Here is a 97,295-nt window from a genome sequence, read left to right on the forward strand (position 1 = left end):
ATCACTCCCCCCTTGAGGGGGAGTCGGCGAGGCAAACGCGGCGTCCCTTCGACCAGGCCGCAGCATGCAGCCGAGCCGGAGGGGGGCCAACGCGGCGCCCCGAAAGCGAAGCCCGCAGTCGAACCGGTGGGGGGCCCAGACTCCGAAGTTCGTTAGAGGCCCCTGTTTCACTCTCGTATGATCCGCACTACACGGCGGGTCCTCCCCTGACCTCGTCTTCCATTAGGAGCCCCAATGGAATTCGTGTAAAATCCGAGCCCGAGTCGGCTCTGCACACATTCCGAGCGTGAAGCTTCCTCAATCTAAGAGCCTCAATGGACCAGCCGCTCTTTTCCTCCCTCGACTATTTCCTCATGCTGGCCTACATCCTGCTGGTGGTGGGTGTGGGGGTCTGGGTCGGCCGCGGACAGCGCTCCACCAAGGAGTACTTCCTGGCGGGCCGTTCCATGGGCTGGTTCCCCATCGGGATCTCCACCATCGCAAGCCTCTACAGCGCCATCAGCTACATGGGAGGCCCCTCCGAGTACCGCAGCTACGATCTGCGCCTCACGGTAGGCATTTTTTCCATGATCCCCACGGCCGTGGTGGTCATGCTGGTCTTCATGCCCTTCTTTCATCGACTGCAGGTCTACACCGCCTACGAGTACCTGGAAAAGCGGTTCAACGTGACCGTTCGCGCCCTGGCCAGCGCCGTGTTCGTCATATGGAGGATCCTGTGGATGGGGACCGCCGTCTACGTGCCCTCACTGGTGCTGCACACCATCACCGGGTTTCCCCTGATTCCCATGATTCTGCTGGTGGGCGTGGTGGCCACCCTCTACACGGTGGTCGGAGGAATGCGGGCCGTGATCTGGACCGACGTGGCCCAGTTCTTCGTGCTCTCGGCGGGTTCGGTGCTGGCCCTCTGGGTGGTGGGCGCTCACGTCGGGGGGCTTGAGGGCATCTGGTCGGTGGCGGAGCAGGGAGGCAGAACCCGAATTTTCGATTGGACGCCGGACCTCACCACCCGGGTCACCTCCTGGGGAGCCCTGATCGGCAGCCTGGTCGCCAATCTGGGAATGTACGGGGCCGACCAGGTCAGCGTGCAGCGCTATCTTGCGGCCAAGTCGCTGAAAGGCATGCAGAAATCATTCATTCTCAACACGGTGGGCGGTTGGGCCATGGGATTCCTCATGATCGGGATCGGTCTGGGACTCTATTCCTTCTATGCCCTGCATCCCGGGAACCTGCCGGCCACCATCGGCGGAGACAAGGTCTTCCCCTATTTCATTGCTACCGAGATGCCGCTGGGCTTGCGGGGCATGATGATCGCCGCCATCCTGGCGGCTGCCATGTCTTCGATCGACTCCGGTCTCAACTCCTCGGTCACGGCGCTGATCACCGATTTCTTCAAGCGCTTTGGCTGGCTGACTCGGGGAGGCTCGGCTTCCCAGGCTGAAGTGGCTCGGCGAGAGTTGAAAATCTCCCGAGCCCTGACCATGGCGTTGGGCGTCGTCGTCACCGTGCTGGCCTGCTTCGTGGGAGCCCTGGGCACCATTATCGAAATCGCCAACAAGCTGGTGAACAGTTTTGCCGGACCCATGCTGGGGATATTCATTCTGGGCATGATGACCCGCAAGACCGAATGGCGCGGAGCCTTCTGGGGCCTGCTGGCGGGCACGGTGGTCACGGCCTACTGCATCCTGGACAACAGCGTTTCCTTTCTCTGGTTCGGCCCCATCGGGGCGTTGGTCACGGTGCTGGCCGGGCAGGCCGTCAGCGCGGTGCTGGGCGGGCAGAAGACGGACCGGTCCGACCTGGTCTTCCAGTTTCGGCGCGGCTGGTGGCAGAGGGCAACCTCCGAGTCGGCGGAAGAATAAGAAGAGGCGTCAGAGCAGGGAGCAGTTTCTTTTCCAGCCGCAACACTCCTTATGAACAACTCCTCCCAACCCAATCCATCCATGGACCCCGGCATCCCCTCCTGGAGCCGCGGAGACCTTCCTCCATCCCCCCGTTTCGGATGGCGCCAGATCACATCCCTCATCGGTCCGGGGGTCGTCATGGTAGGAGTGTCGATCGGAGCCGGAGAGTGGCTCTTCGGTCCGGCCGTGACGGCGCAGTATGGCGGGACGCTCCTCTGGCTGGGTGGTTTGAGCATTCTCATGCAGTTGTTCTACAACCTGGAGGTGATGCGATACACCCTCTACTGCGGAGAGCCGGTGCACGTGGGGTTCTGCCGATCCTGGCCCGGCCGCCGTTTCTGGATTCCCTTCTATGCGGTCCTGGAGTTTTCCAGTATCTGGCCCTTCATGGCCTCCAATGCGGCGGTGCCCCTGGCGGCCGCCATGCTGGGCCATTTGCCGGGCGCAGGGATGACCAGTTGGCTGGGCTTCGACATGTCGGAAGCGGGTCTGGTCAAGCTGCTGGGCTATCTCATCTTCATCCTGGCCTTTGTGCCCTTGATCTTTGGGGGAACGGTCTACCGCTTGATCGAACGTCTCATGACCGCCAAGATGGTCATCGTGCTGGCTTTCCTCACTTTCACCTCGCTGTTCATGGTTTCGGGGCGCAACGTTGGGGAGGTCTTCAGCGGATTCTTCCGGGTCGGCTCGGCGCCATTACGGGCTGCGACAGTCATCGCCGACGGGCACTTCACCCTGAGCGCCCGGGAAGCCGGGACCGCCTATACCATCCGTGGAACCATGGAAAACGGCAGGCCGGTGGCCCTGTCATTTGCCGTGGATCGGGAAGGGAACCTGCAGACCTTCGGAATTGGAGATCCGGTTCCCCCCGCACTCGAAAATCGGCGCAGGCGCATGCTGGAACAGGCTGGAAGGCTGGCTCGAAGAGGAGGGTTCTACCTCGAGGTCATAGAAGGGACAGCCGTCTTGTCGGCCGAAGGCAGTATCGCCGCCGACCGATCCTGGGTCCCCACGGCATTTTTTGTGAAGCGGAACGGACTGGTGGAACGCTTCGAGAGCCTGGAGGAGCGTCCTCCGGCCTTTGCCCGCCGCCTGGGAGAACTGGTGGACCGCCAGGGCCTGGAACTGGTGAGCCTGATCGGGTACGCCCGCGAACATGGACGACTGCCTTACCTGGAGTGGGCCATGCTGGCCGGGCTGGCGGCCATTGCCGGCGCCGGCGGCCTGTCCAACAGCCTCTTCTCCAACTATACCCGGGACAAGGGCTGGGGCATGGGGGCCCGGGTGGGGGCCATCCCCAGCGCCGTGGGAGGAATGACCATCAGCCTCTCCCACGTGGGCGAGGTTTTTGCCATCAGCCGGGAATCCCTGCAGCGGTGGAGGGGCTGGCTTCACCAGATTCGCCGGGACCAGGCCATCTGGGTGATTGGCAGCTTCCTGGGCATGGCCCTCCCCTGCATGCTGTCGCTGGAGTTCATCCGCAACGCTCCCATTTCGGAAAACCGGGTGGGCGCCATGGTGGCCGACGGTCTGGCTTCCCGCTACCCGGATTTCGGCTATATCCTGTGGCCGCTGACCCTGCTGATCAGCTTCCTGGTTCTGGCTCCCAACCAGATCCACTCGGGGGACAACATCGCCAGGCGCTGGACCGACATCATCTGGACGGTGAGCCGCCGGGCCAGGACCCTGGGAGGAAACCAGGTCAAGTTCATCTACTATGGAATCCTGCTGGCCTATGGGATCTGGGGCCTGTTTGCCCTCTCCCTGTTCAATCCACTCCAGATCGCCAAGGTGGGGACGGTGTTGATGAACGTGGCCCTGGGAGCCAGCTCGCTGCACGTCCTCTACGTCAACCACTCACTGCTGCCCCCCGAACTGCGTCCGGGCTGGATCAGCAGGATCGGTCTCGTCTGCTGCGGCCTCTTCTTCCTGGGAATCACCGTCATCGTGATCTTCAAGGTGTGATCGCACCGGCCTCAAAACAAAGAGTAGTCACTGGTCGAGTTCAAGATCTGTTGCGGGCCTTGGAGGGCAATCTCCAGGGGTTGTGCGCCCAATATGAGTAGAGGGGTGGGCTTCAGTATGTGGAGGCAAGGCAGCAGGAATGGCGTAGAAGCCGCCAGGGCGGGAATTGACAAACCGCGCCAATCGTAGCGCCTGCCTGCACTTGGCTATTTCACCAGCGCCAAGCCTTCGTTGAGGGCGGCTTGTCTGAGCCTGTCGTCCAGCGTGGCCAAGGCAAGCCCGGTACGTTTAGCCAGTTCCAGATAGATAGCGTCGTAAATGGACAGTCGGTGAGTCCTGGCCAGGGCGAATACGACATCCAGGCCTGGCTCCGAATCGGTACGCAGAGGCAGTGCTCTCAGACTGGTCAGACGTTCGTCGACCTCATCGGCCCGGATACGGGCACGGCGCTCTCCCACCAGGAGCGAATTACGCACCTCGAGCATCCAGTGTTGCGGCACCAGAGCTTGTTCATTCTTGAGTCGCGTCAGAACAATTTCCGCTCGCGGATCCGACTCGTCATCGAACAGCCAGGCGACAGCGACTGATGCATCAAGGACAAACCCGCTCAAAACCGGTGTCCTTCATGGCGAGCGGCGAGGATCTCCTGAGTGGACATTTTGGTTTTCCTCCACCCGCGACGACGTTCCAGGAATCGTTCCACCGCTTCCCGTCTTCGGGCGCATTCCTGATCCTGAGCCGGGACCAGATGTGCTACTGTCCTTCCATGACGCGTGATGGCGATACTCTCCCCGGTCTCAACCGTCCGGAGAAATTTGGCCAAATTTGCTTTGGCTTCGGTAGCTTGAATTGTACGCATTTTTTTCAGTCCAACTGGTTATTTCAACCGGTCATATTGTTCCAAATCATATCACGCTTCCCGGTCAGATCAGATATTTTTGGAGAGCGAATCCAGAATCCCCGGGTCGTCATTGGCGACGCGGTTCACCCGGGTGCTGACGGCCCGCGGCTCGAAGGGGCCCCCGCACGGTTCCCGCACCAGGTCGAGTAGTTGCGGCAGCGGCGCGGCGGGATCGAGCCACTGGTCGAAACGGCTGGGAGGAATAATGGCCGGCTGCCGCTGGTGGATGCCGGCCAGGTCCGGCGTGGCGGCGGTGGTGATGATGGTGAAGGACTCGACCGGTTCTTCCGCCTTGTCCCAGAGCTCCCAAAGCGCGGCGAAGGACAGGGGCGATCCCTCTGCCATGGCAACGAACCAGGGCTGCTTGGCGGGACCGGCCCGCTTCCATTCGAACCAGCCGTTGGCCGGCACCAGGCAGCGACGAAAGCGGAAAGCGGCGCTGAAGGAGGGTTTGAAGTGAACGGTCTCGGCCCGGGCGTTGATGAGGCGTGCGCCCATCCGGATGTCCTTGGCCCAGGAGGGCACCAACCCCCAGCGCAACCGGGCTACGGTGCGGCGACCCCTTTCGTCGAGGCGACAGACGGCGAAGTCCTGGGTGGGAGCGCCGTTGTAACGGGGGCGGTGGTTGAGCAGGGGGGCTTGTCCGGACAGTGAGTAGAGGTGGTGAAGCTCCTGCCAGGTCATTTGCTGGGTGAATCGGCCGCACATGGTGTTCTTCCGTTGGCAATGTTACATTTTTGGCGGGAGGGGTCAACTTCGCCATAAAGTCGATTGCATGCGGGCCTTGCGATCCGTAAAATAGCGCTGTCCAATCTATTGGTTTTCCTCGAAGAGTTCGAGTTGAGAGTTGTTGAGAAAGTGAGGGACCCTATTGCAAGCTTTTGACTATGTTGCGCCCAAGAGTTTATCGGAAGCGGTGAGCTTGTTGGAGCAGAAGGGTGAGCGGGCCCGCGTTTTGAGCGGAGGGACCGACCTGATCGTTCAGGTGCGGGAGAACAGGCGGGATGTGGATCTCATTGTGGACGGCAAGAAGATTGCCGAGCTCATGGAGTTGTCTTTCGATTCCCAATCGGGACTGACCCTGGGTGCTTGTGTTCCCTGTGTCCGCTTTTACGAAGACCCCCGAATTTCGCAGCTTTATCCCGGTCTGAACGACGCCGCCCTGCTGATTGGAGGCACACAGATTCAGAACCGGGCTTCCTTCGGCGGCAATCTTTGCAATTCGTCGCCAGCGGCCGACTCCATTCCTGCCCTGATTGCCCATTCGGCCGTCTGCCTGATTGCCGGATCCGGAGGCACCCACACCGTTCCGGTTGAAGATTTCTGCACCGGTCCGGGAAGGAACGTGCTGGGGCCCAAGGAGTTGCTCGTTTCCTTTCATGTGCCTCCACCCCCCAAGCACTTCGGCGCCCACTACCTGCGCTTCATTCCGCGAAACGAAATGGACATCGCCGTGGTCGGCTGCGGGGCTTCGCTGGAGATGGAATCCGATCTTCGCACCGTCAAGAAAGCGCGAGTCTCCCTGGGAGCGGTGGCTCCCACGCCGCTGCTGGTCGCGGGGGCGGCTGCCGCACTGGAGGGCAGGGAACTGGACGACGGTGCTATCGAGAAGGCTGCGGCTGCCGCGCGGGCGGCGGCCCGACCCATTACAGACATGAGGGGTACCGAGGAGTATCGGGTGCACCTGGCGGGAGTTTTAACCCGGCGCGCACTCCAGAAATCGTTAGAACGGGCCAAGGAGGATTGAGAATGGCGGCGAAAGTTCATGTGGCAGCAACCATTAATGAAGAACCAGTCGAGTTCCTGTGCGAGCCCAGGCAGAGCCTGTTGGAGGTCTTGCGGGACGAGTTGAAATTGACCGGCAGCAAGGAAGGATGCAACAACGGAAACTGCGGAGCTTGCAGCGTCATCCTGGATGGGTTGCTGGTGGACGCCTGTATCGTGCTGGGCGCCGAGATCGACGGATGCACGGTGGAAACCATCGAGGGACTGATGGGATCGGAAGGTCTGCATCCGCTACAGCAGACGTTTCTGGAGAACGCCGCACTGCAGTGCGGCATTTGCACACCGGGTTTCATTATGGCCGGCAAGTCCCTGCTGGAAAAGAATCCCCAGGCGAGCGAAGGAGACATCCGTCACTGGTGTGCCGGAAACCTCTGCCGCTGCACCGGCTATGACAAGATTGTACGTGCCATCCTGGATGCCGAACCCCAACTGGAGGTGAAGAAATGAACCCCACCGAGGTAATGGAACCAGCAAAAACGGAAGTAAAAAAGAAGTACAAAGTCATAGGCACCAGGCCCATTCGCCATGACGGAGTGGACAAGGTCACGGGAAGGGCAGTCTATGGCGCCGACGTTCAGTTGCCGGGCATGCTCCATGGAAAGGTGCTCCGCAGCCCTCACGCTCATGCCCGGATCAAGTCCATCAACACCGAAAAGGCCGAGGCCCTCTACGGCGTGAAGGCGGTCATGACGGCAGCCGATTTTCCCGACTCCGGGAGTCGCACCGCCAACCTGGGGGAATTGGGTGAGGTCCCCTTGAAGCCGATGTGCGACAACGTGATGGCCTCGGACAAGGCGGTCTACCACGGACACGCCGTGGCGGCGGTGGCGGCGACCAGCCCGCACATTGCCGAGGAAGCTCTCAAGCTGATTGAAGTCGACTACGAGGTGCTGCCGCCGGTCATGGACGTGCTCAAGGCCATGGATGAGGATTCTCCCCTGCTGCACGAGGATCTCTACACCGACGAGCTGGGAGAGAAGAGCTCCAAGCCCAGCAACGTGGCCTCTCATTCCCGGCATGTCAAAGGCGATGTCAGCCAGGGGTTCGCAGCCGCCGACCACGTATTGGAACGGGAATATCGCTGCGCCACTGTCCACCAGGGCTATATCGAACCCCACGCGGCCACGGCCATGTGGAATCCCGACGGCTATCTGACCATGTGGGTGACCACCCAGGGCGCGTTTACGGTTCGCACCAGCGTGCACCAGATCCTGGATATTCCGGTCTCCAAGCTCAAGGTCATTCCCACCGAGATCGGGGGCGGTTTCGGCGGGAAGATCCCGGTATACGGGGAGCCGGTGGCCGCGGTGCTCTCTCGGAAAGCCAGGCGCCCTGTCAAGGTGGTGATGGATCGGACCGAAGTCTTTCAGGCAACCGGACCTACCTCGGGTTCCTATATCAAGCTGAAGATGGGGGTCACCAACGAGGGGCGCATCACGGCGGCCGAGACCATGCTGGCCTACGAGGCCGGCGGCTACCCCGGCTCCATCGTGGCCCTGGGGGGGATCTGCATGTTTGCCCCCTACAACATCGATCACACCACCATCGACATGTACGACGTGGTGGTCAACAAACCCAAGACGGCGGCCTATCGGGCGCCGGGCGCTCCCAATTCGGAATTCGCCGTCGAGTGCATGCTCGACGAGTTCTGCCAGATCCTGGATATGGATCCCATGGAGATTCGGCTGAAGAACGGAGCCAAGGAAGGCGATATCCAGTCCCACGGGATTCCTCATCCTCGGATCGGATGTCTGGAGACCACCGAGGCGGCCAGGGACTGCGAGCACTACCAGACCCCGCTGGAAGGGCCCAATCGGGGCCGCGGGGTAGCTTCAGGTTATTGGGTCAATGCGGGCCTGACCTCGAGCGTCACGGCGCGGCTCAATGGCGACGGCACCGTCACCCTGCAGGAGGGTTCCACCGACATCGGAGGCACCCGGACCTCCATCGCCATGCAGTTGGCCGAGGTCCTGGGGATTCCAGTGGAGGATGTCGTTCCTTCGGTGGTCGATACCGATTCGGTGGGCTATACCGAGGTTACGGGAGGAAGCCGGGTCACCTTCGCCACGGGATGGGCGGCTTACAACGCCGGTCAGGCCATCAAGAGCCAGCTCATCGAGCAGGCGGCCGAGATCTGGAAGGTCGACAAGGACCAGGTGGCTTTGGCCGACGGAGTGATCACAACCACCAACGGCGATTCCAAGTCCATGACCATCAAGGAACTGGCGGCCGACCTCAGCCAGAAGGGCATCGACGTCGGGAGCCGCGAGACGGTCACTCCCCAGAATCACGGGGGAGCCTATGCCACCCATGTGGTGGACGTGGAGGTCGATCCCGATACCGGAAAGGTCACCATCCTGCGGTACACGGCCGTTCAGGACGCCGGGAGAGCCATTCACCCCAGCTACGTGGAAGGCCAGATGCAGGGCGGAGTGGTTCAGGGCATCGGCTGGGCTCTCAACGAGGAGTACTTCTACAATAAGGACGGGCTCTTGATGAACGCCAGCTTCCTGGATTACCGCATGCCCACCAGCCTGGATCTGCCCATGATCGAGACCATCATCGTGGAAGTGCCCAACCCGGGACATCCCTACGGTGTGCGCGGGGTGGGCGAGGTGCCCATCGTCCCGCCCCAGGCAGCCATCTCCAATGCCATCGCGCGGGCTGTCGGGGTGCGCCTGGGCGATCTTCCCATGTCTCCCCAAACGGTGGTGAAGGCGCTGTCGGCCAAGAGCTGAGGGGATGTGATCTTCAGACGAAGCAATCGGGCTCGAGGCCGGGGAAGCGGCTTCGAGCCTTTTTTGTGACTGGAGCCGGCCGGCAACAACTGAGAGGCGACATCATGGCTATTGTCCACATCCCGGCTTTGCTGCACTCCCTGACCGGCGACGTCAGGAAACTGGAAGTCGAGGGGCGGACGGTGGGAGACTTGATCGACCAGCTGGAGCTGCTTTATCCGGGGATTCGGGACCGCCTGGTGGAGAACGGTCATCTCCGGTCGGGCCTGGCAATCTTCGTGGACGGGATGGTCCGGCGGGAAGCTCTGGAGTACGAAGTCCCTCCCGAGAGCGAAGTGCTGTTCGTCCCGGCGGTTGCCGGCGGGTGAGCCATGAGCCAGGCGAGCGAAGGAACGTCGGGAAGTGAGGCGCTGCCCGCGAGGGAGGAACTGGCCGAACTGCTGGAAAAGGCGCGGCGGCTTTCGGCCCAAACCAGGAGTCTGATCGACCAGGCCCTGGCTCGAGGGATCAGCCACCGTTTGAAGGCGGACAGCACCTTTGTGACCGAGGTGGACCTGGCCGTGGAAGAGCATGTGCGGTCGGCCTTGAGCGATTGGTTTCCCTCCCATGGCATTTTGGGCGAGGAATTCGACGCCTGCAACCCGAATGCGGACTACCAGTGGATTATCGACCCCATAGACGGAACCCGCAGCCTGCGCCATCGAGTCCCGCTGTTCGGAACCGTTCTGGCTCTGCATTTTCGCGGCCATCCGGTCGTGGGCCTGATCGACCTGCCGGGTCTCGAACGCTGTTACAGCGGCGCACTGGGCTTGGGAGCCTGGTGCAACGGCCGCAGGCTGCAGGTTGCCGACCTCGCCCGAGACGACGCTCTCGAGCAGGAGATTCTGTCGGTTGGAGAGAGAGCCCAGTTCCACAAGGCAGGCAAGGCGGACGTGCTGGAACAACTCTATCGGTCCCATCCCAGTGTTCGGACCTACTGCGACTGCTTCGGTCACTGCCTGGCCCTGGAAGGCTCGGTGGGCGCCATGATCGATCCCGATTTGCGCCTCTGGGACGTGGCGGCCACGCCGGTGTTGGCCCTCGAAGCCGGTTGCCGGTTCCATTGGTTGCGTCGGGATGAGGAGCGCCGCAAGGGCGGCTGCTACGATGTGGTGTTCGGCAAGCCCAGGGTAGTGGATTGGGTGATGCGGCTGTGGAACGGGCAGCCGTATTAGTGGAGAGTGGAGAGTGAAGAGCTGCGAGACCACGAGACGCTTTGGGCCTCGATCAAGTGGCTCTCCACTCACCACTCACCACTCTTCACTTTTCACCCAATTGCGCTGCCGTCCCATGCGACGAGGCGGCTCATAAGGGGCGAAACTGGGGTGTTCCAGGCAAGCCCAGGGAGACCATGATGTTGGAGCTCAAGCAAGACCAGCGTCTCTATCTGCCGGACCTGTCCCACCTGGAACTGGAGGGCCTGCAGTTCTTTATCGATGGCGAGGAGCCCAACTGGTTGGCTACCGGCCGGAGGGGAGCCAGGCTGCTGGAATGGTTGCGAGAGCCCCTGACGGTTGGCGCCTTGAGCCGGCGCTATGCGGAATGGCTCCAGATGGATGCCGCCAGGTCCTGGCTGCACGTGCATTCCTTTGTCCGCGACTGTCTTCGAACGGGCATGGTGTCCTTCACGCCCTTCGAGCGCGCTCCCTATGCCGGTCGCTCGGCCCATCTGAGCGTGGACAAGCTCTCCGAGGTCTGGATCCACACCAACAACTCCTGCAATCTCTCCTGCACCCACTGCCTGGTCAGCTCGTCTCCGGCAGAGGACCCGGGGCTCCCTACCTCTCAACTGCTCCATATCATCGACCAGGCCTGCGAGTGCGGGGTGGAGCGCTTCTACTTCACCGGAGGAGAGCCCTTTGCGCGTCCTGATATCTTTGAGCTGATCGGGGCGGTCACGGAGAACAAGCAGGCCGAGCTCATTGTCCTGACCAACGGGATGCTGTTCCAGGGAAAGCGGCTGGATCGGGTCGCCCGGTTCAGCCGGAAACGGCTGCGGCTTCAGATCTCGCTGGACGGCGCTGTGGCTGAAACCAACGATCGCTACCGTGGTCGCGGCACTTTCGACAGGATTTCCGAAGGGACCCGGGCGGTGGCCGGTCTGGGGTTCCCGGTTTCCCTGACCACCGTGGTCACCCGTGACAACCTGGAGGAGCTGCCCCTGATCACGCGCATCGTCAAGGATTGGGGAGCGCAGTCCCAACACCTGATGTGGATGCACCGGCGGGGGCGGGTCCTGGAGACCGAGCAAGATGCATTCCCCTCCTTCGAGGATCTCATAGGAGTTGCCAGGGCCACCGCTCAAGAGGCCGCAAGGCTGGGCGTCAGGCTGGACAACCTGGAATCCTTGAAGCTTCGGGTCAACGGACGGCCGGGGATCAAGCACGATCTGGGAAACCAGTTCTGGGATTCCCTGTGCGTTTATTCCGACGGTACCGTCTATCCTTCGGCGGCTTGCGCCAACCACAAGCCCCTGGCCGCCGGCGTGGTCATCAACGGTAATTTGCGGCAGATCTGGCAGGACTCTCCGGTGGCCCGACGTTTTCGTCAGGCCTCGGTTGCGAACAAGTCCTGGCTCCGGGAAGACCCTTTCCGATTCATCCTGGGCGGTGGAGATATCGAGCACAGTTATTTCTTCAGCGCCGACGGGGCCGGGTCCGGGGATCTGCATGCCCCCGACCCCTACTATGAGGTCTACCGTACCTTGGCCCAGGACATCATGGTCGAGTTGGCTCGGGAGAAACAGCGCAGCCTGAACGGAAGTTCGGGCATTGATGCACCGGCGGTCTATCATTCGATGGGCGAAGGCGCCGTGGCCTGCGGCACCGACAGGAATCAAATCGATGTGGGCAGCCGGACCGCAGTAGCCACCCTTCACTCCAACTGCGTGCTGGCCTTCGATATCGAACGGTCCCGCCAGGTGGTGCGGCAGTTCTACGCCAAGGCCGCCGAGAAGCCACAGGCGGAACTCTGCTGTTCCAAGGAGCTGGATCCGGCCGAGGTGAGCCATATCCCCAAGGAAGTGATGGACCGCTCTTACGGTTGTGGTTCTCCAATTGCCCTGGCTCAACTGGTTTCCGGAGAAACCACCCTGGACCTGGGATCGGGAGGCGGCATCGATTGCTTCATCGCCGCCCGGAAGGTAGGCCCCTCGGGAAGGGTCATCGGCGTGGACATGACCGACGAGATGCTGGCCGTGGCCAATCGAAACCGGACCGCCGTAGCCGAAAAGCTGGGCTACGACGTGGTTGAGTTTCGGCGGGGCTTTCTGGAACAGATCCCGGTGGAGAGCAAGACCGTTGACCTGATTACATCCAACTGCGTCATCAATCTCTCACCCGACAAGAAAGCGGTCTTTCGCGAAGTGTGGCGGGTGCTGAAGGATCACGGTCGCATCGTGGTGAGCGACATCGTCAGCCGGGAATCCGTTCCCGACCACCTGCGGGTCAATCCCAGGTTGTGGGGCGAGTGCCTGTCAGGAGCACTGACTCAAGAGGAATTCATGACCTACCTGGAACAGGCGGGGTTCCACGGGCTTCAGATCCTGAAGAGGGACTACTGGAAGACAGTCGAGGGGTGCACTTTCTACTCCGTGACACTGCGAGGTTTCAAGTTCGAAGGGTCCGCCGAGAGTCGCTTCACCGGGCAGCGGGCCATCTATCTCGGACCGCAAAAGGCGGTCATGGACGAGGAAGGGCACCTCTTCCCGCGCAACGAACCGGTTGAGGTTTCCACCGATACGGCTGCCAAGCTCAGCCGACCCCCCTACCGGGGGGCGTTCCTCATTCTGGGGCAGGGTCAGGGACTGCCCCTGCTCGAGGAAGACAGCTGTACCCCCGACAGTTCCTGCTGTTAGACCGGGGACTCCAATTCCCACACCTCGGTGCTTACCGATCCGTCATCCTTCACGGTAACCACGCGGTACTGTGGGGGGAATAGCTTCAAGTGCGGGGGCCCCTCGTCATAGCTCAACCGATAGGTGATGGACCCTGTGCCGAAGACGGGAACGTGTCCGATGCGCGTTTCCCAGGGGTAGTGGGTGTGTCCGTGGAACACGGCCGTGACCGAAGAGTCGCGAATCAGGTTCTGCAAGCGCGGTAGATCTTCCGGGGTCATCCTGTCGAACATCTCCACCCCCACGTGGACCGGAGGGTGGTGGGTGAGGATGATGGTGGGAACCGATTGCTGCAGTTGCGTTTCCAGCCAGGCGAAGGCGCTCGCCTCCAGAGTGTAGACGTCGGTCTTCCATGCTCCCCAGTCCAGACTTAGAAAACGGATGCCCCCAACCTCCCAGCTGTAGTTGAACAGGCCGTGACGGGGTCCCCGGGGGAAGATCCTGGCCCTGCAGGCGTCGCGGTCGTCGGCGTTGCCCGGAATGTAGTACCAGGGCAGGTCCAGGCCGTGAGCGCGAGAAACGAGCGGACCCGGCGCCGGAGCGTCACCCTCCAGTCCATAGATGGCGCGGGCGCCTTCGTAGGAGTCGGGGCGTGAGGAGGTGCAGATCATGTCGCCCGTGTGGGCGATGAAGGCGGCTCCATGGCGATCGTGGCGGGCAATGTGGGCCAGGGCCGCGCTCAGGGCGCGTCCCGATGCATAGAGATACAACAGGGTGTCGACCGTTTCGCCCACGTGGGAGTCTGTGATGTGGATGAATTTCAGTGGCAACGCTTCTCCTCGGACTGAAAAGCGAAATTTGGACGCTGCCGAACAACCGATCGGCAGCTATTTGCTCGGGTTCAACCGCTTGCCGGCGTGGCACGCATTGTTGCAGAAATCGGCGACTCCTTCCAGAGTCTTTTGCACCGGTTCCTCCGCCTGATGTTCCAGGGTGGCTGCGGGGCCGTTCCGGAATCCACGAAGGTTAAATAGGTGACGAAAGACTCGGGGAATTCAACGGTGGATCGAAACACCGGTTTCGAAGAAGTGACAATAGTCCGGCTCGAGATTTTCTTCAGTCACCGGATTGCCTTCGGGTATGATGGCCGGTTCCGGGTCGAAGCCAAGGGCAAGGCCATTTCTTCAGGCCCGATGGCAGTGAGCCGCTGTCCGCCGGACCGGTTCCGGCCGCTCGGAGGGTTCTGTCCATGAAAATCGCCGTACCGAGGGAACGCGATCAGGAGGAGCGCCGGGTAGCCTTGATCCCCGACCACGTGGAGCAGCTGGTCCAAAAGGGGATACAGGTTACGGTGGAGGCCTCAGCGGGAGCGGGCGCCGGCTGCCCGGACGAGGCCTATCGATCCGCCGGGGCCGAGGTCTCTTCCCAGCGGGAGAGCATGCTTGCGGCTGCCGACCTGGTTGTCGGTGTTCGCATCCTTCCGGCGGAGGATGTGGCCCGCCTTGGAGAGGGGTGTCTTTCCATCAGTTTCCTGGATCCCTTCCAGGCATCCGAGTTGATTGAACTTCTGAGTAGTCGAGGAATCAGCGCTGTCAGCATGGAGCTGATTCCGAGATCCACCCGGGCCCAGAAAATGGATGCCTTGAGTTCCCAGGCCAGCCTGGCGGGGTATGTGGCGGTGATCCTGGCGGCCGAAGCCCTGGACAAGATTTTCCCCATGATGACAACTCCGGCCGGCACCATATTGCCGGCGCGGGTTTTCGTGCTCGGCGCGGGAGTGGCGGGTCTTCAGGCCATCGCCACGGCCAAGCGGCTGGGGGCGCGGGTCGAGGCTTACGACACGCGGCCCGTGGTGGAAGAGCAGGTCAAGTCGCTGGGAGCCCGCTTTGTAAAGATCGAACTGGGCAGCACGGGAGAGACCAGGCAAGGCTACGCCCGGGCTCTCTCCAAGGAGCAGTTGGGCCTGCAGCAGGAGGCGCTGGCGGCTGTCTGCGCCCAGTCGGATGTGGTGATTACCACCGCCCAGGTTTTTGGCCGCCAGGCCCCTCGATTGATCACCGGGCAGACCCTGAGCCGCATGAGACCGGGCAGCGTGGTGGTGGATCTGGCCGTGGAGCGGGGGGGCAACGTGGAGGGTTCGGAGGTGGATCGAATCGTCGAGACCGGGGGCGTGAGGATCATCGGCCTGGCCAACCTTCCCGGCCGTGTCGCTGCCCACGCCAGCCAGATGTATTCCAGCAACCTTTTCCACCTCATCGAAGAATGCCTGCACGAAGGTGAGCCCCGTCTAAATCTGGATTTGAATCACGAGGTGCTTGGCGCCTGCCTGGTTACCCACCGAGGTCGCATCTTGTATGAGGGTATCAACCCGTCCGTCAATCGCTGAGGAGAGTCCATGTCCGCGGACCTGATCTTTTTGATGTTCATCCTGATGCTTGCCGTCTTTCTGGGTCTCGAGTTGATTTCCAAGGTGCCGGCGACGCTGCACACTCCGCTGATGTCGGGGTCCAACGCCATTTCCGGGATTACGCTGGTCGGAGCCCTGCTGGCCGCCGGGGCCGCCGACAGCACGCCCCTCAGCATCGGTCTGGGCACGGCCGCGGTCACGCTGGCCACCATCAACGTGGTCGGGGGGTACCTGGTGACTCAGCGGATGCTGTCCATGTTCAAGAGGAAGCGCGGGGACCGGAAGTGAGCGTTACCATCCAACTGGCTTACCTGCTGGCGGCCTTCCTGTTTGCCCTGGGTCTGAAGTTGATGAGTTCCCCCGACACGGCCCGCTGGGGGAATCTGGCCTCTGCCTGTGCCATGCTCCTGACGGTGGTCGTCACCCTCCTCCATACGGAGGTGGTGGAATACCAGTGGATCCTGCTGGGAGTTCTCATCGGTTCGGCCATAGGATCCCTTGCGGCAACCCGCCTGCAGCTCACCGAGATGCCGGAACTGGTGGCGCTGTTCAACGGCTTTGGCGGGGGAGCCAGCCTGCTGGTGGGCTGGGAAGCCTACCATCGCCAGCCGCTTCAGGACCCGTTGGGTGCGGTGACCATCCTGCTGGCGGTCGTGATCGGCGGGGTCACCTTCAGTGGCAGTCTGGTGGCCTGGGGCAAGCTGAAGGAGATCGGTTGGCGATCCTTTCGCCTCAACAGGCCGTTGCTTTTCCCCGGTCAGCAGCCGATCAATTTCCTGTTGCTGGCGCTTCTCTGCCTGGGCGGCGTGCTCTACGGTCTCGATTCCCCGGAGAGCCAGACGCTGTTCCTGTTCCTGATGGGCTTGGCCTTTCTGCTTGGCATCATGGTGGTGGTCCCCATCGGCGGGGCCGACATGCCGGTGGTCATCTCGCTTCTCAACAGCTATTCCGGGCTGGCAGCATGCGCGGCAGGATTTGTGATCTTCAACAACATCCTGATCGTGGCCGGTGCGCTGGTGGGAGCCAGCGGTCTCATACTGACCAACATCATGTGCAAGGCCATGAACCGGTCTCTCACCAACGTGCTGTTCAGCGGGTTCGGAGCCGTTGCCGGGAAAGGCGGCAAACAGGTCCATGGCGAGCCCCGACCCATCTCGGTCGAGGACGCCTACTTCATCCTGGAAGCGGCCCGGTCGGTGGTTTTCGTGCCGGGCTACGGCCTGGCGGTCGCCCAGGCCCAACACGGGGTGATGGAGCTCGGGGAGATCCTGGAAGACAATGGCTGCGAAGTCCGCTATGCCGTACATCCGGTCGCCGGCCGGATGCCGGGACATATGAACGTCCTGCTGGCAGAGGCCAACGTGTCCTACGACCTTCTGGTCGAGATTGACGACGTCAATCCCACCATGGAGACGGTGGATGTGTGTGTGGTGATTGGCGCCAACGACGTGGTCAACCCCGCCGCCAGGGACGACGCCGAGAGTCCCATTTACGGAATGCCGATCATCGAGGTTGACCGGGCCAGGGTGGTGATTGTGTTGAAGCGTTCGATGGCAGCCGGTTTTGCGGGAATTGAAAACCCCCTCTTCTACAAGGACAACACCCGCATGCTCTTCGGAGATGCCAAGAGCAGCCTGAACGCGGTGCTGGGGGAGTTCAAAAGGAGTTAACCCGCATTTCTCACCAAGTCGCTGGAGGCATTACAAGAAGTAGATTATCTTCAGCACCTTGATTGGCTCCATGTCAAGGGCTTGCGCATCACAGACGGCCCTGGGCATGCCCTGGCTTGTCCTTTCCCTTTCAGCGCACACATGCTCCCTCGACCGTAGAAACCGCTACGCTCTTCGGTCGCGAGCACGCGCTGAAGGGGAAATTCCTGCGCCATGATCATGCCCCCTGGTGAGAAATGCGGGTTAATCCACATATTCCTGTTGAAAAATCCTGCCGTCCTCCAATCGCATGGCCGTCAGCGGCCCTCCGCGGACACAGTTGCTGTCGAGGCCTGCGGTTCCGGGCGCCTGGTGCAACCCCAGGGCGGCCCAATGCCCGAAAAGGACGGTGGCGGAGCGGTTGCGCCGGCCGGGAAACGAAAACCAGGGGATGAGGGAGTCGGGCATCTCCGACAGTGGGCCCACGAAGGTGTGGTCCATGCTCCCGTCCGGGTTGAGCGTCCTCAGTTGGGTCATGGCACGGAGCGCCGCCGCCAGTCGCAATAATTCGGATTCTTCCTCCTTGATTGCCGACAGGTTCCTCGCCGTCAGGCACTGCAACAGCTCCGCGGCTCCCGGCCCCCTCAGGCGCCGTCGAACTTCCTCTCCCAGTTGGAGTGCCCGATCCACCGTCCATTCCGGCAACAGTCCGGCGTGAACCAGGACATACCCTCCTTCGCGGTGAACCAGAGGCCGGCCTCTGAGCCAGGCGAGCAATTCCTCGCGGTCCCCGGCAGCCAGTATCGAGCTCAGTTGAGGGTTCTTCAGGGAAGATCGAACTCCCAGGCCACAGGCCAGCAGCTTGAGGTCGTGGTTTCCGAGAACGCAGACGGCTCGATCGCCTAGATTCCGCGCCCAGCGGAGGACCTCCAGGGATCTCGGTCCGCGGTTGACCAGGTCGCCCACCAGCCAAAGTCGATCCCGGCCGGGGTCGAACCGGATGGCTTCCATGAGGCGCTGCAGGGTCCGGAAGCATCCGTGAATGTCGCCGATCGCGTAAATAGCCATGGCATGGAAGCAAAACTAGAGCGGCGGTGCCCCTTCGGTGGGGCAGGGCTGCCGGCCTCCCGGCTACCGGATGATGAGAGGCCTCAGCTTTGGAGAGGGTATCAGGCCCGCTTCAGCCCGGATCGCAGCAACCATAAAAGTCCGGCGCCAAACTTGACCAGATCGGTCACAGTGTAGGCAAGGTGGTAACGCCAGAAGGCATCCATCTGTGGCGGTGGCGGAGATCGGGGGATGAAGTCGACCTGGCGTCCGATTTCGACAAGGGACGGCGTCACCCAAAGTGTCAGAATGGCTGCCAACAACCAGATTGCGCCCAGCAGACCCAACTCGAAGCGGTCAGCCGCCAGGCGCCAGCTCAAGATCAGGATCACCCCTCCAAGCATCAACTGGGACCAGCCCCAGACGGTGAAATAGAAGCGATTGAGCTCGGAGGCCAGGAAACGCAGGGCGACGCGCGCCTCGTCGGCGGGCAGGGGTTCCAGCCTTTGGTGGAATTCGGGATGGGGGCTGCTCAGAACCGCATCCACCCGACGGAAGTTTTCGGTGGCGACCAACCAGAGGAATGCCGTGCCCATCAGCCATGCGCCCATCAGGGACCATCGAAGGGAATTGGCAAGATGGGGGTGGAACATTGCCTGGAATGGCTTCGAGCGGGAGGGGTGCTTCCAACGGGTCTCTGATTGCCTCTCCCTATTCCGTCTTGAGGTTGAGAGCCGCCGAATTCATGCAGTAGCGCAAGCCGGTCGGCCTGGGGCCATCATTGAAAACGTGTCCCAGGTGGGCGTCACAGCGATTGCACAGGACTTCCGTCCGGACCATGCCGTAAGCCCTGTCCGTTTCGGTGCGGATGTTCTCGGGAGCAATGGGCTCCCAGAAGCTCGGCCAACCGGTTCCCGAGTCGTACTTTGTGTCGGAGGTGAACAGGTCGATTCCGCAGCACACGCACTGGTAGATGCCGGTCTCCTTGGCGAAATTGTACTTCCCGCTGAAGGCGAGCTCGGTTCCTCCCTTGCGGGTCACGTTGTATTGCAGGGGCGTGAGTTGATTGCGCCAATCCTCCTCGGACTTGACTACCTTTTTCACCATGACCAGCTCTCCCTTCTCTACCGAAAAAATGCTGACGGTTGCGAGTGGACCGGCGCTGTGAGACGGAGAGGCCTTGGACAGTGGCTCGGTCCTGTTCGAACCGGCCTCGCTCGTGCAGCTGATCGATCCGGCACCAAGGGGCAAAGCCATCATGAAGACGATGGTGTTGAAGCCCCGCATGATTGGCCTTTCGCTGGGGTTCGGCTGGACGCGCTTGCCCCTTTCAGTCCACTCCAACCAGTCTATTTTGCCTGCTCCGGAAGCACAAGGGACAATTGGAACGAGTGTTAGAACCGGTGAAGACAAAAATATTGAGGGAGGCGAATCCAGATTATAAACTGAGTGGACCGTTCGGCCTGAGCGGCCGGAGAAGGAGTGATTCCTTGAAGAGATTGATGCTGGTCATTGGGGGCGTCATGGTCCTGGCGTCCGGATCGTTTTCGGGGCTGGCCGGATCGCAGGACGCAGCCGAGTCCACCTCGTCCGCGGCGGAAGAGTTCGTGCGCCAGGCGGAGGAACGCCTGCTGGGGCTCTGGACCGAGGCCGCCCGCGCCAGTTGGGTCCGGTCGACCTATATCACCGGAGACACCCAGGCTCTGGCTGCAGTGGCCAGCAAGCGGGCCATCGAGGCCACCGCCAGGCTGGCCAAGGAATCGTCGGGCTTCGAAACGGCCGGTTTGCCGAGGGAACTGGCAAGGAAACTGGAGCTGCTTCGACTGTCGCTGACGCTGGCCGCTCCTCCCGACCCCAAGGCCAGCGAGGAGCTCACTCGGCTGGTGACATCAATGGAATCCACCTATGGAAAAGGGAAGGTTTGCGGGGAGGCCGGCGACGAGTGTCGGAACCTGCAGGATCTATCCCGCATCATGGCTTCCAGCCGGGATCCGAAAGCGCTGAAAGCAGCCTGGACTGGCTGGAGAGGTATTTCTCCTCCAATGCGAAGGGATTTTCAGCGGTACGTGGAACTGGCCAATCAGGGAGCCCGCAGCCTGGGATTCTCGGATACGGGCGCCATGTGGCGGGCCAAGTACGACATGCCTCCGGAGGCCTTCCTTCGAGAGCTGGATCGCCTGTGGGAGCAGGTGCGACCATTCTATCTCTCGCTGCATGCCTACGTGAGACAGCGGCTGAGAACCCACTACGGGCCGGAGGTGGTTCCCGCCGACGGTCCCATTCCGGCTCACTTGCTGGGCAACATGTGGGCGCAAACCTGGTCCAACGTCTTCCCGCTGGTCGCGCCGCGGGAAACCGATCCGGGCTTCGATCTCACCGAGATTCTTCGGTCTCGAAAGACGACCCCAAGGCAGATGGTCTCCTACGGAGAGGGATTTTTCAGTTCGCTCGGATTCGCCCCCCTGCCGCAGAGCTTCTGGGATCGATCCCTGTTTGAAAAACCCCGCGACCGGGAGGTCATCTGCCATGCCAGCGCCTGGAACGTGGATGCGCGCGAGGATTTGCGCATCAAGATGTGCATCGACATCACCGCCGAGGATTTCAATGTCATCCACCACGAGTTGGGTCACAACTACTATCAGAGAGCCTACAGCCAGCAGCCGGTCCTCTTCAGGGAAAGTGCCAACGACGGGTTCCACGAGGCCGTGGGTGACACCATTGCACTCTCCATCACTCCGCCCTACCTGGTAAGGCTCGGGTTGCTGGATCAGGTGCCCCCGTCGTCAAAGGACCTGGGGTTGCTGCTGCGCCAGGCGCTGGACAAGATTGCCTTCCTTCCCTTCGGCCTGCTGGTGGATCAGTGGCGCTGGAAGGTATTCTCCGGTGAGATTCCGCCCGACCGCTACAATCAGGCCTGGTGGGAGCTGAGAGGCAAGTACCAGGGCATCGCTCCCCCAGTGGCTCGTAGCGAAGACGACTTCGACCCGGGCGCCAAGTACCACGTGCCGGCCAACGTACCCTATACCCGTTACTTTCTGGCCCAAATCCTGCAGTTTCAATTCCATCGGGCCCTGGCTCGGGAAGCCGCCTGCGAGGACAGCCTCCATCGATGCTCCATTTACGGGAGTGAGGCTGCCGGCAAGCGCCTGCGTGCCATGCTCGCCATGGGGGCCAGCCGGCCCTGGCCGGAGGCGCTGGAGGTGTTGACGGGAGAACGGGATATGGATGCCACCGCAATTCTGGAATACTTTGCCCCGCTGCAGAAGTGGCTGGATGAACAGAACAAGGGCCAGCCGGTAGGTTGGTAGGGCCCGCTCAAGGGCAATTCGGTACCGAAGAGGGGCGGATCGAAGGACGACCGGCAAAGTCTATGGTATAACTCTGAAAAACATTACAAGGAGGGACGCGTTATGTCTGCCATTGAAGAACGAGGATACGCCAGCACGGACGCCCTGGTGTCGACCGAGTGGGTGTCGGAGCATCTGAACGATCCCAATCTCAGGTTTGCCGAATCCAACGAGGACCCGCTGCTCTATGCCTCCGGGCACATTCCGGGAGCGGTGGAAGTCGATTGGACCCGAGACCTGAACCACCCTCTGCGGCGGGACTATCTCGACAAGTCGGGGTTTGAAGACCTGATGAGGCGGATCGGGGCCACCCGGGAGACGACGGTGGTGCTGTACGGCGACAAGAGCAACTGGTGGGCCTGCTATGCCTTCTGGGTGTTTCAGTTGTTCGGGCATACCAATGCCAAGATCATGGACGGGGGCCGCCTGAAATGGCAAAGCGAGGGGAGGCCGCTGGTGACCGAGGCCGCCATCTATCCCACCACCAGTTATCAGGCTCCGGAGAGGGATGACAGCAACGTCCGTGTCTTTCGAGACCAGGTGCTGGAGCATGTCCAGGCCGGAAGACCCCTGGTGGATGTGAGAAGCCCGGCGGAGTATACCGGCGAACGGCTGCACATGGAGGCCTATCCCAACGAGGGCGCCTTGCGTGGCGGGCACATTCCGGGAGCCGCCAACATCCCCTGGGCCCGCGCCGCCAACGAGGACGGCACCTTCAAGACCGCCGACGAGTTGCGCGCTATCTACACGGGTGAAAACAATCTGCAAGCCGGGGACGATATCGTCGCCTACTGCCGGATCGGGGAGCGCAGCAGCCACACCTGGTTCGTCCTGACCTACCTGCTCGGCTTCCAGCAAGTCAGAAACTATGACGGGAGCTGGACGGAGTGGGGCAACCTGGTCAACGTGCCCATCGAAAGACCATAAGCCGCAGTTCCCGGCCAGGTTAACGCGGTCGCAGGCCGCAGGTAAACCCGGATCATCATGAACGCATACCCGGAAAAACTGGCGATGTTGCTGGAGTATCTGGACCTGTCGGGCGACCGCGACGAGCGCATCCAGATGCTCATCGACATCGCCTCCCGGTTCAAGTCGGTTCCGGAATTCATTGCCACACGTCCCTTTTCCAAGACTCACCTGACGCCGGCCTGCGAGTCGGAGGCCTACGTCTGGTGCGAAGAGCTCCCCAGCCAGTCGCTGAAGTTCCATTTCGCCGTGGAGAACCCCCAGGGGATCTCTGCCAAGTGCATGGCCGTCATCCTGGACGAGACCCTGTCCGGAGAGTCGGCCTCCAGCCTGGCCCGGGTGCCCGGTGAGGTGGTCTATCGAATCTTCGGCAAGGACCTCTCCATGGGGAAGAGCATGGGTTTGATGGGGATGGTCTCCATGGTGCAGGCCTGCGCCAAGCGCTACCTGGCGTCCGGGCACGCCGACCGACTGCTCGGAGAGAGTAGCGCCGCAGGCGCCGTCTCCGCGGGACCCTGAGGCAGCAGTTCAGCCGAGCCGAACCAGGGTGACGGCGATATCCCCCCGAAAACAGGCTTCCACGTCCGTTCCCGGGTCATACCGTCTCCGGTGGTAGTTTCCGTTGTACAGAAAACCGGTGCCTTCCATTCGAAACGTGATCGGAAGGGGGGACATATCCAAGGGACAGTAGACGGTTTGTGGGTCGGGGCAGCCGGGTTCCAGGTGAGGCAGATTGATATTCCAGAAGGTCCCAGCGGCCCAGGGGGCCTGTAACAGCTTTCTTAGAAGGGGCCGCACCCATCGGGCCGAGCGGTTCCAGTCGATGGGAAGGTCTTTCTTGCAGTACTGAGAAACGGCGATGCCCGGCACGCCCTCCAGCACGCCTTCCCGAACGGCCGCTACCGTGCCGGAATAAAAGACATCCGCACCCAGGTTCCCTCCCTGATTGATTCCCGATAACACGCAATCGGCATTGGACGCCAGTTGGCGCAGGCCGATACGTACACAGTCGGCGGGCGTTCCCGAGAGGCTGTAGCGCGAGAGGCCGCGAGCCTCCACCCGGATGGGCTCATGGGTGGTGACTTGGTGGCTGCAGCCCGACAGCGGTTCCTGGGGCGCCCCCACCACGCATCTCCCCAGACCCTCGACCGCCTTGATCAGTGCCTGGAGCCCGGGGGCATCGAAGCCGTCATCGTTGGTGAGGAGAAATTTCATGAACAGGAAGTCAAGACAACAGCCGGCGCATTTCCCGGGTGCCTCCGGGCAGAGTTCTATCCTTCCTGGACCAATATAGCAAGGGGCAGGGCGGGAATTCCTGCAGGAACCGCAGGAGGGGACTGCCGCGTGGCCGGATTTTCACCTGCCGGCGACTGGTAGACGACCAGCCGCCTTCCGCGCCTAAATGGCTTGACTCATTTTGGGCCAAGATGCTAAACAGACCCGTTCAGCCTGGGCGAGTAGCTCAGATGGGAGAGCGCGGCGTTCGCAACGCCGAGGTCGAGGGTTCGATCCCCTTCTCGTCCACCATTTCCCCTTCCCGCCAATTCTTAGAAAATCCCATAAGTAACTGATATAAAGGGAGTTATATTCCCTTTTTGTGCTTGCGTGTTCCTGCACAATCCCTTATAATCCTATATAGGTCGTGGGATAAAACGTGGGAGAAGCGCGGAGGGAACATGGGCAAGCTCACTGTTGTAAAGGTCAAATCTATCACAGAACCGGGGCGATACGGTGATGGCGGGACGCTGTTTCTGGTCGTTGCGCCCGGTGGATCGAAGTCCTGGGTGCAACGAATCGCCATCGACGGCAAGCGCCGGGACATTGGCCTGGGCGGCTGGCCGCTGGTGAGTCTGGCCGAAGCCAGAATCAAGGCATTTGAGAATCGGAAGCTCGCCAGGGTGGACGGCGGCGATCCGCTGGCCGGGAAACGCAAGGCCAAGATGCCAACTTTCCAGGAGGCCGCCGAACGCACATTTAGGGGGCTCAAGCCCAAGTGGCGAAACGCCAAGCACGCGGCGGACTGGTGGAGTTCTGTTGAGAGATACGCCTTTCCGATGGTCGGCAGTACTCCGGTTGATCGAGTCCGCCGGGAGGACGTGCTGCGAATCCTGACGCCTATCTGGTCGAGCCGTCCGGAGCGGGCGCGGCGGCTGCGCCAGCGGATCCGGGCGATTTTTTCCTGGGCGCAAGCACACAACTACATTCCGGGAGAGAACGTGGCCGGCGAGGCAATCTCTGGAGCGCTGCCGACAATGGCGATCGGCAAAACTCACTTCCGGGCGCTGCCCTATCAGGAGGTCGCCGCGGCGCTTGCAAAGGTGGAGGGGACCAACGCGAGCATGGCCGCCAAGTACTGTCTCCGGTTTCTGGTATTGACGGCCGCCCGTAGTGGTGAGGCCCGGGAAGCGACCTGGAGCGAGATTGACCTGGACGCGAGAGAATGGCGCATTCCTGGCGAGCGAATGAAGGGCGGAGCCGAGCATCGGGTACCGCTGTCTGATGCCGCGGTCTCGGTACTGGAGCAGGCCCGGGTGCTGGATGATGGTTCCAGTCTGATTTTCCCTTCGGCGCTGAGGCCTGGGCGCTGTCTATCCAATATGACTTTAACCAAGCTGCTGCGGTCAACCGGCTTGGCCGAGCGGGCAACTGTGCACGGGTTTAGATCGAGCTTCCGTGACTGGTGCGGCGAGCGGGCGAATGTACCGCGCGAAATTGCTGAGGCCGCGTTGGCCCATACGGTCGGCGGTGTCGAGGGCGCCTATTTCCGAAGTGACTTGTTCGCCAAGCGGCGGCAGTTGATGGATCAGTGGGCCGCCTATCTGACCCGAGCTGTCGGGAAGGTGGTGCGGATCCATGGATAAGGTGGAAGCACTGATACGCAAGATACAGACACACCCTGCCTTCCACGGCGGTCCGGCTGATGAAGAATATTGGCTCGACTTTCTTGAGGCGACACTGGCGGAGTTTGGAACTTACGAGTTCCTGGTTGAGATGCAAGGAGAAGGATTAAGGCGGCGACCGGAGATGTTGGCTTTGTACATCCTTGCATCCCAAGAAGACCGGCTTGCTTGGGACGTGCTGGAAGCCCTTGTTAGACGACTTCGGCGGGGCGGCAAGCCCTTGCCAAATAGATTGGCTGAATGGTGGATAGATGCCGCAGCGGGGGTTCTCAAGAAACCGAAAGGAGGCGGGCGGGTTGCTCACCGAAACCGAATGAGGGACCTTGCGATTGCCGCAGCTGTCAACGGTATCCGCGACGTAACTGGGATACCCTACGAGTTCGATCAACGAATCTCCGCGCATCCTCGGACGGCCTGTCATGTTGTGGCGGAAAGGCTCAACATGAGCTATGGGGCCATCCGTTCAATCTGGAGAAACATGAGGCCACATATCGAACGGGCTCGAGACCAAGGCCTCATTCTCCCACCCGGCAAGAAACAACGGCGACGTTAACACCCTAAAACTACTACCCCATATTTTCGGTATGTACCCGTGCGGGAAAGTTGGGCATTGTTTGGGAAAGCGGTGGATTTTCTGATCTCGAGAACTGGAGGAAATATGATTGACCGACTTTTGACCCGAACGGAGGTAGAGCGGCGCTGTGGACTTGCCCGATCGACGGTCTACCGATTGATGAGGCAAAACTTGTTTCCTCTACCTTTGAAACTTGGTGGAAAGGCCGTCCGCTGGCCTCAATCTGAAATTGAATCCTGGATCGCAAGCCGGCCCCGCGCAACTGGCGAGGGCTCCCGCGTGTCTGCCTGAGCGCACAAAAAAAGCCCCAGGATGGCAGCCCGGGGCTGGCACGACGGTATGACCTATGGACGGTGAGAGTAACACGTCTGCGGCCGACAAGCAACGGCCGGGGCGGGATGGACGTTTACCCGTCCAGGACGATAAAGGCAAGTGGCGATACTTCAACCTGGATCCGAGCGATTACGGCTACTATGCGCCGAACCTGGATGATGCAACGCTGGTTCAATGGATCATCGAGGAAAAAGACCGGACCATCCGCTACCTGTTTGATACGGCCGAGGCCCGCGCCGACAATCCCACCTTTGAAGAGCTCCACCTTCCCGTTACCGCGGAACCGATCGAGCGCCAACCGTGCATCCTGGAGCGGTCCGATGGGGCCGCCATTCTGTATGCCGGCCGTTTTTCAACGTTGCACGGTGAGCCGGGCTGCGGCAAGTCCTGGGTGGCCCTGATTGCCGCCGGCAAGGCCATCGAGCGCGGCGGCCGGTGTCTCTGGATGGATTGCGAAGATAGGCCCGGAACTGTGGCGACGCGGGCCGGCCCCTTGGGCCTGCTGGAGTCTGTCACCAATACGGACCGCTTCCGCTTTTACAATGCCCCGGAACTAATCGAGTCCAATGCCATCAAGGGCGAGGCCCTGGGGTGGTTGCTGACGGCCCCGGCCCCGCGCTTTTCCCTGGTGGTGATCGACAGCGCCGAAACCTGGGGCGGTGGCGGCCATGCTTCGGATGATGTAAATCCTTGGTTGGACAAGGCTGTTGATCCCTGGCGCAAGGCCGATGTTGCGGTCCTGCTGGTGGATCACATCCCAAAGCGCGAAAAGGACCGGCCCGCGGGGCCGATCGGAAGCCAAACCAAGCGCGCCAGGGTGGACGGTGCGGCCCTGCGGGTGGAAGGCGGCCGGCCCTACCTGGACCGCAACCGACAGTTGCGATTTACCGGCGGACCGTGGACCAAAACCAAGGGCGGGCACGTCACCTTGCTGAACGAAAAAGACCGCATTGGCGACCTGGAGGCCGGGATGGGGCGGCCCATTGCGACCTTGGCCGGATCCTGGGACGCAAGCGGCGGTTTTGCCTGGGAGTTGGCCGCGCCCAAGGTCGAGGCCGACACTGGAACCGAAGCCGAAGCGGGCGATATGGAAACGGTCTATGAGGCCATCAAGGCGGCCGGGCTGGAGGGGATCCGCGGAATTACCGCTGTGCAGGAGGCGGCCGGGATTCGGCGGTTCAAGGTGATTGAGGCCGTCCGGGGACTCGTGGAAGCTGGCCGGATCGAAAAGGAAAAGCAGGGGCGCGGATGGGTCTACCGGGTGGACGGCGGGGGCCTGACGCAAGAGGAAAAGGCCGAAGTTCAGGCCGCAATAGACTATGGGGATTAGCGGTTCCGAGCGGTTCCGGGAACCGTTGTTTAGCGGTTCCGCCGGTTCTACGGTTCCCTAAAGGAACCGGAACCGGGAACCGATAAGCGGAAACAGGGCAAAATCATCAAGACGCGGGAACCGATAGCGAGGGGGTAACAATGCCGACACCGAAGGGAAGCCGCTGGAGCCAATCACTGAGGCGGAACATGATGGCAGAACGCAACGGACGGACGGCCGACTGTGACGCGCTGGCGCTGCCCCTGGTCCGGTTGTGTCGGTCGCAAGGCTTCACCTTCGAGGAAACCGCGGCCGAGCTCGATAGGGCCGGACTCCCCACTTGCCGCACTCTGAGCCAGGGCAAGGCTTATCGGTGGTGCGCGGGGTCGGTGCGCAATCTCTGCCGCCGGCACGGGCTGGCGACGGCGAGGCGGAGCAAGCTGGACTGGATAAGGGCGTGATGGCACCGGCGGCGGATTGCTTGGGGGTCGCACCTCGCCACGGGGGCTTTCTGTGTAACTCGAAATGAATCAGCTTCGACGATTTCAAAGGCGGTTTCTGGCACGGGCGACAGCTCGCGGGGTCGATACGGCCGTGCTGTGTCTACCCCGTGGTAACGGGAAATCCTGGCTGGCGGGACACTTGGCGGCGCGGGTTCTGTCTCCGGCCGATCGTCTATTCCGTCCTGGGACTGAGTCGGTCTTGTGCGCGGCCTCGATCGAGCAGGCCAGGATAGTCTTTCGGTTTGTGCGCGCAATCCTGGAACCAAGGGGCGGCTATCGGTTTTTGGACAGCAACACGCGAATAGGGATCACACACACGGCCAGCAATACTAAGCTGCGGGTGATCGGATCGAACGGCAAGACGGCCATGGGCCTTGTCGGTTGCCCCTGGGTGATTGCCGACGAACCTGGGGCCTGGGAAGTGAGGGGCGGGACGTTGGTTCATGACGCCATCGAAACCGCCAAGGGAAAGCCGGGCTCACCACTCCGCGCCGTCTACATAGGGACGCTGGCGCCATCAACGGGCGGCTGGTGGCACGATCTGGTTAAGGACGGATCGGGGCCGGGCGTGTACGTGCAGGTGCTGCAGGGGGATCGCAAGACCTGGGACCGCTGGCCAACCATCCGCAAGGCAAACCCACTGACGGCGATATCGGCAGACTTCCGGGCCAAGCTACTACAGGAGCGGGACGCAGCAAGGCGGGACACTCGGCTAAAGGCTCGGTTTCTGTCCTACCGGTTGAACATCCCGACAGCCGACGAAAGCGAGGTCTTGCTGACGGTGGAGGATTGGGAGCGAGTGACGGCCAGGGCGGTCCCGGATCGGGAAGGCCTGCCGATGTTCGCCTATGACTTGGGCGGCGGCCGCGCATGGTCCGCGGCGGTGGCGCTGTGGCGCAACGGCCGAACCGAAGCCCTGGCGGTTGCCCCTGGAATTCCCTCGCTGGAAGATCAGGAGAAACGGGACCGCGTACCGGCTGGCCTCTACCGCAAGCTGGAGGAATCCGGCCGGCTGCTGGTTGCCGATGGGTTCCGGGTTCCGGCGCCGGCATTCCTTCACGGTTCGGCCGTGGCGGCCTGGGGCGGCCCCGATTGCATCCTGTGTGATCGCTTCCGCCTTCCCGAGCTGGCGGACGCGGTGAACGGTGCGCGGCTGGTTCCAAGAGTTACGCGGTGGAGCGAGGCGAGCGAGGATATCAGGGGCCTGCGGAAGCTGGCGGCCGATGGGCCGCTGTCGGTGGAAACCGGATCGCGGGATCTGTTGACGGCCTCTCTGTCGGTGGCCATGGTTAAAAACGACGATCAAGGCTCGGTCCGGTTGGTCAAGCGGGGATCGAATAACACGGCGCGGGATGATGTGGCGGCGGCCTGGCTGCTGGCTGCCGGCGCGTTGTCGCGGTGGATCCGCCGGCCCCGACGTCCTCGCTGGCGCTATCGAGGGGCGGTGTGATGGATCGGGCGGGCTCGAGGTTCTATGCCAGCATCCGGGGCCGGCGCTGGGATCGGGTCCGCCGGCGCGAACTCAAGCGCACCGGCTACCGCTGCGAGCGGTGCGGCAAGGCTGGCCGTCTCGAGGTCCACCACAAGCGGCCGCTGCACCGGGGCGGGGATGCCTACGCGGCCGATAACCTGGCCGTCCTTTGTCGGCGCTGTCATATTGAGGCGCACCGGCGACCCCTGAGTGATGAGGCGCAACGGTGGGCCGACCTGCTGAGGGGGGTTTTTCTTGCAGGGAAGATTTAACAATTGTATATTATTTGTAGATTTCGAGAGGGCAAGATGAAAAAAAAGCCAATTCGATACCACGTCCAAATCAACGGAGACGGGAAGGGCGGCCCGGCAATGATGGCAGACGGCACTCCCGAGGGCGAAATTCTGGAGGTCGCGCCGGTAACGACCGTTCGGGTAAATCGTGAAACCCGAAACTTGATTGACCGGTGCGGGCGGTTGCTGTCGGAATTGCCGGAGCCGCAACGGTCAAACCTGCGCTTTGTACTGTGCGCGACCGGCGGCGCCGTCCCGGCCCCTGGGGCGAAAATTCCCGCTGGTGAGGTCATTCATTACGCACTCGCGGCCCTCGAGGCAAACCTGGACCCCCAGGCGCGGGCGCAGCGCGAGGCCGCAGAAATGGCATATCAAAACTACCTGGAGCACTTGAGGAATGCGCACAAGGTCCGGGACGGGGTTGCGCGTGACGCGGACGGAAACCCCATTCCGGATCGAATTTCGGATGGGGAGTAACGGAAGTCAGTTTTTCATGGAGGGTCGATCATGACCAATTCGCAACGGCTGGCCGTCCGACTGTCGGAGATCCGGCAACGGCTGAATGAGATTGCAGGGCTGGAGGGTGACGCCTTCACCGACGAAATCCGGCAGGAAGCCGACCGGCTGCAAACCGAGTTCCGGGCCAAGGAAACGCAGTATCGGGCGGCCTTGGTAGCCGAGGGCGAGTCCGAAAGCCGGGCCCTGGAAACCGAGCCGGACGCCGAGCGCCGGGAGCGCCTGGAGCTGCGCAGCCGGGCCAACCTGTCGGCCTACCTACGGGCGGCGCTGTCGGGCCGGAGAGTGGACGGAGCCGAACGGGAGTTGCAGGAGGCCGCCGGCATCGGGGACGGCATCCCAATCGAGCTATGGGACACGGTGGCCCCGGAGGAACGGGCCGAGCATCGGCAGGGTGACGCGGCAACGGCTGCCCCTGGGACGGTCGGGGTCAACCTGGACCGGATCAGGCCGGCCGTGTTCGCGCAGTCTATCCTCCCGGGACTTGGGGTGGAAATGCCCCGAGTCGAGTCCGGCACCTACGCAAGCGCCACGATTACCACGTCCCTGACGGCCGCCAGCAAGGCCAAGGGCGCGGCACAGGAAGCCACCGCGGCGGCCTTCACGGTGACGTCGGTTACTCCCAAGCGGATCAGCGCCAGGTTGGGGATTCGGATTGAGGACGTGGCGGCCATAGGTCAAGGAAATTTCGAACCAATTTTGCGCGAAAATTTATCCCTGGTCCTGTCGGACGAATTGGACAAGCAAGGGCTGAACGGGGCCGGCAGCAATTCCGGGGCGGATCTGGTGGGCTTGTTTCACCGATTGACGGATCCAAGCGCCCCGGACACCTTGGCCACGTTCGACCTTTTCGCTGCGGCCCTGGCCGGCGGGGTTGATGGCCTTTGGGCGCTGAGTCAAAGGGACGTGGCGCTGCTGGTGGGGCCGGACACCTATCAGTTGGCCGGAAAGACCTTTCAATCGGCCGCCAATTACAAGGGCGAGCTTTCGGCCGCGTCCTACCTGATGGCCCAATCCGGAGGCTTCAAGACCAACAAGCGGATGCCGGACGCAGCCAACAAACTCCAGCAAGGCATCCTCTTTCGGATGGGACGGTCCATGATGGGCGGGACCGGAGCCATGCGGACGGCGGTTTGTCCCCACTGGAACGAAATTTCAATCAACGACATTTACAGCGGGAGCGCCAAGGGTGAGCGGTTCTTTACAATGCACGTCCTGCTCGGGGACGTGATCCTGGTTCAGCCGGACGCTTACTCTCAAATCGCTTTCAAGGTCGCGGCCTAAAGGGGCCGCGCTGGCGCTGCGGCCGCGCCTGCTGGCGTTTCTAAGGCTCCAGGGTGGTCTATACCTCCGAGACCATCCTGGGGCCGTTTTTGCAGGATTTGCCATGGGATCTGTCCTGATAAGCGGTCCGGCCGGGGCTGGCAAGAGCCAGGAAGCCAAGCGCCGGCGCGATGCGGCCAGCCGTCCGACGGTGGTTGCAGACTTTCAATCCCTGGTTGTGGCCATGCTCCAGCAAGAGCGCGGTCCGGATGGGAAGTATCCAGAGCGGCCGGAATGGATCCTGCCCCTTGCCGAGTACACGAGGCGGGCCGTTATCACGGCGGCGCGCAAGCGCGGGATTGACGTGGTAGCAACCAATTCTGACGGGGATCCCGGCCGGCGGCGGTTCCTGCTGGAGATCCTGGGGCCGCGGCGGGAAGATTTTGGCCCGGCCCTGGAGGGTACGGAGGAAGTCATTGTGGATCCGGGCGAAGAAGTGATAGCGCGGCGGCTGGCCGGGAAGTCGGGGCGGCTGTCGAGGGCCTGCAAGCAAGCGTCCGATCGGTGGTATAGACGCCTTCCGGGGCGGCGGTAGGTGAGCATGGAACACGAAAGCCGAACGGTTGAAATCCGGTTTGAGTCTGATGCCGAGCGCATGAGTCCCGGCCGCCTGGTGGGCGTCTTGCTGCCCTACGGCGAGCGGGCGAGCGACCGGCCGGAAGTGTTTGAGGCCGGGGCCTTGCATTGGCCGGCCGATGGCGTCTTGCTGAGGGCCATGCACAAGCGGCAAGATCCCATTGCGCGGTTCATTCCCGAGGCCACGGAAACCGAGGTCCGGGTATCGATCGAGCTGCCGGACACCACGGCCGGCAGGGACGCGGCCACAAACGTCCGGGCGGGTGTCCTGCGGGGCCTGTCTGTTGAGTTCCGGGCCGAAAAGGAGACGCGCCGGGACGGGCTGCGGGTAATCCAGCGGGCGCGCCTGGTGGGCGCTGGTCTGGTGGATTCGGGGGCCTACTCGGGCGCAACGGTGGAGGCCAGGGGCAAGGCCAAGAGGCGGCGGTTATGGCTGTAACGATTACGGCCGAGGAACTGCGGCAACGAGTGTCCGGGGTGGCCGAAACACACGCGGCGCAGCTTCGGAAAGTGGCAAAGGCGATAGTTGAGGCCGAGGCGCCGAACGCGCCGTCATGCGTTCAGAATGAAGCCGTGGTGAGGCTTGCTGGCTACCTGGCCCAATCCGATTTCGGCGGGATTGTGGAGGAGGAGCTGGGAGCGAAGCGGGTCGAGTATGCCGTCAACCATGCGGCCATGTTTCACCGATCCGGGGCCAAGGGATTATTGAGCCGGTGGAAGCGCCGGCGAGCTGGGGCGATATGATCGAGCTGGGGATTTCACAATTCAGGCCGGAGCGGCGGCAATCGGGCGGGAGCTTCACCGATGCCGTTGTGCGGTTGCTGGAAGCTCAAGCGGCCGGGACGGCGGCAAGCACCGGATCAACGGCCGCGGTCGAGGCGGCTGCCGGCGCACTCTCCCGGGCCCTGGCGGCGGCTGAGGTCTCGGGGCCTGAGTGGGCGACCGGGGCGGTGTCTGCCGAGTTCCTGGGGCAAGTCGGGCGCGACCTGGTGAGGTCGGGTCAATCCCTGCACGTCCTGGACGTGGACAACGCGGGGCGGGTATCCCTTCTGCCGGCGGCAAGCTGGCATTTCGAGGGATCGGCCCATCCGTCAAGCTGGAGCGTTCGGGCCACGGTCTACGGACCATCAACGTCCGTCACTCGCCACTTGCCCTTTTCGGGGGTCGTGTTTGTCAAGTGGGGGTCCACTCCCGGCCAGCGGTACACAGGGACCGGGCCGCTATCCTGGGCCAATATCACGGCACGACTGCAATCGGAGTCCGAGCGGTCCCTGGCCGACGAGGCCGGCGGGCCGATTGCCAATCTGCTGGCCATCCCTCAGGACGGCGGGGACGGGACCGACGAGGATCCCTTGAAGGAACTGAAGGCCGATCTCCGGACGGCCAGGGGCAAGGCGCTGTTGCTGGAAACCACGGCGGCCGGTTGGGGCGATGGCAGGCTGTCGGCCCCTCAAAGGGACTGGAAGGCCGAGCGGTTGGGGCCGGCGCCGGCGGCCGGGCTGGTACAAGTCCGGGCCGATGCCTTTAAGGCCGTCCTGGCCGCTGCTGGGTGTTCGGTCGCCATGTTTGATGATTCCGACGGCACAAGCAAGCGAGAAGCCCTGCGGCAGTTCTTTCTAGGGACCGTGCAACCGCTGGCCCGGATGTTGCAGGCCGAGCTCGCGGCCAAGCTGGAAGCGCCGATCCGGCTGGGCTTCGATCTTTACAACGTGGACCTGGCCGGCCGGGCACAGTCGTTTCAGAAGTTAGTCGCGGGCGGGATGGACCTTGCCAAGGCGGCAGGATTGGCTGGGTTGATGGACATGGAGGCCGGTTAACCGATACCGGTTCGTTCCCTTAGGGACAGAGCTAGGCACACCTTCGGGGCCAAGCTATAATTTCGGCAATGAAACGAATGTGTTGTGTCAACCTGTTGGGCGGACTGGCCCTGTCTATATTGACCCTTACTCTCTGGTGGCATTGGGATTGGGTCGTGTCGTCCTCAGGGGAGTCCGGCTCAACGATCCTTCGAAACCTTGGGCTCGTATACGGTGGTCTCATTGCGATTTGGGTAGCCCTCTGGCGTGGTGTGGTGGCTGATCGACAGGCGGAGGCTTCCAGAGTCCAAGGCGAATCCTCCATGCAGCTAGCGAAGGCTGCCGAAGTCCAAGCTGATACTTCGCAGCGCGGGCTACTGAACGAGCGTTACCAAAGGAGCGCAGAAATGCTTGGCAGCAAGGTGATGGCTGTCCGCTTGGGAGGCATATTTGCGCTGCATCGTTTGGGCAAACACGACCCAGAGCAATACCATGTCCAAACAATGCGGCTATTGAGTTCGTTCGTGTGCTACCCAACTGAGGAAGCTAGATCAACGGACCGCGAGGATGTTCGGGTCGCATTGGCGGTTATCGGTACCCGGAACAAAGCCGATATTGCACTTGAGAGGAAAGAGGCATATCGTGTGTTCCTGATTTCTGCAGACCTGTCCAACATGATCCTGCGAGGGCCAAACCTGACCGGTGCGAAGCTGATAGGTGCAAACCTAACCAATACATTTTTGGGCACGGCCAACCTAACCGGTGTCCACCTATTCGACGCGAATCTGACCAGGACGGATCTCTCCCGAACGAGAGGCCTAACCCAATTTCAGCTCGATGAAGCGTGCGCTGATCCAGCCGGTCCACCCAAGTTAGGTAGCCTTTGTGATGCCAGAACTGGTGAGCCTTTAGTTTGGAATGACAATCCTTGCAGTTAGCCCTTGGCGGAGCAAGTGCTCCGTTCGGCTCTGGCATTCGTGGGATCAAACGTGGTAAAAATTTGATTAGGTTTTTCTTAAATGACTTTATATCAGTTTGTTAGACTGATCATTCGATCCCCTTCTCGTCCACCAAACTCCATCCCAAGAAAGTCCGAGCGGTTCTGGTATTACCCTATAATCAACGTTTTAAAATCTTCAGCCGACCATTCCCATCCAACATTCCCATCTGATAGCCCGGGGTAACTGACGGCCGGTCAGTTACGGGAAAAAGTCGCCCCCACCGTACGGCGCAGCGATATTAGCATTCGTCGGGCTCAGTCTGCCAAATCATCCGGAAAATTGTTGGACGGAGGCTTCTCGTGTCTCGGAGTGCTCCACTCGTCCGGAAGTAGCTGACCGCACGGTGCTTACGGTCACCGTAAGTGCTTTTGCCGGCACCTACTCCTCCTGTAATTGCGTTTCAACCCACCGTAGGCCAATTCCCCGGGCGCGTTTCATTCCGGCTGCCATCGCGTCCACCGACAATGGGCGTTTTTTCCGTCAGCACTGGCGCGAGAACTGGTCGGAAGGGCAGAACAGCCAGGTTGGATTTACCAATCAGTTCCGGTATGCCTTACTATCTGTAGGATCAGAACTTCAGAGAAATAGGAACATGCAACTCTCAATGATTACAAGGCGCGGCCAGACGACCATCCCCAAGCGCATCCGTGAGGCGGCCAACCTGCACGTTGGTGATGTGATTTCTTTCGAGATCGAGGACGATCATCTAGTGGTACGCAAGGTGACGCCGGGGCAGGACAACTATCTGAAGTCTCTCTCCAAGGTTCTTGACGAATGGTCCTCGCCCGAAGACGAGCATGCGTGGCGTGATCTTTGAGCCCCTCGATGTAGCCGTCGTCCCTTTTCCCTTCACCGACCGCCGACGCACGAAACGCCGGCCGGCCCTGATAGTCTCATCGGCAATCTTCAATCGGACTCATGAACAATCCATCCTGGCAATGATAACCACAGCCGGGCGCGATTGGCCGAGCGACGTAGCAATTCAGGGCTGGCGGCAGGCCTGCCTCAATGTTCCTTGCAAGGTCCGCTTCAAGCTCTTCACCCTGGATGATGCTCTGATTGTCCGTAAGCTCGGGGCGTTGTCGAAACAAGATGGGGAAGCGATGAAGAGAGCCCTCGGGCACGTCGTGGCAGGCAGTGTGTAGTTCACTGCCACGTGACCGATGCCGATGTTAATTGCAGTTATTCCAGTAATTCAACAACGTCCCCTACTTTCTGCCTCTTTTTTCAGTGACTGCGGAAAACAAACCGCTTCCCGATTCGTTCTGATTTCGGTAACCGGTTTTTATAGCCGGAACCGGATTTCGGAGCCTTTTCTTCGCTCTTGATTCACGTCCAGTTTCGTCTCTGGCAAGGCTCCACTGCACCTCCTATTCGCCCTTCTTGAGAAGGACCAGCCGCCCTTCCTCTCTCATCATGTTCAAGCTGCTGGAGATGGTGTTTTCTTGACCTCCACGGCTCTTGCGGGAAATCCGCAGGAGAGGGGCCCTCTCGACCAAGGAGCCGGGGTCTGGCCAAATCGAACGTCATTTGTCTCAGTTTGGGATATTTTGTCTAAAAACACGTAATGGACACTTTATTAGATCTAATAGTCACTTTAAGAGCACATTCGTTTGTTAGCGTCAGGCGTGATTTCCTCGAAATCAACTCTCTGCAGGATCTGTTTCGGGAGCCCTTTCAGGGCAACATTCGTATTAGCAGTGATTTGAGAAACCTTGGGAGCGGAGGAAAGCAGGCAGGTGCATCGACCTTAAGTCGGAGTGCAGTGCAGAAGGACCTTCTCTCTGGGGGCCGCGTCTACCTTCCTGCCGTCCGGCCCGGGCGCATTCCCTTCCTGTCGGCCTTGAGCCTTTCCCCGGTTCGGCGGCGGTTGGGGGGTGGCAAAGGCGTGATGCAGGGCAACAGAAGGACGTCAAGGGAGGGGGGCGACCCTGAATTTCGGAGGTTTACGTCGGGAGGTAAGCCTGTGGGAAGCCATTTTCGAAATGGTGGCGGCCATCGCAGCTCGTGCCCTTTCGATACCGTCGCTTCTGCTGATCAAGTAAAACGACAAGGCTGTTCTTAGGATCAAGAACCCTTTGGCGGCTCTCCGCAGGGCCGCCGCAGAGTTGTCAGGAGGCTCGAAAGCGGGAATGTAATTCCTGGAGCGCCCCCTCCAGGATAGGTGTGGCTGGTCGTCTTACCCAATTCTACGGCCAGTCACACCGCCCGGGCCGCGCCAGGTCCGATGGCCACGGTCGATGAACTCAACAGGGTCATATCCCCGGGGGATCCAGATCTCTTAAAGGAGGTAGTGGATTCAGGCGTCGACCCCAACACGGTCGACGATTCCGACCCGGCACGCTAGAGGGCCGAGCACCGGTGCGCCCGCGACTATGACGCCGTGGGTTTGTGGGGAACCATGGGGTGTTACCGGGATGCCCGGGTTCAGGGGTGGAAGTGTCAGGAACGCTGGTGCGCCATGCATCCTGTGCCGTTGTGTCCTCACCGTCAGCGTCACTAAACCAACCCGAAAAGGGCGTCGGTCCGGCTTCGCCATGAGGCCGGCCCTTCATTCTTCAGGAGGCCACCTTGCCCATTGATTCTATCATCGCCATCGGCAGACTGGCTGAAACCGCCGTCGCTGTGATCTTCCCCGTAGCGGTGTTTTTTCTGGTATGGGGCATCTACCGCAAACTTGCCGACGCGGTGGTGCTGCTGCAATTCATCCGGGACCATATCCACGTGGACGAGAACATCCGATGGTCATGACGGTTCACTCCCACGAGTTTAATGAACTCTCACGCCGCATCGACAGGATCGCCGGAGCAGGTCTTCCGCCTCCATGCAGAATACATCCGTGAGTTGAAACCTGTACTGACCTCCGAGGCCAGAGCCCCCCCCAGGAAGAGCCAACAAGGCCTGGACCGAGGAGGAGAAGGCGGAGGTTAAGGCGACCTTCCAGAAGGGGGTTCCCGTCCGCGGGATTGCCGTCCGGCAGCAGCGCGCGCCGAACTTCATCAAGTCAGCCCCGATAAGGCTCGGGCTAGTGGGTCAGTGGTGAGGAAAAATGGAGTGGTTCGTCGGTGCGGTGATTATCTCAGTGCTGGTGATCATCGGCTTCATGGTCTACGACGAGCGGGGGAGGGGCGACTGAGCTTGCCCGCCAACAGAAAAATCCGAGAGGAGGTTCACACCAAAAAAATGGAACGATGTAAGAGTTAATCCACTTGATCGGTGAGCCATCCTCACTTGTTGGAAAGTTTCGAGGGAACCCCCAGGGGACGTTGTTGAATTAGTGGAATTGCTTGTGCCCGGCCGTCTTTGACATCGCAAACTCCGATCCACAGCCGGCTGGCTCGCCGCACCTGAAATCACTGGCATTTTACCCCGACCAGGTTCTCACTCCGGAGCCCGCGGCGGGGCGCAGATCCGGTCCATGAAGAACTGCAGGAACCGGTCGGCGTCGATCAGCACTGGAACCTGGGCATTGGGTTCAACAGGCTCGAGCCCGGTAAGAACGTAGTGGTCTCCGGAGTCTTCTATGGATTCCCTGAGCAGATAGCGATTGGCCACCGTTTCGCCGTAGGTCAATCGCCCCCGGGTCTCCACGGCGATATGCATGGGACGACTCTCCGTGGCCAGGGACGAATCCACTGCCAAACCCACTGCCAGCGGATCGTGGAGCGCGCCTCCTTCAAAGCCGATGCTCTCGGAAAAAGCGAGGTAGAAATCGGCCAATTGAGCCACATAGCGTGCGATGGGTGATCGATGGTCGGCGAGAGCAGCCGTATGGGATCGTTGCAACAGGGTTTGATGAGTGGCGCCCAGACCCACCATGGTGATGGGAATGCCCGACTCGAAGACGATCTTGGCGGCCTCCGGATCGTTGTAGATGTTGGCCTCGGCGGCAGGGGTGGCGTTTCCTCCTTCGATAGAGCCGCCCATCAGGATGATCTCGGGTATCTGTTCTGCGATGTCCGGTCGCTTGAGCAGGACCCGAGCGATATTGGTCAGTGGTCCCAGGGGCAGCAGGGTGATTTGCCCGGGGTGGGCGCGGACGAGATCGACGATCAGATCCACGGCGTGACCCGACTCGGCGGTCTTGGCCGGGGAAGGCAATTCCGTCTCTCCGAGACCGTTCCTGCCATGCACGATGGGGGCCGTGATCAGCTTTTTCCGGAGTGGGCATTTCTCTCCCCTGGCCACCGGGATCTCGGTCCGGCCGGCCAGTTCGACCAGCTTGAGCGCATTCTCCACACCCTGGTCCACCAGCACGTTTCCGGAGACCACGGTAATCGCCTCGATTCGCAATTCCGGGGACTGGGCCGCCAAAAGGATGGCCATGGCATCGTCAATGCCGGGGTCCGAATCGAGAATGATCCTGCGAGGCCGGGATGTCGTCGGGTTGGTGCCTGTTTGTGCCGGTAAGTTTGAACCGATGGTAAGCTCCAGGGAGAGTCTCTTTCACCTTGCCGGGGTAACAGGAACCTCTTGGCGCGTTCCCCATCCCAATCAAAGCGTCTATTCCAACTCCAGTTCCAGCTGGCCGGGTTCGGTGACCGGGGCCTTGCAGGTGTAGTTCTCGCAGACGTAGGCGGCGGGCCGGCCCCTGACCAGCGTCTTGCCCTCCAGCAGGGGCAGCTCGCGAGCGCCGCCGGCGTCGTTCGGGTCCAGAAGGGCCACCACCTTGTTGGGCAGGAACTTCCGATGAACGACATCGAGCAGCCGTTGGGTCTCGTCGGACTCCGGATCGCCCACCACGGCGATTTCCTTGACCGGGCCCAGGTAGAAGTCGGCGGCCCCCAGCAGGTATCCGAAGCCGTTGGGATAGCGGGTCAGCGGAAGGTGCATGTTCTCGAGGTTGGTCTCGGCAATGCTCCGATACTCGAGGTTTCCAGTCAGGATGGCCAGCTTGAGAAGATTGAACACCGCCACCGAGCTTCCGGCCGGGGTGGCGTTGTCGTAGGCGTCCCTGACCGGAGTCACCAGTTGCTCGTGTTCCTCGCCGGTGAGGAAGAAGATGGCCTGCTCCCGGTCCCAGAACTGCTCCAGCATGGCGTCGTTGTAGATGACTGCCTGGTCCAGCCACTCTCTCTCGCCGGTGGCCTGGTATAGCGCCAGCAAATGCTCCACCAGGTTGGCGTAGTCATCGAGGTAGCCGGGCAGCTTGGACACCCCGTCCTTGCGGGTGCGGAGTATCCTGTTTCCTCGGGAAAGGTGCTCGAGCAGATAGCGGGCATTGCGCTTGGCGACCTCCAGGTAATCGGCCCGCTGCAGGACCACCGACGCCTCCACGAAGCTGACGCCCATCATGCCGTTCCAGCCGGTGAGAATCTTCTCGTCACGGTGCGGCTTGACCCGCTTCTCACGCTCCCGGAACAGGCGTTCCCGGGCTTCGGAAAGGATCCTGGCAAGCTCGCCCGGAGACAGTGACAGCTCGCCGGCCACCTGTTCCAGGGGCCGGGGCACGTTCAGGATGTTGGACCCTTCGAAGTTCCCCCCGTCAGTGACGTCGTAATATCGGCAGAAGGCCTTGCTTTCCTCCTCGCCGAGGATCTCCCCGACCTCGGTTGGAGTCCAGACAAAGAACTTGCCCTCGTGGCCCTCACTGTCGGCGTCCTGGGTCGAGTAGAAGCCGCCCTGGGGATTCAGCATCTCTCGGACCACGTAATCCAGGATCTCCTCCACCACTCTGGCATAGAGGGGTTGCGGGTCGAGCTGATAGGCTTCGAGATAGAGCCGGCTCAGGAGGGCGTTGTCGTAGAGCATCTTCTCGAAATGGGGCACCAGCCAGCGCTCATCCACCGAGTAGCGGTGAAATCCTCCTCCCAGTTGGTCGTACATGCCCCCCCGGGCCATCTTCTCCAGGGTCAGGGATACGAATTCGCGTCCCTCCGGGCGGCCGGTCCGGGAGAAGTGGCGAAGAAGAAAGGTCAGGCTCATGGATCCGGGAAACTTGGGAGCTCCGGTGAAACCGCCATGGGTCAGGTCAAAACGTGGGGCCAACTGGTCGAAAGCCCGGTCGAGGCTGGCGCGGGTCACTTTGGCGGCGCCCGCTGGCAGCGTGTTCATGGCCTCCAGGCGCTGCAGAATGTCGGGCCCCCGGGCCTCAATCTCCTCCCGCTTCTCGCGATAGGCCTCGGCCAGAGCCAGGCAGAGGCGCCCGAAGCCGGGCCGACCGAAGCGGTCGTCGGGAGGGAAATAGGTCCCCCCGAAAAAGGGGATCTCGTCGGGAGTCAGAAACACCGTCATGGGCCAGCCGCCGCTTCCAGTGGTCATCTGGACATAGTTCATGTAGAGGGTGTCCAGGTCGGGCCGTTCCTCCCGATCGACCTTGATGTTCACGAAGTGGGCGTTCATGACCTCGGCGATGGCTTCGTTTTCGAAGGACTCCCGCTCCATGACATGGCACCAGTGGCAAGCCGAATATCCGATGCTGAGCAGAATCGGCTTGTCTTCCCGCCTGGCCTTTTCAAGGGCTTCCTCTCCCCAGGGGAACCAGTCCACCGGGTTGTGGGCATGCTGCCGCAGATAGGGGCTGGTCTCGTGGATCAATCGATTGGTAAATTCGGGCTCGGCAGCCGAATTCCGGGTGGTTTTCATGGATATTTCCTCTGAAGGCCGGCTCTCCGGGAAGGCGAAGAGAAGTAACAGAATCAGCAGGATGAGAGTTCCGTTCTTCATCCGGGCAAGGGTCCGAAGGAATGCCGCCCGCTGGGATTCAGGCAGGACAGGGATTCCCGTCGGCAGGTAACCATAACCCGGCGGAGAACCCCGGTCAAGGCTGGTTGCGGCAGCGGCAATTTCGCGATGCAATCGAAGCGGCTTTACACTAGAATGAGGCCGACAAAAAGAGTTGGAAACGATTGTTTCTGGAAGCTGTTTCCTGAGGTGGGGCCGACATGAAACCTGACAAGCTGGTCATTGCTGGACGGGAATTTTCATCCCGTCTGCTGGTGGGGACGGGGAAGTACGCATCTTTTGCGCAGATGGTGGAAGCCCATGAGAAGTCGGGCGCCGAGATTGTGACGGTGGCGGTTCGCCGGGTGAATCTTTCCGATCGAAACCGGGAGTCGCTGCTGGACTGGATCGATACCAAGCGTTATTTCATCCTGCCCAATACGGCCGGTTGCTACAGCCGGGACGAAGCCGTGCGGGCTGCTCGGCTCGGCCGCGAAGCCGGCCTTTCCAACTGGGTGAAGCTGGAGGTCATCGGAGACGAAAAGACTCTCTTTCCCGACAACGCGGGCCTGCTTGAGGCGACCGAGATCCTGGTGAAGGAAGGATTCGTGGTGCTTCCCTACACCAACGACGATCTCGTGACCGCCCGGCGTCTGATCGATGCCGGAGCGGCAGCGGTGATGCCGCTGGGGGCGCCCATCGGCTCGGGAATGGGAATTCAGAACGTGGCCACCATGAAAATCCTGCGGGAGATGATTACCGAGGTTCCGTTGATCGTGGATGCCGGCGTGGGCACGGCCTCGGACACCGCTCTGGCCATGGAGTTGGGCGCCGATGCCGTCCTGATGAACACCGGTATCGCCTCGGCGGATGACCCGGTGGAGATGGCCGAAGCCATGAATCTGGCTACCCGGGCGGGCCGGCTGGCCTACCTGGCAGGCAGAATTCCCAGGAAGCTGTACGCCACCGCCAGCAGCCCGCTGGAGGGAGTGGTGCGGTAGCAATGGCGAGTCGCCACCGGGGTGCCGGCGCGGGCGCTACCAGGTGCTGTAGGCCGTACCCTCGGAGGAGATGGCCTCCGAATTGCTGCGAACATCGTAGATTCCCAGCTCGAGCTGGTCGGGGAACATGGAGGCCTCTTCCATCACGATCTGCCAGTCGGTCTCGTTGGTGATCGGATCCTTGGGGAGAGCGCGCAGGTAACCGGCAGTCACCAGGTCATCCAGTGTTTGGGGGGCCTTCCTCTTGTCGGCGGTGTAGTGGTCGATGAGGGTGCGCAGCGTGTGCAGATTGCTCTTCAGAACGGCTTCACGGGCGCGAAGGATGGCCGAGTCGGCAATGGGAAGGGCAATGCTCACCAGGATGGCCACGATGGTGAGCACAATCATCAACTCGATCAGAGTGAAGCCGTCTCTCCCCAGCCTCCCTCCCGGCTGACCCGCGGCCCCTTCACCGTCACTCCATCGATTCATTCCCGTCCTACCATTCCGAGTACCTGGAACCGTCCAGGGCCGTTCCGTTGCTCCTGCTGTAGACGTCGTAGACATTCTGGCCGCCGTGGCTGGTGGCATCCCAACTGTCCTGCGAGGAGCGCAACCCCCATTCCTTCTCGCCCGTCATGGGATCGGTGGGGACACGCCGCAGGAAACGAAGCCGCTTGTCGACCGCGTTGAGCTGGTCCACCCCTTCCACCAGCGTGTCCAGGTCGGGCGGCCAGCCATCGGTGCCGAACTTGATCTCGATCTGACCTCCCAGGGCGGCGTCGTGGTAGCGGTCGATGGCCGTTCTCATGTCTCTCAGAGCTCGCCGGAGCTCAACCTCCTTTTGTCGCTGAATCACCACCTTGGTCAAGGGCAGAGCGCCCAGGGCCAGGATGCTGACGATGGTGACGGTGGCGATCAGCTCCACCAGCGTCAAACCCCTGTCGGAGCACCTGCGACTTCTGAAGGTGGCCTTGATTGAGCGGAAGGACATGACCGTCCTCACTGAATGGTTACCTCGGTGCCGGCAAGGCTGGTGGGAATGACCGCCTGCCCGCTGTCGCGCAGGACGGAATCGGGCCCGAAGGAAATGGCGCCGTCTCCGGTCCCCACGGCCTCGAACCTGAGATTCATCAACACGCCGGATCCGGTGACACCCGGGCTGTCGGGGGGCCGGGCCATCGAAATCACCGCTCGCCCCAGTGAGTTCTCCAGGCGTTCGGCCAGAGCCACCGAAATTCCGTCGCTGCTGAGGAATCCGCCGCCTTGAACATCCACCAACTGTACCCGTTCCGGATTGAATCTGAAATTGAGGGAAAGCCCGTGGACCTGTTGTGCATTGGCGACCGAGACGCCAACCCTGAACCGACTGCCTCGCGAAACCGGTCCCGAGGGCCCGACCAGCCTGACGAAAGCCAGGCGGGGCGCCGGCCGATCGGTTGATTGAGGCGGCGCTTGCAGGGTCTCCCCGGGCCTGTCGGCCACGGTCGAGCCGCTGCCTGCCCTGGGCGGCGAGGTTTGACCGTTTCCTGCGTGGGGTGTCGGAATCTCTCCGATGAGTTGCTTGGGAGATCCCAGAAACTTGGGGGTATTGCTGGATCCCAGCAAGGCCAGGGAAGTGTCCTGCTCCAGGATGTCGGGCAGCCGAACAATTCGGGGAGTAATCACGACAATGATTTCGTTATCCGAAGTGTTGTTGTCCTCGGTGGAGAAGAGGTATCGCAGCAGCGGAATCTTGCTCAGCCCGGGGATTCCGTCCACCGTAACCGAGTCGGAACGCTGGATGATTCCGCCCACCACGCTGGATTCACCTTCCCGAAGCCGGATGTCGTGGTTGATCTCGCGATTGGCCAGGATGGGATAGCGGTTCCCGTCCAGGGTTTCAAAGCCGCTGATGGTCTTCAAGGCAACGTCAATTTCCAAGGAGATGTCGCGGTTCAGCAATACCTGGGGAGTGATAGTCAGCGTGACCCCGACATCCACGGTGGTAAAGGTGGTGAAGGCGCCTCCCCCGAAACCCGTTCCCCCGCCGATTCCAGTGGAAAAACTTCCTGACGCGATGGGTTGCTGGGTGCCGACCTTGAAGGTGGCCTCCTCGCCGTCTGAAGCCCGCAAAGTGGGGTTCTGCAACACGCGGCCCTTGACCCGGGTGTAGAGCTGGCCGAGCTGGATGGAAGGGATGGTCGCGGAAAAACTGTCTCTGCCGAGCTCCCCCAGCTCACCGAGGCGGATGGCGTTGGACCCCTGTTCGTCCTGGGGGCCGTTGGGAGTGACGTTGATCGCACTGGGGAGGCCTGGTCTCAAGCCCAGAAACTGCCTCATGCTGCCCACCACTTCCAGGATGTACACCTCGATCATGACTTCGGGCTTGGACTTGTCGATGGTCCGGATGATCCGCTCGGCGGCTGCAATCTTGTCGGGGGTATCCCGCACCACGATGGCGTTCTGGGAATCGATCTGGGCGACCTTGTTCATCAGGAGCAGGGAGCGCAGGGCGGTGGCGATCTGGCCCAGGTCCGTTTTGTCCCCCACGTTGGACAGGTGGAAGGTCCTGACGATCTCTTCCTGGTATCGCTGGCGGGTCTGCTGGGTGTCCTCGGCGACCAGAATGGTGTTTTCCTTGAGGACCGACCAGTAGGTCTTGCTCTGCAAGGCGAGTAGATCCAGGGCTTCGGTGAGGGTCACGTCGATGAAGTCGAGCTCGACTTCCGGAGGGCTGGGGTTGAAGTCGGGGGCGAAAATGACGTTGATGCCGCCGACCTTCCCCAGGGTCACATAGGCTTTGCGAACCTCTCCCGAGAGTTTGAACACCGGCAGGAATTGCCGGGAAGGGTATAGTGCTTCTTTCAGGCCATCCGACTCCCCCTGTTCCTCCTGTCTCTCCCGGTCTCGGATCAGTGCGGCCACCGTCTCGGCTTCCTGATGGGCCGCCACTATGGAGGGATCGATCTGCACGGCCCGGCGGAACTCCTGCAGGGCTTCCTCCAATCGACCCTCTTCCCTGAAGCGCCTGCCGCGGTCGAAATGGGCCATGGCCGCCTGGAAGCGGGCCCGCTCGAAATAGAGGCGGTACTTGGCGTTGTCGGGGTCGGCGCTCAGGGCCTCTTCGTAGCTCTGCAGAGCAGCGTCATAGTTCTTGAGCTGTTCGTACTCCAGGCCACGCTTGAAGGCGCTGGAGCCGCCGCAGGAAAGCAGGGCAAGGGCAAACACCAGCGGAGCCAGGATGCCGGCAGTGGAGAATTTGCGGCGCAAAACCATGGTGAGTTGCCCGTTTTTGAGATCGGACCGGGCCAATTTCAGCCAATCGGCCGGCACATTGGGCGAATTTCTCGCCATTGATAGATCTGACAGGCTGGTCGACAGAACCTACCGGTAGATCCAAAATCAGTTTAACACAAATGGAAACCTATGAAAAAGAAAGGCTTTTTGCCACATTGGTCAACCCCTGCCGCATCCAATTCTCCGGGTTGGGAACGCCGGAGGTTGCCACGGATGCAGTCGGGAAGAGGTCGCGTTTTTCGCTTCGCGATGGAGTTTGCGCAGCACCGGTTCAATGACCGTCCAGACGTTTTCGGCCACGATCTGCTGCCCCCGGCCGTTGGGATGGATTCCGTCCGGAAAATTGAGCTCGGGTCGCCCGCCCACCCCTTCCAGGAGAAAGGGGATCAACAGAGCCCCATGCTTTGCCGCCACCTCCGGAAAGAGATCTCTGAATTCCCGGACGTATCTCGTTCCATAGTTGGGTGGGATCTGAATGCCGGCTACCACTACCGTCACCTCGGGATAGCGGGCGGAGGTCTTTGAGATGATCGCCCCGAGATTCTTGCGGATCTGCGCCAACGGGAGGCCGCGCAGTCCGTCGTTGCCTCCCAGGGCCAGGATCAGGACATCGATCCTTCGTTGCAGAAACCAGTCCAGCCGCCGCAGCGCGGCGGCTGTAGTGTCTCCTCCCAGGCCCGCATTGATCACCCTGAACTTCCAATCCAGGGCGTCGATTTTCTCCTGCAGCCGGGCAGGGAAGGCTTGGGACCGATCCAGTCCTGAGCCCTCGGTGAGGCTGTCGCCCAGGCACAGGATGGTCATGGCGGATGGATGAAGAAGTGGGGGTGGATCCGGGGCCTGTAGGGCAGGCTGCCGCGGGGAGGAGGGCTGTTCGGGAGAGCAGGCTGAAAACAGGGCGCCGGTCAGAAATGCGCAGAAGATGTTCGAAAGGCGTTTCACCTGTTTGCCTCTAGTCTGGAACACCCCTGTTTGCCCCTTGTGAGCCGCCTCGTCGTAGGGGACGGCGGCACAAGCAGCTGAAAAGTGAATAGTGGAGAGTGAAGAGTGAAGAGCTATTTGATCGACACCCAAAGCGTCTTGTCGGTCTCGGCGCAGTCCTTCAAACAAGCGCAGTCAGGTCATCAGGCGCTTGCCTGTTTCCGAGCCCCTCGGCTGACCACTCTCCACTCTCCACTCTCCACTCTCCACCTACCTCCAGGTGGGCGTTACTATTATGAACGAGGCGGAACTGTGCAACAATAAGGCCCAGCGGATAGCCGTTCGGTTCCGCTTCTCGCGTTGAACCGGACGGTCCGATTTCACCCTGGAATACTCACGCTCGAAGGATTCCCGTCCATTTCCGGAGGTCGCTTCTTGAATTCCACCGCAGTCCCTGACCCTCCGGTGTTGCAAGTGGACCGACTCACCAAGTGCTATCGGAGCGGCGAGCGCCTGCTCACCGTGGTCGACGACATCACCCTTTCGCTGGGCCCCGGAGAAACCTGCTCGGTGCTGGGACCTTCCGGCAGCGGCAAGACCACCTTGCTTGGTCTGTGCGCGGGCCTGGACCGTCCCACCTCGGGATCGGTTGTGCTCAACGGTCAGAATCTGGGCGACCTCGACCAGGACCGACTGGCGGAGCTGAGAAACCGGTCGGTGGGGTTCGTGTTTCAGACCTTTCAGCTGGTCCCGACCCTGACGGCGCTGGAAAACGTCATGGTGCCGTTGGAATTGCGGGGAGAACCCGGCAGAACCTGGGCCTGGGAGCTGCTGAGCCGGGTGGGACTGGAGGATCGCGCCCACCATTACCCGGTGCAACTGTCGGGTGGGGAGCAACAGAGAGTCGGTCTGGCCCGGGCTTTCGTCAATCGCCCCAGGATACTGTTCGCCGACGAACCGACCGGAAACCTGGACGCCGATACCGGCGAGAAGGTGATCGACTTGCTTCTGGAGATGAACCGGGGCTTCGGCACCGCTCTTCTGGTGGTGACCCACGACCTGGAGCTCTCCGGGAAGACCCGACGGATTCTGACCCTCAAGGGTGGGAAGATCACTTCCGATCGGGACTCCGACTCCATCCGGCCACCGGAACAAATCCCGCAACAGACCCTGTCAGGTGATCTCCGGGATTCGTCCCGTACCGAATCGGAGCCGTCCTGAGGCGCCTCCCATGAGATCTATTTTCACCTCCTGGCCCTGGAAAATGGCTTGGCGGGACAGCAGGTCCAGCCGCGGACAGTTGTTGCTGTTCGCCGCCTCCATCGTTTTGGGCGTGGCCGCCCTGGTGGCCATCAGCGGCTTCCGCGCCAACCTGAAAACGGCTCTGGACCTCCAGGCCAAGTCCTTGCTGGGGGCCGACCTGCTGCTTAGCGGCCGGCAGCCTCTCACCGGCGAGGCTGAAGCTCTGGTGGACGGACTGGGTGGAACTCAGGCCCGCGAGGTACGATTCTCCTCGATGGTGCATTTCCCCGCAAGAGACGGTAGCCGGCTGGCCCAGGTGCGGGCCGGCGAGACGGCCTTTCCATTCTACGGCACCGTGGAGGTGGACCCGCCCCATGCGTCCGCCCGACTCGATCAGGGTCCCTTTGCCCTGGTCGAAGAGAGCCTGATGGATCAGTTCCAGGCTCGCCTGGGAGAAGTCATCCGGATCGGGAATCGGTCGTTTCGTATCGCCGGACGGCTCAGGCAAATGCCGGGCGAGTTTCTGGGGAGCAACCTGGTGGGTGGACGGGTCTACATTCCCCTCGCCTACCTGGAAGAGACCGGTCTGTTGGGGTGGGGAAGCGCGGCTTCCTACCGGGTCTATTTCAAGTTCGAAGACGGGGTTGACCTGGCGGCCTTGCTTCGGGGGATCCAGCCGCAACTGCTGGAGTATCGCCTGCGGGCCGAAACGGTGGCCGAGCGCAAGGCCCGCTTGGGACGAATCCTGGAGAATTCGGCCGATTTCCTGAACCTGGTCGGGTTCATCGCTCTGCTGCTGGGGGGACTGGGTGTGGCCAGTTCTGTCCACGTCTACGTCAAACGCAAGGTGCCTACGGCCGCCCTGTTGCGCTGCCTGGGAGCCAAGGCGCCTCAGACGCTATCCGTCTACCTCTGTCAGGCCCTGGGAATGAGTCTGGCCGGCATCCTTGGCGGCATCCTGCTGGGAGTAGGTCTGCAATATTTTCTGCCGGGCATCCTGCGGGACTTCTTGCCGGTGGACATTCCCTTCAACCTGTCCTGGAGCGCATTGGCCGGGGCCGGGCTCATCGGACTGATCCTGGCCTGGTTGTTCTCGATTCAGCCGCTGTTGTTCCTTCGCAGAGTCTCCCCCCTGGCGGCCGTGCGGATGGACTACGAGGCCGGCCGGCAGCCCTTTGACTGGGCCCAGTGGCTGGTTCGCCTGGCCATTGTGGCCGCCATCCTGGGTTTTGCGCTGGTCCACACCCGGCGCTGGATGGATGCCGTGGCCTTTGTGCTCGGTCTGTTGATCTCGTTGGCACTGCTGGCGGCGTCTGCACGGCTGGGCATGATGCTGATTCGAAAGTTCTTTCCGGGCTCCTGGCCCTACCCCTGGCGCCAGGGATTGGCCAACCTCCACCGCCCCCACAACCAGACCGTGGTCCTGGTGCTGTCCATCGGCTTCGCCACCTTCCTGATGATGCTCCTCTACCTGGTGCACCAGGGACTGCTCGGCCAGATCCTGAGAGCAGCCGGCAGCGGTCAGCCCGACATGGTGCTGTTCGATGTTCAGGGTGACCAGAAGGCGGAGCTTTCCGACCTGCTGCGTGGATTTGGGGCGCCCGTGCTTCAGGATGTGCCGGTGGTGGCCATGCGACTGCAATCGATCCGGGGGAAGAGCGTTGCCCAACAATTGAAAGACCCCGGAAACACCATCCCGGCCTGGGCCCTGAGGCGGGAGTACCGGTCCACCTACCGGGGAGGGCTGCTGGAGAACGAGGAATTGCTTCGGGGAAGGTGGCCGGTTGGGAACGGGGAGGGTGACGGTCCCCCTCTCGTCTCCCTGGACGAAGGGATTGCGCGCCGCCTGCAAGCCGGCTTGGGAGACGAGCTGGTTTTCGACGTCCAGGGAATGCTGGTCACGACCCGGGTGGGCAGCATCCGTAGAGTGAACTGGCGCAAGGTCCAACCCAATTTCTTCGTGGTCTTTCCTCCCGGAGTGCTGGAGGAAGCCCCCCAGTTTCATGTCCTGGTGACCCGGACCGAAACGGGGCCCAGGGCCGCGGCCATTCAGCGAGCAGCGGTCAAGCGTTTTCCCAACGTTTCGGTCATCGACCTGGCGCTGATTCTGGAGACCATTGACGAACTCCTGCAAAAGGTCTCGTTCGTCCTTCGGTTCATGGCCTTGTTCAGCATCGTCGCCGGCCTGACCGTCCTGGTTGCGGTGGTGGGGAACAGCAGGTATCAGCGCCTGAGGGAAGGCGCCCTCCTCAGGATACTGGGAGCATCCAGACGCCAGGTATTTCTGATCCTCGGGGTGGAGTACCTCTGCCTGGCGGGCGTGGCCGCGTTGGGAGGAGTGCTGCTGGCCTGGCTGGGAAGCTGGGTCCTGGCCCGCCTGGTCTTCCAGTCCCCCTTTGTGCCGGCTTTTCTCCCTAGTCTGGGAGTGTGCCTGCTGGTAACGGCCGTAACCGTGCTCGTCGGCTTGCTGGCCAGTCGCGGTCTCAACAGGCTGCCCCCGCTGGAAGCGCTGCGAGCCGGCGCCCATCGGCTATAATGGCCCGCAACTTTCCTACGGCGTCCCATTGACGCGGATGCGCGTTCCGGGAATCGGCTCCGCCACGCCGGTCAGCGAGTCCGCGTCCCTGCTGCGAGGAGACCAGCCATGAACACCAGCCAACAGAGTCTGAGCTACGCTCGCGGACCCGGGGACGTTCCCTTGCTCGATTCCACCATTGGAGCCGTTCTGGAGCGGACGGCAGCCAGGTATCCAAAGCGGGAGGCCCTGGTAGTGGTTGCCGAGGGAGTCCGCTTGGGATGGGGAGAGTTTCTGGAAGAGGTGGATCGGGTCGCCCGTGGACTGACGGCCATGGGAGTGGGGAAGGGACACCGGGTCGCCATCTGGGCGACCAACCGCTCCCAATGGGTCCTGACCCAATTTGCCACGGCGCGGATCGGCGCCATCATGGTCAACATCAACCCCGGTTACGGGTCGCGTGAGCTTCACTATGCCCTGGAACAGTCGGAGACTCAGACTCTCATCACGATTCATGGTTTCAGGTCGGCGAACTACCTGGAGATGATTGCCGAAATCTGTCCGGAAGCGGTCGAAGCCGGGCAAAGAGACTGGCGGTCTGACGGTCTCCCTCACCTCAGAAACCTGGTTCTGGCCGGGGAGGGGAAGCCCCTGGGGGCCATGGGGCGATGGGATGAGATGGTTTCCGATGGGCAGGCTGTCGATTCAGAGAGAGTGGAGGGGAAGACGGAAACTTCCTTGAGTTCTCACGACCCCATCAACATCCAGTACACCTCCGGAACCACGGGTTATCCCAAGGGGGCCGTGCTCACCCACCACAACATCGTCAACAACGCCTATCTGGTGGGTCAACGGATGGAGCTCACCTGCCGGGACCGTGTCTGCATTCCGGTGCCCTTCTACCACTGCTTCGGCATGGTGCTGGGAAACATGGCCTGTGCCGTTCACGGAGCAACCATGGTCATTCCCGCCGAGTCCTACGATCCCTGGACCACGCTGAAGGCGGTAGAGAAAGAGCGATGCACGGCTGTCTACGGAGTGCCGACCATGTTCATTCGAGAACTGGAGCACCCCGAATTCTCCCAGTTCGATCTGGGCTCCTTGCGGACCGGAATCATGGCCGGCTCACCCTGTCCCATCGAAGTGATGAAGCAGGTGGTCGATAAAATGCACTGTCGGGAGATGACCATTGCCTATGGACTTACCGAGAGTTCCCCGGTCATCACCCAGACCGGGGTGAGCGACCCGCTCCAAACTCGAGTCACCACGGTGGGCCGGCCCCTGCCCCATACCGAAGTCAAGATCGTGGATCCCGAGTCAGGCGAGGTGGCGCGCCGGGGAACTCCCGGAGAGCTGTGCACTCGCGGCTACCTGGTGATGAGCGGCTACTACAGGAATCCGAGAGCGACACGGGATGCCATCGACTCCGAGGGCTGGCTGCACACCGGGGATCTGGCGACCCTGGACGAAGAGGACTACTGCAGGATCACCGGAAGGGTGAAGGACATGATCATCCGTGGCGGTGAGAACGTCTATCCCCGTGAGATCGAGGAGTTTCTCTATACCCATCCCGCGGTGAGCGACGTCCAGGTGGTGGGCGTGCCCGATGCCAGGATGGGCGAAGAAGTCCTGGCCTGGATCCAACTGAAGGAGCCGGGGATGACCACAGACCGCGACATCAAGGACTTCTGTCGCGGCAAGATCGCCAAATTCAAGATTCCGCGGTATATCAAGTTCGTGGACAGCTATCCCATGACCATCACGGGAAAAATCCAGAAATACAAGATCCGGGAAATCGCGATCCGGGAACTGGGGTTGGAAGCGATCTCCAAGACGCCGACTGCTTGATCCTCTAAGGATGTTCCCGGAATGTACCCGTCAGGCGATGGCTGATGCGATGGGGGGCGTCGGATCGGCGCAGGCGATCGGTATTTGTTTTTGAACATCGATGCACAGGATGCACAGGATTAACAGCACGAAAGCGTGCTGCACAAGGTGTTAACCGGCGAGACGATCCGAAACGGATTTGCGGATGCCTGGGATCAGGGCACTGCAAACTCCCAAAACCAAATCCTGTAAATCCTGTGCATCGATGTTAATAGTCCGTTCAAGTGATGCCCGGAATTGCAGTATCTGGGACTCCCCGAGACAATCCTGTTTGTCCTGTTCATCCATATAAATTATTCCTGTAAATCGCGGCGTTGGTGCGGTCGCATAAGCCGAACTGGAAGGCGAGGGCTGCTGCGGTGGGGGTGGCGCCGCAGTTGCGCTATTCACGGAATTCGTTACCGTACAGCCGTTTATACAAATGGTAGTTGCGGTGGAAGATCTTGACGTAGTTCCTGGTCTCGGTGAAGGGAATATTTTCCACGAACTCGGCGGCTTCCCGGTAGTTGCCCTCGCTGAGCCAGAGGGAAACGGGGTCGGGTCCGGCATTGTAGCTGGCCACCGCCCGGTCGATGTTGCCCTGGAACTGTGCCAGTCGGTCGGCCAGGTACTGGCTTCCCAGGCGAATGTTCAACCGCGGAAGGAAGAGTTGGTCGATTGAGAAGCGGTCCAACTGGAGTTGGCGCGCCACCCGCCTGGCGGTCGGAGGAATGAGCTGCATCAGTCCCCGGGCCTGCGCCGCCGACACAGCCCGGTGGTCGAAGGCCGATTCCTGGCGGACCAGCGCCAGCAGCACATAGGGATCGAGCCCGTGTCTTCGAGCTTCCCGAGCAAAGAAGGGGGCGTGCTTGATGGGCAAGAGCATCCTCCAGATCTCTCTTGGCAGGGTGGCGAAGGACCGAAAGACAAAGCCCGGGAAGAGTTGCTGCAAGTGGGAAGTGGAGGCGCGGTAGTGACCGCCGCGGTCGAGGAGCATGGCCGCCTGAAGCTGAGTGCCTCGTGTGTTTGGGCTGGTTCGCAAGAGCTCCCCGGCAGCAGCCTCGAACATCTGGATCAAGCCAAGTGTCTTGACTCTGGCGGAGAGCCGTCCGGGCAGGTCTGGAACCTGGGCGGCCTGGGAGGAGAATCGGGTGGTGGTGCGGCGCTTGAAGCGGTCCAGAATGGTGGAAAGCGTCGGATCCAGCGCCGCCCGGTTGGCCTGGGTGGGGCGGTTTCCATCCAGACGCTCCCTGGACTGATGAGCATAGTAGTGGTTGCTGAAGAGTTCGGTGATTGTCTGGTATATGGATCGGGCTTGGGCGGGATCGTCGGAATCTTCCCGGATGCGGGCGGTCCAGTAGAGAGCGGCCGGCCGGTGAGGCGAGCGCGGAAACCGCTGGAGGTGTTCGGTGAACAGGGCAAGGGCGCTACCATAGTCGCGTTTTCTGTAGTGGTGCCAGGCCACACGCCAATGGGCGCGGGTAACCCGGCGTCCGCTCGAGAATCGGTCGGCCATCTTGCGGTAGAACCGGTTGGCCTCGTCCAGCTCACGTTTGACCAACCGGGAGTTTGCCAGGCTGAACCAGGCTCTCTCCAGCCAGGAGGACCTGGGGTAGCGTTGCTGTATCTGTTGGACCGTTCTCAGAAAGGAAGCGTCGTCCTCGAGTCTGCGGTAGTTCTCGGCCCGGTAGAACAGGGCCTGCGGCTGCAGCGCCAATTCCGGCGGCAGGGACTGCAGCGTTCGCAGAGATTCCCGTTGCATTCTGGAGTGAAATTCTGAAATTGCCCGCCACAACTGAAGCCTGGCCCTTTCGGCGGGTGAGCCGGCCGCATCCAGGGCGGCGTTCAATGCCTCCACGGCCTGGCGATAGCGTTTCCCCTTGTAGAGCTCCTCAGCCCGTCCTTGCTTCCAGCCCGGAGGGACCTCGAAGGACTCCCGGGGATGGTCGAGCCGCAGGCGATTGATGGCCGCCAGAGCCTGCGAGCTCACCGGACTCAAGGGAAACCGGTAGTACAGGCGGAGAAAGCCGTCGATGGATCGGCGGGTCTCTCCCATGGACTCGTGAGCGGCCGCGGCGTAGAAGAGAGCTTCGGCAGACCTGGACAGATGAGGCCAATCCCGATGGGAATCCAGAATGAGTTGAGCTCTTCCCGCCATGAGAGCGTCTTCCCAGAGGGAAGCGACGGCCTTCCGGGCAAGATGCCCCCGGGGAAACCGCCTCAGGTAGGTAAGCCACCCCTCGATGGCACCTGCGGGACGATTGAGCTCGTGCAGGATTTCGGCGTGGTGGTAGAGGATGAAATCCGGGATCGGGACCTGGTCTGCACCGACCAGCGCCAGTTCCAGCGAGTCCAGCGCCGATTCCAGACGACCCTCCCGTAGGTCCCTGTAGCCCAGCAGGTAGTACCCGAGGGCAGCCAGCGGACTCCGCGGGTTCTGTTGACTGAACTCCAGCAGTTCCAGCCTGGCGGAAGACGAATTTCCCTCCACGAAATTACGGCAAAGCCGCTCGAATCGGACCTCGTCCAAGCCCTGGGCCAGAGCGCTGAAGCCCCAACCGGTGGGGTACAGGACCAGGCATAGCAGGATCACGCAAACCTGCCGGGGCACGAAGGAACATTTTTCACCACGTGTTGCACTCTTGAGAAATTCGCAGAGAGAGAAAGTCGTGATTGACACCATATCGGAGAGGCACTGCGTTGCGGAAGGATGCTCCCGAGCCGCCGTTCCGCGGCTACCATGAATCTTTTCTAAAAGACTAATTATAATAGACTTACTGAGGATCAGCCCGCTTCCATCCCCTCATTATATCCCGCTGTTCGAACCGGAATCCACTGGACCGTCCAGGACGTTGACGAACAAGACCTGCGATCGTTCGGCCCCAGAGACTCTTTGTTCGGGACCGACCACCCGCGGGCGGTCGGCGCCCGCCTGCCGGCGCGACAGGGCATGAACCCTGCCAACGGCGTCCTGCCGGACGCCCCACGCGCAAGCGCAGCCCGGAAGGGCAGCGCGGTCGCTGGACCTGAAGCGCCGGACATGAAATCGGAGGCAGCTACCATGGCGGCCACGGCCGCCACCGCGAGAGGTTCGCCGTGGCGTTCCTGTGCAGCCTTCGGATCCGATGCTGCAGCGCGTCAGTATTGTCGCTTGACTGGCCCCTTCCTGGTGACATTTATGTGACAGCGATATGAGAGAGTGAAAAACACGTGAAATCTACACTAATTTGGAGGGACACCACACTCTATATTCATAACTTATTGTTACTATGCTCTGTCGGTGGTTGCCGTGCAATGTCACATCTTGGAGACGTCAATGGGGAGGCAGACATGACGGGCAGGGAAGCGTCCTGGATGGTTCTTTTGGGGTGTATTGTAGTTCTGGCTGGCCTCTTTACCGAGGTGCGTCCCGCCGCGGCACAGGCGCAGGGAGATTGTCCGGTCCCTCCCGGCGTGACTCTTCCTGCGGATCCGAGTGTTACGGCCCAACAGGTGGAGGAGGGCAGCGCCAGCCTGATGGACTTTGCGCTGGCCGCGAGAGAAAAATTCAAGAGCCAGACCCAGCAAACAGAGAATCTGGAACAAGTACTATACTTTGGATGCATCGTCCGTCAGGAGGGGAGTGCTTACCGTTCCGGTTCCACCTATCTTGTGCAACTGCTGCTCGATGGCAGGGTATTCGTCCATGCGAAGAACATGGCATTGTCGGGGACGCTGCTCAACCCCTTGATCTATGCAGAGATCCTTACTGTGCTGGGAGTCGAACCGACTGTGCTGGCCGGCTTGGCTTCCCCCGATCCTGCTACCGCCGCCCAGGCTCGCACCGCCCTCCTGGACACATTGTCGCAAGAACCGGCTGCCCCATTCGATGCGACCACCCCTGTTCCAGGCCTGCGGCCGGGGATTCCAGGCGCCTCCGGCTATGCCACCGTCTATGTCTCGGTCAATTTCGGAGGCCCGACCGTGCTGCTCGCCGGATTCGATCTCAATGAATCTCACCTGGCTGAAGAAACTATCGATTATGGCAACCCGTCCGTTACTGCCGGAGAGGTGGTGGACCGACAAACCCTGAAGGACTTTGTTACGGAAGCAGGGGAGTACTTTCTCCAATTACGGGAGGCCGGCGATTTCGCCGCAGCGTGGAAAGCCAAGATCGCCTTGCGGGATCCGAACGGACCCTGGAGACACGGTCCCGTGTATCTCTACGTCCTGGATCTGACCAGCAACATCATCTTATTTCACGGCGCGTTTCCGGACAGATACGAGCTGCGACCCCTGGTAGCGACTGTCCGGGACGTCATTACCGGAGAGCTTATTCTGCCTCAGGTCATCGAAGCAGCAAAAAGTAACCCGGAAGGCGGCTTCGTGGAGTATTACTTCGACGATCCCACCGACGACACCGACAGCGCCGATATCCCCAAGGTGGGCTACGCCCGCGAGTTCAAAACTGAAATCAACGTAGGCTCACGCGTAGTCCCGTTCAACTTCATCGTTGGATCCGGTTTTTATACCAGAACAGGTCCGGCGGACACCATGACCCGGTTCGTCCCGGTGGTGCTGGACTCGAGGGGAAAGAGCAAGTCCCACTTCACCTCGGAGCTGGCCTTGACCAACCGGGGGCCCGATGCGGCCATGCTCAACTTCACCTACACGGCTGACAAGGGCGGGGGCAGCGGCGCCGCCACCGACATGCTGGGTCCCCACCAGCAGATGATCGCCTCCAACGCCATCGACTATCTCAGGAGCCTCGACGTTCCCATTCCCGAAACCGGCAAGCGGGTCGGGACCTTGCGAGTGGATGTCTCGGGTTCCTCCGATACAAGCGTGCGGGTCCGGACCACCACCCGCACGACCGTCCCCGAAGGGCGGGCCGGGCTGGCCTATCTGGGGGTTTCGGAAAACGAGGGATTCCACCACGAAGCGGTCTACCTGTGCGGACTGCGCGACAACCCGCAGGACCGCTCCAACGTGGCCGTCCAGAACATGGGGTCGGAGGGCTCGATCACCTTGAGGATCACAGCCTTTTCCGGTAATCCGAGCGACCCCAGGGGCCAAGTGGTGTGGGAAGACACGCTGGGGCCGGGAGAATTCCACCAGGCAAACGAAGTGTTGAAGAACGCCGGCAAGACCGATCCCATGTCCGGGGGCTACGTCCGGGTGGAGCGGGTGGAGGGAATGGCTCCCTTCTATGCCTATGGAGTCATCAACGACAACGTCAACTCGGACGGGTCTTTCGTCTTTCCGGTCACGGCAGGTTCACTGGCGGGAGTCCGTGAGCAGACGCTGCCGGTCGTCATCGAAAACCCCAGCTTCAGCACCGAACTGATCTTGACCAACTTCTCGGATGAGGCCAAGTTGGTCGACGTCCACTTTGTGGCCGATGCCATCGGGACGCCCGACAAGACTGCCTCGGTCACGGGCGACCTGATCCCTCCTGGAGGGCAGGCGATTATTCCCGACGCTGTGCAAATGCTGCGCGAGTCCGGTGCGGAGGGTATCGGCCCGCGCGGCCGGACCATCGCGGGGGCGGCATTCTTCACGGCACCCGTGGCAGACCTGAGCGGGGTGGTGATCGCGGCCCGGGTGGTGGCCCAGGCGGACCCGGAGGACCCGACCAAAGGGCAGTACGGCGTCTTCTACACGGCGGTGCCCCGGGGCCGGGGTTTCACCCAAAGCGCCTGGGTGGACGGGTTGCAGCAGAACGAGGAGAACCGCAGCAACCTGGCCCTGATCAACACCGGAGAAGTCGATGACCAGGACATCGTCTTCGAGATCGACATCTACGACGGGGAGACCGCCGCGCTAAGCAAGACCGTTACCATGGACGAGGAAGGTAAACTCGTCGTTCCGGCCAAGGGTTTCAAGCAAATCGACCAAGTGCTGAAGCACGCCCCGGGAACCAGGCAGGGCTATATCGAGATCCGTAAGGTATCCGGAACCAGCCCCAATCCCTTCCTGGCTTACGGGGTGGTGAACGACGGCGGGACCCCGGGTGAGAGAACCGGTGACGGTGCCTATATCCCGGCCCGAGAATAGGGTTCAATCGAGGCCGAATGGAGTCCTTGCACATCCCCTCTCACCAGACCGCTGTCACACCTTACCCTTCCCGGTGCCGCACCCGCGGCCGAGAGAGCGTTGCTCGCTCCACTTTCTTCTCGCTCGTGCGTCGCCCGGCGCGCCGGGCGACGCGGAGAAGCGCCTCGCTTTGCTTTACTGTATCGGACGGAGAAAAGCGGTTGTGAATTTCCAGGGATGCTACCTGCGCAGCTACGGTTGCGCCGGATTCACGCGATCGGCCAGTAGCGTCTGAATGGCGTCAAAGGGTCGCCGGTCTCTCCAGCGATCCAGCCGCAAGCCGGCTTGGCCGCGGACGCATTTGTCGGCATAAGGGGCCAAGATCTGTTCTACGGAAGGGTCCTGGGCGGTGTCGGATCGGTCGGTCTCCGGAAGGAATGGGTTGACCACTACCAGGTCAGCCGTCTCCATGAGTCGTTCGGAGTCGCCTTTCCACCAATCCCGGGGAAGTAGAGGATTTACCACGAACAGCAGCAAATCGGGCGTCAAGTGCCCCAGGACCGTGTTTCCCTCGGTCAACAGCAGGGTGCTTTCCCGGAAGCGATCCCTGTGCAGCAGGTCCACAAGTGCCGGATACCCGTCCGGCCGTGCCACACCCCAGATAGTCTGCCTGGCGCCGGCCTCCACCAGTTTCCCCGTGTCCGTATCCGGTTGAGCCAGAACACTGGGGTCTTCGCACAGTAGAAAGCTCCCCTCCAGGCGATGGCAGGGGCAGCCGCTGTTTCCGACCGGGCAGAACTGTTCGTCCCGATAGATGGTGGTGAACTTGGCGGTTGAAAAAGCGCCCGGGAACGCCTGCAGAATAGCCAGCAGCAGCGATGTTTTTCCAGAGCCGTTGCAGGGTGCTGCGACTGAGACCTGAAGCATGATTCAGGATTCTAGCGCCAACCGCGCCGGCTTCCGAAGCAAAATTGTGTGGTGGGGGCGCTGTGAGGGTTCCAAGTCCGGTGTGCGGCCATTGGGGAATTTCAGGGATCGGCCGGGTTGATGCCTGCCAGCCGGTTCCAGGCAATCACGGCTGCACCGACGGCGCCGGCGTGGTCGCCCAGTCGAGAGGGCACGATTCTGACGGGCTCCAGGTGTGGCGCCCGGAGAATGTGCCGGGTGGCCGTCGCACGAATCGGCTCCAGGAACTCATCCTTCAACCGATCTGCGATGCCTCCGCCAATCACCACGCAATCCGGGTCCAGCAGGTTGACCAGGCTTGCCACCAGGAGCCCCAGGCAGTGCTGGGCCCGTTGCAGGATTTCCCGCATGAGGGGGTCTCCCTCCCTTAGCGCCTCTTGAATCACCCGGCTGGTCATTCGCTCCCGACCCATTCTGGCCATGATGTCCGGAACCAGACTGGTCCGCCCCGAATCGACGGCTTGACGCATGTCCCGCTCCATGGCCGTGCGGCTGGCCAATCCTTCGGCGCAGCCCTCGCGCCCGCACCCGCAGAGAGGCCCTTCTGCAAGGATTTTGATGTGACCTACCTCTCCGGCCCCGCCGTGGCTTCCGTGGTAGAGCCGGTTGTTCAGTATGATGCCGCCGCCAATACCGGTTCCGACGAAAATTGCCACCAGGTTTACGGCGCCTTGTCCGGAACCGAGGGCATGCTCGCCGACCGCGCCCCCGTTGACGTCGTTGTCGAGGGTCACCGGCAGCCTCAGGAGTCGGCTGAGTGATTCCGCCAGCGGATGGTTCTGCCAATTCAGGTTTGGAGCATAGAGCACCACCCCCCTCTCGGGGTCCACGGTTCCCGGAGCTCCAATCCCGATTCCCTGAACCCGTTTCGAATTCTTTCCCAGGTCTTTCAGGAGCTTGCGGACGGTTGCTGCAATTCTCCGGTTGACGCCCTCGGGACCCAGTTCGGGACAAGTGGACCTCTTCCTGGAGGCGAGCACGCGGCCCCGGCCATCCAGCGCCACCGCCGTCATGCTGGTCCCCCCAAGGTCCACACCGACCATGAGTCCATCTTTCTTCCCCATAGGAGCTCTTCTCCCGGGCGTCAACCGGCCGCTGGAGCTGGCGAGAGGTTCAGCCCCGGCACAGCGCAACGGTTCTGAAACAGAGTCGCAGCTTACCCCGATTTTTTCCAGTAAATTAACATGGATGAACAGGATATACAGGATTGCCTTGGGGAGTCCCGCGTCCTGCAATTCCGGGCATCTTTGGAATGAATCATTAACATCGATGCACAGGATGCACAGGATTTTTTCAGGAAATGGCCAGCCGGCAGTCCGGGGCATCCGTAACTCCCCGTCGAATCGTCTCGCCGGTCAACCCCCTGTGCAGCAACCCTTCGTCCTGTTAGTCCTGTGCATCCTGTGCATCGATGTTCAAAAAAATAGTAAATTTCAGCGCCACGGCCAAGGAAGGTCTGGAAACATCGGTGTGGCGCCCGCTTTACAACCAGGCTGAGCTCCGCATCGGTCATTGGCGGTCAGGCGGGCGGTTGCAGGCCTTGTTGAAGCCTGGTCGTGGCTGTGGTAAATTTTCGCCGTGTTCGACCGTGATCGTCCGCCGAAGCGCAGGGGCCGCAGAAAGCTGGTCGGATTTCTGCGGATGCTCTTCCTGGCCGGCGTGCTCATCAGCGCTGCCTTGCTGAGCTGCTTGACAGCCATGCGTCTGGCCATTCGAGGCAGTGAAGTCACGGTTCCGGGCGTGGTGGGTCGCTCCCTGGAGGAGGCAGGTCGACGGATTTCGAGTGCGCAACTGGTCCTCAAAGTGAGAGGACACCGATTCGATGACCATGTGCCCCCGGACGGAATCATTACTCAGAGCCCGGTGGAGGGGAGCCGCCTCAAGAACCTGGGCACCGTCAAGGTGCTGGTCAGCCTGGGGCCGCGGCGCATCCAGGTTCCCGACTTGCGCGGCAAGACGCTGAGGGCCGGACGCTATCAGCTTCTCCAGAGGGGACTCACGCCGGGCTTCACCTCGACCATCAGCTCCGACAGCACGGAAAAGGACCTGGTGCTGTCCCAGTTTCCCCTGCCCGGGGAGCAGGAGACCCGATCGCCCACGGTCAACATGTTGGTCTCGGCCGGCCGGACCAGGGTGGCCTACCTGATGCCCGATCTGGTGGGCAAGCAGTTGGGTGAGGTCTCCCGAACCTTGGCCCTGTGGGACATCGAGTTGGGAGAAGTCCACTACCAGAGCCTTCCCGGCCTGGCCCCGGGGACCGTGTTGGAACACAGCCCGGCGGCCGGCGACATCGTTCTGGAAACAGCCTCGGTCGACTTCGAGGTGGCCCGATAGGCCGATGATTCAAATTGCACCCTCCATTCTGTCCGCGGATTTTGCCGCTCTGGGAGAGCAGGTTCAAACCGTGGAAGAGGCCGGTGCCCATCTCCTTCATCTGGACGTCATGGACGGCCACTTTGTGCCCAACATTACCTTGGGCCCACCCGTAGTGGCGTCCGTCCGAAAGATTACCCGGCTGCCCCTGGATGTCCATCTGATGATCGAGAACCCGGATGCCTATGTCGAGGCCTTTGCCGATGCGGGAGCCGACTGGATTTCGGTCCATAGCGAGGCCTGCGCTCACCTGGACCGCACCCTCAACCGGATTCGCTCCCTCGGATTGTCGACCGGAGTGGTTCTGAATCCGGCCACCTCGCTGTCGGTCCTGGACAATGTCCTGTCCCTGGTCGATTTCGTGCTGATCATGTCGGTCAATCCCGGCTTCGGGGCCCAGAAGTTCATCCCCTACTCCTTGCGGAAGATCGAGGAGCTTCGAAAGATGATTGATCGGAAGGGACTATCCGTTAAAATAGAAGTGGACGGGGGGGTAAGCCTCCACAACCTGTGCGCGTTGGTCAGGAGCGGTGCGGAGGTGTTGGTTGCCGGTTCCCAGATATTCGGCTCGCCGGACCCTGGCGCCGTGGTCCGACAAATGATCGATCGCTCGGCCGATTGTGTCGAAAGCGGTCAGGGTGGAGTGAGATAATCAGGAGACGTTCCTGGAGGAGTTCATGATAAGTCGGAGACCGTTAGCTTGGTTGGCTGTGCTCAGCTTGACCTTTTCGGGTTGCTTCTTCGGAGGGAAAAAGGGAGAGGTCATCACCCCCGACGGGGGGGCTGAGCCCGACAAGATTCTTTACGAAAAAGGCCTGCAGGATGTGGCCAAGGGTCGTTACGACGTGGGCCGCCTGGTTTTCCAAAACCTGTTGAACACCTACCCCGACAGTGAATACCAGGAACGGGCCAAGTTGGCCATTGCGGATTCCTATTTCAAGCAGGGAGGAACCTCGGGGCTGCTCCAGGCCAGGGCCGAATATGAGGACTTCAAGACCTTCTTCCCCACCAGCGAGGAACTTGACGACGCCCAGATGCGCATTGCGCTGACGCACTATCGCCAGATGGAGAAACCCAATCGGGACGCCACCCAGGCCAGGGCCGCCCAAAAGGAATTCCAGGCCTTTATCGCGGAACACCCCGGGAGCCCGCTCGTGGATGAAGCGCGCCAGTACCTGCGGGAGGTTGAAGAGGTCCTGGCGGTGGGTGACCTTGGGGTGGCCAAGCACGAGTTCGTTCGAAAAAACTACAGGGGGGCCTTCAATCGCGCGGCAACGGCCATCAAGTACGCCGATTTCAGCCGGCAGGATGAGGTTCTCTACGTCCTGGGCCGGGTGCGTGAACGTCAGCAGAACATCGTGGCGGCCGGGTATTACTACGGCTTGGTGGTCCGGTATCACCCGCTCAGCGAGTTTGAAGGCGAGTCCAGAAAAAAGCTGGAGAAGCTGGGCCTTCCCATTCCCGACGTCGACCCGGTGGCCCTGGCACGCGCCCAGGAAGACCTGAATAATGAAACCAAGCGGTCCCTGATGGGGCGGTTCGCAACGCTCTTTAGCAGGAGGCCCGATGTCTCCCAGGCGCGCAAGGCCGAACGCCCGGCTCTGCTTTTGGGACCGGAGCAAATCAACCTGGAGCCGGGTGGCCCCGCGGATCACATTACCACTCCCGCTCCCGCACCCGGTGCTCCAACCGCTGTCCCCAGTGGATCACTCGGTATCGAGATCGTCACCCGTCCCGAAAGAGAGAAGGGCGACGAGTCGGCCTCCCCGGATTCCGGTTCCGAAGAGTAGGCAGGCGACTGACTCCGGGATAGCTGGAGGCGCCCCGCCGGCGTCCTGCCAGACCCCATCTGCCGGGCAATCCATCCCCTCCCGTTACCGGTGTTTTCCCTTCACTTTTGAAGGGACGGCGCTACAATAGCCTGCCTGCGGCCCAGCGAGAATCGAGGGTTCGCAATACCCCTGCCGGTCCGAGTCATCAGCATGGAAATTTCAAAAACGTACGATCCCCAATCGGTTGAGCCGGGCTGGATGAAGTTCTGGGAACGGGAGCGCCTTTTCGTAGCCGATGCCGAATCCAGCCGACCCCCCTTCGTGATCGTCATTCCTCCACCCAATGTGACGGGTTCTCTGCACATGGGGCACATGCTGGTTTACACGCTGCATGACATCGTTGTCCGCTGGCGAAGGATGCAAGGGTACAACACGCTCTGGCTACCGGGAACCGACCACGCCGGCATAGCCACCCAGAACGTGGTGGAACGTCAACTGGAAGCCGAGGGGACCTCCCGCCAGGCATTGGGGAGGGAGGCCTTCGAACGGCGAGTGTGGGAATGGAAGGAGCAGAGCGGCAACACCATTCTGAAGCAATTGCGCCGGTTGGGGGGCTCCTGTGACTGGACACGAGAGAGATTCACGCTGGATGAAGGGCTGTCCAGGGCAGTGAGAGAAGTCTTTGTGCGGCTCCATGAGGAAGGACTCATCTACCGGGGCAAGAGACTGATCAACTGGTGCGTTCGTTGCCGTACGGCGCTTTCCGACCTGGAGGTCAATGCAGAGCCGACGCAGGGGAGATTGTATACCCTGCGTTATCCCCTGGCGGACGGAGAGCGTCTGCTCTCGGTGGCCACCACGCGGCCGGAGACCATGCTGGGAGATACCGCGGTGGCCTTCAACCCCGAGGACGAGCGGTATCAGGGGCTTGCCGGCAAGGTGGTGCGGCTGCCATTGGTCGACCGTGAGATTCCAATTGTGGCCGATTCCTTTGTGGATCCCGAATTCGGAACCGGATTGGTGAAAGTCACGCCGGCCCACGATCCCAACGACTTCGAAATAGGACTGCGCCACAGCCTGCAACAGATTTCGGTGCTGGACGAGGATGGACGGATGACCGATGCGGCGGGCGATTTTCAGGGCTTGGACTGTTTGGACTGCCGGGCCGCCGTGGTCAGGGAACTGGACCGGCAAGGCCTTTTGGAAAAGGTGGAAGACCATGCCCACAGCGTGGGGCAGTGCGATCGCTGCAAGGATGTGATAGAGCCTCTCCTGTCCACCCAGTGGTTCGTCAAGACCAGGCCCTTGGCCGAACCGGCCATCCGGGCCGTCGAGGAAGGCCGAATCCGATTTGTTCCGGCCAACTGGTCCAAGACCTATTTCGAGTGGATGCGAAACATCAAGGACTGGTGCATCTCCCGGCAACTGTGGTGGGGGCACCGCATCCCCGCCTGGCACTGCCGGAGCTGCGGAGAGGTCAATGTGGCCCGGCAGGAACCGAAGCAGTGTGTCCGTTGCTCCAGCCGGGAGTTGACGCCGGAGACCGACGTGCTGGATACCTGGTTCAGCTCGGGCCTCTGGCCGTTTTCGACCCTGGGTTGGCCCGATCAGACCCGGGACCTGCAACAGTTCTACCCGACCTCCGTCCTGATCACCGGATTCGATATCATCTTCTTCTGGGTGGCTCGCATGATCATGGCCGGGCTCAAGTTTGCCGGGGACGTCCCCTTCCGGACCGTCTACATCAACAGCCTGGTGCGGGATGCCGAAGGGAAGAAGATGAGCAAGTCGAAGGGCAACGTGGTGGATCCGCTGGACCTGATGGAACAGTACGGTACCGATGCGGTTCGCTTCACCCTGGCCATCATGGCCGCCCCGGGCACCGACATCAGCCTCTCCGAAGAAAAGATCCTCAGCCATCGGGCCTTTGCCAACAAGGTCTGGAATGCTTTCCGACTGGTCACCCTGCACCTGGACAGCATTCGAGCCCAGCTGCCTCCGGACTTCGATGTCAGAAACGAGATGGAAGAGCTTTCCCGGAGGTGGAAGGAGCTGTCCCAGGTGGACCGATGGATTCTTTCCAGGCTGTCCGGCATCACACGCCAGGTCAACGAGGGGTTGGAGGCTTATCGGTTTCACGAGTCCAGCCACGCCATCTACCACTTTTTCTGGGGAGAGCTCTGCGACTGGTATATCGAGTTTGTAAAGCCCAAGATCGTCGCCCGGGAAAAGCATCCCGAGGATCAACTGTCCTACCGGGTGCTGCTGGTCGTCTTCGATCAGTCTCTTCGGCTGATGCATCCCTTTATGCCCTTCATCACCGAGGAGATCTGGCAACGGTTGCCGCACAAGGGGCTCTCCATTGCCGTCCAGTCCTATCCCGAGGGCTTCCCGGCCTGGGTCGACTCCGAGGCTGAAGCCCGAGTCGGCATGCTGCAGGACGTCATCACCAAGATCCGAAACCTCAGAGCCGAGATCAACCTGGACCCCGGGCGAAAAATCCCGGTTCGGTTGGCCAGTTCGGAGCCGAAAGTCCGCTCGTTCCTGCTGGAGAGCCGGCCTTATGTCCTCAATCTGGCCCGTTGCGATCGGGTCGAGGTGGTGGCCGCGGTTGGCCGGGAAGACCATTCGGCTCGCTCGGTGGCTTCAGAAGTGGATATTGAGATTCCGCTGGCGGGACTGATCGATCTACAAGTGGAGAAGGGGCGGATCGAAAGGGAGATTCTCAAGTTGGAGCGGGAGATGACACCGATCCGGCAGCGGCTGCAAAACCAGGCCTTCATGAGCAACGCACCGGAGAAAGTCGTCGAACTCAATCGCAATCGTCTCATCCAGTTTCAGGAGAAGCTGGGCAAGTTGAGGGAGTATCGGAATCAACTGTAAGCAGCCGAGACGAGGGCCCCTGCGCTGAATGTCTTCAAGCGCCTTCCCGCCATGCTGCAACTGGATTCCCAGAAGCTGACACCCATAGTCTCCCAGGCGTTGGCGGAGGACCGCGGAGCCGGCGATGTCACCAGCCGGCTCACCGTCGATCCATTTCTGCAGGCTCGAGGAGATTTCCGTGCCAAGGAGGATCTGGTCCTGGCAGGATGGCCGGTGGTGGCTGAGACTTTTCGCCTCCTCTCGGACCGGTTTGCTTCTCAGGCATTTTTTGGAGAAGGCGACCGAGTGGCCATGGGAAGCCTTCTGGGAACGGTCCGCGGGCCCGCGTTGCTGCTGCTCGGTGGGGAGCGGGTGGCGCTCAACTTCCTGCAGCGGTGCAGCGGCATCGCGACCTTGACCAGGGCCATGGTTGGCGCCGTGGAGGGCAGCGGGATTTCCGTCCTGGATACGCGCAAGACTACCCCCGGGCTGCGTTTCCTGGAAAAGTATGCCGTTGCCATGGGAGGGGGGAAGAACCATCGCTTCGGTCTCTATGACGGGATTCTGATCAAGGAGAACCACATCCGGGCCGCGGGCGGAATCGAAGCGGCCGTCTCCAGGATTCGCTCCGGATCGGGCACTCCGCAAAGGATCGAGGTGGAGGTGTCCAATCTTCAGGAGTTGGAGCAGGCCCTCAGGGTTGGGGTGGAGGCCATTCTGCTGGACAACATGACTCCGGGACAGGTACGAGAGTGCGTCGACCGGGCCCGGGGGCAGGCTCTCTTGGAGGTCTCCGGTGGCATTGATCTGCACAATATCAGGGACTATGCCGTAACCGGAGTGGACTTCATCTCGGTGGGCGCCTTGACGCACTCCGCGAAGGCGGCGGATATCAGCCTGGAGCTGCAGCTAGCCAGTCCCTGCGGACGATGAGGGAACTTCCATCCAGCGGTCGGCAGCTCGGTCGACTTGTCGAGTTGCTGGCGGGTTCAGCCGGCGAGGTTTGGTCCCTGGCGGAGCTTGCCCGTTCCACGGATATGTCTCCGTCCGAGCTGTCGGCAGTGCTGGCCACGCTCCAGACGGAGGGTCTGTCTTTGGAGGTAGACTCGGATGGGCGGGTGGGGCTGCCGGCCGCTGCGGATATGCCGGTTGCCTCCCGCGTTCGACCGCATCTCTCCACCAACCGGCTGGGTCAGAGGCTTCACCACTACCTGAGGGTCGACTCCACCAACGACACCGCCCGGCGCCTTGCCGAGGCCGGGGCAGCCGAAGGGACAGTGGTGGTGGCCGAAGAGCAGGCCGGCGGGCGAGGGCGTCTGGGCAGAACCTGGTTGTCTCGCAAGGGCAGGGACATCCTCCTTTCGCTGGTATTGCGCCCCCACGTGGATCCGGCGCAGGCGCCCGGCTTGAACCTGGTGGTGGGGCTGGCGGCCGGTCAGGCTATTGGGGAGGTTGCCGGAATCTCCACCGACCTCAAGTGGCCGAACGACGTGCTCACCGGCGGCGGAAAGTGCTGCGGAGTGCTGACGGAGATGAATGCCGATCCCGGGAAGATCCATTTCGTTATCGTAGGAGTCGGCATCAACGTCAACGGGACCTCTCTTCCCAATGCCATTGCCGGTCGGGCTTCAACCTTGGAGCAAGCGGCGGGTGGTCCCATCCACAGGCCGAGGCTGGTGGCGGCCTTGTTGAACCGCCTGGAAGCCTTGTACCTGGTATTCCTGGACCGGGGACTCCGACCTCTCTTGGAGCGCTGGGTGGCATCGTCTTCGTCCGTCCGGGGCCGCCCGGTCCTGGTCTCGAACCACGGCCGCTCCCTTCGGGGGACCACTGCCGGCCTTAGCGAGCAGGGAGCCTTGCGAATCAAACGGGAGGACGGCAGCGTGGAAGAAGTCCTGGCCGGGGACGTGGTTCAATGGTAGTGCCGGCCAGAAGAATCAATCTCGGCACATTCGGTGCATTCTGTAACTACAAACCTTTAAATTAGGTCCGATAAACGACTGCAATTAAAATCTTTTTCATGATGAGATTTTTGCAAAATCCGCAACGGGTCAGGTCATCTTGCCAGCAAACCTGAGGTTCTGCCTATTTCAATATCGGGTGCGAACTGGTGAAAAAAGCTGTCTAACCACAAAAAGCACAAAAGTCACAATGTGTGTTTTTGTGCCTTTTGTGGCCATTTCCGGTGAACGTTCCGCTGGCGAATATTGCAAAAGGCTCATGATGTATGAATCGGCCCGGTGAAAATTGCGGGCCCCATTCTTGAATAGGCAGGGTGTCAGGAGACAAAGCGGATATGCTGCTGGTCATCGACGTCGGCAACACCAATACCTGGCTGGGAATCTACGAGGGCTCCACGCTGAGGAAAGACTGGCGCCTGGAAACCAAGGAGCGTCAATCCGCGGATGAATACGGAATATTGATCAGGAACCTCTTCAGTCTGGCGGGCATCGATTTTACCCACATCTCGGATATCGTGATTGCATCGGTGGTTCCTCCGCTCAACACCGTGCTGGAGCAGACAGCCTTGAAGTATTTCAAGGTTGCCCCCCTGTTTGTCGAGCCGGGCGTCAAGACCGGAATGCCCATCCTCTACGATCCACCTTCGGACGTGGGGGCCGACAGGATCGTCAATGCGGTAGCCGCCTTTCATCGTTACGGGGGACCCTGCATCGTGGTGGACTTTGGGACAGCCACCACCTTCGACGCGATTTCCAGTAAGGGAGAGTACCTGGGAGGGGTCATCAGTCCCGGCCCGGTGATCGCAGCCGAGGCGCTGTTCACCAGAACAGCCCGACTTCCCAGAGTCGAGGTCAAGCCGTCTGTCAACGTGATCGGCACCTCGACGGTCGCCAGTATCCAGTCGGGCCTCTATCACGGGTATGTCAGCCTGGTTGACGGCATCCTGCAGCGCATGATTGGGGAGTTGGGTCCTGAAACCACGGTGGTTTCCACGGGTGGTCAGGCCGCTCTTTTCGGGTCCGGCACCCGCCATATTCAACATATCGATTCCCACTTGACGCTGGATGGATTGCGCCTCATCCACGAGAAAAACTTTCCTCGGTGAGTACCGGGAGCTGCCCTGCCGGGAGACGCCCGTGTCCCCTGCGCCATGGAAAATTACTTCAACTACTTTACCGAGATCGAGGAGCACTTCCAAAAGCGGCGCGGGCAGGCCCGTCCCCTATCGCCTCTGGACTGGTCCCTGATCGAATCCCTGCGAGAGGCCGGCGTCCCCCTGGAGGTGGTGCTGCGCGGGGTGGACCGGGCTTTCGACAAGCGCTCCAAGAGGCGAAGGGTGGTGGGAAGGGTGAACAGCCTCGCCTACTGTACGCAGGCCATTCTGGCTGAACACGAGCGCCGGAATGAGAGTCGGGCCGGTCGCCACGAGCCGGCAGCCCAAGCTGCCGAAGGAGATTTGGAAGTATCGCAGTTGCTGGAACTGCTCGAAAGCGCCCGTCGCCAACTGGAGGCGCTCCCGGGACGTTCCAAAGCGGTTGAGCTGCCGGCCTTGGAAACCGTGGTGGGGACGGTTGTCGACTCGCTGAACGAGATCATGCTGGAAATCCAAGCATCCCGGTCGCTGGACTATGAGGCGCTGGAACTGAAGCTGAATACCCTGGAAGAACGCATTCTGGCGGCCATCTCCTCGGGTATAAGCGAAGAGTCTCTGCTGGAAGCGAAGCAGGAGACTCGGCGGGAGATCCAACGGAACAAGCGGGGCTTGAAGGCCGAGCACATTGCCATGCTGGAAGGCAAGTTGATGCGCAAGAAACTCCTACAGGAATTTGGCGTTCCGCGGCTGAGCCTCTTTTACCTCCCCCTCAATTAACCCGCCTTTCTCACCAGGGGGCGTGATCGTGGCGCAGGAATTTTCCCCTCAGCGCGTGCTCGAGAGCGAAGAGCGTAGCCGCCACTACGGTCGAGCGAGCATGGATGCGCTGAGGGGAAAAGGACAAGCCAGGGCGCGCCCAGCACCGTGTGTAACCGCAAGGCGTCCCAATCGGACCACCAAGTTGCTGAAAATAAATGACCTTTCATTGTGAGTCCAGCGACCTGGTGAGAAATGCGGGTTAACCGGCCATGAAGACCTTTCAGGTCACGGTCGAGCGAATGATCCCGGGTGGCAAGGGAATTGCCTTTCTTGAAAAGAAGGCGGTCTTTCTCCCGCTGGTAGTCCCCGGTGATCGTGTCCTGGTCAAGCAGGCGGCCGACCGTGGCAGCTACCTTGAAGTGCTGGACGGTGAGCTGATCGAAGCCTCCCCCGATCGGCAGACGCCTCCCTGTCCCTACTTTGGTCGGTGCGGGGGATGCGATTTCCAGCAAATGACAGTTCCCCGACAGCTCGACAGCAAGACGGAAATCTTGACCGACGCTCTGCGGCGGGTGGGTCGCATTGGCGGTTCCCACAGCGGAATCGTGCGGATTCCTTCCCCTGACTCGGCCTACCGGAATCGCTTGCAACTGAAGGTCCTGGCTCGAAACGGGAGAGTCTCCTGGGGATTTTTCGAACGGGCTTCCCACCGGGTAGTGGAAGTCGACCGGTGCCGGATCGCCCTGGACGGGCTGTGGGCGATCCTTCCCGATCTGCGGGCCTTCCTGGAGCGCTCGCCAATGACGGTGGGCTGTCTGAGCGAGGTTGAGATCTTCCAGGGAGATGGAGAGGAAGCCTTGATCGACCTGAAGGTGATGCCGGGCGCCGAAAACCTTTCCACCCTCAGGCGAGATCTGCTGGCCGCTGGGTTCGACTGGGAAAGTCGGCCCGTGAGCCTCTACGTGTCCCGATCGCAGAAGCGCACGCTTCGGGTGTCGGGGCCCGGCTTTGTCCACAAGACGGTGGGAAATTGGACATTCCGGGTGAGCCGTGGATCCTTTTTTCAAATCAACGAATGCATGCTGGAGTCCTTGAGCCGACGGGCAACGCAGGGTCTGGCAGGATCTCGCGCCCTCGATCTCTTCTGTGGAGTGGGGTTCTTCACCCTGCCGCTGTCAAAGACGTTCGAACTGGTGTGGGCAGTGGACCAAAACGCCGCGGCCATCCTGGATATGGAAGCGAACGCCCGTAGGAACGGGCGCCGCAACTGCCGCATTTTTCACAGAGACCTTGATACCTTTCTGCGAGACCGCCGTCGGGACCTGGAGGAGGTCGACCTGGTTCTGCTGGACCCGCCTCGAACCGGAATCCCCAAGACCACTGTCGGGAGGGTCGCCGACCTGAGGGCTTCCAGGGTGGTCTACGTCTCCTGCGATCCCTCCACCCTTGCCAGGGATCTGAGAATCATTCTGGGCAGGGGCTACGCGATCGAATCCCTGGAGATCGTGGACCTGTTTCCGCATAGCCATCACATGGAGACCATCGCGAGACTGAAACGAACGGGCGGTTGACAGCCAGCGGGAAAACTCCTCGAGGGACGAATGTTTGACACGCGGCGGGACCGATGGTAGGTTTCGGTCATTCATCGAAGATAGAGATCACAGGATCTCGACTCCCGAGTCGGCGTGAGGATTGTTGGGTGAAGCGGAAGAAAAAGGTTCCCATTCGGCCTTTGGCGGCATTGGTGTGTCTGCTTTCGCCGCTGGCGTTGAGTGCCGCCTGGTCAGGGAAATTGGCGGATGAGCTCTTCAGTCCGCATCAGCGGAAACACTGGGCTTTTCAGAAAGTTCAGCGTCCGGAATTGCCGGCGGTTCGCCACTCCGACTGGGTTCGAACTCCAATCGATGCCTTCGTGCTGGCCGGGCTGGAAGCCAAGGGCTTGGATCCGTCCCCGCCGGCCGACCGGGTGACTCTTCTGCGCCGTGCTTATTTCGATCTGATTGGTTTGCCTCCCATGCCCGAAGACGTCGACGCTTTTCTGGCAGACCAATCCTCCAAGGCTCTTGGGAGAGTTGTCGACCGGCTCCTGGACTCCCCTCATTACGGGGAGCGGTGGACCCGCCACTGGCTCGATCTGGCTCGTTACGCCGACAGCGAAGGGTTCAAGTCGGATCAAACCCGTCCCAATGCGTGGCGCTACCGGGAATATCTGATTCGATCATTCAACGGCGACAAGCCTTATAACCGCTTCGTGCGCGAGCAGATCGCCGGTGACGAGCTATGGTCGAACGATCCCGATGCCGGTTTGGCCACGGCGTTCAACCGCCTCTATCCCGATGAGCACAATGCCCGCAACCTGGTGCAGAGGAGACAGGAAATACTCCATGACATTACCTCCGTGGTGGGTGGGGTCTTCCTGGGACTCACCTATGAGTGTGCGCGCTGTCACGACCACAAATTCGATCCACTCCTGCAGGCGGACTACTACCGGCTGCAGGCCTTTTTTGCCAATGTCCGGGCCAGGGACGATATCGTGCTTGCCTCCCGGGAAACTGCCCATCGGCATCGCCGTCAACTTGCGGCGTGGGAGGAAGAGACCGCCTCGATTCGCCGGGAAATGGCGGCCCTTGAAGAACCCAAGCGCAAGGAGATTCTCGACGAGTTGATTGCAAGATATCCGGATGCAATCAAGGAGGCGATCTCAAGCCCCTCCGAGAATCGGACGCCCTTCCAGTGGCTGATGTATTACAAGATGCAGGCCTTTTTGGACCCAGGTTCCTATCTCTATCACGCACCGACCCGGTCTGTGGTCAACCAACTGAAGGATGAGGAGAAGAAACATTGGAAGGAACTCAAGTCGCGACTCGACAAATTTTCGGATTTGCACCCGGGTGAGTTGCCGATCGGTATCGGCATTGCGGACGCGGGCCGCGAGGCGCCCCCGACGTTTATCCTCTCCGGGGGCGCTTACGATGCAAGCGGGGAAGAGGTAGAACCCGGTTTCCCCACACTCTTCGATCCCGGCCCGGCCAAAATTGTGGCGCCGGAAGGGATGGAGTCCACGGGTCGGCGTACGGCATTAGCCAACTGGATCGCCGATCCGGACAATCCCTTGACGGCCCGCGTCATGGTGAACCGGATCTGGCACTACCACTTCGGTCGAGGTATCGTCGATACTCCCAGCAATCTGGGACTTTCGGGCGGATTGCCCAGTCATCCGCAGTTGCTGGACTGGCTGGCCACGGAGTTCATCCGAAACAACTGGAGCATCAAGCACCTGCACCGCCTCATCCTCAACTCGAATACCTATCGACAGGCTTCCCTCTATCGTGAGGCTGCAGCCAAAATCGACCCGGAGAACAAACAGTTGTGGCGTTTTCCCCGGCAGCGCCTGGAAGGAGAAATCATCCGCGATGCGGCACTGGCAGTTTCCGGGTTGTTGAATCCGGAAATGGGTGGCCCCAGTGTCTTTCCCCCGATTCCCCCGGGCATGAAGGCCAATTGGGAAACAACCCAAGACTCTGCGGAGCGCAATCGCCGCAGTCTCTATGTGTTCATTCGCCGCAACACGCGCTATCCGATGTTTGAGACCTTCGACCTGCCGGACACTCACGAAAGTTGTCCGCGCCGGGACATTACGACCAGCCCGCTGCAAGCGCTCACCATGATGAACAGTGAGGTGGTGCTCGAATGGGCTCGAGCTTTTGCGGGCCGGTTGCTTTTCGCGGCGGGTTTCGACCCTGCTGCCCAAATCGACATGGCTTATCGCCTGGCCTATTCACGGCACCCGACGAGCGAAGAGAAGGACACGGCCCTGGATTTCCTGCATCGCCATCATGGGGTCATCGCAGGGCATGCCGAAGAGGGGGAAAAGCTGGTGTTGCCCTTGATGCGTCCCTATAACGTCGATCCGGCAGACGCGGCGACACTGGTCGATTTTTGTCACATGATCATCAATTCAAACGAGTTTACCTATCGGCACTAGCAGAAGCGAACACGCCCCCCAGTGTGGGAGGAGGGCCGCTGCCGGGAGGACATCCGGAAAGAGACCGTCGGGTGCTGGAGGGAGACGGTAATCCTGTTTCTGAGACAGGACACCAGTACCCCGTTTCAGGAGCTCAAAATGGTTGAAAAGGAACCTCACATTCTGCCCTTGGCCTCCCGTCGTGATTTTCTGTGCCGGGCGGGCAGCGGTTTCGGTTCCGTTGCCTTGACTTATCTTCTTGACCAAGACGGCTTCTTTGCCCATGCGGCAGCGGTCCCAGGCAACCGCTTTTCGTCTGCCAGGCAACCACACTACCCGGGCAAGGCTCGATCGGTCATTTGGCTGTTTATGGAAGGGGGACCGAGCCACGTCGACCTGTTCGATCCCAAGCCGGAGTTGGACCGGCTGGCGGGACAACCCATGCCCGAGTCGTTTGCCCGTCCCTTTACAGCCAACAAGGGTGTGGCAAACAACACCTTGATGCCCTCCAAGCGCAGTTGGAAGCAGTACGGGGAAGGTGGACTCTGGGTTTCCGATTGGTACGCCCGGATGGCCCGGCACGTCGACGATATTGCGGTATTCCGATCCTGCCACCAAGAGGGTATCAACCACGTGGGTGCGCTCTGTCAAATGAATACGGGTTCGATCCTGGCCGGTCGGCCCTCTTTAGGTGCCTGGACCACCTATGGTCTGGGCAGCGCCAACCAGAACCTCCCGGCATTTGTCGTGCTCAGGGAGGTCAAACAGGTGGTGGGCGGCCCCAAGAATTGGAGTTCCGGGTTTCTACCGGCTTCCTATCAAGGCACTCTATTCCGCAAGGAGGGATCACCCATTTTCCACCTGAAGACTCCTGACGGGATCACGGAGGCACAGCAGCGCAGCAAGCTGGACTACCTGAGGGCTCTCAACAGGTTCCATGCAGCCGACAAGGCTGAGGACACTGAACTGGAGGCCCGTTTGAATTCCTACGAGTTGGCCTATCGGATGCAATCGGCAGCCCCCGAGGCCATCGATTTGAACCGGGAATCCGAGGCAACCAGGAGGCTCTACGGTCTGGACGATGAAAGGACGGCGACCTTTGGCCGAAACTGTCTCCTGGCCCGTCGATTGGTCGAAAGGGGGGTGCGATTCGTTCAGTGTTACTCGGGCAGCGGTCAGGGTTGGGACGCCCACGAAGACCTGGAAGGCAACCACTCAAAGATGACCAGGTCCACGGACAGGCCCATTGCAGGACTGTTGGCTGACCTGAAGGCTCGCGGCCTGCTCGAGGAGACTCTGGTGGTATGGGGAGGCGAGTTCGGACGGACTCCCTTCAACGAAAAGGGAAACGGTCGAGATCACAACCCGTGGGGATTCACCATCTGGATGGCGGGGGCCGGAATCAAGGGCGGACAGGTGATAGGAAGCACAGACGAAATTGGGCTTCGGGCGGCTGAGCGGCCTTGTCATGTCCACGACATTCACGCTACCATCCTGCATGCGCTGGGCCTGAACCATCTCAACTTGACCTATTTGCACAACGGCAGGTCGGAGCGAGCCACCATCAACGGCGGAGAAGTGATCGAAGAGGCTTTCGCCTGAGGGAAGTGCAGGTCAGGTCTTTCCGCCCCGGCAGTCTTCGCAGGGGCAAATCTCCCGCAAATAGGAGTAGGAGTAGATTCCGTCGGCATGCCCGTCATTCCAGTGGAACTGGATGGCGTAATGGCCGACGGGAGTGGCTCCCGTGGCGGCAATCGGGCCCTTTCCGAGGATCGGAAAGGGATCGGGCTCGGTCTTGACGACGGGGGGAGTGTCGCGGCAGATGGCGCAGGGGCATCGCCGGCGGAGGAAGGCGTAGGAATAGGTGCAGGCATGTCCGTCGCTCCACCTGACAGCCACGCCGCCAGGAGCCGAGAGTTTGATGGAAACAGGAACCACTCTCAGACCTCGATGGTCGGAGTCTGAACGGCGGCATGGTTGGCGATGCTGACCCGCGCGGCCACGGCAGCGGCGATGGCCTGAAAGGCTTCACGGCCGGAACTGCGACCCAGAACCGTGGGTTCGCCGCTGTCGCTGGCAAGCCGGATCTCGCTGCTCAGGGGAATCTCACCCAGGAAAGGAAAGCCCATCTCACGGCTGGCCTGGCTGGCGCCCCCGTGACCGAAAATATCGTCCCGGCGCCCGCAGTGAGCGCAGGTGTAGAAGCTCATGTTTTCGACCACCCCCAGGATGGGCGTATTGAGTTTCTTGAACATGGCGATGGCTTTGGAGGCCACTTTGAGGGCAAGGTCCTGAGGGGTGGAGACGATGACGGCGCCCGTCAGGGGGATGGTCTGACACAGACTGAGCTGGATATCCCCGGTTCCGGGCGGCAAGTCGATTACCAGGTAGTCCAGATCCCCCCATTCCACCTCTCCCAAAAACTGGTGAATCATCTTGTGCAGCATGGGGCCTCTCCAGATCACGGCCTCGTTCTTGGGAAGAAAATAGCCCATGGATATCATCTTGACCTTGTGGACTACCGGCGGGACGATCCGGTTTCCGACCACCTGAGGTGTATGCGAGGAGCCCATCAGGGTAGGGAGGCTGGGTCCGTAGACATCGGCATCCATCAGTCCCACCCGGGCTCCGCACTCCATCAGTGCGGCAGCCAGATTGGCGGCGACGGTGGATTTTCCCACGCCGCCCTTTCCGCTGGCCACCGCGATGGTGTTGCTTACCCCAGGTATCAGGGTTCGGCTCTGGGAGCCCTGCCGGCGAGTCACCTTGAAGCTCATTTCCACGGAGACCGAGCGGACTCCCTCGAGCGATCCGACCAGGCGTTCGGCTTCCGCCTTGATCTGGTCCTTGACCGGGCAGGCAGGATTGGCCAACTCGATGGTGAAGGCGACCCTGGAGCCCTTGACGGTGAGATTCTTCACGAAATTCATTCCGACGATGTCTTCCTGCAGGTCGGGGTCCCGGATGCTCTTGAGGGTTTGAAGCACCTGTTGCGGACTGACGCCGCCGTTTTTCTCGAATAAAGCCATTTCATCCCTTTCATCGCCCTGCCGGAGAGGCGGGCCCAGGCAGTCTGGAGCTGCCCCATGCGGTCAACGTCCGATAGTTTAGATGACTTGACCGAAGGGGAAAAGAGTTATCCACGAACGGGATCCACGAAGGGACACGAAGGGCCACCAAGGGGTTGGAGAAAACTCAAGTGGGATCTGCCGAAGGTCGGGAAGGCGGAGACTTAAACGGATTGATGAGTTGAGCTTTTTGCAAAGTTCGCAGCGGGGCAGGTCATCTTGCCCGCAAACCTGAGGTTTTGCCTTTTTTAATACTGGGTGCGATCTGGGGATAAATGCTGTCTAACCACAAAAAGCACAAAGGGCACAAGTTGTGTTTTTGTGCCTTTTGTGGCCATTCCCGGCAAACGTCCCTCCACTCTCCACTCTTCACACTTCTCACTTCAAACTTCTCACTTCAAACTTCTCACTTCACACTTCTCACCTCACTCTTCGGAAAATATTCCCTCCAACGCCGGTCGACGGTTCGTTCAACGTCAGGCGCAGAGGCGACCTCGGGGGGATAGGAGGGCTTCATTCTGGCATCCACCAGGATGGGAGCCTGGTAGCAGAGATGATGGCGCCGCACGGTGGTCTGAGCCGCATGGACGTCGGCGGCCGGCTCGAAGCGTGTGAAGACCGACCACAGGAAGCGGGAGGAGTCCTGGGATATGGAGGGGTCGTCGGTCAGGATCAGCAGGGGCCAGGACTGAAAGTCGGGCCAGCGGACCAGGCGTTCCGGTTGGCCGGGCTCCTCCGAGAAGCTCGATCCGCCGATCACCAGGCAACCGGGGCAGAAGGCGGCGACTTCTCCCACTCCGCCCGGAACCTCGCCCACAAACTGCCGGGGTAGTTCGCGCTTGGCTGCTCCCATCCCCAGCAGGATGGCCTTGCTTCCCCGATTGATCTGCGGTCCGCAACTGTCCAGCGTGTCCATGGAAAGGTTGGAGAGGACGAAGAAGTCCGTCTCCCACTCGATGCGCTCCAGAACGTGTTGCAGCAGGGCAGGGAAGTTCCTCAGGTCCATGGGTGTATCGGTCGCCATCAGAATTTTGGTCAGCGAGAGTTGGCCTTCTCCCAGGATTCTGAAAGCAGAGGTCATGGCTTCCCGGCCGTAGCGTTCCCGCACAACCGCCGCCGCCAGGGAATGAAATCCCGTCTCTCCGTAGCTCCAAAGGTCCCGCACTCCGGGCATGACCAGGGGGAACAGGGGACTGAGCAGTTCCTGCAGATAGTCGCCGATGAAGAAGTCTTCCTGTCTCGGCTTGCCCACCACGGTTGCCGGGTAGATGGCGTCCCGCCGGTGCATCAGCCGCTCCACCTGGAAGACGGGGTATTCGTGGGCCGGTGAGTAGTAGCCGTAGTGGTCGCCGAAGGGGCCTTCCGTGCGTCTCTGACGTGGCGGGACGCTCCCCTGCAGCACAAACTCCGCCTCCGCCGGAAAGGGGTGAGGGCTGCCTTCGGGGTGAACCATGGGGATACGGTGGCCACCCAGCAAGGAAGCCACCATCAGTTCTCCGACGTTCTCGGGGAGGGGAGCGATGGCAGCCAGGATCAGCGACGGAGGTCCCCCGAGGAAGACCGTGACCGGCAGCGCCTCGTTGGAGGCCTCGGCCAGGTCGTAGTGAAATCCTCCTCCCTTTTGGATCTGCCAATGCATGCCGGTGGATCGGGTGTCATAGACCTGCAGACGGTATATTCCCAGGTTGTGACTTCCATTGCCGGGGTGCTGGGTGTAGACCAGGGGCAGGGTAATGAAGGGACCGCCGTCTTCTTCCCACGTGGTCAGAATCGGCAAGCGGGAGAGGTCCGCGGGCTGCTGATTGCATTCCAGCGCCGATCCCCGCTGAACACTGCGAGTCCCCAGCTTGAGGGCTTCCCAGGCGAGGTTGCGGTGGCCCCAAAGGCGCCCCAACCGGGGTGGCAGCAGGGTCTGAGCCAAAGTGGCCACCTGTTGGACCAGTTGCTGGGGCCCCCTGCCAAAGGCCAGCTCGATGCGCCGCGCCGTGCCGAACAGATTGGTGACCACCGGAAACCGGCTTCCCCGGATGCGCTTGAACAGCAGGGCGGGACCGCCTTGCCCAATCACTCGCCGATGGATCTCGGCGGCCTCCAGATAGGGATCCACTTCGACCTCGATGGTCGCAAGCTGGTTCTCCCGCCGCAGGAGTTGCAGAAACTGTCGCAGATTTCCCAAGGGATGCCGAGTTGCCATGGGTTTCCACCCAAACGACCGAATGTGCCGGAATCAAGATACCACAGCCACCGGGCACGGTCACCACTCGGCGCTGTGCTAGACTCGCTGCATGCGTCGAGCCGGAGAGCACAGTTGGCAAGCCCGTGCCTTTGCCTGGGCCATAGCTCACGGAACCGATCCCTACGAGCGCTGGATGGCCGGGCGCAAGCGGGGCCTGCTCGGTGATCTCTCCGGAGAGGTCGTGGAGATCGGACCCGGAAGCGGCGTCAATCTGCCCTACCTGCCCAGAGAAGTCCGGTGGACGGGCATCGAGCCCAATCCCTGCTTCCACCCCTATATCCTGAAAGAAGCGGCTCGGCTGGACCGGCCGGTCCGCGTGAGAATCGGTGTGGCAGAGGATCTCGAATTAGAGGATGCAAGTGTGGATGCCGTGGTCGGAACCCTGGTTCTTTGCTCGGTGGATCGGGTGGAGGCGGTTCTGGAGGAGATCCTGCGCGTGCTCAAGCCCGGCGGACGCTACTGCTTTCTGGAGCACGTTGCGGCGCCGTCAGGCAGTTGGCTGCGACGGCTTCAGCGCGCGGTGCGTCCGGTGTGGAGCACCGTGCTCGACGGTTGCCGGCCCGATGCGGACACCCGGGTGCAGATTGCCCGAGCCGGTTTCTCCCAATTGAAGTGGGAGGAGTTTCAGGCGCCGTTGCCCGTGGTAAGTCCACACATCTGCGGTTTCGCCGAAAAAGGTCGGGAGGAAACTTGACACTCCAGTTCTTTCAAACGTATGATTTAATTTCTGCGTTCGATTGAGGTGAGTTTCCCTTGCCAACCGACACCCGAGATCAGATTCTGGATACGGCCGAACGACTCTTTGCCGAGTTTGGCATCGACGGGGTCTCGATCCGAACCATTACGGCGGAAGCTCGGGTGAACCTGGCTGCCATTCACTATCACTTCGGTTCCAAGGAGTCTCTGGTCAAGGAAGTCTTTGTCCGCCGTATCGATCCTCTCAACCGCGAGCGGTTGCGACTGCTGGACGATCTCCTCGCGCGCTCCCTGCCGCAAAAGCCCAAACTGGAGGAGCTGGTGCGTATCCTGGTGGGGCCACCGTTGCGCTTGTGGCTGCAGGCGGAAAAGGGCGAGACTTTCACCCGGCTCTGCGGCCGGATCTACTCCGAGTCCTCGGGGCCGCTCCAGACCATGTTCGTGGATCTTTTTCAGGAAGTGGTCCGACGTTTTTCGGCGGCATTCGAGCAGGCGGCTCCCGAGCTGCCCAGGACCGAACTCATGTGGCGCATGCACTTTGTCATCGGAGCCATGGTCCACACCTTGATGCAGGTTGGATTCGTGCGGCAATTGCGAGCCGAAGCCGGCGAAGGAAACGAGGTCGAGGCCAATATCGAGCGGCTGACCCGGTTCGCAACTGCCGGATTGCAGGCCCCGCTGGCGCAAACAGAAGTTTCGGAAATGGCAGGGCAGGGCAAGAGGGAGGTTTTGGGATGATCCGGCGCGGTCGGTGGGTTTGCGGTGTCTTGCTCGTGGTTACGTTGTCGGCCGGGACTGCCGGTTGTAATCGATCTCTGCAACGGCCTACACGAGCCTCGATCGTGAAAGTCCCCGATGCCTGGACCGGTGCGGAAGCGGTTCCTGCTGCCGGCCAGGGCGATTGGTGGAACTCTTTTGGCGATGAGGGTTTGGATGGGGTGGTCTCTAGAGTCCTGGAACGAAACCAGGACCTGCGAGCGGCAGCGGCTCGCATCGAAGCGGCCCAGGCACAGTCTCGCATCGCCGCGGCCGCCCAATTGCCCCAACTGGACGCAAGCTTCGACCTGGGAGGCCGCAAGCAGAACTTTTTGGGACTTCGCTTGCCCGGTGCGGAGGGGAGGGTGTTGAGCCGGACTTTCTCCAGCACGGGTCTGTCGCTCAATCTGGGCTGGGAGGCGGACTTGTGGGGAAAAGTAAAGGCCGGAAAGCTGGCGGCAATGGCAAACACCCAGGCGCGCCAGGCGGAACTGGCGGCGGCCCGCCTGTCGCTGTCGGCACAGGCAACCAGGGCCTGGTTCGCAGCGATTGAGGCACACCGCCAACTCGAATTGGCTCGATCTTCGGTGGAGAGCTACGAGATATCGGCCGGGCGCATTCGGGCTCGCTTTGAAGGCGGTGTCCGGCCCGCCCTGGATCTGCGCCTGGCCCTGGCCGAGTTGAAAATCGCCGAAGCGGCGCTGCAGTCGCGCCTCGAGAGTGCAGATCGCAGTGTCCGTCAGCTTCAAATCCTCATGGGCGACTATCCGGACGGCCAGCATGAGTTGGGGAGGGACCTGCCCAAGGGGCCCGACCGAGTCCCGACCGGCCTGCCTTCCGAACTGGTCCACCGTCGGGCGGATCTGGTGGCGGCCGAACGGGATTTGCTGGCAGCCGACGCCAGAATCGCCGAGGCCAAGGCGCAGCTCCGGCCCAGTTTCAGCCTGACCTCCACTTTTGGCACGTCCAGCGACCAGTTGCGGAACCTGCTGTCGGCTGAATTATTGGTGTGGTCTCTGATCGGAAACGTAGTACAGCCGGTCTTCAACCGGGGCAGACTGAAGGCCGGAGTTACCCTCAACCAGGCGCGGGCGGAAGAGGCGGCGGCCAGATACGAGAGCGCCGTTCTGGCTGCCTACAACGACGTGGAAGCGTCCCTGGCGGCGGAAGAGGTAATCCGACGACGGCGGCAGGCGTTGGAGGAGGCCGCCGAACAATCGGTAGCTGCTCGGGATCTGGCCGAGCAGCGGTACCGCTCGGGTCTGGCGGGGATCATTACCTTGCTGGCTGCCCAAAGGACGGCGATCGATTCGGAAAGCCAGTTGCTGACCCTCCGGCGCCTGCAGCTCGACAACCGGGTCAACCTGCACTTGGCTCTGGGAGGGAGCTTCTAAGGATATCTTATCAGTCGGAATTGGAATCAGCCGTAATCCCTAAGGAAAGTGGGTATGAAACTAGCACTCAAGATCGGGCTTCCCATCTTGGTATTGGCCCTGGGCGCCTATGTCGCCCTGTTGATCATAGGAGCCAAGCCCGAGCCGGAGCAGCGTCCGCCGGAAATCTCGCTGCCGCTGGTTCACGTCATGGAGGTGAAACCGGAGAGTCGCCGGTTGACCGTGCACGCTGAGGGTACCGTGGCGCCAAGAACCACCTCTCAGTTGACCGCAGAAGTTTCGGGACGAGTGGTTTGGGTGTCACCGGCACTGGTTGCCGGCGGCTTCTTCAACGACGGGGAAGTACTTCTCCGAATCGATTCGAGGGTCTATCAATTGGCGGTGGTGCGAGCCCGAGCCGCGGTGGCACAAGCCAAGCTCAAGCTGGCGACCGAGGAGCAGGAAGCCGCGTTGGCCAGGCAGGAATGGGAAAATCTGGGCAGCGGGCCTCCAACCGCGCTGGTATTGCGAGAACCCCAGATCAATGAGGCGAAAGCTTCGCTGGCAGCGGCTGAAGCTGCCCTGGAACATGCCGAGTATGATCTGGAGCGCACCGAGGTCAAGGCTCCTTACGACGGTCGGATCTGGTCGGAGACTGTCGATGTCGGTCAATTCATAGCCCCCGGAGCCGCTCTGGCGCGACTTTACGGGGTCGATTTTGCCGAGGTACGCTTGCCAATTCCCGATGACCAGCTGGCTTACCTTCACCTGCCTCTTGCCTATCGGGGGCAAACCCAGCCCGCAGGGGGCCCTACAGTCGTTTTGAGCACCGAGTTTGCGGGGAAGAGGCATCAGTGGACGGGTCGTATTCTTCGGACCGAGGGGGAGATCGATCCCCGCACCCGAATGGTACACGCCGTCGCCGAGGTCAAGGATCCTTATGGTCGAGGCAGTGACCGAGGTCGTCCTCCGCTGGCAGTAGGGATGTTTGTTGAGGCTGAAATTCGGGGGAAGTGGGTGAGTGACGTGGTTGTCTTGCCGCGGTCCGTCCTGAGGGGCGATCACGTCCTGGTAGTGGATGAGAGCGACCGTCTTTACTATCGCACGGTTGAGATCCTGCGTGCCGAGCGCGACCAGGTGTTGATCGCCTCCGGTCTCAGCGAGGGAGAGCGTGTGTGTGTGTCCGTGGTTCAGACGCCGGTCAATGGCATGAGGGTTGAAGTCGTGGACGATTCGGCCGCAGGCCGGGATCCTGTCTGATTGCGACCGCGGCGCAGGGTGTTACTGGAGGTGTAATGAAGGGGCTCATTGCCTGGTTTGCCCAAAACGGAGTGGTTGCCAACCTGCTGATGATCACGGTCGTCATGGCGGGCGCCATTACGATTCCCGATCTGAAGAAGGAGGTCTTCCCCGAATTCGCGGTCGGTGTCATCTCGGTATCGGTGAGTTATCGCGGCGCTGCACCGGAAGAAGTCGAGGAAGCCGTCTGTATCCGAGTGGAAGAAGCGCTTCAGGGATTGGAAGGTATCGACAGGATTCTGTCGACGGCCAACGAGGGCATGGGCACAGTGCGAATCGAAATCGAGTCGGGCTACGACTCGAGAGCGCTCCTGGACGAAGTCAAGGCCAGGGTGGACGCCATCGATACCTTTCCCGAGGAAACCGAGCAACCCGTGATCGAAGAGGCCAGAATTCGAAACCAGGTGATCTTCGTTTCGATTTCCGGGGATGCCGACGAGCTGACCTTGAAACGGCTGGGTGAGCAGGTTCGGGATGACTTGTTGCTGCTTCCCGAGCTCAGCCAGGTTGAATTGAGGAACGCGCGACTCTATGAAATATCGATAGAAGTTTCCGAGGAGGATCTAAGACGCCACGGGCTGACCTTCGATCAAGTGGCGGGAGCCGTCCGGCAAAGGTCGCTCGATCTTCCGGGCGGGTCGGTCAAGGCTGAATCCGGAGAGATTCTTCTGCGGACCAAGGGACAGGCCTACCGGGGCGAGGAGTTCGCCAAATTGACCCTGCTCACCCGGCCGGACGGGAGCCGCCTGCAACTGGACGATGTGGCCCGGGTGGTCGACGGGTTCGAAGACGCGGACAAGTTCTCCTGGCTCGACGGCAAGCCGAGCGTGATGGTTCAGGCCTTCAGGGTCGGCGATGAAAGCGCCCTGGAGGTGGCCCGGGCAGTCAAGGAGTATGTGGTCGAAGCACAGGATCGGATGCCGGACGGCATCGCTCTCACCACCTGGGGGGATCAGTCCTCCATCCTGGAAAGCCGGATGAACCTGCTCATCAAGAACGGCCTGACAGGGCTGTTGCTGGTCTTTGTGGTTCTGACCCTGTTCCTGCGTCTTCGGCTGGCTGTGTGGGTGACGATCGGCATCCCCATTTCCTTCCTGGGGACCATGGCCCTGATGCCCGTGTTCGATGTTTCGATCAACATGGTTTCCCTGTTTTCTTTCATCATGGTCCTGGGGATTGTGGTGGACGATGCCATCGTGGTTGGAGAGAGTGTTTTTTCAAGGCAGGAAGCGACCGGGAAGGGTCTGTCGGCGGCGATCGAGGGGACGCAGCGAGTCACAGTGCCCGTGGTCTTTGGCGTGCTGACCACGGCCATGGCCTTTACTCCGATGCTGTTTGTGCAGGGGTCGGCCGGACCGATCTGGCGGGTGATACCCTTCATCGTCATCCCGACCCTGATGTTTTCGCTCATCGAATCCAAGCTGGTCCTGCCCTATCATGTTTCCCACTATCGTCCTCCCAGGGAAGGGCGACGGAAGTCCCTCCCGGTCCGGGTCTGGGACGGCTTCTTCGGGTTCTTCGGGAACGGTCTGGACCAATTCATACACAGGGTTTACCGGCCGATGTTTCTGTTCGTGCTGGAGTGGCGCTACCTGACATTGGCCGTGGCAGTGGCGACCCTGCTGCTGACCGCGGGTCTTGTGGCCGGGGGTCTGATTGGCTTCACCTACTTCCCCGAAATCGAATCCGACTACGTGGTTGTCGATCTGACCATGCCCCAGGAGACCCCGGCCGCGGTGACCACCCTGGCCATTCGGAGGATCGAGAAGGCTGCGTTTCAACTGGATCGGGAAATCACGCAACAGACGGGCGGGTCCCTGTTCCGTCATATCCTGACCGTTGTGGGAGAACAACCCAACCGGGCTCAGTCCGAGCGCGGCAATCGATCGGGCGACTCCAACCGGTATTCCACCCCTTACCGGGCGGAGGTCATGATCGAATTGGTTCCTTCGGAATCGAGGAGCATGACCAGTCGTGAGATTGGGGCCCGATGGAGGGAACTGGCCGGACCCGTTCCGGGAGCGGTTGAGCTCACCTTCAATACGAATCTGATTCAAAGCGGCAAGGCCATCGATATACAACTCAGCAGTTATGAAATTGACAAGCTGCGTCAGTTGGCGGTTGCGACCAAGGAAAAGCTGAGCCAGTACCCGGGTGTGATCGACATCAGCGATTCCTTTCGGGGAGGCAAGCCCGAGCTGAAATTGGACATCACGCCCAAAGCGGAGTCACTCGGCCTGTCGCTGCAGGACCTGGGCCGCCAGGTCCGCCAGGGATTTTTCGGGGAGGAAGCCCAGCGCATCCAGCGGGGACGGGACGATGTACGAGTGATGGTGCGCTATCCTGCCGAAGAGAGACGATCGGTTGGAACCTTGGAGGGAATGAGAATTCGAACCCCCAACGGCAGTGAAGTTCCCTTCTCAACGGTGGCGACCGCCCAGATGGGACGAGGATTCGCAACCATTTCCCGGGTGGATCGACAGCGAACCATTACCGTCACCGCCGATGTCGACCCGGCCGTGACGACCGCCAACGAAGTCCTGGGCGACATGGACGCCAAGTTTTTCCCGGATCTGGTGAGGAGGGCTCCTGGATTCGCCTACAGCTTTGAGGGACAGCAGCGCGATCAACAGGAGACTCTGGAAGGACTGGCCCAAGGCTTCGCCCTGGTTGTGCTGGGAATCTTCGCCATGATGGCCATTCCCTTCCGATCCTACCTGCAGCCGTTGATCGTGCTGTCAGCGGTACCCTTCGGGATCGTCGGCGCCATCTGGGGGCACATCCTTCTGGGCTATTCGACCAGTATTCTCACCATTCTTGGGGTGGTGGCCCTGACCGGAATCGTGGTCAACGACAGCCTGGTCCTGGTCAGCTTCATCAACGAACATCGCAAGCAGGGCATGCCTCTGGTCCGGGCGGTTCATCAGGCCGGCATCGTGCGCTTTCGTCCTATTTTGTTGACCTCTCTGACTACTGCGGCCGGTATCACGCCGCTCATCCTGGAGAAGAGCGTGCAGGCTCAGTTTCTGATCCCGATGGCGATATCGCTGGCCTTCGGTGTCCTGTTCGCCACCTTCATAACGCTCGGACTGGTTCCTTCCCTCTACCTGATCCTGGAGGATTTCAAGTGGATTTTTCGCTGGGTCTTCGGGATCAAGTCCCCGCCGGAGGGGGGCAGGCGTGCAGACGTGGAGGACGGGGGAGCGGTACCGGTAGCTCTTGAGTAAGACCTGCTCCCAACCAGCCAGCCGGCTATTCGGTCACCAGCTTGACACCCGTTCCGAATCGACGGTAACCGTCGAATCTAATATTGCTCTTGGTTCGCATGAAGGCGCTCTTGCTGGTCTGTTCCCCATGGAAGCGGCGGCTGATCCGGATCTCGGCTTTCCTCGGCAGCCAGTGGAGAGAACCTGAGATAGTGACGGGTGCATAGTCGACCGACATGTCAAACTGGCTCACCGGAAAATTGCGGGGGATGCCCACGGCCTTCTTCTCCAGACGAACGATTTCATAGGTTTCGGGGTTGACCCAACAGCGCCCTCGGTAGGCGGTTATAATGGTTTTTTGGTTGTAGGTAATAAACCGTCTGGACCGTTTCTGCGAGACCTGGAAAGCGATACATAACGTCTTGAGCTTGTTCATCTTCTTGAACCCGACAGGCTTGAACTCGGCTTGGGTTCTAGGTTCAAACAATCCTCGCAGGGCTGAGCCGAACTCACCGATGGTAAGCCTTCCGGTCAGATTCTCCATGGTTGCTCCCGGCGCCGGTTTATCGTTGACTGACACTATTTCGTAATGCTCCTTACCGTCATAGAAGGAGAGCGCCGCAACGAAGCTGCCGGTTATCTTCCACCTCACGGTCGGAGAAACGGTCCGGATAAATAGCGTAGTGGTCTGATTGCAAATGAAGTCGGGCAACTGCTCGCTGTAGGCCAGAGCGTTGCTGCGCACGCGTGCTAGAATCACGGGCCAATCTTGTCCTGACGGATCCTCTTCCGTCGCGGGCGGACTGTGGGCGCCGGCATTCCGAATAAAGTGCAGGTGCTCCAGCCCCGACAGGGTCAGCAGGGCCACGAATCCCAACGTGATACAGGTTCTCAACGTCCGCGGACCGGTGCCGGAGCGATCGGGAATTCCACGGCGAGCGCGCCTGAAAGCGAACCGTGAAGAACTTGAAACGGGAAGGGACTCCATTGCCATACTGTAGCACAACACTTTGCCTTGAGACGGCGATTGTCTCTCGACTGGAAGTGGGATATGGTTCGGCATCGACAGGAGGAACCCATTGCAACAGGCCAGTTTGCTTGAAGTAGCCTCCGACATCGTCTGGGGACCGCCCATGCTGGTCCTGCTGGTGGGGACCGGTCTGTTCCTCACGATCAAGCTCAAGGGACTGCAGTTCAGGAAGCTGCTGCCCTCTCTCCACTTGGCCTTGATCCAGCGAAGGGAGCCCCAGTCCGAGGGAGATATCTCCCACTTCCAGGCCTTGATGACCGCCCTGGCTGCAACCGTTGGCACCGGCAACATCGCCGGCGTGGCCACGGCCATTGCCTCCGGAGGTCCGGGAGCGCTTTTCTGGATGTGGATGACCGGACTGGTGGGGATGGCCACCAAGTTCGGCGAAGCCCTGCTTTCGGTCAAGTACCGGATCACGGACGAAAAAGGGGAGATGGCCGGCGGGCCGATGTACTTCCTGGAGAGGGGCCTGAAGCAGAAGTGGCTGGCCGTGCTGTTTGCGGTGCTGACGGTCTGCGCCAGTTTCGGAATCGGGAATACGGTGCAATCCAACTCGGTGGCCCAGGCGCTGCAGACCTCTTTCGGCATTCCTTTCGTATGGACGGGGATCGGCATTGCCCTGGCGACCGGTGCGGTCACCCTGGGGGGAATTCGTTCCATTGCCCGCGTGGTCAGCGCCCTGGTGCCCGGCATGATTGTCCTTTACATGGTCAGCGGCCTGGCCGTGGTGGCCCTCCATTGGCAGGAGGTCCCGGCCGTCATCCACCAGGTGGTTGTCTCGGCCTTCACCCCGGCAGCCGCCGCCGGAGGATTTGCCGGCGCCACCGTCATGCAGGCCATCCGGTTCGGGGTCGCCCGGGGAATCTTCAGCAACGAGAGCGGCATGGGATCGGCCGGCATCGCCGCCGCCGCCGCTCAAACTCGGCACCCGGTGACCCAGGCGCTGGTGTCCATGACCCAGACCTTCATCGATACGCTGGTGGTGTGTTCGATCACGGGATTCGTCATCATCGGAACCGGGGTCTGGAATAGCGGGGATTCAGGCGCCGCCCTGACCACCCGGGCCTTCAGCCTTGGCCTTCCCGGGGACTTTGGCGGTCTGGTGGTTTCCCTGGGGCTGGTGCTGTTCGCCTTCTCCACCATTTTGGGCTGGAACTACTACGGAGAAAAGGCCCTTGAGTATCTTGCCGGCCACACCCGATGGGGCAAGGGTTATTGGCTACGGTACGCTTTCAGGATTGCCTGGGTCGTGGCCGCCTATTTTGGCGCAACCTTTACCCTGGATACGGTCTGGGCGGTTTCCGACGTCATGAACGGGGCCATGGCCATCCCCAACCTGATCGGCCTGATAGGACTGAGTGGACTGATCACCGCTGAAACCGCCGGCTATTTTGGCGCGCGGCCCGAGGGACTGCGGAAAACTTGATTGGTCGAAATTGAGTTACCGAGCCTGTGCCTCAGACCCACAAGCCGGCCGAGAAAGACGTCCACGAAGGGACACGAAGAACAACGAAGTAACTGCTTCTGGTGGGACTTGATCGCCTGGAGAGGAACGCTTCGGCCGACGAGGACAATCAAGCTGGATGCATCGATAGGCAAGTGCCGCCCCCGTCCTGCCGGACGGATCATACAGGAAGAAACAGGGGCGTCTCAAAAACCCCGGAGACTGGCCCCCCCCACCGTCTTGACTGCGGGCGGAGCCCTTGTCTCACCGACTCCCCCTCAAGGGGGGAGTGATTGTTCAGGCCAGCACAAGGCTTCCAGTAGAACTCTATCACTCCTCCCTTGAGGGGGAGTCGCAGAAGCCGAGCCGCAGGCGAAGGCTGATGCGGTGGCGGGTAGGACTCGGCTCCGGACCGTGCGACGGGCGACGGCGCGGCTGATACAGGGCGAAACAGCGGTGTATCAGGTAAGAATCGAAGCTGCGACAGCGGCGACGGAGAACCGCCGCGGTTCATCCTCCCTGGCCCCGTCTCCCGCGCTAGAAACTTCCCCCCCAACTGTAGTTCAGCCGTACGTAATAGTAGGCGCCGTTGAACCCGAAGGGTGAGAACTGGCCGTATTGGTTGCCCACCGTCATGGCGCCGTACTGGTTTACCTCGGGGTAGGTGTTCAGCACGTTCTCGCCCCCCAGGGCCAGCTTGACCCTTTCTCCCAGCGGGATACCCAGCTCGAGATCCAGCAGGGCCTTGCCGGAATAGGAGGGGTAGAGCCAGGACTCTGCCACTTGCATCGGAGCCACATCATTGGCGTTCCGCCCGTCCTCGCTGTCCCAGAAGGCGCCGTAGTAGTGCAGGCGGCCCGTCAGGCTCCACCGTTCGGCGTCGTGGCCGACGCTGAAGTTCCAGCGCGTGTTGGGCAGCCCCCGTTCCAGGGTGGTGATGCGGAAGCGGTCGATCACGGAGGATTCAACGTTTTTGATCGCCGTATCGGTATAGTTGTAGACCGCGCTGAAGGTCGTTTTCCCCGCCACGAAAGTCGAGATCAGGTCGATGCCCTGGGTGGTGGTGGAAAAGTCATTCAGGAAGAACCGGAACACGGGAAAGTTGCGTGCTTCCGGAATCCCTTCCGCCAGCAGTGTCTCGATTTCATCCTCCGTCAAGCTGATCTCCTGGGCCAGGGCAACGCGATCGTCGATGTCGATCCGGAAATAGTCCGCGGTGAAGGTGAAGTTTCCCTGCTCAACCACCATGCCCGCGCTGAAGTTGATTGACTTCTCCGGTTGGAGCTGCTCGCCGCCCCTTGCCACGGCCACGGCCGAGGTGGAGGGCACCACGCCCTGGTTGGTCAACTGCCCGCCGATAAAGGCCGTGGTCACGTTGAAGGCGTTCTGCTGTCCGGGGGTCGGAGCTCGGAAACCACTGCTGATCGCCGATCGCAGGGCGACGCTGTCGCTCAGTTCCACCCGCCCGGAGAGCTTGCCGTTGACGGTGGTGCCGAAGTCCTCGAAGTCCTCGACCCGGAGGGCCGTGCCGAGGGTCCACTTGTCCGCCGGGTCGGAGAACTCGGCGTCGCCATAGACGGCCACGTTGCTTCGGCTCCACTCACCCGCCGTGGTGTCGGCCCGGTAGCCGTTGAAGCCGTTGGAACCGGAGCTGAAGCCCTGGGCGGCGTAGGGGCCGATCTCCCACGACGGCTGGCCGCCGGCGCCGATGGTGAACGTCTCCTGGCGCCACTCCGTTCCCGCGGCCAGGTGCACGTATTCGTGGACGGGGTAGGAAACGTCGAAGTTGAAGTTGACCTCGTTCTGCTTGTAGATGCCTGGCCTGAAGGAGGTGGGCGTATCGTAGCCGAGGGAGGCGTTGACCGTATCGAAAATGAACTGGTCGATCTCGCTGGTGCCGATGCCGGCACTGGCGTCCCAAGTGAAGCCGTTGTCGGCGAACCCGCGCAGGCCGGTGACCAGCGAGTAGTCGATCAGGTCACCCCCGAATTGCGGCGTGAACCCTCCGGGAAAGCGGCTGTAGAGGGTGAAGCAGTCGGGGTCGGCTTCGACGGCAGCCAGCGCATCGGGATCGGGCACGTTGTCGATGATGGGGACGATGGGACAGCCGCCGGCGCCCGGCTCGCGTCCGGGAGGAGGCGTGCGGCTTTCCGGAGCGGTCTCGGCCCAGACCCGGTCGCCGACCAGCAGGGTGGGGAGGCCATTGACCTTGGGACCGCGGAAGACCCCGCCGCGGGTGTGGGGATTCCGGAAGTAGAAACCGCCGGTCACCTTGCGGGAGGCGTAGTTGGTGTGACCGTAGAATTGCCAGTTGTTTTCGAACAATTTGCCGAAGTTGGCGAACAGCTTGAGGTCGTGGTTGATCCTGGGGGATCCCCACACCTGGGCAGTGTTGCGCAAATTGGTGTTGCCCGCGTCGATAATGCCCTGGGCGTCATTGCGTTGAATGGCTCGGTTGGTCGGGTCGGCGGTGCCGTATTCCATGCTGAGGTTGAGAAAACCGTCCTCCCCCATCGGCAACCCGACGTTGCCGGCTACCGACAGGTTCTGGCCGTGTCCGCCGATTCCGTTGCAGGAGTGCTTGATGTCGCCGATGATCCCCGACCCGCAGGTTGCCGGGTCTCCCGGATTTGCATCGAGGTGGGCCCCGGTCTGGAATTCCAGGCTGCCGCCCGAGGGCGCGTTCTTCAACTGGAAGTTCATGACTCCGGCGATGGCGTCCGAACCGTATTGGGCTGCCGCGCCGTCGCGCAGCACCTCCAACTGCCGAACGGCTATGGATGGAATGGTGGAAATGTCGGGCCCCTGCGAGCCGTCGGCAATGCCGTTTCCGAGCCAGGTGATGACCGCCGCGCGATGGCGGCGCTTTCCGTTGACCAGGATCAGCGTGTGGTCGGGAGCCAGGTTCCGAAGGTTGGCCGGCCGGACCACGGTGGCCGCATCGCTGATCGGCTGGGTATTGATGTTGAAGGAGGGAACTACCGTCCGCAACTGGGTTGCCAGGTCCCGGCTCCCCTGGCTGGTGAAGTCCTCGGTCCTGATGACGTCCACCGGCACGGTGGACTCGGTCACCGACCGCGGCTCGGCACGGCTGCCCACCACGACTATCGAGGTGGTGACCGCCCCCAGTTCCAGCGAGAAGTCGCGCACGACCGTTTGGCCGGCCATCACCTCGACGTCGCTGGCGGTGGCTGCCTCGAAGCCGGACGCCTCCACCGTCACCGTATAGGTCCCGGGCTCGAGGGTCAAATGGTAGTTGCCCACGGCATCCGTTGTATCGGTTGCCTCGGCTCCGGTGGCGTTGTTGGTCGCGATGATATCAGCGGCCGGAATTACCGAGCCGTAAGCGTCTTTCACCTCGCCGCTCAGGGTAGCGGTTCCCTGAGCGTGGGCCGTGCTGGCCATCGCGATCAGGAGCAATATTACCGTCAGGACAGTCAATCTATGGAGCATGAACCCCTCCTGCAGGGAGCAATTGGTTTCTTGGCACAAAACACTAAATCGCGAGCAACCATTAGAGTAATTGCAAGCTACCAGTATTTTTGCCTCTACTATACGGTTATCTTACCTCTTTGCAAGCATTTTCCTAAGTGAAATTCTTGTGGCAATCTCGTGACGATTCAGTAAACAAAAGGCTATCGGCTGGCCGTCGGTTGTGGCCTGGCATTGTCCCCGGTCCGCTGGACCGGTCACCATAGGCCGGTCGTGTGCCGGTAGACCCCGGTGGTTGGACTTACAACGACAGGCCAACGACAATCGCCCGGTATCATGGTCGCACGATCTGCCTCTGAAGGCAGTCCAGTCATCGGTCCCGTCAACAGCCGAATAATGGCTTCCTCGCAATCAGTCGTCTCAAGTCCTCCGGCATCCGAATCGCCGACTCCGGCCCGCTGGTATCCCCATTCGGGTTCGGTCGAAAACCCCGGCCCATGAGGGTGCCGCAGGCGACGGTCAAGCCGGCTCCGGCGTCGAATGGGGGGACAGCACGTTGTTGTCCCCGAGGAGGTCGAGGTATGCGGGAAAAGGGCGTGTCCGCTAACGTCGACGTAGAAGCAGCTACTGTGCCCCGTTTAAGCGATAAGGGGGGACGAGAAGGCAAAAAGTGCGATCGAGACGATGCAAAGTCGACAGGTGTTCAAGGGTTTTCTGTTCAGAGGGTCCTTCCACCGGGAACCGATGGACAGAGCTCCCTCCGCACCCCGCGGAGTGTCATTGTAAGCCTTCAGCCGCAGCGACTCGCAGGGTGCGTTCCCGACCTCGATGCTGCACCTTCCATTCGGATTCCTGGATCTTGCCCCTTCTTATCCTCTTGAGAACGTGGGCCATGTACTTGACGGTGAGTGTCCTGGTGATTTTGTCCCTGGGAAAACTGACCCTTCCGTCAACGGACAAGACGGTATCTCCGGTTCGCAGTCCGGACTCATGGGCCGGAGATCCAGGATGCACCTCTATGAGGTCAACGCCGTCCCTGCCTTTTTGCGCCACGATTCCGGCGTCTTCATTGGTCATTGTCCGGAACACCTCCGATCCTACGTTGGTCCAGCCTTCGTCCCAGGCGCCTGTCACCAGGAATACCCCTGTTCCGGGCGGCTCGGAATCGGAGGCGTCTTCTTCCCAGTAGTTGGCTCCCGCTCCCAGGACTTCCCGAAAGTCGGATCGGATCTGGTGGATCAGTTTGGAGGTGGCCTTGAGGGTTTTTGAGTGATGGGCTTGGCTGGATGTGCGTGCATTGTAAATCACGAAGCGAAATTCATCGCCCGTCATGAACTCCTCGGGAGCGTAGATGTAAACACCCGCATAAGCCTCGTCGACGAACTTGGCCAAGGGGCCGTCCAGGGTATTTTCCATGATCTGCCGACCGGGACGAACCGGCTCGATCAGTTGACCGTCGCGGAAGACCTTGAAGTCTTAGAACTCTCCCTTGAACTCAAAATGCTGCTGGGTATTGTAGACGCCGAGCCCGGCCAAAACGGCCGAACCGATCAGGCTTCCGGTAGTCAGCCCAACTTGGGGCTGGATCCGGAACGTCACTCCAAGATCCAGGGAAGCCTCGACATTTCGATGCCACTCGTAGAACAGTTCATCCATTGCACGATAGGATGGATCATGAATCTTTCGCCCCCGTCGCTTGTAGCGATTTTCGGCCTGCTGCATTTCGTCGCGGACGGCGAACCTGGCCAGGGACACCGGCGTCAGCACGGTCACCTGGAATTTGCCCGAATTGAGCGCACCCGTAGTGTACTGATAGTCCTTGATGTCGAAGCGACCGCTGGTTACCTTGGCCTTGAGGAGCTCGATTGGATACCGCTTCAAGCTCAAGGTCCTAAGGGGTTGGTCGCTCACTTCAACCTCTGCCAGTTGGTCCGCGTCAAGGCCGTCCAGCAGCTTTCTCAAGTAGCTCACCCGGACGGCTCCGGCGATTCCCTGCAGCCCAAAGGTGTTGACCCCGATGACTTCTCCATCCAGGTTGACAAGAGGACCTCCCGAGTTCCCTGGTTCCAGCAGAAAGTCCCCGAGCAGGGCGACTTCTTCGATTTTCGACACGATGCCTTGAGTCGCCAGGAAGGTCTGGCTCAAGGGAGACCCGAACGCGACCACCGGCAGGCCTGCCTTGACATCGCTTTCTTTCTCGGGTGAAACGAGTTTCAGTGGCGGCACCCCTTCAACAAACTTTGGGTGGACCTTGAGAATGGCCAAATCGTAACGGGCGCTCAGCTTTACGATTTCGGCACGGGCGAGCATGGAATCCGGAAACTGAACCGCCAGAAAGCGGGTGTTCTGAACCACATGGTAGTTAGTGGCGATAAGACCCCGGGAATCGACCACGAACCCGGAACCGGAGCCGCTGTCGACTTCGACCTTGACGATACTCCCGGAGAGTCTTTCGTACAGAGCCGTATAGTCGTAGGCGACTTCCATTGCTCTTGGAGCGCCGGAGGTGGATGTTTGGACTTCAGCTCCACTCTGCTCCGAATCGTGCCCTAGAGCGAAAGGGGAAGTCATCACCAGTGCCAGGCCGGAAATGGCCAGACAAGTCAGCACTTGCGGTTGAGGCGATTTCATCGTTTGCAACGTCCTCTCTGTTCGCACCGTCCGGAACAAGTCTTGCGGCAATTCACCAAATGCCACTGAAGATGTCACTGCGAACCACGGTCACAATCACCTGGAATTTCCTGTCCCGGGCAGGCAAAATCAGCACGCTAGGTGACTTAAATTAATCTGAGTCAGGAGGTTATACAGATTTCAGAAGAGGCTGCAACCGACAAAGTGTAACACCAAACCACTGTAGAATGAAGCCATTGGCGACCCCGGCCTTTGGAGACAACGAGCTCATGCAGTCAATGACACCGCACCGAGCCGTTCGAGTCCGTCCCACGGTGACGAATGCGGAGCACGTCTCTAACGAGGATGATTGGCTATGGGCGGTCTGGAAGCCCCTATTCCCGCCTGAGTGTTTCTTCAGGGCAGGCAACTCATATAGAATGCCCATCTGGCTAAAACCTGAAGCTACTGTGGATTCCGCTGAAATCAGAGCGGTCGAGAGAGAGGATTTTGAAGAAGTCGCTGTTGATTTTGACCTGGGTGATGTCGGGGACCGGTGCCCCGCAGCCGCAACAACCCAAGGCCACCGAGCCGGCAAGGGAAGAGCAAGCGAAATTGGGCTTCTTGATCACCAGCCGCGGTCCTGGTGACGGAGCCAACCTGGGCGGCCTGGTGGGCGCCGATGCCCTCTGCCGGATGCCGGCCGAAGCCGCGGGCGCCGGCGACCGGACCTGGCGTGCCCGCTTGAGCGCTGGCCCTTCCGGAAACCAGCCTGCGGTCAATGCTCGCGACCGAATCGGCGCCAATCCCTGGCACAATGCCAAGGGTGTCCAGGTCGCCGGGGATGTCGCTGATTCGCACCCGGAAAACAACAAGCTGAGCAAGGAGAATTCCCTCACCGAACAGGGGGGCAACGGCCGTGGAGACACTCCCAACCAGCATGACATCCTGAGCGGCACTCAGGAAGACGGCAGCGCTTTCAGCGACGGTGAGGACGACACCTGCGGGAACTGGACCGGAAACGGCGAGGGCAGCGTAAAGGTCGGCCGCCACGACCGGATTGGCGGCGGCCCCAACCCGACTTCCTGGATTGGCTCCCACGGTTCTCGGGGATGCAGCCAAGACGATCTGCCGGTTACCGGAGGCAATGGCTATTTCTAATGTTTTGCAGCCGACTGACACTCCTGAAACGCCCTTGCTGATTCCCGAGTCCGAAACTGGGTGCATTTCCTTCCGGCTTCGCGGGGATGGCCAGACAGTGCCAGCCGATGGTGCTCAAGTGAAGGCGGTTTCATGATTACTCTGAAAGACATCAAGTCGGCCCAGGCCAGGATTGCCGGAGTGGCGGTCAACACTCCGCTGGTGCACTACACGGACTTCTCCACCGACCGGCAGACGTTTCCCAAACCGGAGAGCTTCCAACCCGTGGGAGCCTTCAAGCTTCGCGGCGCCTACAACAAGATCGCTTCTCTCTCTCCGGACCAGAGGCGACAGGGGGTCATCGCCTTCTCCAGCGGCAACCATGCCCAGGGAGTCGCCTACGCCGCCCGGGCCATGGGTATTCGTGCAGTCATCGTCATGCCTGCCCGGGCTCCCGCCATAAAACGGGCCAAGACCCTGGACCTGGGCGCGGAGATTGTAACCGTGGAGGGGGGCGGGGAAGAGGAATGGCGGGTGGCGGCCGAATCTCTGGCGGCCGAACGGGGGTTGGCCATGGTGCCGCCCTTCGACGACGAAA

Annotated in this window: 80 protein-coding genes and 1 tRNA gene; 57 read left to right on the forward strand and 24 right to left on the reverse strand. The window is 61.1% G+C overall.

Annotation, left to right across the window (positions count from 1 at the left end):
• Positions 1–314: 314 nt before the first annotated feature.
• On the forward strand, positions 315–1,859 hold the full coding sequence (locus tag OXI69_13700) for a sodium/solute symporter (GenBank protein MDE2667194.1): 1,545 nt from the start codon (positions 315–317) through the stop codon (positions 1,857–1,859).
• 51 nt (positions 1,860–1,910) lie between these two features.
• On the forward strand, positions 1,911–3,866 hold the full coding sequence (locus OXI69_13705) for an Nramp family divalent metal transporter (protein ID MDE2667195.1): 1,956 nt from the start codon (positions 1,911–1,913) through the stop codon (positions 3,864–3,866).
• Positions 3,867–4,072: 206 nt separating this feature from the next.
• Here the strand turns inward: OXI69_13705 and OXI69_13710 are convergent, their stop codons facing one another.
• The 3 genes from OXI69_13710 to OXI69_13720 form a co-directional block, all read right to left on the reverse strand.
• On the reverse strand, positions 4,073–4,477 hold the full coding sequence (locus OXI69_13710; GenBank protein MDE2667196.1) for a type II toxin-antitoxin system VapC family toxin: 405 nt from the start codon (positions 4,475–4,477) through the stop codon (positions 4,073–4,075).
• Positions 4,474–4,725: a type II toxin-antitoxin system prevent-host-death family antitoxin gene (locus OXI69_13715; GenBank protein MDE2667197.1), complete on the reverse strand. Its 252-nt coding sequence runs from the start codon at positions 4,723–4,725 to the stop codon at positions 4,474–4,476. The genes OXI69_13710 and OXI69_13715 overlap by 4 nt, the downstream gene beginning before the upstream one ends.
• Positions 4,726–4,794: 69 nt before the next feature.
• Positions 4,795–5,475: an SOS response-associated peptidase gene (locus OXI69_13720; protein MDE2667198.1), complete on the reverse strand. Its 681-nt coding sequence runs from the start codon at positions 5,473–5,475 to the stop codon at positions 4,795–4,797.
• Positions 5,476–5,638: 163 nt separating this feature from the next.
• On the opposite strand from OXI69_13720, the gene OXI69_13725 reads away from it, so the two are divergent.
• The 6 genes from OXI69_13725 (at position 5,639) to OXI69_13750 (ending at position 13,185) form a co-directional block, all read left to right on the forward strand.
• Complete coding sequence (locus tag OXI69_13725; protein ID MDE2667199.1) at positions 5,639–6,514, forward strand: xanthine dehydrogenase family protein subunit M; 876 nt, start codon at positions 5,639–5,641, stop codon at positions 6,512–6,514.
• 2 nt (positions 6,515–6,516) lie between these two features.
• Positions 6,517–6,999: a (2Fe-2S)-binding protein gene (locus OXI69_13730; GenBank protein ID MDE2667200.1), complete on the forward strand. Its 483-nt coding sequence runs from the start codon at positions 6,517–6,519 to the stop codon at positions 6,997–6,999.
• Positions 6,996–9,290 (forward strand): xanthine dehydrogenase family protein molybdopterin-binding subunit, encoded by a 2,295-nt coding sequence (locus OXI69_13735; protein MDE2667201.1) that lies wholly within the window; start codon positions 6,996–6,998, stop codon positions 9,288–9,290. The genes OXI69_13730 and OXI69_13735 overlap by 4 nt, the downstream gene beginning before the upstream one ends.
• 104 nt (positions 9,291–9,394) lie before the next feature.
• A complete protein-coding gene (locus OXI69_13740; protein MDE2667202.1) occupies positions 9,395–9,658 on the forward strand; it encodes a MoaD/ThiS family protein in 264 nt (87 codons plus the stop codon).
• A gap of 3 nt (positions 9,659–9,661) precedes the next feature.
• Positions 9,662–10,504: a hypothetical protein gene (locus tag OXI69_13745; protein ID MDE2667203.1), complete on the forward strand. Its 843-nt coding sequence runs from the start codon at positions 9,662–9,664 to the stop codon at positions 10,502–10,504.
• 179 nt (positions 10,505–10,683) lie between these two features.
• The gene (locus OXI69_13750; protein ID MDE2667204.1) at positions 10,684–13,185 is read left to right on the forward strand and encodes a methyltransferase domain-containing protein; all 2,502 of its coding nucleotides are present in this window, start codon (positions 10,684–10,686) and stop codon (positions 13,183–13,185) included.
• Here OXI69_13750 and OXI69_13755 read toward each other — a convergent pair.
• On the reverse strand, positions 13,182–13,994 hold the full coding sequence (locus OXI69_13755; GenBank protein MDE2667205.1) for a metallophosphoesterase: 813 nt from the start codon (positions 13,992–13,994) through the stop codon (positions 13,182–13,184). The two genes, OXI69_13750 and OXI69_13755, sit on opposite strands and share 4 nt — an antisense overlap.
• Before the next feature lie 419 nt (positions 13,995–14,413).
• On the opposite strand from OXI69_13755, the gene OXI69_13760 reads away from it, so the two are divergent.
• The 3 genes from OXI69_13760 to OXI69_13770 are packed head-to-tail and all read left to right on the forward strand — an operon-like array spanning position 14,414 to position 17,241.
• A complete protein-coding gene (locus tag OXI69_13760; protein ID MDE2667206.1) occupies positions 14,414–15,550 on the forward strand; it encodes a Re/Si-specific NAD(P)(+) transhydrogenase subunit alpha in 1,137 nt (378 codons plus the stop codon).
• A gap of 9 nt (positions 15,551–15,559) precedes the next feature.
• Positions 15,560–15,859 carry an NAD(P) transhydrogenase subunit alpha gene (locus tag OXI69_13765; protein MDE2667207.1) on the forward strand — a complete coding sequence of 100 codons (300 nt, stop codon included), beginning with the start codon at positions 15,560–15,562 and terminating at the stop codon, positions 15,857–15,859.
• Positions 15,856–17,241 (forward strand): NAD(P)(+) transhydrogenase (Re/Si-specific) subunit beta, encoded by a 1,386-nt coding sequence (locus tag OXI69_13770; GenBank protein ID MDE2667208.1) that lies wholly within the window; start codon positions 15,856–15,858, stop codon positions 17,239–17,241. The genes OXI69_13765 and OXI69_13770 overlap by 4 nt, the downstream gene beginning before the upstream one ends.
• A gap of 243 nt (positions 17,242–17,484) precedes the next feature.
• On the opposite strand, the gene OXI69_13775 is transcribed toward OXI69_13770, so the two are convergent.
• The 3 genes from OXI69_13775 to msrB form a co-directional block, all read right to left on the reverse strand.
• Positions 17,485–18,288 (reverse strand): symmetrical bis(5'-nucleosyl)-tetraphosphatase, encoded by an 804-nt coding sequence (locus OXI69_13775; protein ID MDE2667209.1) that lies wholly within the window; start codon positions 18,286–18,288, stop codon positions 17,485–17,487.
• 101 nt (positions 18,289–18,389) lie between these two features.
• Complete coding sequence (locus tag OXI69_13780) at positions 18,390–18,878, reverse strand: hypothetical protein (protein MDE2667210.1); 489 nt, start codon at positions 18,876–18,878, stop codon at positions 18,390–18,392.
• 100 nt (positions 18,879–18,978) lie between these two features.
• On the reverse strand, positions 18,979–19,374 hold the full coding sequence (gene msrB, locus OXI69_13785; GenBank protein ID MDE2667211.1) for a peptide-methionine (R)-S-oxide reductase MsrB: 396 nt from the start codon (positions 19,372–19,374) through the stop codon (positions 18,979–18,981).
• Positions 19,375–19,447: 73 nt separating this feature from the next.
• Between msrB and OXI69_13790 the strand changes: the two genes are divergently transcribed.
• From OXI69_13790 to OXI69_13805, 4 genes are all read left to right on the forward strand, one after another.
• A complete protein-coding gene (locus tag OXI69_13790) occupies positions 19,448–19,711 on the forward strand; it encodes a hypothetical protein (GenBank protein ID MDE2667212.1) in 264 nt (87 codons plus the stop codon).
• Positions 19,712–19,757: 46 nt separating this feature from the next.
• Positions 19,758–21,575: a M2 family metallopeptidase gene (locus OXI69_13795; GenBank protein ID MDE2667213.1), complete on the forward strand. Its 1,818-nt coding sequence runs from the start codon at positions 19,758–19,760 to the stop codon at positions 21,573–21,575.
• A 102-nt stretch (positions 21,576–21,677) separates the two neighbouring features.
• Positions 21,678–22,541 carry a sulfurtransferase gene (locus OXI69_13800; protein ID MDE2667214.1) on the forward strand — a complete coding sequence of 288 codons (864 nt, stop codon included), beginning with the start codon at positions 21,678–21,680 and terminating at the stop codon, positions 22,539–22,541.
• A 57-nt stretch (positions 22,542–22,598) separates the two neighbouring features.
• Entirely contained in the window at positions 22,599–23,099 is a 501-nt protein-coding gene (locus OXI69_13805; GenBank protein ID MDE2667215.1) for a SufE family protein, read from the forward strand.
• A 9-nt stretch (positions 23,100–23,108) separates the two neighbouring features.
• On the opposite strand, the gene surE is transcribed toward OXI69_13805, so the two are convergent.
• A complete protein-coding gene (surE, locus tag OXI69_13810) occupies positions 23,109–23,795 on the reverse strand; it encodes a 5'/3'-nucleotidase SurE (protein MDE2667216.1) in 687 nt (228 codons plus the stop codon).
• Between the two features lie 236 nt (positions 23,796–24,031).
• Here surE and OXI69_13815 point away from each other — a divergent pair.
• The 18 genes from OXI69_13815 (at position 24,032) to OXI69_13900 (ending at position 37,926) form a co-directional block, all read left to right on the forward strand.
• Positions 24,032–24,107, forward strand: a tRNA-Ala gene (locus OXI69_13815).
• A gap of 149 nt (positions 24,108–24,256) precedes the next feature.
• Positions 24,257–25,441, forward strand: a complete 1,185-nt coding sequence (locus OXI69_13820) for a tyrosine-type recombinase/integrase (protein MDE2667217.1) — start codon at positions 24,257–24,259, stop codon at positions 25,439–25,441.
• On the forward strand, positions 25,434–26,033 hold the full coding sequence (locus OXI69_13825; GenBank protein MDE2667218.1) for a hypothetical protein: 600 nt from the start codon (positions 25,434–25,436) through the stop codon (positions 26,031–26,033). The genes OXI69_13820 and OXI69_13825 overlap by 8 nt, the downstream gene beginning before the upstream one ends.
• Before the next feature lie 105 nt (positions 26,034–26,138).
• Positions 26,139–26,345 carry an AlpA family transcriptional regulator gene (locus OXI69_13830; protein ID MDE2667219.1) on the forward strand — a complete coding sequence of 69 codons (207 nt, stop codon included), beginning with the start codon at positions 26,139–26,141 and terminating at the stop codon, positions 26,343–26,345.
• A gap of 55 nt (positions 26,346–26,400) precedes the next feature.
• A complete protein-coding gene (locus tag OXI69_13835) occupies positions 26,401–27,717 on the forward strand; it encodes an AAA family ATPase (protein MDE2667220.1) in 1,317 nt (438 codons plus the stop codon).
• A 140-nt stretch (positions 27,718–27,857) separates the two neighbouring features.
• Positions 27,858–28,157 (forward strand): hypothetical protein, encoded by a 300-nt coding sequence (locus tag OXI69_13840; GenBank protein MDE2667221.1) that lies wholly within the window; start codon positions 27,858–27,860, stop codon positions 28,155–28,157.
• A 382-nt stretch (positions 28,158–28,539) separates the two neighbouring features.
• Positions 28,540–29,649, forward strand: a complete 1,110-nt coding sequence (locus OXI69_13845) for a hypothetical protein (GenBank protein MDE2667222.1) — start codon at positions 28,540–28,542, stop codon at positions 29,647–29,649.
• Positions 29,649–29,942: an HNH endonuclease signature motif containing protein gene (locus OXI69_13850; GenBank protein ID MDE2667223.1), complete on the forward strand. Its 294-nt coding sequence runs from the start codon at positions 29,649–29,651 to the stop codon at positions 29,940–29,942. The genes OXI69_13845 and OXI69_13850 overlap by 1 nt, the downstream gene beginning before the upstream one ends.
• 99 nt (positions 29,943–30,041) lie before the next feature.
• Positions 30,042–30,440: a hypothetical protein gene (locus OXI69_13855; GenBank protein MDE2667224.1), complete on the forward strand. Its 399-nt coding sequence runs from the start codon at positions 30,042–30,044 to the stop codon at positions 30,438–30,440.
• Positions 30,441–30,470: 30 nt separating this feature from the next.
• Positions 30,471–31,763, forward strand: a complete 1,293-nt coding sequence (locus OXI69_13860; protein ID MDE2667225.1) for a hypothetical protein — start codon at positions 30,471–30,473, stop codon at positions 31,761–31,763.
• A gap of 103 nt (positions 31,764–31,866) precedes the next feature.
• The gene (locus tag OXI69_13865; GenBank protein MDE2667226.1) at positions 31,867–32,337 is read left to right on the forward strand and encodes a hypothetical protein; all 471 of its coding nucleotides are present in this window, start codon (positions 31,867–31,869) and stop codon (positions 32,335–32,337) included.
• 6 nt (positions 32,338–32,343) lie between these two features.
• Complete coding sequence (locus tag OXI69_13870; GenBank protein ID MDE2667227.1) at positions 32,344–32,817, forward strand: HK97 family phage prohead protease; 474 nt, start codon at positions 32,344–32,346, stop codon at positions 32,815–32,817.
• Entirely contained in the window at positions 32,808–33,122 is a 315-nt protein-coding gene (locus OXI69_13875; protein ID MDE2667228.1) for a hypothetical protein, read from the forward strand. The genes OXI69_13870 and OXI69_13875 overlap by 10 nt, the downstream gene beginning before the upstream one ends.
• Positions 33,119–34,195 carry a hypothetical protein gene (locus OXI69_13880; GenBank protein MDE2667229.1) on the forward strand — a complete coding sequence of 359 codons (1,077 nt, stop codon included), beginning with the start codon at positions 33,119–33,121 and terminating at the stop codon, positions 34,193–34,195. The genes OXI69_13875 and OXI69_13880 overlap by 4 nt, the downstream gene beginning before the upstream one ends.
• A gap of 302 nt (positions 34,196–34,497) precedes the next feature.
• Entirely contained in the window at positions 34,498–35,112 is a 615-nt protein-coding gene (locus OXI69_13885) for a pentapeptide repeat-containing protein (GenBank protein ID MDE2667230.1), read from the forward strand.
• 406 nt (positions 35,113–35,518) lie between these two features.
• Complete coding sequence (locus OXI69_13890) at positions 35,519–35,992, forward strand: AbrB/MazE/SpoVT family DNA-binding domain-containing protein (GenBank protein ID MDE2667231.1); 474 nt, start codon at positions 35,519–35,521, stop codon at positions 35,990–35,992.
• Complete coding sequence (locus OXI69_13895; GenBank protein ID MDE2667232.1) at positions 35,973–36,320, forward strand: type II toxin-antitoxin system PemK/MazF family toxin; 348 nt, start codon at positions 35,973–35,975, stop codon at positions 36,318–36,320. The genes OXI69_13890 and OXI69_13895 overlap by 20 nt, the downstream gene beginning before the upstream one ends.
• A 1,426-nt stretch (positions 36,321–37,746) precedes the next feature.
• Positions 37,747–37,926 (forward strand): hypothetical protein, encoded by a 180-nt coding sequence (locus OXI69_13900; protein MDE2667233.1) that lies wholly within the window; start codon positions 37,747–37,749, stop codon positions 37,924–37,926.
• Between the two features lie 630 nt (positions 37,927–38,556).
• Here the strand turns inward: OXI69_13900 and OXI69_13905 are convergent.
• Both OXI69_13905 and OXI69_13910 read right to left on the reverse strand, forming a co-directional pair.
• Positions 38,557–39,534 (reverse strand): nucleoside hydrolase, encoded by a 978-nt coding sequence (locus OXI69_13905; GenBank protein MDE2667234.1) that lies wholly within the window; start codon positions 39,532–39,534, stop codon positions 38,557–38,559.
• A 144-nt stretch (positions 39,535–39,678) separates the two neighbouring features.
• Entirely contained in the window at positions 39,679–41,760 is a 2,082-nt protein-coding gene (locus tag OXI69_13910; GenBank protein MDE2667235.1) for a thioredoxin domain-containing protein, read from the reverse strand.
• A gap of 299 nt (positions 41,761–42,059) precedes the next feature.
• Here OXI69_13910 and OXI69_13915 point away from each other — a divergent pair, with 299 nt between their 5' ends.
• Entirely contained in the window at positions 42,060–42,839 is a 780-nt protein-coding gene (locus OXI69_13915) for a thiazole synthase (GenBank protein ID MDE2667236.1), read from the forward strand.
• Positions 42,840–42,875: 36 nt separating this feature from the next.
• Here the strand turns inward: OXI69_13915 and OXI69_13920 are convergent, their stop codons facing one another.
• The 4 genes from OXI69_13920 to OXI69_13935 all read right to left on the reverse strand — a co-directional run bounded on the left by OXI69_13920 (position 42,876) and on the right by OXI69_13935 (position 47,039).
• Positions 42,876–43,310: a prepilin-type N-terminal cleavage/methylation domain-containing protein gene (locus tag OXI69_13920; GenBank protein MDE2667237.1), complete on the reverse strand. Its 435-nt coding sequence runs from the start codon at positions 43,308–43,310 to the stop codon at positions 42,876–42,878.
• A gap of 7 nt (positions 43,311–43,317) precedes the next feature.
• Positions 43,318–43,812, reverse strand: a complete 495-nt coding sequence (locus OXI69_13925) for a type II secretion system protein (GenBank protein MDE2667238.1) — start codon at positions 43,810–43,812, stop codon at positions 43,318–43,320.
• An 8-nt stretch (positions 43,813–43,820) separates the two neighbouring features.
• Positions 43,821–46,154 carry a tetratricopeptide repeat protein gene (locus OXI69_13930; protein MDE2667239.1) on the reverse strand — a complete coding sequence of 778 codons (2,334 nt, stop codon included), beginning with the start codon at positions 46,152–46,154 and terminating at the stop codon, positions 43,821–43,823.
• 102 nt (positions 46,155–46,256) lie between these two features.
• The gene (locus OXI69_13935) at positions 46,257–47,039 is read right to left on the reverse strand and encodes an arylesterase (protein MDE2667240.1); all 783 of its coding nucleotides are present in this window, start codon (positions 47,037–47,039) and stop codon (positions 46,257–46,259) included.
• A 414-nt stretch (positions 47,040–47,453) separates the two neighbouring features.
• Between OXI69_13935 and OXI69_13940 the strand changes: the two genes are divergently transcribed.
• The 3 genes from OXI69_13940 (at position 47,454) to OXI69_13950 (ending at position 52,623) form a co-directional block, all read left to right on the forward strand.
• Positions 47,454–48,239 (forward strand): ABC transporter ATP-binding protein, encoded by a 786-nt coding sequence (locus tag OXI69_13940; protein ID MDE2667241.1) that lies wholly within the window; start codon positions 47,454–47,456, stop codon positions 48,237–48,239.
• A 10-nt stretch (positions 48,240–48,249) separates the two neighbouring features.
• Complete coding sequence (locus OXI69_13945; GenBank protein MDE2667242.1) at positions 48,250–50,796, forward strand: ABC transporter permease; 2,547 nt, start codon at positions 48,250–48,252, stop codon at positions 50,794–50,796.
• Between the two features lie 108 nt (positions 50,797–50,904).
• Positions 50,905–52,623 (forward strand): AMP-binding protein, encoded by a 1,719-nt coding sequence (locus tag OXI69_13950; GenBank protein ID MDE2667243.1) that lies wholly within the window; start codon positions 50,905–50,907, stop codon positions 52,621–52,623.
• A 421-nt stretch (positions 52,624–53,044) separates the two neighbouring features.
• Here OXI69_13950 and OXI69_13955 read toward each other — a convergent pair whose 3' ends face one another.
• Complete coding sequence (locus tag OXI69_13955) at positions 53,045–55,234, reverse strand: transglycosylase SLT domain-containing protein (protein MDE2667244.1); 2,190 nt, start codon at positions 55,232–55,234, stop codon at positions 53,045–53,047.
• 701 nt (positions 55,235–55,935) lie between these two features.
• Between OXI69_13955 and OXI69_13960 the strand changes: the two genes are divergently transcribed.
• Positions 55,936–58,677, forward strand: a complete 2,742-nt coding sequence (locus tag OXI69_13960; protein ID MDE2667245.1) for a hypothetical protein — start codon at positions 55,936–55,938, stop codon at positions 58,675–58,677.
• Positions 58,678–58,908: 231 nt separating this feature from the next.
• Here OXI69_13960 and OXI69_13965 read toward each other — a convergent pair whose 3' ends face one another.
• Positions 58,909–59,583, reverse strand: a complete 675-nt coding sequence (locus OXI69_13965) for a hypothetical protein (GenBank protein ID MDE2667246.1) — start codon at positions 59,581–59,583, stop codon at positions 58,909–58,911.
• Between the two features lie 101 nt (positions 59,584–59,684).
• The gene (locus OXI69_13970) at positions 59,685–60,686 is read right to left on the reverse strand and encodes an ROK family protein (protein ID MDE2667247.1); all 1,002 of its coding nucleotides are present in this window, start codon (positions 60,684–60,686) and stop codon (positions 59,685–59,687) included.
• A 514-nt stretch (positions 60,687–61,200) separates the two neighbouring features.
• Here OXI69_13970 and OXI69_13975 point away from each other — a divergent pair.
• The 11 genes from OXI69_13975 to OXI69_14025 all read left to right on the forward strand — a co-directional run bounded on the left by OXI69_13975 (position 61,201) and on the right by OXI69_14025 (position 76,009).
• Positions 61,201–61,956, forward strand: coding sequence for a PASTA domain-containing protein (locus tag OXI69_13975; GenBank protein ID MDE2667248.1), 756 nt, complete (start codon positions 61,201–61,203; stop codon positions 61,954–61,956).
• 4 nt (positions 61,957–61,960) lie between these two features.
• On the forward strand, positions 61,961–62,647 hold the full coding sequence (rpe, locus tag OXI69_13980) for a ribulose-phosphate 3-epimerase (GenBank protein ID MDE2667249.1): 687 nt from the start codon (positions 61,961–61,963) through the stop codon (positions 62,645–62,647).
• A gap of 25 nt (positions 62,648–62,672) precedes the next feature.
• On the forward strand, positions 62,673–63,785 hold the full coding sequence (bamD, locus tag OXI69_13985) for an outer membrane protein assembly factor BamD (GenBank protein MDE2667250.1): 1,113 nt from the start codon (positions 62,673–62,675) through the stop codon (positions 63,783–63,785).
• 192 nt (positions 63,786–63,977) lie between these two features.
• Entirely contained in the window at positions 63,978–66,650 is a 2,673-nt protein-coding gene (locus OXI69_13990) for a valine--tRNA ligase (GenBank protein ID MDE2667251.1), read from the forward strand.
• 51 nt (positions 66,651–66,701) lie between these two features.
• A complete protein-coding gene (gene nadC / locus OXI69_13995; GenBank protein ID MDE2667252.1) occupies positions 66,702–67,562 on the forward strand; it encodes a carboxylating nicotinate-nucleotide diphosphorylase in 861 nt (286 codons plus the stop codon).
• Positions 67,559–68,551 carry a biotin--[acetyl-CoA-carboxylase] ligase gene (locus OXI69_14000; protein ID MDE2667253.1) on the forward strand — a complete coding sequence of 331 codons (993 nt, stop codon included), beginning with the start codon at positions 67,559–67,561 and terminating at the stop codon, positions 68,549–68,551. The genes nadC and OXI69_14000 overlap by 4 nt, the downstream gene beginning before the upstream one ends.
• A gap of 374 nt (positions 68,552–68,925) precedes the next feature.
• Complete coding sequence (locus tag OXI69_14005; GenBank protein MDE2667254.1) at positions 68,926–69,696, forward strand: type III pantothenate kinase; 771 nt, start codon at positions 68,926–68,928, stop codon at positions 69,694–69,696.
• A 45-nt stretch (positions 69,697–69,741) separates the two neighbouring features.
• Complete coding sequence (locus tag OXI69_14010; protein MDE2667255.1) at positions 69,742–70,461, forward strand: hypothetical protein; 720 nt, start codon at positions 69,742–69,744, stop codon at positions 70,459–70,461.
• 251 nt (positions 70,462–70,712) lie between these two features.
• A complete protein-coding gene (locus OXI69_14015) occupies positions 70,713–72,014 on the forward strand; it encodes a class I SAM-dependent RNA methyltransferase (GenBank protein ID MDE2667256.1) in 1,302 nt (433 codons plus the stop codon).
• Between the two features lie 128 nt (positions 72,015–72,142).
• On the forward strand, positions 72,143–74,428 hold the full coding sequence (locus OXI69_14020; GenBank protein ID MDE2667257.1) for a DUF1553 domain-containing protein: 2,286 nt from the start codon (positions 72,143–72,145) through the stop codon (positions 74,426–74,428).
• A 138-nt stretch (positions 74,429–74,566) separates the two neighbouring features.
• Positions 74,567–76,009, forward strand: coding sequence for a DUF1501 domain-containing protein (locus OXI69_14025; GenBank protein ID MDE2667258.1), 1,443 nt, complete (start codon positions 74,567–74,569; stop codon positions 76,007–76,009).
• Positions 76,010–76,021: 12 nt separating this feature from the next.
• Here OXI69_14025 and OXI69_14030 read toward each other — a convergent pair whose 3' ends face one another.
• The 3 genes from OXI69_14030 to OXI69_14040 all read right to left on the reverse strand — a co-directional run bounded on the left by OXI69_14030 (position 76,022) and on the right by OXI69_14040 (position 79,669).
• Entirely contained in the window at positions 76,022–76,345 is a 324-nt protein-coding gene (locus OXI69_14030) for a DUF971 domain-containing protein (protein MDE2667259.1), read from the reverse strand.
• A gap of 2 nt (positions 76,346–76,347) precedes the next feature.
• Positions 76,348–77,436 (reverse strand): Mrp/NBP35 family ATP-binding protein, encoded by a 1,089-nt coding sequence (locus OXI69_14035; protein ID MDE2667260.1) that lies wholly within the window; start codon positions 77,434–77,436, stop codon positions 76,348–76,350.
• A gap of 445 nt (positions 77,437–77,881) precedes the next feature.
• Positions 77,882–79,669 carry a UbiD family decarboxylase gene (locus OXI69_14040; GenBank protein MDE2667261.1) on the reverse strand — a complete coding sequence of 596 codons (1,788 nt, stop codon included), beginning with the start codon at positions 79,667–79,669 and terminating at the stop codon, positions 77,882–77,884.
• Positions 79,670–79,760: 91 nt separating this feature from the next.
• On the opposite strand from OXI69_14040, the gene OXI69_14045 reads away from it, so the two are divergent.
• From OXI69_14045 to OXI69_14065, 5 genes are all read left to right on the forward strand, one after another.
• Positions 79,761–80,405: a methyltransferase domain-containing protein gene (locus tag OXI69_14045; GenBank protein ID MDE2667262.1), complete on the forward strand. Its 645-nt coding sequence runs from the start codon at positions 79,761–79,763 to the stop codon at positions 80,403–80,405.
• Between the two features lie 59 nt (positions 80,406–80,464).
• Positions 80,465–81,145 carry a TetR/AcrR family transcriptional regulator gene (locus tag OXI69_14050; protein ID MDE2667263.1) on the forward strand — a complete coding sequence of 227 codons (681 nt, stop codon included), beginning with the start codon at positions 80,465–80,467 and terminating at the stop codon, positions 81,143–81,145.
• Positions 81,146–81,249: 104 nt separating this feature from the next.
• Positions 81,250–82,557 (forward strand): efflux transporter outer membrane subunit, encoded by a 1,308-nt coding sequence (locus OXI69_14055; GenBank protein ID MDE2667264.1) that lies wholly within the window; start codon positions 81,250–81,252, stop codon positions 82,555–82,557.
• Positions 82,558–82,611: 54 nt separating this feature from the next.
• Entirely contained in the window at positions 82,612–83,796 is a 1,185-nt protein-coding gene (locus tag OXI69_14060) for an efflux RND transporter periplasmic adaptor subunit (protein MDE2667265.1), read from the forward strand.
• Between the two features lie 35 nt (positions 83,797–83,831).
• The gene (locus OXI69_14065) at positions 83,832–87,062 is read left to right on the forward strand and encodes an efflux RND transporter permease subunit (GenBank protein ID MDE2667266.1); all 3,231 of its coding nucleotides are present in this window, start codon (positions 83,832–83,834) and stop codon (positions 87,060–87,062) included.
• Between the two features lie 25 nt (positions 87,063–87,087).
• Here the strand turns inward: OXI69_14065 and OXI69_14070 are convergent, their stop codons facing one another.
• Positions 87,088–87,801: a hypothetical protein gene (locus OXI69_14070; GenBank protein MDE2667267.1), complete on the reverse strand. Its 714-nt coding sequence runs from the start codon at positions 87,799–87,801 to the stop codon at positions 87,088–87,090.
• Between the two features lie 373 nt (positions 87,802–88,174).
• Here OXI69_14070 and OXI69_14075 point away from each other — a divergent pair, with 373 nt between their 5' ends.
• Positions 88,175–89,497: a sodium:alanine symporter family protein gene (locus OXI69_14075; GenBank protein MDE2667268.1), complete on the forward strand. Its 1,323-nt coding sequence runs from the start codon at positions 88,175–88,177 to the stop codon at positions 89,495–89,497.
• A gap of 555 nt (positions 89,498–90,052) precedes the next feature.
• On the opposite strand, the gene OXI69_14080 is transcribed toward OXI69_14075, so the two are convergent.
• The 3 genes from OXI69_14080 to OXI69_14090 form a co-directional block, all read right to left on the reverse strand.
• The gene (locus tag OXI69_14080) at positions 90,053–92,968 is read right to left on the reverse strand and encodes a TonB-dependent receptor (protein ID MDE2667269.1); all 2,916 of its coding nucleotides are present in this window, start codon (positions 92,966–92,968) and stop codon (positions 90,053–90,055) included.
• Between the two features lie 756 nt (positions 92,969–93,724).
• A complete protein-coding gene (locus tag OXI69_14085; GenBank protein MDE2667270.1) occupies positions 93,725–94,363 on the reverse strand; it encodes a PDZ domain-containing protein in 639 nt (212 codons plus the stop codon).
• A gap of 60 nt (positions 94,364–94,423) precedes the next feature.
• Positions 94,424–95,578, reverse strand: coding sequence for a trypsin-like peptidase domain-containing protein (locus OXI69_14090; GenBank protein ID MDE2667271.1), 1,155 nt, complete (start codon positions 95,576–95,578; stop codon positions 94,424–94,426).
• A gap of 489 nt (positions 95,579–96,067) precedes the next feature.
• Between OXI69_14090 and OXI69_14095 the strand changes: the two genes are divergently transcribed.
• Positions 96,068–96,718, forward strand: a complete 651-nt coding sequence (locus tag OXI69_14095) for a hypothetical protein (GenBank protein ID MDE2667272.1) — start codon at positions 96,068–96,070, stop codon at positions 96,716–96,718.
• Positions 96,719–96,850: 132 nt separating this feature from the next.
• On the forward strand, positions 96,851–97,295 hold a 445-nt coding region (locus OXI69_14100), incomplete at its 3' end, for a pyridoxal-phosphate dependent enzyme (GenBank protein MDE2667273.1).

The organism is Acidobacteriota bacterium, from assembly GCA_028875575.1.
GTDB lineage: Bacteria > Acidobacteriota > Terriglobia > Versatilivoradales > Versatilivoraceae > Versatilivorator.

What these genes read in the sequence shown, in the direction of transcription:
- OXI69_13700 (MDE2667194.1), top strand. Translation starts at nt 315, where the DNA reads ATGGACCAGCCGCTCTTTTCCTCCCTCGACTATTTCCTCATGCTGGCC.
- OXI69_13705 (MDE2667195.1), top strand. Translation starts at nt 1,911, where the DNA reads ATGAACAACTCCTCCCAACCCAATCCATCCATGGACCCCGGCATCCCC.
- OXI69_13715 (MDE2667197.1), bottom strand. Translation starts at nt 4,725, where the DNA reads ATGCGTACAATTCAAGCTACCGAAGCCAAAGCAAATTTGGCCAAATTT.
- OXI69_13720 (MDE2667198.1), bottom strand. Translation starts at nt 5,475, where the DNA reads ATGTGCGGCCGATTCACCCAGCAAATGACCTGGCAGGAGCTTCACCAC.
- OXI69_13730 (MDE2667200.1), top strand. Translation starts at nt 6,517, where the DNA reads ATGGCGGCGAAAGTTCATGTGGCAGCAACCATTAATGAAGAACCAGTC.
- OXI69_13735 (MDE2667201.1), top strand. Translation starts at nt 6,996, where the DNA reads ATGAACCCCACCGAGGTAATGGAACCAGCAAAAACGGAAGTAAAAAAG.
- OXI69_13740 (MDE2667202.1), top strand. Translation starts at nt 9,395, where the DNA reads ATGGCTATTGTCCACATCCCGGCTTTGCTGCACTCCCTGACCGGCGAC.
- OXI69_13745 (MDE2667203.1), top strand. Translation starts at nt 9,662, where the DNA reads ATGAGCCAGGCGAGCGAAGGAACGTCGGGAAGTGAGGCGCTGCCCGCG.
- OXI69_13750 (MDE2667204.1), top strand. Translation starts at nt 10,684, where the DNA reads ATGTTGGAGCTCAAGCAAGACCAGCGTCTCTATCTGCCGGACCTGTCC.
- OXI69_13760 (MDE2667206.1), top strand. Translation starts at nt 14,414, where the DNA reads ATGAAAATCGCCGTACCGAGGGAACGCGATCAGGAGGAGCGCCGGGTA.
- OXI69_13765 (MDE2667207.1), top strand. Translation starts at nt 15,560, where the DNA reads ATGTCCGCGGACCTGATCTTTTTGATGTTCATCCTGATGCTTGCCGTC.
- OXI69_13775 (MDE2667209.1), bottom strand. Translation starts at nt 18,288, where the DNA reads ATGGCTATTTACGCGATCGGCGACATTCACGGATGCTTCCGGACCCTG.
- OXI69_13780 (MDE2667210.1), bottom strand. Translation starts at nt 18,878, where the DNA reads ATGGGCGCATGGCTGATGGGCACGGCATTCCTCTGGTTGGTCGCCACC.
- msrB (MDE2667211.1), bottom strand. Translation starts at nt 19,374, where the DNA reads ATGGTGAAAAAGGTAGTCAAGTCCGAGGAGGATTGGCGCAATCAACTC.
- OXI69_13800 (MDE2667214.1), top strand. Translation starts at nt 21,678, where the DNA reads ATGTCTGCCATTGAAGAACGAGGATACGCCAGCACGGACGCCCTGGTG.
- OXI69_13805 (MDE2667215.1), top strand. Translation starts at nt 22,599, where the DNA reads ATGAACGCATACCCGGAAAAACTGGCGATGTTGCTGGAGTATCTGGAC.
- surE (MDE2667216.1), bottom strand. Translation starts at nt 23,795, where the DNA reads ATGAAATTTCTCCTCACCAACGATGACGGCTTCGATGCCCCCGGGCTC.
- OXI69_13820 (MDE2667217.1), top strand. Translation starts at nt 24,257, where the DNA reads ATGGGCAAGCTCACTGTTGTAAAGGTCAAATCTATCACAGAACCGGGG.
- OXI69_13825 (MDE2667218.1), top strand. Translation starts at nt 25,434, where the DNA reads ATGGATAAGGTGGAAGCACTGATACGCAAGATACAGACACACCCTGCC.
- OXI69_13830 (MDE2667219.1), top strand. Translation starts at nt 26,139, where the DNA reads ATGATTGACCGACTTTTGACCCGAACGGAGGTAGAGCGGCGCTGTGGA.
- OXI69_13835 (MDE2667220.1), top strand. Translation starts at nt 26,401, where the DNA reads ATGGACGGTGAGAGTAACACGTCTGCGGCCGACAAGCAACGGCCGGGG.
- OXI69_13840 (MDE2667221.1), top strand. Translation starts at nt 27,858, where the DNA reads ATGCCGACACCGAAGGGAAGCCGCTGGAGCCAATCACTGAGGCGGAAC.
- OXI69_13850 (MDE2667223.1), top strand. Translation starts at nt 29,649, where the DNA reads ATGGATCGGGCGGGCTCGAGGTTCTATGCCAGCATCCGGGGCCGGCGC.
- OXI69_13855 (MDE2667224.1), top strand. Translation starts at nt 30,042, where the DNA reads ATGATGGCAGACGGCACTCCCGAGGGCGAAATTCTGGAGGTCGCGCCG.
- OXI69_13860 (MDE2667225.1), top strand. Translation starts at nt 30,471, where the DNA reads ATGACCAATTCGCAACGGCTGGCCGTCCGACTGTCGGAGATCCGGCAA.
- OXI69_13865 (MDE2667226.1), top strand. Translation starts at nt 31,867, where the DNA reads ATGGGATCTGTCCTGATAAGCGGTCCGGCCGGGGCTGGCAAGAGCCAG.
- OXI69_13870 (MDE2667227.1), top strand. Translation starts at nt 32,344, where the DNA reads ATGGAACACGAAAGCCGAACGGTTGAAATCCGGTTTGAGTCTGATGCC.
- OXI69_13875 (MDE2667228.1), top strand. Translation starts at nt 32,808, where the DNA reads ATGGCTGTAACGATTACGGCCGAGGAACTGCGGCAACGAGTGTCCGGG.
- OXI69_13880 (MDE2667229.1), top strand. Translation starts at nt 33,119, where the DNA reads ATGATCGAGCTGGGGATTTCACAATTCAGGCCGGAGCGGCGGCAATCG.
- OXI69_13885 (MDE2667230.1), top strand. Translation starts at nt 34,498, where the DNA reads ATGCAGCTAGCGAAGGCTGCCGAAGTCCAAGCTGATACTTCGCAGCGC.
- OXI69_13895 (MDE2667232.1), top strand. Translation starts at nt 35,973, where the DNA reads ATGCGTGGCGTGATCTTTGAGCCCCTCGATGTAGCCGTCGTCCCTTTT.
- OXI69_13910 (MDE2667235.1), bottom strand. Translation starts at nt 41,760, where the DNA reads ATGAAAACCACCCGGAATTCGGCTGCCGAGCCCGAATTTACCAATCGA.
- OXI69_13915 (MDE2667236.1), top strand. Translation starts at nt 42,060, where the DNA reads ATGAAACCTGACAAGCTGGTCATTGCTGGACGGGAATTTTCATCCCGT.
- OXI69_13920 (MDE2667237.1), bottom strand. Translation starts at nt 43,310, where the DNA reads ATGAATCGATGGAGTGACGGTGAAGGGGCCGCGGGTCAGCCGGGAGGG.
- OXI69_13925 (MDE2667238.1), bottom strand. Translation starts at nt 43,812, where the DNA reads ATGTCCTTCCGCTCAATCAAGGCCACCTTCAGAAGTCGCAGGTGCTCC.
- OXI69_13930 (MDE2667239.1), bottom strand. Translation starts at nt 46,154, where the DNA reads ATGGCGAGAAATTCGCCCAATGTGCCGGCCGATTGGCTGAAATTGGCC.
- OXI69_13945 (MDE2667242.1), top strand. Translation starts at nt 48,250, where the DNA reads ATGAGATCTATTTTCACCTCCTGGCCCTGGAAAATGGCTTGGCGGGAC.
- OXI69_13950 (MDE2667243.1), top strand. Translation starts at nt 50,905, where the DNA reads ATGAACACCAGCCAACAGAGTCTGAGCTACGCTCGCGGACCCGGGGAC.
- OXI69_13960 (MDE2667245.1), top strand. Translation starts at nt 55,936, where the DNA reads ATGTCACATCTTGGAGACGTCAATGGGGAGGCAGACATGACGGGCAGG.
- OXI69_13965 (MDE2667246.1), bottom strand. Translation starts at nt 59,583, where the DNA reads ATGCTTCAGGTCTCAGTCGCAGCACCCTGCAACGGCTCTGGAAAAACA.
- OXI69_13970 (MDE2667247.1), bottom strand. Translation starts at nt 60,686, where the DNA reads ATGGGGAAGAAAGATGGACTCATGGTCGGTGTGGACCTTGGGGGGACC.
- rpe (MDE2667249.1), top strand. Translation starts at nt 61,961, where the DNA reads ATGATTCAAATTGCACCCTCCATTCTGTCCGCGGATTTTGCCGCTCTG.
- bamD (MDE2667250.1), top strand. Translation starts at nt 62,673, where the DNA reads ATGATAAGTCGGAGACCGTTAGCTTGGTTGGCTGTGCTCAGCTTGACC.
- OXI69_13990 (MDE2667251.1), top strand. Translation starts at nt 63,978, where the DNA reads ATGGAAATTTCAAAAACGTACGATCCCCAATCGGTTGAGCCGGGCTGG.
- nadC (MDE2667252.1), top strand. Translation starts at nt 66,702, where the DNA reads ATGCTGCAACTGGATTCCCAGAAGCTGACACCCATAGTCTCCCAGGCG.
- OXI69_14000 (MDE2667253.1), top strand. Translation starts at nt 67,559, where the DNA reads ATGAGGGAACTTCCATCCAGCGGTCGGCAGCTCGGTCGACTTGTCGAG.
- OXI69_14005 (MDE2667254.1), top strand. Translation starts at nt 68,926, where the DNA reads ATGCTGCTGGTCATCGACGTCGGCAACACCAATACCTGGCTGGGAATC.
- OXI69_14010 (MDE2667255.1), top strand. Translation starts at nt 69,742, where the DNA reads ATGGAAAATTACTTCAACTACTTTACCGAGATCGAGGAGCACTTCCAA.
- OXI69_14015 (MDE2667256.1), top strand. Translation starts at nt 70,713, where the DNA reads ATGAAGACCTTTCAGGTCACGGTCGAGCGAATGATCCCGGGTGGCAAG.
- OXI69_14025 (MDE2667258.1), top strand. Translation starts at nt 74,567, where the DNA reads ATGGTTGAAAAGGAACCTCACATTCTGCCCTTGGCCTCCCGTCGTGAT.
- OXI69_14035 (MDE2667260.1), bottom strand. Translation starts at nt 77,436, where the DNA reads ATGGCTTTATTCGAGAAAAACGGCGGCGTCAGTCCGCAACAGGTGCTT.
- OXI69_14040 (MDE2667261.1), bottom strand. Translation starts at nt 79,669, where the DNA reads ATGGCAACTCGGCATCCCTTGGGAAATCTGCGACAGTTTCTGCAACTC.
- OXI69_14045 (MDE2667262.1), top strand. Translation starts at nt 79,761, where the DNA reads ATGCGTCGAGCCGGAGAGCACAGTTGGCAAGCCCGTGCCTTTGCCTGG.
- OXI69_14060 (MDE2667265.1), top strand. Translation starts at nt 82,612, where the DNA reads ATGAAACTAGCACTCAAGATCGGGCTTCCCATCTTGGTATTGGCCCTG.
- OXI69_14065 (MDE2667266.1), top strand. Translation starts at nt 83,832, where the DNA reads ATGAAGGGGCTCATTGCCTGGTTTGCCCAAAACGGAGTGGTTGCCAAC.
- OXI69_14075 (MDE2667268.1), top strand. Translation starts at nt 88,175, where the DNA reads ATGCTGGTCCTGCTGGTGGGGACCGGTCTGTTCCTCACGATCAAGCTC.
- OXI69_14080 (MDE2667269.1), bottom strand. Translation starts at nt 92,968, where the DNA reads ATGCTCCATAGATTGACTGTCCTGACGGTAATATTGCTCCTGATCGCG.
- OXI69_14085 (MDE2667270.1), bottom strand. Translation starts at nt 94,363, where the DNA reads ATGGAAAATACCCTGGACGGCCCCTTGGCCAAGTTCGTCGACGAGGCT.
- OXI69_14090 (MDE2667271.1), bottom strand. Translation starts at nt 95,578, where the DNA reads ATGAAATCGCCTCAACCGCAAGTGCTGACTTGTCTGGCCATTTCCGGC.